120 protein-coding genes, 2 tRNA genes and 1 pseudogene (1 of these 123 only partly in view) are annotated in these 111,864 nt (G+C 46.7%); 61 read left to right on the plus strand and 62 right to left on the minus strand.

What is annotated here, in order from left to right:
- Nucleotides 1-239: 239 nt before the first annotated feature.
- Complete coding sequence (locus CP950_RS07285) at nt 240-1,268, minus strand: calcium:cation antiporter (protein WP_096673921.1); 1,029 nt, start codon at nt 1,266-1,268, stop codon at nt 240-242.
- 137 nt (nt 1,269-1,405) lie between these two features.
- Between CP950_RS07285 and CP950_RS07290 the strand changes: the two genes are divergently transcribed.
- A complete protein-coding gene (locus CP950_RS07290) occupies nt 1,406-1,768 on the plus strand; it encodes a sirohydrochlorin chelatase (RefSeq protein WP_096674428.1) in 363 nt (120 codons plus the stop codon).
- A 372-nt stretch (nt 1,769-2,140) separates the two neighbouring features.
- Here CP950_RS07290 and CP950_RS07300 read toward each other — a convergent pair whose 3' ends face one another.
- The 6 genes from CP950_RS07300 to CP950_RS07325 form a co-directional block, all read right to left on the minus strand.
- On the minus strand, nt 2,141-2,425 hold the full coding sequence (locus CP950_RS07300; protein WP_207760239.1) for a type II toxin-antitoxin system RelE/ParE family toxin: 285 nt from the start codon (nt 2,423-2,425) through the stop codon (nt 2,141-2,143).
- A 1-nt stretch (nt 2,426) separates the two neighbouring features.
- Nucleotides 2,427-2,645, minus strand: a complete 219-nt coding sequence (locus CP950_RS07305) for a TA system antitoxin ParD family protein (RefSeq protein ID WP_096673925.1) — start codon at nt 2,643-2,645, stop codon at nt 2,427-2,429.
- A 124-nt stretch (nt 2,646-2,769) separates the two neighbouring features.
- Nucleotides 2,770-3,552, minus strand: coding sequence for a MipA/OmpV family protein (locus CP950_RS07310; protein ID WP_096673927.1), 783 nt, complete (start codon nt 3,550-3,552; stop codon nt 2,770-2,772).
- Nucleotides 3,553-3,817: 265 nt separating this feature from the next.
- A complete protein-coding gene (gene cobA / locus CP950_RS07315) occupies nt 3,818-4,642 on the minus strand; it encodes a uroporphyrinogen-III C-methyltransferase (RefSeq protein WP_096674432.1) in 825 nt (274 codons plus the stop codon).
- A 16-nt stretch (nt 4,643-4,658) separates the two neighbouring features.
- Nucleotides 4,659-5,204 carry a DUF934 domain-containing protein gene (locus tag CP950_RS07320; RefSeq protein WP_096673929.1) on the minus strand — a complete coding sequence of 182 codons (546 nt, stop codon included), beginning with the start codon at nt 5,202-5,204 and terminating at the stop codon, nt 4,659-4,661.
- Nucleotides 5,205-6,920, minus strand: coding sequence for a nitrite/sulfite reductase (locus CP950_RS07325; protein ID WP_096673930.1), 1,716 nt, complete (start codon nt 6,918-6,920; stop codon nt 5,205-5,207).
- A gap of 193 nt (nt 6,921-7,113) precedes the next feature.
- Here CP950_RS07325 and CP950_RS07330 point away from each other — a divergent pair, with 193 nt between their 5' ends.
- Both CP950_RS07330 and CP950_RS07335 read left to right on the plus strand, forming a co-directional pair.
- Nucleotides 7,114-7,365 carry a type II toxin-antitoxin system Phd/YefM family antitoxin gene (locus tag CP950_RS07330; RefSeq protein WP_096673932.1) on the plus strand — a complete coding sequence of 84 codons (252 nt, stop codon included), beginning with the start codon at nt 7,114-7,116 and terminating at the stop codon, nt 7,363-7,365.
- Nucleotides 7,362-7,775 carry a type II toxin-antitoxin system VapC family toxin gene (locus CP950_RS07335; protein WP_096673934.1) on the plus strand — a complete coding sequence of 138 codons (414 nt, stop codon included), beginning with the start codon at nt 7,362-7,364 and terminating at the stop codon, nt 7,773-7,775. Before CP950_RS07330 ends, CP950_RS07335 begins: the two co-directional genes overlap by 4 nt.
- A gap of 44 nt (nt 7,776-7,819) precedes the next feature.
- Here the strand turns inward: CP950_RS07335 and CP950_RS07340 are convergent, their stop codons facing one another.
- Both CP950_RS07340 and CP950_RS07345 read right to left on the minus strand, forming a co-directional pair.
- A complete protein-coding gene (locus tag CP950_RS07340; RefSeq protein ID WP_096673936.1) occupies nt 7,820-8,191 on the minus strand; it encodes a hypothetical protein in 372 nt (123 codons plus the stop codon).
- 21 nt (nt 8,192-8,212) lie between these two features.
- The gene (locus CP950_RS07345; RefSeq protein ID WP_096673938.1) at nt 8,213-8,440 is read right to left on the minus strand and encodes a hypothetical protein; all 228 of its coding nucleotides are present in this window, start codon (nt 8,438-8,440) and stop codon (nt 8,213-8,215) included.
- A gap of 166 nt (nt 8,441-8,606) precedes the next feature.
- Here CP950_RS07345 and CP950_RS07350 point away from each other — a divergent pair, with 166 nt between their 5' ends.
- From CP950_RS07350 to CP950_RS07355, 3 genes are all read left to right on the plus strand, one after another.
- On the plus strand, nt 8,607-9,203 hold the full coding sequence (locus CP950_RS07350) for an HdeD family acid-resistance protein (RefSeq protein WP_096673940.1): 597 nt from the start codon (nt 8,607-8,609) through the stop codon (nt 9,201-9,203).
- Between the two features lie 61 nt (nt 9,204-9,264).
- On the plus strand, nt 9,265-9,435 hold the full coding sequence (locus CP950_RS09970; RefSeq protein ID WP_165766431.1) for a hypothetical protein: 171 nt from the start codon (nt 9,265-9,267) through the stop codon (nt 9,433-9,435).
- A 65-nt stretch (nt 9,436-9,500) separates the two neighbouring features.
- The gene (locus CP950_RS07355; RefSeq protein ID WP_096673942.1) at nt 9,501-10,565 is read left to right on the plus strand and encodes an acyltransferase family protein; all 1,065 of its coding nucleotides are present in this window, start codon (nt 9,501-9,503) and stop codon (nt 10,563-10,565) included.
- On the opposite strand, the gene yjgA is transcribed toward CP950_RS07355, so the two are convergent.
- Nucleotides 10,562-11,089 (minus strand): ribosome biogenesis factor YjgA, encoded by a 528-nt coding sequence (gene yjgA / locus CP950_RS07360; RefSeq protein ID WP_096673944.1) that lies wholly within the window; start codon nt 11,087-11,089, stop codon nt 10,562-10,564. The genes CP950_RS07355 and yjgA overlap by 4 nt on opposite strands.
- Nucleotides 11,090-11,239: 150 nt before the next feature.
- On the opposite strand from yjgA, the gene CP950_RS07365 reads away from it, so the two are divergent.
- The 6 genes from CP950_RS07365 (at nt 11,240) to CP950_RS07390 (ending at nt 18,824) form a co-directional block, all read left to right on the plus strand.
- Nucleotides 11,240-12,865 carry a GMC family oxidoreductase gene (locus CP950_RS07365; protein ID WP_096673946.1) on the plus strand — a complete coding sequence of 542 codons (1,626 nt, stop codon included), beginning with the start codon at nt 11,240-11,242 and terminating at the stop codon, nt 12,863-12,865.
- Nucleotides 12,858-13,781: an EamA family transporter gene (locus CP950_RS07370; protein ID WP_243391949.1), complete on the plus strand. Its 924-nt coding sequence runs from the start codon at nt 12,858-12,860 to the stop codon at nt 13,779-13,781. The genes CP950_RS07365 and CP950_RS07370 overlap by 8 nt, the downstream gene beginning before the upstream one ends.
- A 150-nt stretch (nt 13,782-13,931) precedes the next feature.
- Nucleotides 13,932-15,116 carry an ABC transporter substrate-binding protein gene (locus tag CP950_RS07375; protein ID WP_096673948.1) on the plus strand — a complete coding sequence of 395 codons (1,185 nt, stop codon included), beginning with the start codon at nt 13,932-13,934 and terminating at the stop codon, nt 15,114-15,116.
- A 141-nt stretch (nt 15,117-15,257) separates the two neighbouring features.
- The gene (locus CP950_RS07380; RefSeq protein WP_096673950.1) at nt 15,258-16,136 is read left to right on the plus strand and encodes a branched-chain amino acid ABC transporter permease; all 879 of its coding nucleotides are present in this window, start codon (nt 15,258-15,260) and stop codon (nt 16,134-16,136) included.
- Between the two features lie 2 nt (nt 16,137-16,138).
- On the plus strand, nt 16,139-18,067 hold the full coding sequence (locus CP950_RS07385; RefSeq protein WP_096674436.1) for an ABC transporter permease subunit: 1,929 nt from the start codon (nt 16,139-16,141) through the stop codon (nt 18,065-18,067).
- A 31-nt stretch (nt 18,068-18,098) separates the two neighbouring features.
- Nucleotides 18,099-18,824, plus strand: coding sequence for an ABC transporter ATP-binding protein (locus tag CP950_RS07390; RefSeq protein WP_096673952.1), 726 nt, complete (start codon nt 18,099-18,101; stop codon nt 18,822-18,824).
- 7 nt (nt 18,825-18,831) lie between these two features.
- Here CP950_RS07390 and CP950_RS07395 read toward each other — a convergent pair whose 3' ends face one another.
- Nucleotides 18,832-19,653 (minus strand): sulfite exporter TauE/SafE family protein, encoded by an 822-nt coding sequence (locus CP950_RS07395; RefSeq protein ID WP_096673954.1) that lies wholly within the window; start codon nt 19,651-19,653, stop codon nt 18,832-18,834.
- 62 nt (nt 19,654-19,715) lie between these two features.
- On the opposite strand from CP950_RS07395, the gene CP950_RS07400 reads away from it, so the two are divergent.
- Nucleotides 19,716-20,591: an MBL fold metallo-hydrolase gene (locus CP950_RS07400; protein WP_096673956.1), complete on the plus strand. Its 876-nt coding sequence runs from the start codon at nt 19,716-19,718 to the stop codon at nt 20,589-20,591.
- Nucleotides 20,592-20,639: 48 nt separating this feature from the next.
- Nucleotides 20,640-20,882 carry a DUF3820 family protein gene (locus CP950_RS07405; RefSeq protein ID WP_096673958.1) on the plus strand — a complete coding sequence of 81 codons (243 nt, stop codon included), beginning with the start codon at nt 20,640-20,642 and terminating at the stop codon, nt 20,880-20,882.
- A 23-nt stretch (nt 20,883-20,905) separates the two neighbouring features.
- Here the strand turns inward: CP950_RS07405 and CP950_RS07410 are convergent, their stop codons facing one another.
- Nucleotides 20,906-21,646, minus strand: coding sequence for a DNA/RNA non-specific endonuclease (locus tag CP950_RS07410; RefSeq protein ID WP_096673960.1), 741 nt, complete (start codon nt 21,644-21,646; stop codon nt 20,906-20,908).
- A gap of 447 nt (nt 21,647-22,093) precedes the next feature.
- Between CP950_RS07410 and CP950_RS07415 the strand changes: the two genes are divergently transcribed.
- Complete coding sequence (locus tag CP950_RS07415; protein ID WP_096673962.1) at nt 22,094-23,089, plus strand: transglycosylase SLT domain-containing protein; 996 nt, start codon at nt 22,094-22,096, stop codon at nt 23,087-23,089.
- Between the two features lie 71 nt (nt 23,090-23,160).
- Here CP950_RS07415 and CP950_RS07420 read toward each other — a convergent pair whose 3' ends face one another.
- Nucleotides 23,161-23,508, minus strand: a complete 348-nt coding sequence (locus CP950_RS07420) for an FKBP-type peptidyl-prolyl cis-trans isomerase (protein WP_096673964.1) — start codon at nt 23,506-23,508, stop codon at nt 23,161-23,163.
- A 252-nt stretch (nt 23,509-23,760) separates the two neighbouring features.
- Between CP950_RS07420 and CP950_RS07425 the strand changes: the two genes are divergently transcribed.
- The 4 genes from CP950_RS07425 to CP950_RS07440 all read left to right on the plus strand — a co-directional run bounded on the left by CP950_RS07425 (nt 23,761) and on the right by CP950_RS07440 (nt 28,271).
- A complete protein-coding gene (locus CP950_RS07425; RefSeq protein ID WP_096673966.1) occupies nt 23,761-25,995 on the plus strand; it encodes an NADP-dependent isocitrate dehydrogenase in 2,235 nt (744 codons plus the stop codon).
- Between the two features lie 103 nt (nt 25,996-26,098).
- The gene (msrP, locus tag CP950_RS07430; protein WP_096673968.1) at nt 26,099-27,061 is read left to right on the plus strand and encodes a protein-methionine-sulfoxide reductase catalytic subunit MsrP; all 963 of its coding nucleotides are present in this window, start codon (nt 26,099-26,101) and stop codon (nt 27,059-27,061) included.
- Between the two features lie 23 nt (nt 27,062-27,084).
- The gene (locus CP950_RS07435; RefSeq protein ID WP_096673970.1) at nt 27,085-27,687 is read left to right on the plus strand and encodes a protein-methionine-sulfoxide reductase heme-binding subunit MsrQ; all 603 of its coding nucleotides are present in this window, start codon (nt 27,085-27,087) and stop codon (nt 27,685-27,687) included.
- Nucleotides 27,684-28,271, plus strand: a complete 588-nt coding sequence (locus tag CP950_RS07440; protein WP_243391950.1) for a lipocalin family protein — start codon at nt 27,684-27,686, stop codon at nt 28,269-28,271. The genes CP950_RS07435 and CP950_RS07440 overlap by 4 nt, the downstream gene beginning before the upstream one ends.
- Here the strand turns inward: CP950_RS07440 and CP950_RS07445 are convergent.
- A complete protein-coding gene (locus tag CP950_RS07445) occupies nt 28,268-29,095 on the minus strand; it encodes a hypothetical protein (protein WP_243391951.1) in 828 nt (275 codons plus the stop codon). The genes CP950_RS07440 and CP950_RS07445 overlap by 4 nt on opposite strands.
- A gap of 53 nt (nt 29,096-29,148) precedes the next feature.
- On the opposite strand from CP950_RS07445, the gene CP950_RS07450 reads away from it, so the two are divergent.
- Entirely contained in the window at nt 29,149-29,928 is a 780-nt protein-coding gene (locus CP950_RS07450; protein WP_096673972.1) for an SDR family NAD(P)-dependent oxidoreductase, read from the plus strand.
- Here CP950_RS07450 and CP950_RS07455 read toward each other — a convergent pair.
- Nucleotides 29,925-30,482, minus strand: a complete 558-nt coding sequence (locus CP950_RS07455; protein ID WP_096673974.1) for a DUF2889 domain-containing protein — start codon at nt 30,480-30,482, stop codon at nt 29,925-29,927. The genes CP950_RS07450 and CP950_RS07455 overlap by 4 nt on opposite strands.
- A gap of 100 nt (nt 30,483-30,582) precedes the next feature.
- Between CP950_RS07455 and CP950_RS07460 the strand changes: the two genes are divergently transcribed.
- Together CP950_RS07460 and CP950_RS07465 are read left to right on the plus strand one after the other, a co-directional pair.
- Nucleotides 30,583-31,314: a pseudouridine synthase gene (locus CP950_RS07460; RefSeq protein WP_096673976.1), complete on the plus strand. Its 732-nt coding sequence runs from the start codon at nt 30,583-30,585 to the stop codon at nt 31,312-31,314.
- 25 nt (nt 31,315-31,339) lie between these two features.
- Nucleotides 31,340-31,648, plus strand: a complete 309-nt coding sequence (locus tag CP950_RS07465; RefSeq protein WP_096673978.1) for a 4a-hydroxytetrahydrobiopterin dehydratase — start codon at nt 31,340-31,342, stop codon at nt 31,646-31,648.
- A gap of 39 nt (nt 31,649-31,687) precedes the next feature.
- On the opposite strand, the gene CP950_RS07470 is transcribed toward CP950_RS07465, so the two are convergent.
- A complete protein-coding gene (locus CP950_RS07470) occupies nt 31,688-31,912 on the minus strand; it encodes a hypothetical protein (protein ID WP_096673980.1) in 225 nt (74 codons plus the stop codon).
- A 137-nt stretch (nt 31,913-32,049) separates the two neighbouring features.
- Between CP950_RS07470 and CP950_RS07475 the strand changes: the two genes are divergently transcribed.
- The 3 genes from CP950_RS07475 (at nt 32,050) to CP950_RS07485 (ending at nt 34,044) form a co-directional block, all read left to right on the plus strand.
- On the plus strand, nt 32,050-32,823 hold the full coding sequence (locus tag CP950_RS07475) for a sulfite exporter TauE/SafE family protein (RefSeq protein WP_096673982.1): 774 nt from the start codon (nt 32,050-32,052) through the stop codon (nt 32,821-32,823).
- A 19-nt stretch (nt 32,824-32,842) separates the two neighbouring features.
- Complete coding sequence (locus CP950_RS07480; RefSeq protein WP_243391952.1) at nt 32,843-33,154, plus strand: hypothetical protein; 312 nt, start codon at nt 32,843-32,845, stop codon at nt 33,152-33,154.
- A gap of 71 nt (nt 33,155-33,225) precedes the next feature.
- Nucleotides 33,226-34,044: a peptidylprolyl isomerase gene (locus CP950_RS07485; RefSeq protein WP_096673984.1), complete on the plus strand. Its 819-nt coding sequence runs from the start codon at nt 33,226-33,228 to the stop codon at nt 34,042-34,044.
- A gap of 64 nt (nt 34,045-34,108) precedes the next feature.
- Here CP950_RS07485 and CP950_RS07490 read toward each other — a convergent pair whose 3' ends face one another.
- The gene (locus CP950_RS07490; RefSeq protein WP_096673986.1) at nt 34,109-34,366 is read right to left on the minus strand and encodes a DUF2789 family protein; all 258 of its coding nucleotides are present in this window, start codon (nt 34,364-34,366) and stop codon (nt 34,109-34,111) included.
- A 118-nt stretch (nt 34,367-34,484) separates the two neighbouring features.
- On the opposite strand from CP950_RS07490, the gene fumC reads away from it, so the two are divergent.
- Nucleotides 34,485-35,870 carry a class II fumarate hydratase gene (gene fumC / locus CP950_RS07495; protein ID WP_096673988.1) on the plus strand — a complete coding sequence of 462 codons (1,386 nt, stop codon included), beginning with the start codon at nt 34,485-34,487 and terminating at the stop codon, nt 35,868-35,870.
- A gap of 5 nt (nt 35,871-35,875) precedes the next feature.
- Here fumC and CP950_RS07500 read toward each other — a convergent pair whose 3' ends face one another.
- From CP950_RS07500 to CP950_RS07535, 8 genes are read right to left on the minus strand one after another with little or no spacing between them, the layout of a single operon-like run.
- On the minus strand, nt 35,876-37,657 hold the full coding sequence (locus CP950_RS07500) for an acyl-CoA dehydrogenase (protein WP_096673990.1): 1,782 nt from the start codon (nt 37,655-37,657) through the stop codon (nt 35,876-35,878).
- Nucleotides 37,658-37,704: 47 nt separating this feature from the next.
- On the minus strand, nt 37,705-38,640 hold the full coding sequence (locus tag CP950_RS07505) for an electron transfer flavoprotein subunit alpha/FixB family protein (RefSeq protein ID WP_096673992.1): 936 nt from the start codon (nt 38,638-38,640) through the stop codon (nt 37,705-37,707).
- The gene (locus CP950_RS07510) at nt 38,641-39,390 is read right to left on the minus strand and encodes an electron transfer flavoprotein subunit beta/FixA family protein (protein ID WP_096673994.1); all 750 of its coding nucleotides are present in this window, start codon (nt 39,388-39,390) and stop codon (nt 38,641-38,643) included.
- Between the two features lie 34 nt (nt 39,391-39,424).
- On the minus strand, nt 39,425-39,892 hold the full coding sequence (locus CP950_RS07515; protein WP_096673996.1) for a DUF2147 domain-containing protein: 468 nt from the start codon (nt 39,890-39,892) through the stop codon (nt 39,425-39,427).
- A 24-nt stretch (nt 39,893-39,916) separates the two neighbouring features.
- Nucleotides 39,917-41,116 carry an acetyl-CoA C-acyltransferase gene (locus tag CP950_RS07520; protein WP_096673998.1) on the minus strand — a complete coding sequence of 400 codons (1,200 nt, stop codon included), beginning with the start codon at nt 41,114-41,116 and terminating at the stop codon, nt 39,917-39,919.
- 18 nt (nt 41,117-41,134) lie between these two features.
- Nucleotides 41,135-43,585, minus strand: coding sequence for a 3-hydroxyacyl-CoA dehydrogenase/enoyl-CoA hydratase family protein (locus CP950_RS07525; RefSeq protein ID WP_096674000.1), 2,451 nt, complete (start codon nt 43,583-43,585; stop codon nt 41,135-41,137).
- A 10-nt stretch (nt 43,586-43,595) separates the two neighbouring features.
- Nucleotides 43,596-45,383: an acyl-CoA dehydrogenase C-terminal domain-containing protein gene (locus tag CP950_RS07530; protein ID WP_096674002.1), complete on the minus strand. Its 1,788-nt coding sequence runs from the start codon at nt 45,381-45,383 to the stop codon at nt 43,596-43,598.
- Between the two features lie 45 nt (nt 45,384-45,428).
- Complete coding sequence (locus CP950_RS07535) at nt 45,429-46,040, minus strand: TetR/AcrR family transcriptional regulator (RefSeq protein WP_096674004.1); 612 nt, start codon at nt 46,038-46,040, stop codon at nt 45,429-45,431.
- A gap of 273 nt (nt 46,041-46,313) precedes the next feature.
- On the opposite strand from CP950_RS07535, the gene CP950_RS07540 reads away from it, so the two are divergent.
- The 3 genes from CP950_RS07540 (at nt 46,314) to CP950_RS07550 (ending at nt 49,843) form a co-directional block, all read left to right on the plus strand.
- Nucleotides 46,314-47,093 carry an outer membrane protein gene (locus tag CP950_RS07540; protein ID WP_096674006.1) on the plus strand — a complete coding sequence of 260 codons (780 nt, stop codon included), beginning with the start codon at nt 46,314-46,316 and terminating at the stop codon, nt 47,091-47,093.
- Nucleotides 47,094-47,195: 102 nt separating this feature from the next.
- Entirely contained in the window at nt 47,196-48,869 is a 1,674-nt protein-coding gene (locus tag CP950_RS07545) for a long-chain-fatty-acid--CoA ligase (protein ID WP_096674008.1), read from the plus strand.
- Complete coding sequence (locus CP950_RS07550; RefSeq protein ID WP_096674010.1) at nt 48,866-49,843, plus strand: NAD(P)H-dependent flavin oxidoreductase; 978 nt, start codon at nt 48,866-48,868, stop codon at nt 49,841-49,843. Before CP950_RS07545 ends, CP950_RS07550 begins: the two co-directional genes overlap by 4 nt.
- Here the strand turns inward: CP950_RS07550 and CP950_RS07555 are convergent.
- Nucleotides 49,835-50,260, minus strand: a complete 426-nt coding sequence (locus CP950_RS07555; protein WP_096674444.1) for a DUF4442 domain-containing protein — start codon at nt 50,258-50,260, stop codon at nt 49,835-49,837. The two genes, CP950_RS07550 and CP950_RS07555, sit on opposite strands and share 9 nt — an antisense overlap.
- Nucleotides 50,261-50,360: 100 nt before the next feature.
- Between CP950_RS07555 and CP950_RS07560 the strand changes: the two genes are divergently transcribed.
- Nucleotides 50,361-51,530: an HPP family protein gene (locus tag CP950_RS07560; protein ID WP_096674012.1), complete on the plus strand. Its 1,170-nt coding sequence runs from the start codon at nt 50,361-50,363 to the stop codon at nt 51,528-51,530.
- Here CP950_RS07560 and CP950_RS07565 read toward each other — a convergent pair.
- Nucleotides 51,527-51,880, minus strand: a complete 354-nt coding sequence (locus CP950_RS07565) for a hypothetical protein (protein ID WP_096674014.1) — start codon at nt 51,878-51,880, stop codon at nt 51,527-51,529. The two genes, CP950_RS07560 and CP950_RS07565, sit on opposite strands and share 4 nt — an antisense overlap.
- 150 nt (nt 51,881-52,030) lie before the next feature.
- Between CP950_RS07565 and CP950_RS07570 the strand changes: the two genes are divergently transcribed.
- On the plus strand, nt 52,031-52,714 hold the full coding sequence (locus CP950_RS07570; RefSeq protein WP_096674016.1) for a DUF2461 domain-containing protein: 684 nt from the start codon (nt 52,031-52,033) through the stop codon (nt 52,712-52,714).
- A 67-nt stretch (nt 52,715-52,781) separates the two neighbouring features.
- On the opposite strand, the gene ahpF is transcribed toward CP950_RS07570, so the two are convergent.
- Together ahpF and ahpC are read right to left on the minus strand one after the other, a co-directional pair.
- Nucleotides 52,782-54,350, minus strand: coding sequence for an alkyl hydroperoxide reductase subunit F (ahpF, locus tag CP950_RS07575; protein WP_096674018.1), 1,569 nt, complete (start codon nt 54,348-54,350; stop codon nt 52,782-52,784).
- Nucleotides 54,351-54,480: 130 nt separating this feature from the next.
- Nucleotides 54,481-55,044, minus strand: a complete 564-nt coding sequence (ahpC, locus tag CP950_RS07580; RefSeq protein WP_096674020.1) for an alkyl hydroperoxide reductase subunit C — start codon at nt 55,042-55,044, stop codon at nt 54,481-54,483.
- Nucleotides 55,045-55,295: 251 nt separating this feature from the next.
- On the opposite strand from ahpC, the gene CP950_RS07585 reads away from it, so the two are divergent.
- Nucleotides 55,296-56,150 carry an RMD1 family protein gene (locus tag CP950_RS07585; protein ID WP_096674022.1) on the plus strand — a complete coding sequence of 285 codons (855 nt, stop codon included), beginning with the start codon at nt 55,296-55,298 and terminating at the stop codon, nt 56,148-56,150.
- A 170-nt stretch (nt 56,151-56,320) separates the two neighbouring features.
- Here CP950_RS07585 and CP950_RS07590 read toward each other — a convergent pair whose 3' ends face one another.
- Nucleotides 56,321-57,103, minus strand: a complete 783-nt coding sequence (locus CP950_RS07590; RefSeq protein ID WP_096674024.1) for a S1/P1 nuclease — start codon at nt 57,101-57,103, stop codon at nt 56,321-56,323.
- A 3-nt stretch (nt 57,104-57,106) separates the two neighbouring features.
- Nucleotides 57,107-57,427, minus strand: a complete 321-nt coding sequence (locus CP950_RS07595; RefSeq protein ID WP_096674026.1) for a hypothetical protein — start codon at nt 57,425-57,427, stop codon at nt 57,107-57,109.
- 19 nt (nt 57,428-57,446) lie between these two features.
- On the opposite strand from CP950_RS07595, the gene CP950_RS07600 reads away from it, so the two are divergent.
- The 5 genes from CP950_RS07600 to CP950_RS07615 all read left to right on the plus strand — a co-directional run bounded on the left by CP950_RS07600 (nt 57,447) and on the right by CP950_RS07615 (nt 61,555).
- Nucleotides 57,447-58,223, plus strand: coding sequence for an LON peptidase substrate-binding domain-containing protein (locus CP950_RS07600; RefSeq protein ID WP_243391953.1), 777 nt, complete (start codon nt 57,447-57,449; stop codon nt 58,221-58,223).
- Nucleotides 58,224-58,266: 43 nt separating this feature from the next.
- Nucleotides 58,267-59,094 carry an SDR family NAD(P)-dependent oxidoreductase gene (locus CP950_RS07605; protein WP_096674028.1) on the plus strand — a complete coding sequence of 276 codons (828 nt, stop codon included), beginning with the start codon at nt 58,267-58,269 and terminating at the stop codon, nt 59,092-59,094.
- 183 nt (nt 59,095-59,277) lie between these two features.
- Nucleotides 59,278-59,883 carry a DsbA family oxidoreductase gene (locus tag CP950_RS07610; RefSeq protein ID WP_096674030.1) on the plus strand — a complete coding sequence of 202 codons (606 nt, stop codon included), beginning with the start codon at nt 59,278-59,280 and terminating at the stop codon, nt 59,881-59,883.
- Nucleotides 59,884-59,936: 53 nt separating this feature from the next.
- Nucleotides 59,937-60,080, plus strand: a complete 144-nt coding sequence (locus tag CP950_RS09975; protein WP_165766432.1) for a hypothetical protein — start codon at nt 59,937-59,939, stop codon at nt 60,078-60,080.
- A 137-nt stretch (nt 60,081-60,217) separates the two neighbouring features.
- A complete protein-coding gene (locus CP950_RS07615; RefSeq protein ID WP_096674032.1) occupies nt 60,218-61,555 on the plus strand; it encodes an NAD(P)/FAD-dependent oxidoreductase in 1,338 nt (445 codons plus the stop codon).
- Here CP950_RS07615 and CP950_RS07620 read toward each other — a convergent pair.
- Entirely contained in the window at nt 61,552-62,142 is a 591-nt protein-coding gene (locus CP950_RS07620) for a GNAT family N-acetyltransferase (protein ID WP_165766433.1), read from the minus strand. The two genes, CP950_RS07615 and CP950_RS07620, sit on opposite strands and share 4 nt — an antisense overlap.
- 156 nt (nt 62,143-62,298) lie before the next feature.
- Between CP950_RS07620 and CP950_RS07625 the strand changes: the two genes are divergently transcribed.
- Nucleotides 62,299-63,585, plus strand: a complete 1,287-nt coding sequence (locus tag CP950_RS07625) for an MFS transporter (RefSeq protein WP_096674035.1) — start codon at nt 62,299-62,301, stop codon at nt 63,583-63,585.
- A gap of 301 nt (nt 63,586-63,886) precedes the next feature.
- On the plus strand, nt 63,887-64,324 hold the full coding sequence (locus CP950_RS07630) for a cupin domain-containing protein (protein ID WP_096674037.1): 438 nt from the start codon (nt 63,887-63,889) through the stop codon (nt 64,322-64,324).
- Between the two features lie 20 nt (nt 64,325-64,344).
- Here the strand turns inward: CP950_RS07630 and CP950_RS07635 are convergent, their stop codons facing one another.
- A complete protein-coding gene (locus CP950_RS07635; RefSeq protein ID WP_096674039.1) occupies nt 64,345-65,709 on the minus strand; it encodes an APC family permease in 1,365 nt (454 codons plus the stop codon).
- A 338-nt stretch (nt 65,710-66,047) separates the two neighbouring features.
- Complete coding sequence (locus CP950_RS07645; protein WP_096674043.1) at nt 66,048-67,148, minus strand: FAD-dependent oxidoreductase; 1,101 nt, start codon at nt 67,146-67,148, stop codon at nt 66,048-66,050.
- A 245-nt stretch (nt 67,149-67,393) separates the two neighbouring features.
- On the opposite strand from CP950_RS07645, the gene CP950_RS07650 reads away from it, so the two are divergent.
- The 6 genes from CP950_RS07650 (at nt 67,394) to CP950_RS07675 (ending at nt 72,236) form a co-directional block, all read left to right on the plus strand.
- On the plus strand, nt 67,394-67,828 hold the full coding sequence (locus tag CP950_RS07650; protein WP_096674045.1) for a cupin domain-containing protein: 435 nt from the start codon (nt 67,394-67,396) through the stop codon (nt 67,826-67,828).
- Between the two features lie 78 nt (nt 67,829-67,906).
- Nucleotides 67,907-68,659: a transporter substrate-binding domain-containing protein gene (locus CP950_RS07655; protein WP_096674047.1), complete on the plus strand. Its 753-nt coding sequence runs from the start codon at nt 67,907-67,909 to the stop codon at nt 68,657-68,659.
- Between the two features lie 19 nt (nt 68,660-68,678).
- Complete coding sequence (locus tag CP950_RS07660; RefSeq protein ID WP_096674049.1) at nt 68,679-69,338, plus strand: amino acid ABC transporter permease; 660 nt, start codon at nt 68,679-68,681, stop codon at nt 69,336-69,338.
- The gene (locus tag CP950_RS07665) at nt 69,335-70,063 is read left to right on the plus strand and encodes an amino acid ABC transporter ATP-binding protein (RefSeq protein WP_096674051.1); all 729 of its coding nucleotides are present in this window, start codon (nt 69,335-69,337) and stop codon (nt 70,061-70,063) included. The genes CP950_RS07660 and CP950_RS07665 overlap by 4 nt, the downstream gene beginning before the upstream one ends.
- A 5-nt stretch (nt 70,064-70,068) precedes the next feature.
- Nucleotides 70,069-70,737, plus strand: coding sequence for an amino acid ABC transporter permease (locus CP950_RS07670; RefSeq protein WP_096674053.1), 669 nt, complete (start codon nt 70,069-70,071; stop codon nt 70,735-70,737).
- Nucleotides 70,738-70,769: 32 nt separating this feature from the next.
- Nucleotides 70,770-72,236 (plus strand): amidohydrolase family protein, encoded by a 1,467-nt coding sequence (locus CP950_RS07675; protein WP_096674055.1) that lies wholly within the window; start codon nt 70,770-70,772, stop codon nt 72,234-72,236.
- 84 nt (nt 72,237-72,320) lie between these two features.
- Here the strand turns inward: CP950_RS07675 and CP950_RS07680 are convergent, their stop codons facing one another.
- Together CP950_RS07680 and CP950_RS07685 are read right to left on the minus strand one after the other, a co-directional pair.
- A complete protein-coding gene (locus tag CP950_RS07680) occupies nt 72,321-72,593 on the minus strand; it encodes a hypothetical protein (protein WP_096674057.1) in 273 nt (90 codons plus the stop codon).
- A gap of 21 nt (nt 72,594-72,614) precedes the next feature.
- Nucleotides 72,615-73,133 carry a bestrophin-like domain gene (locus CP950_RS07685; protein ID WP_096674059.1) on the minus strand — a complete coding sequence of 173 codons (519 nt, stop codon included), beginning with the start codon at nt 73,131-73,133 and terminating at the stop codon, nt 72,615-72,617.
- Nucleotides 73,134-73,376: 243 nt separating this feature from the next.
- Here CP950_RS07685 and CP950_RS07690 point away from each other — a divergent pair, with 243 nt between their 5' ends.
- Nucleotides 73,377-74,420 (plus strand): alpha/beta hydrolase, encoded by a 1,044-nt coding sequence (locus CP950_RS07690; protein WP_207760242.1) that lies wholly within the window; start codon nt 73,377-73,379, stop codon nt 74,418-74,420.
- 2 nt (nt 74,421-74,422) lie between these two features.
- Here CP950_RS07690 and CP950_RS07695 read toward each other — a convergent pair whose 3' ends face one another.
- From CP950_RS07695 to CP950_RS07740, 9 genes are all read right to left on the minus strand, one after another.
- Nucleotides 74,423-75,181, minus strand: a complete 759-nt coding sequence (locus tag CP950_RS07695) for an SDR family oxidoreductase (protein WP_096674061.1) — start codon at nt 75,179-75,181, stop codon at nt 74,423-74,425.
- A gap of 586 nt (nt 75,182-75,767) precedes the next feature.
- Nucleotides 75,768-76,553, minus strand: a complete 786-nt coding sequence (locus CP950_RS07700) for a formylglycine-generating enzyme family protein (RefSeq protein ID WP_096674063.1) — start codon at nt 76,551-76,553, stop codon at nt 75,768-75,770.
- A gap of 77 nt (nt 76,554-76,630) precedes the next feature.
- Entirely contained in the window at nt 76,631-78,058 is a 1,428-nt protein-coding gene (locus CP950_RS07705) for a sensor histidine kinase (RefSeq protein WP_096674066.1), read from the minus strand.
- Nucleotides 78,059-78,442: 384 nt separating this feature from the next.
- Complete coding sequence (locus tag CP950_RS07715; RefSeq protein WP_096674069.1) at nt 78,443-78,772, minus strand: hypothetical protein; 330 nt, start codon at nt 78,770-78,772, stop codon at nt 78,443-78,445.
- A complete protein-coding gene (locus tag CP950_RS07720) occupies nt 78,769-78,990 on the minus strand; it encodes a DUF433 domain-containing protein (protein ID WP_096674071.1) in 222 nt (73 codons plus the stop codon). The genes CP950_RS07715 and CP950_RS07720 overlap by 4 nt, the downstream gene beginning before the upstream one ends.
- Nucleotides 78,991-79,253: 263 nt before the next feature.
- Entirely contained in the window at nt 79,254-79,847 is a 594-nt protein-coding gene (locus CP950_RS07725) for a Fic/DOC family protein (RefSeq protein ID WP_096674073.1), read from the minus strand.
- Nucleotides 79,825-80,022, minus strand: a complete 198-nt coding sequence (locus tag CP950_RS07730; RefSeq protein ID WP_096674075.1) for an antitoxin VbhA family protein — start codon at nt 80,020-80,022, stop codon at nt 79,825-79,827. The genes CP950_RS07725 and CP950_RS07730 overlap by 23 nt, the downstream gene beginning before the upstream one ends.
- Before the next feature lie 103 nt (nt 80,023-80,125).
- Nucleotides 80,126-80,515 (minus strand): tautomerase family protein, encoded by a 390-nt coding sequence (locus CP950_RS07735; protein WP_096674077.1) that lies wholly within the window; start codon nt 80,513-80,515, stop codon nt 80,126-80,128.
- A 77-nt stretch (nt 80,516-80,592) separates the two neighbouring features.
- Nucleotides 80,593-81,009 (minus strand): MarR family winged helix-turn-helix transcriptional regulator, encoded by a 417-nt coding sequence (locus CP950_RS07740; RefSeq protein ID WP_096674079.1) that lies wholly within the window; start codon nt 81,007-81,009, stop codon nt 80,593-80,595.
- Between the two features lie 62 nt (nt 81,010-81,071).
- Here CP950_RS07740 and CP950_RS07745 point away from each other — a divergent pair, with 62 nt between their 5' ends.
- Nucleotides 81,072-81,950 carry a DUF4393 domain-containing protein gene (locus CP950_RS07745; RefSeq protein ID WP_207760243.1) on the plus strand — a complete coding sequence of 293 codons (879 nt, stop codon included), beginning with the start codon at nt 81,072-81,074 and terminating at the stop codon, nt 81,948-81,950.
- 186 nt (nt 81,951-82,136) lie between these two features.
- Here the strand turns inward: CP950_RS07745 and CP950_RS07750 are convergent.
- The 3 genes from CP950_RS07750 to tsaE form a co-directional block, all read right to left on the minus strand.
- Nucleotides 82,137-82,212, minus strand: a tRNA-Lys gene (locus tag CP950_RS07750).
- Between the two features lie 87 nt (nt 82,213-82,299).
- Complete coding sequence (locus CP950_RS07755; protein ID WP_096674081.1) at nt 82,300-83,628, minus strand: N-acetylmuramoyl-L-alanine amidase; 1,329 nt, start codon at nt 83,626-83,628, stop codon at nt 82,300-82,302.
- Nucleotides 83,629-83,630: 2 nt separating this feature from the next.
- A complete protein-coding gene (gene tsaE, locus CP950_RS07760; RefSeq protein ID WP_243391954.1) occupies nt 83,631-84,152 on the minus strand; it encodes a tRNA (adenosine(37)-N6)-threonylcarbamoyltransferase complex ATPase subunit type 1 TsaE in 522 nt (173 codons plus the stop codon).
- 66 nt (nt 84,153-84,218) lie between these two features.
- Here tsaE and queG point away from each other — a divergent pair, with 66 nt between their 5' ends.
- Entirely contained in the window at nt 84,219-85,325 is a 1,107-nt protein-coding gene (gene queG / locus CP950_RS07765) for a tRNA epoxyqueuosine(34) reductase QueG (RefSeq protein WP_096674085.1), read from the plus strand.
- On the opposite strand, the gene CP950_RS07770 is transcribed toward queG, so the two are convergent.
- Nucleotides 85,322-85,609, minus strand: a complete 288-nt coding sequence (locus CP950_RS07770; protein WP_096674087.1) for a helix-turn-helix domain-containing protein — start codon at nt 85,607-85,609, stop codon at nt 85,322-85,324. The two genes, queG and CP950_RS07770, sit on opposite strands and share 4 nt — an antisense overlap.
- A gap of 201 nt (nt 85,610-85,810) precedes the next feature.
- Here CP950_RS07770 and CP950_RS07775 point away from each other — a divergent pair, with 201 nt between their 5' ends.
- The 4 genes from CP950_RS07775 to CP950_RS07790 all read left to right on the plus strand — a co-directional run bounded on the left by CP950_RS07775 (nt 85,811) and on the right by CP950_RS07790 (nt 88,997).
- The gene (locus tag CP950_RS07775) at nt 85,811-86,593 is read left to right on the plus strand and encodes an AzlC family ABC transporter permease (protein WP_096674089.1); all 783 of its coding nucleotides are present in this window, start codon (nt 85,811-85,813) and stop codon (nt 86,591-86,593) included.
- Entirely contained in the window at nt 86,593-86,934 is a 342-nt protein-coding gene (locus CP950_RS07780) for an AzlD domain-containing protein (protein ID WP_096674091.1), read from the plus strand. The genes CP950_RS07775 and CP950_RS07780 overlap by 1 nt, the downstream gene beginning before the upstream one ends.
- 158 nt (nt 86,935-87,092) lie before the next feature.
- The gene (locus CP950_RS07785) at nt 87,093-87,500 is read left to right on the plus strand and encodes a GlcG/HbpS family heme-binding protein (protein ID WP_096674093.1); all 408 of its coding nucleotides are present in this window, start codon (nt 87,093-87,095) and stop codon (nt 87,498-87,500) included.
- Nucleotides 87,501-87,506: 6 nt separating this feature from the next.
- Complete coding sequence (locus tag CP950_RS07790) at nt 87,507-88,997, plus strand: DEAD/DEAH box helicase (protein WP_096674095.1); 1,491 nt, start codon at nt 87,507-87,509, stop codon at nt 88,995-88,997.
- A 25-nt stretch (nt 88,998-89,022) separates the two neighbouring features.
- Here the strand turns inward: CP950_RS07790 and CP950_RS07795 are convergent, their stop codons facing one another.
- Both CP950_RS07795 and gluQRS read right to left on the minus strand, forming a co-directional pair.
- Entirely contained in the window at nt 89,023-89,346 is a 324-nt protein-coding gene (locus tag CP950_RS07795; RefSeq protein WP_096674097.1) for a hypothetical protein, read from the minus strand.
- A gap of 66 nt (nt 89,347-89,412) precedes the next feature.
- A complete protein-coding gene (gluQRS, locus tag CP950_RS07800; RefSeq protein ID WP_096674099.1) occupies nt 89,413-90,384 on the minus strand; it encodes a tRNA glutamyl-Q(34) synthetase GluQRS in 972 nt (323 codons plus the stop codon).
- Nucleotides 90,385-90,387: 3 nt separating this feature from the next.
- On the opposite strand from gluQRS, the gene dnaE reads away from it, so the two are divergent.
- Nucleotides 90,388-94,005 (plus strand): DNA polymerase III subunit alpha, encoded by a 3,618-nt coding sequence (gene dnaE / locus CP950_RS07805; RefSeq protein ID WP_096674101.1) that lies wholly within the window; start codon nt 90,388-90,390, stop codon nt 94,003-94,005.
- A 13-nt stretch (nt 94,006-94,018) separates the two neighbouring features.
- Here dnaE and CP950_RS07810 read toward each other — a convergent pair whose 3' ends face one another.
- Genes CP950_RS07810 through CP950_RS07820 form a run of 3 tightly spaced genes read right to left on the minus strand, consistent with a single transcriptional unit; the run spans nt 94,019 to nt 96,760 of the window.
- Nucleotides 94,019-95,173 carry a glycosyltransferase family 9 protein gene (locus CP950_RS07810; RefSeq protein WP_096674103.1) on the minus strand — a complete coding sequence of 385 codons (1,155 nt, stop codon included), beginning with the start codon at nt 95,171-95,173 and terminating at the stop codon, nt 94,019-94,021.
- A gap of 10 nt (nt 95,174-95,183) precedes the next feature.
- Nucleotides 95,184-95,984, minus strand: coding sequence for a glycosyltransferase family 2 protein (locus tag CP950_RS07815; protein ID WP_096674105.1), 801 nt, complete (start codon nt 95,982-95,984; stop codon nt 95,184-95,186).
- Nucleotides 95,984-96,760 (minus strand): glycosyltransferase family 2 protein, encoded by a 777-nt coding sequence (locus CP950_RS07820; RefSeq protein WP_096674107.1) that lies wholly within the window; start codon nt 96,758-96,760, stop codon nt 95,984-95,986. Before CP950_RS07820 ends, CP950_RS07815 begins: the two co-directional genes overlap by 1 nt.
- A gap of 10 nt (nt 96,761-96,770) precedes the next feature.
- On the opposite strand from CP950_RS07820, the gene msbA reads away from it, so the two are divergent.
- Nucleotides 96,771-98,534: a lipid A export permease/ATP-binding protein MsbA gene (gene msbA / locus CP950_RS07825; RefSeq protein ID WP_096674452.1), complete on the plus strand. Its 1,764-nt coding sequence runs from the start codon at nt 96,771-96,773 to the stop codon at nt 98,532-98,534.
- Entirely contained in the window at nt 98,527-98,946 is a 420-nt protein-coding gene (locus CP950_RS07830; protein ID WP_096674109.1) for a surface-adhesin E family protein, read from the plus strand. The genes msbA and CP950_RS07830 overlap by 8 nt, the downstream gene beginning before the upstream one ends.
- On the opposite strand, the gene rng is transcribed toward CP950_RS07830, so the two are convergent.
- From rng to CP950_RS07870, 8 genes and pseudogenes are all read right to left on the minus strand, one after another.
- A complete protein-coding gene (gene rng / locus CP950_RS07835) occupies nt 98,943-100,406 on the minus strand; it encodes a ribonuclease G (protein ID WP_096674112.1) in 1,464 nt (487 codons plus the stop codon). The genes CP950_RS07830 and rng overlap by 4 nt on opposite strands.
- A gap of 8 nt (nt 100,407-100,414) precedes the next feature.
- Nucleotides 100,415-101,038, minus strand: coding sequence for a Maf family protein (locus CP950_RS07840; protein ID WP_096674114.1), 624 nt, complete (start codon nt 101,036-101,038; stop codon nt 100,415-100,417).
- Between the two features lie 29 nt (nt 101,039-101,067).
- Complete coding sequence (rlmH, locus tag CP950_RS07845; RefSeq protein WP_096674116.1) at nt 101,068-101,511, minus strand: 23S rRNA (pseudouridine(1915)-N(3))-methyltransferase RlmH; 444 nt, start codon at nt 101,509-101,511, stop codon at nt 101,068-101,070.
- Nucleotides 101,512-101,527: 16 nt separating this feature from the next.
- Nucleotides 101,528-101,917 (minus strand): annotated as a pseudogene (gene rsfS / locus CP950_RS07850) (ribosome silencing factor); the annotation flags it as partial.
- A gap of 83 nt (nt 101,918-102,000) precedes the next feature.
- Complete coding sequence (locus CP950_RS07855) at nt 102,001-102,681, minus strand: nicotinate-nucleotide adenylyltransferase (RefSeq protein WP_096674120.1); 681 nt, start codon at nt 102,679-102,681, stop codon at nt 102,001-102,003.
- A complete protein-coding gene (hemF, locus tag CP950_RS07860) occupies nt 102,678-103,592 on the minus strand; it encodes an oxygen-dependent coproporphyrinogen oxidase (RefSeq protein WP_096674454.1) in 915 nt (304 codons plus the stop codon). Before hemF ends, CP950_RS07855 begins: the two co-directional genes overlap by 4 nt.
- A gap of 56 nt (nt 103,593-103,648) precedes the next feature.
- Complete coding sequence (gene purD, locus CP950_RS07865) at nt 103,649-104,926, minus strand: phosphoribosylamine--glycine ligase (protein WP_096674121.1); 1,278 nt, start codon at nt 104,924-104,926, stop codon at nt 103,649-103,651.
- 67 nt (nt 104,927-104,993) lie between these two features.
- Nucleotides 104,994-105,713, minus strand: coding sequence for a YebC/PmpR family DNA-binding transcriptional regulator (locus CP950_RS07870; RefSeq protein ID WP_096674122.1), 720 nt, complete (start codon nt 105,711-105,713; stop codon nt 104,994-104,996).
- 142 nt (nt 105,714-105,855) lie between these two features.
- On the opposite strand from CP950_RS07870, the gene CP950_RS07875 reads away from it, so the two are divergent.
- From CP950_RS07875 to CP950_RS07900, 6 genes are all read left to right on the plus strand, one after another.
- A tRNA-Leu gene (locus tag CP950_RS07875) sits at nt 105,856-105,940 on the plus strand.
- Between the two features lie 118 nt (nt 105,941-106,058).
- Complete coding sequence (locus CP950_RS07880) at nt 106,059-106,442, plus strand: acyl-CoA thioesterase (protein WP_096674124.1); 384 nt, start codon at nt 106,059-106,061, stop codon at nt 106,440-106,442.
- 35 nt (nt 106,443-106,477) lie between these two features.
- Complete coding sequence (gene prpC / locus CP950_RS07885) at nt 106,478-107,635, plus strand: bifunctional 2-methylcitrate synthase/citrate synthase (protein WP_096674126.1); 1,158 nt, start codon at nt 106,478-106,480, stop codon at nt 107,633-107,635.
- 47 nt (nt 107,636-107,682) lie between these two features.
- Complete coding sequence (acnD, locus tag CP950_RS07890; protein WP_096674456.1) at nt 107,683-110,289, plus strand: Fe/S-dependent 2-methylisocitrate dehydratase AcnD; 2,607 nt, start codon at nt 107,683-107,685, stop codon at nt 110,287-110,289.
- 2 nt (nt 110,290-110,291) lie between these two features.
- Nucleotides 110,292-111,488 carry a 2-methylaconitate cis-trans isomerase PrpF gene (gene prpF / locus CP950_RS07895; protein WP_096674128.1) on the plus strand — a complete coding sequence of 399 codons (1,197 nt, stop codon included), beginning with the start codon at nt 110,292-110,294 and terminating at the stop codon, nt 111,486-111,488.
- A gap of 46 nt (nt 111,489-111,534) precedes the next feature.
- Nucleotides 111,535-111,864 carry the beginning of an isocitrate lyase/PEP mutase family protein gene (locus tag CP950_RS07900; protein WP_096674130.1) on the plus strand. The gene runs 534 nt beyond the window's last position, so the window shows 330 of its 864 coding nt (coding positions 1-330); the start codon lies at nt 111,535-111,537; its stop codon lies beyond the right edge, outside the window.

Genomic DNA, 111,864 nt, shown 5'->3' on the forward strand with positions numbered 1-111,864 from the left:
GAACATGGGCTTAGGTGGAATTACACCAAAGCAAAAACTAGCACTTGCAGTACCAGCTTCTACTTTTAGCTTAAGTTAAAAATGGGGGGATTACCAGAGCAACTTTAAGGCTAATTAGTCTTTTTTAATGCTTCTTTGGTTGTATTTATATGAAGATATCGGGTTAATTGGCTTTTAATAGTGATTCTGTTGATATTTATCGAAATTAATATTATTTTTAATAATTTTTCTAATCAACATTACGGCACCAAACTCAAAAAAAGATACTCAAAGAAAATAATCAAATGCACCACCCCTTGCAAAAGGGTGGTCCTGCCAATCGCTAAAGTAAGCGCTCCGATAAAGAAACTCAGATACATGAGCACAATATTGAGGTCACTGATCCCAAGGCTCAAGGGTAAATTAAAGAAAATAGCAATCGCCGCAACCGTAGGAATCGTCAGTCCAATACTTGCTAATGCAGAACCCAAGGCCAAGTTAAAACTACTTTGCAGTCGATTTGCTCTAGCTGCCCTGACTGCAGCAAAAGCTTCTGGCAAGAGCACTAACATCGCAATAGCAATACCCACTACCGTATGTGGTGCACCCGCTGCTTTGACGCCTGCCTCAATAGCTGGACTTAAGAGTTCTGCCAAACCCACTACAACCAATAGAGAGAGGATGAGAAGAAAAGCACTGGCGGCCGTTTTTTTGTTGCTAGGCTTGTCAGCATGGATTTCCATATCCAGCTTTTGTTCCCTAATCACCGGCAGGTAATAGTCACGATGGGTAATGGTTTGAAAGAGCAGAAAAGCAACATACAAAGCAAAGGAAGCAATACCCGCAAAAGCCAACTGACTGATGGTGAAATCAGGCCCTGGAGTGCTGGTAGTCACCACTGGCATGACCAAAATAAAGGTAGCCAGGGCAGTCAGCACGGCTAGAGCGGAATTCGTGCCCTCATTGCGAAAATTCATTTCGTGGTGTTTAAGGCCTCCCACAAAAATACATAATCCCACCACACCATTCATCACAATCATGACAGTAGCAAATACCGCATCGCGAGCAATAAATTCTGCGCCTTCATGACCAGCTAGCATCATGGCAATGATTAGCGAGACTTCGATGATGGTGACGCTGATAGAAAGCACTAAGGTTCCATAAGGCTCACCCGTCTTATGGGCAATGACTTCGGCATGATGCACAGCGGATAAGACTCCGCCGATCAAGGCAACACCCATGAGGGCAATAAACCAGGCTTGATTAAGAAAGGGGGTAAGAATGTGCATTGCAGGAAGAAGGATCGATCTTTAAAGAATGGATAATTAAATCAAGGTTGCTTGTTAATATAGTGTGGTTCTGTGCAAATTACATGAATTTGCCCATTCTAAAGCGTTAAAACCCCTATACCTCTCAGAAAAAAATGATGAAAGCCCTTATTCTATTTGGTCACGGCGCCCGTGATGCCCGATGGCGTGAACCTTTTGACCGATTGCATTCCTTATGGAAGGCCCAGCACCCAGATGTAATGGTGGAGTTAGCCTTTCTGGAGCTGATGGAGCCTAGTCTAGAGGAGGCAGTGACATCCCTGGCTGGTTTGGGCGCAGACCAGATTACAGTGGTGCCCGTGTTCTTTGGCCAAGGCGGTCATTTGCGAAATGATTACCCGGTATTACTAGAGCAGTGCAAAGCAAAGTTTCCCCAGCTTGAGCTCAATACCACCTCAGCAGTTGGAGAAAGTCTCGCAGTGTTGCAAGCCATTGTTGATTTTGGCGCTAGCTCACTTTAGGTTGAGTGGGCCTCGGGTTCGGACTTCTTGAGCCCCTCATTGCTCACTACCTTGCCCTGAGCCAAGGAACCCAATTTTCTAGCGCTAAATTTGGAACCTTCTTGAACCCTCGTAGATTGTTGGTAACCAGAATCAATCCCTGGCTTACAGCATGGGCTGCTATATGAATAGCATTCTCGCCAACAATTTCACCCTTCTTCTCCAGAACTATTTTAATTTGCCCATAGTGTTGTGATGCCTCAAATACCATACGACTGGGGTTCGTATTAAAAATTTCCAGAATTTTCTTAAGCCGGCATTTGAGTATTACAAGCTTTCCCTTTCAACTGGTTTTTGCACCCCCCGCTCATTCTTAAATTTAAAGAGCGCACGTTATCTCTTTAAATCCCTATAAAAGTTCTCATGTGAACCCAAAGCTAACAACACTAACTCTTTGGGGTGATGCTTGCTGGGCAGTAATTCATACGCCAATAAAAATTCCTGACGATGAATTTTGAATTTATAAACAAAAACGCTACCTAAGTCACCGCGCTTTTCTTCGCCTAGACTCGGCGCATTTGCTATTTTTTTAACTGCTTGATCGAGCGATTTCTTTTCTTGGGGGTGAAGCTTTTTTGCAATTCGAATGAAAGTAGGTAGTACCCGTATTGCTAGCATTTCAACCAAATTGGTACTCAGCAGCTTGACCAGCCAAACGCTCTTGCTGAGCTAGCATGATTTCTCGCACCATGGAAACGGGTAATTCTGGATTGTCTGTCACCGCTTTGCCGATACGAGCCCAGTACTCAATTTGTTTTGGCACACTGCGATGCTCTGCAGCAGCATAAGGTTTTGCGTCATCGACTAAAGCATCTGAAATTTTCATGGCAACTGGCATAGAGCCTCCTAATATTGGTTTCATTTTGCAACTAAATACAACTTTTGTCAACCATGTTACAGAACCGGCTGATGCCCCTTATTGAGCAAAGTACACCCAATTTGCACCTATCTGTAAAGTTGAGTTACTGAAAGCGATAAACCAATGAGCCCAAAAGACTGTCCTGGTAAGTGCGGTTCATGATTGGGCTGCCGTTAATACTGCTACCCAAAAATTTGCGTCTCCCAAAGATATTGAAATAAAACTGATCCACGATAGGAATCTCAATCATGAGACCACCAGTAAAGTTAGTTGTGCCAGAAACAGTGTATTGAGAGTAGCCCAGTGTTTTTGAGGCGTTAGCTGAAACACCGTAATAATAATTAGCAAAGTTGCTGCTCAGCCGCTCAACACCAAACATGGGGTACAACTTGATTTTGGCGACGGGCTCAAATTCCGCAAAATAGGAGAATTCATACAGCTGACCTTGCGAGCGATCTACGTCTTGGTAGGCATGGAGAAAAAATCCTCCAATGGGTGTCTCTTGAAAGGTGCCGACACCAATAGGAATCGGATCCAGCTTGCTATATTTTCTGCCATTGATTGTTGAGATTCGGTTGTAGTTATCTAGATTCACTTGCCCTGCAATTTCAAGATAACCATAGCCCATCTTCACTGTTTTAAAACCGAAGGTATCGATGCGGGCAAAGAAGCGCTCATAGTCAAAAAAAGCGTACGGCAGAACATAGGTTTGCGTACCTTGTGCGCCAATGGCCATATTCGAACTATAGACCCCTACACCCAAATCCCCAACCAAGTGGTCAGGCAATCCATCAGGTACATCAGTTGGAACTTCGTATTTCGCAATCCCGGCAATCGGGGTGTCGGTGCTGGCAGAGTTACCTTGATTGCCTTGCCCAAAACTCATGCTAGAGCAAAGCCCTAAAAAAAGAAGGCTAATGGTGATGCGGTAGTAGCGTGAGACTTTCAAGCGACGACCCTGGTCTCAAAAGAGAGGGCGGGATACATTGGTCGGGGGATCATGAAAATTCCAGTTCGCTTAAATGCAGGTGACAGCAAGCGGAATTCTACCGACTAATAAGGTGTTTGAGCTAGATATAAATAACTGTTTAGCCCCAATAGAGTGCATTCGCCAAGCGCATAGCTGCGGCGTTTATATTGCGTTGCAACCTTTAAGCGGAGACTGCCTGAACGCCTGCATGACCCAAGTCAAGCTGTTCCAGCTCGATATCCTGATTGACAGATGCTAAGGCTGCCCCAATCATAATGAGCGCAGGAGAGGCCTCGTCAAACCAGTCGCTTGCGTCACCGTTTGCTAAAGCGCCCAAAGTGCTAGACCAATTCCGCTCTCGAGACGTGCTGACTGCCTCTAAGATATGCGCGGGAGTATCCGTATGCTGATTAGGACTGTGGTCAATCAGTTGCTGCGCAATCTTCATGGCATCTTTGCGTCCCATGTAATAGACCAGAGTATCCGCACTTGGGCTTTGAATAGGTTGAGTGCTGCTGCCGTGATCATTAGCTTGCGCCAAAGTAATAAATGCAACGCTGCGCGCAACACCGCGTAAGGTAAGGGATTGCTGCAGACTGGCCGCTCCCGCTAAAGCAGCGGTAATGCCTGGAACAATCTCCACTTCAAGGCCAGCCGCCCGAATCGCTTTTAGCTCTTCATCGGCACGGCCAAAGAGCATGGGATCACCACCTTTAAGCCTTACCACTACTGCATATTTTTGAGCGGCATCAACTAAGCGTTTATTAATAAATTGCTGTGCGGAAGACAATTTGCCACAGCGTTTACCTACTGCGACTTTAAGTGCTTGAGGGCAGAGCGCTAACAGTTCAGGCTCTACCAAAGCATCATGAAAAACAATATCCGCTTTCTCTAATAGCTTGGCGCCACGGACAGTAATCAGATCAGCGGCACCTGGCCCAGCACCAACCAGAAAGATTTTGCCTTTGCCGAAATGATTTGCAGAAGAATTTGGAGGCGTGAGCATTGGCATTGAATTTAAATTAGGCTTCAAGCAAGGTTCGCTTACCGCGCCAGCTGTTTTGGGTCGTGACATCAAATAGATCAAATTGCTTAAGCGCAATCTCGAGGTTCTGATCGGGACGTAATTCAAAGGCATCAAAGCCACAGCGCGCGCCTTGCAATAACTGATCAACCAAAACATCACCAATGGCTCTGATTTCACCAGCCCAAGCAAAACGCTCGCGAAGCAGGGCGGCGGTACTAAAGCTACGACCATCTCTAAAAATAGGAAAGTGGGCGCCTACTACAGGCCATAGTTCTCTACCCTCTTGAATAAGCTCACTATGCTTCAAAATATCCTCGTCAGCCGCAAACCAGACGCCAACTTTTCCTTGCTTGACTCGCCCGACAACATCGTCATTGTGTTGATGGGTGATCCACCAAGAAAAGGGCACCAAGACTTGATGGGTGCCGTGCTCTAGATCAGGCAAGCCACCTTCATCGATTTCCCCATTCCAAACCTGCCATTCATTGGGGGCAATAGTTGGTTTCCCATCTTTAGGAAAGTGAATCATGTGTGGATTCATTTAGTCGACTCGCGTTTCTTGATGCGGAGTACGAGTTCGATAAGCGGCCTCTTTAAACGGCACAACACCTAAGCGCCGATATGTCTCAATAAACGGCTCGTCTTGGTCGCGGTTTTGGGTGAAGGTATTAATAATGCTGGTCATGACATCGGGCAGTTCGCTGGCATAGAAAGAGGGCCCAATCACCTTGCCAATGGAGGCTTGATTGCCTTGATCACCACCTAGGGTGATTTGATACCACTCTTCACCATCCTTATCCACGCCCAAAACTCCGATATTCCCAACGTGATGGTGACCGCAAGAATTAATACATCCTGAGATGTTTAAAGAGATATCTCCTAAATCATGCAAGTAATCTAAATCATCAAACCGCTCCTGAATTGCTTTAGCAATAGGGAGAGATTTTGCATTTGCAAGGGAACAAAAATCTCCTCCGGGGCAGGCAATAATATCGGTCAAGAGGCCGATATTGGGAAGCACAAGGTTGGACTTTTTCGCAGCCTGCCAAAGTTGCAGCAACTCCCTTTGCTCCACATCCGCTAAGACTAAGTTTTGTTCATGGGTGACACGCAGTTCACCAAAGCTATATCGATCAGCTAAGTCAGCAATAGCACGCATTTGCGCACTTGAGGCATCGCCCGGAGCTGCAGTGCCATGAGGCTTCAGGGACAGCACCACAGAAGCATAGCCAGGTACTTGATGCGCTTTTACATTACGCTCGATCCAGCGCAGAAAGCCAATGCGCTCACTCTCGTCGAGCTGTGCAGCAAATTGAGTAGCAACCGCCAAATCGGCTTGAGGTGGCAGTACTTTGTATGCAGGCTTAGTGAAATGTTGAGCCACGCGATCCCACTCTGCTTGCGTAAAGTTGACATCATTGCTTTGGCCGTTTTGCAACTGCAACCATTCACCTTCTACCTGGCGCGCAAATTCTGCAGGACCTAGGGCTTTGACCAAAATTTTGATACGGGCTTTGTAGATGTTGTCACGTCTGCCAAAACGGTTATAGACACGCAGTAGGGCAGTTAAGTAACTGGGTAGTAAATTCCAAGGAAGCGCTTCTTTAATGAGGGCTCCCAATATCGGGGTGCGACCCATGCCGCCGCCAGCAAAAATATCGGCAACTAACTCATTAGCAGCATTTTTCTTGAGGTTGATCCCCACGTCATGACATAGCAATACAGTTCGATCTTCTGCCGAGCCATTAATAGCAAACTTAAATTTACGGGGGAGATAGGCAAACTCAGGGTGCAAGGTGGACCATTGACGGAGTAACTCACAAATGGGGCGTGGATCTACGAATTCATCGCCAGCAACACCAGCGAATGGATCGCTCGTGATGTTACGAATGCAGTTACCGGAAGTCTGTATGGCATGCATTTCGACTTTGGCAAGCTCGGCCAGAATGTCAGGAGTTTGCTCAAGCTCCACCCAGTTGAACTGAATATTTTGGCGGGTGGTGAAATGCCCGTAGCCACGATCGTACTGATCCGCAATCAGCGCTAGAGTGCGCAGTTGCTCGCTACTGAATAAGCCATAAGGAATAGCTACCCGCAGCATATAAGCGTGGCGTTGGTGATAAAGGCCATTTTGCAGGCGCAAAGGACGGAATTCCTCTTCGGGAAGAGTGCCGTCTAAGCGACGCTTCACTTGGTCTTTAAATTGAGCGACCCGCTGATCTACTAAGGTTTGGTCAATATAGTCATATTTGTACATATTCCTGCATTGTCTAGAAATATGGTTATTACTACAAATACTTAAATATTGATTCTATATATATAATTTGATATATCAATAGCGCTAGAATTAGACGGTTATTCCAAACCTCTCTTTTTGATTGCCAGCAAAACACCTCCATAAAAATATTATTGTTATAATCTGACTAGAATAGTCATAAAGGAGATTGAATATGCATATTTGGCAAGTACAAGAGGCAAAAGCTCAATTTTCCACCGTATTGCGCGATGCAGAGCTTGAAGGCCCCCAAGAAATCACCAATCACGGTCGATCAGTGGCCGTACTTCTTTGTCGATCAGATTACGATCGCTTAACTGGGGCTAATAAGTCCCTTGTGGATTTTATGCGAACATCGCCACTATATAACTCTGAAGATGTGATTATTGAGCGTGATAAAAGTCCGACTCGCAATAGCTCACTATGACATATCTTATTGATACCAACGTCTTCTCGGAGTTGCGGCGCAAAGAGCCTAATATAGGTGTTGCAGAGTGGTTTTCTCAGAGGCCATCTACAACTCTATTTGTGAGCGTACTTACTTTGGGAGAAATTCGCAAAGGGATTGATATGCTGACGGATAGCAATCGTAAATTTGCACTACTTGATTGGCTTGAAGTCGATCTACCCGCTTTCTTCATTGGACGAATTTTAACTGTAGATGCCAGCGTGGCAGACCGCTGGGGGCGCTTAATTGCGCAAGCAGGACGTCCCACACCAGCCATTGACAGCTTACTGGCAGCAACCGCAGTCCACCATGGACTAAAGCTGGTTACCCGTAACACCCAAGATTTTGAGTTTGCCGGGGTTGAAGTTGTTAACCCCTGGAAAACCTAAAACCAACTAGAAATATCGAGAAAAAATCTCAACCTAAACACTGTTTAAAACTTCAAAACCCGATAGTGCTTATAAAGGTTAGCAATCGCTGCAAACCCTAGAAAGACTAGGAGTACTGCCAAGAGGGTTTCACTTGAGAGATAGGTGAAGACACCCAAGTAAATCAGCAGGTTAGCAACAATAAAGATGGCAATGGCGCCAAGTACCACTAATCTCAATTGGGGAACAAACGCCCCCATAGTGATGGCCACAAATACCAAAATAAGATTGCCAACCAAGCCATCTGCGATGATCAAAACCCGATTCGTCATATCTGGATCACTCAACTTGCCTACAATAATTAGGACAAAGATGCCGCCCAAGACGAGCAAGTTGAGTTTTGCTTTGGCGAGAAGGATTTTAAGTTGAGGTTGCATGCAATCTGGCGCTTTAATAATCTAGAAATTGGGGCTACCGTAAAACACTAGGCTAATCCCAATCCACAGAACAACAAAAGCGACTAAGAGGGTTAAGCCGAGTTTCTTGAGGTAAAAATCTAAGGTATCCATATAGGCCTCATCATTTCTACCAAAGTAACGATCGAAATGCTTCCAAACTAGACGTCCGACGATTATCGGAATCAAAATGGCAACGACGCCAAGTATTACGGTAAGGGTGTTATCCAATGGTTTCTTTCTTTCGAAAAAGCAGGGTCATATTCAGGGCTCAGAATACCTTGATTTTCCGACTCATCCGCTTTTCAGGTATTTGATGACTTTAGAAGACTTTTCTGTAGGCTAGAATCCAAAAAGCAATAAATCTAAATAGTTTATCCACTTAAAAGGCCTTCCAATGACCGCACCATCCTCAGAACAAATGAAACAAATGACCGATCTACGCACCGCAGTCTTAGGCGCGGCCGCCAAAATGCCCGGCGCACTTATCGGCTTAGGAATCTTATTCATCATCTTGGGAGTGATTGGTATTACTGGTCAGGTCCTCTTCTCCTTCATCTCTATTAGCATGTTGGGTGCCTTTTTAATCTTTGGTGGCGTTTTGCAATTTGCCCATGCCATCAAATCTCAAGGTTGGCAGAGCGTGAGCATTCAGGTTTTGTTGGCGCTACTCTATATTGCAACCGGCTTATTTACCTGGTTGTTCCCCATCCCAGCCTTAGAAGTCATTACTTTATGGCTCGCAGCAATCTTTTTCATTACTGGCTTCCTGCGCCTAGTCTCTGCATTTCAGCACCGCCACTTTAATGAGTGGATTTGGATGGTTTTTTCTGCGGCAATCTCCATCTTGATGGGCGCGCTCATCATGAGTGGCTATCCATCCAGTAGCTTATGGTTGCCTGGCTTGCTGATCGCGATTGAGTTGCTTTTACAGGGCTGGTCCATGTTGTTTTTAGGCTTTGCCGCACGCAAACTGTTGAACAACAAGCAGTAGTAGTCATCGGCAAGTAATCAGCAATAGGTTTTTTTCATTATCGGCACTAAAATAGCCGAATATGAAAAAAACCGACTTATACAAAAACTTAGGTTTGGCCACTGCTCAGCGTATGAAAAACGCTGCAAAAGTAGCCAAGCCTGGTGCAAGCGATAAAGCCAAGCTTAAAAAAGAACTTGCTAGCGGCAATCCTTTGCTGGCATCTTTAATTGGTAAAACAGAATCTAAATAAGTTTCACCAGGGCGCAGTAAAGACTTCTTCGCCACTCATCTATCCTTTTTAGGAAATCTGTTTCATTGCGCTCAAAAAACCATTTTCTCCTGGTTGATTTCTTAAAAGTCTTCGCTGCCTTAGTCATCATTCTTCACCACTTGTCTAGCTATGGGCAGATCGCAGAGGATGTGCACCTGCTACTCCCAGAGATCATGACTTGGCTATTTGAGTATGGCCGTTATGCAGTACAAATATTTTTAGTGATGGGCGGTTACCTCGCCGCGCAATCGCTAACTGGGATGAATCACTTGCATGGCCTGAAGGCGGTATCCGGGGTAGTTATCAATCGCTATCTCCGACTTTTAATGCCCTATGTTGCTTCTTTAATGATCACAGTATGTTGCGCTTGGATCGCACGTTTTTGGGTGCAAGATGAGTTTGTGGGAGAGTCAGAAACACTGATGCAGTTTTTAGCCCATCTGTTTTTCTTGCAAGGGATTTTGGGGCTGGATTCGATCTCGGCGGGCGTTTGGTATGTCGCAATCGATTGGCAGCTCTATGCCATGCTGGCCATTGTCTTGGGGATATTTCCGCGTTCACGCAGCTTGGTTTGGATATTGAGTGCGATTACTGTGGCCTCTTTGCTGTATTTCAATCGCCATGGAGAATTTGAGAACTACTTCATTTACTTCATGGGTCCCTATGGCCTAGGAATTTTGGCGCAGTTGGCAAAAAACTATCCCGACCCCCGCATCAATCGCTTTGCCAAAATCGTTATTGCACTCGTAGGCGTAGTGATATTGGTAAATAGTTTTCCAACGCTATGGCTTCGTAATATTTTGGCTTATGGTGTGGCGGTTGCCTTGATTCAATGGGGCAGCCGAGCCTACAAAGACAATAAGCACGCTAAGGCACACTTCGCAGTGAATGCAATCTTGTGGGGTAGCCGAAGATCTTATTGCGCCTTCTTATTGCACTTCTCTTTTATCTTGTTGGCCAACACGCTTTATATAGCATGGGGCATTAATCAACGTCACGATGGCGTGATCGCTTTAGGGATGATGCTGTCCGCGCTAGCGCTGAGTTGGCTGGCGGCGAACTACTTATATCGCTGGGTAGAAGTGCCTACCCGCAAGCTCAAGATTTAAAGCCCCATCTCTTTCAGGACGCGGAAGATTTCTCGATAGGCTTTGGGTGGCTTGTTAAGTTCTTTTTCCCGCCGTGCATTGCGAATGAGTGTGCGCATATTTTGGATATCCATGTCGGGATATTGCTCAATCATTTTGGTAAACGTGGCGTCATCAGCAATGAGTCGATCGCGATAGGATTCCAGAAAATGGAGTTTGGCCGTTTCTGCTTTACTCACTCCCTGAATGGCATCTAGACGTCTCTGAATGGTATCGAGCTCAGTCTCATCCAAGAAACGCATTAATTTGCCTAAATATTGCTTATGCCTACGAATCGCCTCAAAACTCTTAATTTTGTTGGTCTCCCCGATGGCGACTTTAATCGCCTCATCCATGGGGATCGTCTTGAGCGCATCGCTACTGAGAGCTGCCAACACTTCAGCCAATTTTTGGCGTTCGGTCATTTGGCGCTTTAATTCAGACTTGCTGGGCCCCTCGTTAAGATCTTCCTTCTTGGGCGTACGGTTCTTTTCATTGACATGCATGGGCTTATTTTAGACGGGTATTGATGCGGGGCTGGGTATTTATCGGGCGATCGTCAGGTAGAGCGCATGAATTACCGCACTGGTAAATAATGGAGGACAGAATAAGCATTAACGTATGCTAGCCTTAAGCAATAGAATCTAGAGCAAGCTATGACCCAAACACAACGTTACGACTACATCATTATTGGCGCTGGCAGCGCAGGTTGTCTCTTGGCAAAACGCTTGACAGAGAACTCCCATAAGCAGGTTTTGTTGATTGAGGCAGGGAAAAGTGACAACTACATCTGGATACATATTCCGGTTGGGTACTTGTATTGCATAGATAACCCGCGCGCTGACTGGCGCTTTAAGACGGCCAAAGAAGCGGGTTTGAACGGCCGGTCTTTACTGTATCCGCGCGGTAAAGTACTTGGGGGCTGCTCCTCTATTAATGGCATGATTTATATGCGCGGACAAGCGGGAGACTACGCCACTTGGGTTGAGGCGACAGGCGATGAAGCTTGGTCATGGCCGAATGCCTTAGAGCGGTATAAATCATTCGAGGACTACCACGGTGGGGCTAACCAGTGGCATGGCAAAGGCGGCGAGTGGACCGTGTCACGTCAGCGCTTACGCTGGCCCATCATGGACGTGTTCAGAAAAGCGGCAGTCGAGTCGGGCATTCCCGCTAGCGACGACTTTAATCAAGGCGACAACTTTGGTGTGGGCTACTTTGATGTGAGTCAACGCGCCGGTTGGCGTTTAAACACTTCCAAAGCATTTTTACGTGAGGCCGCCAAACGCCCTAATTTGACTGTGCTAACCGAGGCAGTGGTGGATACCTTGTTAATTGATCCCAAAACCAAAAATTGTTACGGGGTGCAATACTTAAAAGACGGCGTTGCTCATCAAGTTCTGTGCAATATCGAAAGTGGGGGCGAGGTCATATTAAGCGCAGGCACTATTGGTAGCGTCCAGATCTTAGAGCGTTCAGGAATTGGTTCAGCCGAGCGCTTAGAGCAACTAGGCATTCCTGTTATGAGTGATCTACCAGGGGTGGGCGAGAACCTCCAAGACCATTTGCAACTGCGCATGATCTTTAAAGTCAGCGGTATTCAGACTCTCAACACTAAAGTTCATCACCTCCTTGGCAAACTAAAGATTGGCCTGGAATACTTTTTCAAACGCTCCGGCCCGATGTCGATGGCGCCCTCACAGTTGGGTGCGTTTGCCTACAGCTCGCCAGCACAAACCTCGGCGAACGTGGAGTATCACGTCCAGCCCTTGTCTTTAGAAAAGTTTGGCGATGACTTGCATACCTTTAATGCCTTCACTGCCAGTGTCTGTAACTTGCGTCCAAGCTCGCGGGGGAGTGTGCATATCTCCTCTCGAGACCCGCAGGTGCATCCAGTCATTAGCCCGAACTATCTTTCCACAGGGGATGACTGCCAGGTTGCGATAGATTCTTTGCGCTTAACTCGAAACATTGTTGAAAGTGCGGCCCTAAAACCGTATAGCCCTGAAGAATATAAGCCCGGTAGTCAGTATCAAAGTGATGCCGACTTAATCAAGGCTGCTGGAGATATTGGGACAACGATTTTCCATCCAGTGGGTACCTGCAAGATGGGTCGCCCAGATGATCCCATGGCAGTTCTGGATTCTGAACTGCGAGTGAGGGGCATTCAGCACCTCCGGGTAGTGGACGCCTCTGCTATGCCGACCATTACCTCAGGTAATACTGCCGCTCCAACCATGATGATTGCGCAACGAGCCGCGCAACTACTCACGGGTGAATAAGCCCCACATAGACTCTTCAAGAGCCTATGCCTTACCGGCAAGCCATCTTCTCTTAGCTCTAGCGATTGTGGCAGTGTGGGGAACTAACTTTGTCGTGATTAAGCAATGTTTAGCGGACTTCCCACCCTTTTTATTCGCGACACTTCGCTATGTATTTGCCTTGATTCCCTTGGTGTTCTTTGTGCCTAGGCCAAAAGTGGCTTGGGCCAATCTCTGTATTTACGGTCTAGCGACTGGCGTGGGGCAGTTCGGGGTGATGTACTACGCAATGAATAACCAAATTTCACCAGGGCTTGCTTCCTTAGTTATTCAGACCCAGGTCTTCTTCACTATTGGGTTTGCTATGTTCTTTGCTAAAGAGGGGCTAAAGCGCTATCAAGCCGTCGCAGTTGCTATAGCGCTGACTGGTTTGGTGTTAATTGCGCTTCATACCGATGCAACAACTACCTTCTTTGGCATCGCCCTCGTAGTCTTTTCAGGATTTTCTTGGGGGGTCGCCAACACGGTGAGCCGCCGAGCTGGCTCGATCAATATGCTTGCTTATGTAGTTTGGGCGAGCGCCTTTTCCATCCCACCCCTAGTATTAATGACGCTTTTGCTTGAGGGTGGCTGGGAAGTGCTTAGCTCGACAATGATGTCAGCATCTGCTGGTGGCTGGGTGGGAGTCCTTTGGCAATCTTGGGGCAATACGCTCTTTGGCTATACAGCGTGGGCTTGGCTTTTATCCAAGCACCCAGCTGCAGTAGTGGCGCCCGCACCCCTTTTAGTGCCCGTCTTTGGCATGGGAACCTCCGCCTTCTTTTTAGGCGAAGCCCTGCCGCTTTGGAAGCTGGGTGCGGCTGGCTTAGTCATTACGGGGCTTGTGATTAACCTTTTTTGGCCAAGCCTAGAAGCGCAAATCAAAAAACATACGTAACTAGCGCCTATTTATTCGCTACGGGTAATGTAAAACCCTAATGCAAGTCCCTTTTTTTACGCTGACATTAACGGTAATATGACTGACAGCTTTGAAATCTAGCTAGTAAAAAGCCATTAATTAACCTGCATTTTTAGTCATGGAGACTTTATGAACATTCGTCGTCACATTTTTGCAATTACTGCAACTGCAATGCTTACAACCGGTGCATACGCTGCCGACATCAAGGTCGGTGTTACAGGCCCCTACACGGGCGGCTCCTCCTCAATGGGTGTGAGCATGCGTGATGGCGTGCGTTTGGCTGCTCAAGAAATTAACGCCGCTGGCGGTGTTAATGGCAATAAGATCCTCTTAGTTGAGCGCGACGACGAAGCTAAAAATGAGCGCGGCGTGCAAATTGCCCAAGAGTTGATTAACAATGAAAAGGTAGTAGCTACCTTAGGCTTTATTAATACTGGCGTTGCTTTAGCTTCACAGCGCTTTTATCAAGATGCAAAGATTCCGGTCATCAACAACGTTGCTACTGGTACTTTGATCACCAAGCAATTCCCTAATGCACCAGAAAATTATGTTTTCCGCACGTCTGCTGCCGATAATATTCAGGCGCCGATGATTGCTAAGGAAGCGGTTGAAAAGCGTGGCTTGAAGAAAGTAGCCATCTTGGCTGACTCTACAAACTACGGTCAACTGGGTCGTGAAGATCTTGAGAAGGCATTGAAGACTTACGGCGTTACTCCTGTGTCAACCGAGAAATTCAACATTGGTGACGTGGATATGACGGCCCAGTTGCTCAAAGCAAAAAATGCAGGTGCGGATGTGGTCTTGACCTACGCAATTGGACCTGAGTTAGCGCAAATCGCCAACGGTATGGCTAAATTGGGTTGGAAAAAGCCCATCATCGGCAGCTGGACCTTGTCAATGGCGAGCTTCATTGACACCGCCGGTAAAAACGGTAACGGTGCCACCATGCCAGAGACATTTATTCAGCAACCAGCAACTACACCAAAGCGTAAGGCTTTCGTAGATGCTTACCTTAAAGATTTCAAGCCAAAGAATGGCATCATCGCTTCGCCAGTATCAGCGGCTCAAGGTTACGATTCTGTCTATATCTTGGCTGCTGCCATCAAGCAAGCAAACAGCACAGAAGGACCAAAGATTTTGGCAGCCCTGCAAGATCTGAAGGCTCCAATCAATGGCGTAGTGACGACTTATAACAAGCCTTATAGTGCCGCCAATCATGAGGCAATTACTACTAAAGACGTGGTGATGGGCGTAGTTGAAAATGGCCGTGTTGAGTTCTTGAATGCTGAGGATGCAAGCGCTAAGAAGAAGTAAAAACCGCATGTAGCTGGCGTTTTAAGAGTTTTTTTGCAGCACTAAGTATTCAGAAATCCCAAAACGCCGCCTGCGGGCGGTGTTTTGCTTACAATGTCGGATTCGACAATTTAATAGCTTTAAGAATTTTGGGTCAACACCATGGAAATCCTTGCACAAATCCTTTCAAGCGGAATAGCAGTCGGCATGATTTATGCCGTCATTGCGTTTGGCTTTCAGCTCACTTTTGCAACCTCGGGAACTTTGAACTTCGGTCAAGGTGAGGCACTCATGTTGGGCGCATTAGTTGGTTTAACCTGCGTGGATACTTTGGGCATGAATTACTGGCTCATGATTCCGGTAGTGTGCGTCTTCGGTATGCTGCAAGGTGGATTTGTTGAATTGATTGGCGTACGTCCCGCAATCAAAATTAAATCCGAGTTCGGTTGGATTATGTCCACCATTGCACTGGGCATTATTTTCAAAAACGTGGCAGAAAACATTTGGGGTCGCGATGCTTTGCCTTTCCCGCCACCCCTGAGCATGGAGCCAATGAATTTTCTCGGCGCTAATATTCTGCCAATGGAAATCTTAGTAGTGGTTGGTGCTTTGGTCATGATGTTATTGGTTGAATTCTTTAACCGCAAAACCATTTACGGTAAAGCTGTTGTAGCTACTGCTAATGACCGCGATGCCGCTGGCCTCATGGGCATTAATACCAGCATGGTGATTACCTTCTCTTATGCATTGTCTTCATTGACCGCTGCATTTGCGGGTGTCCTAATTGCCCCATTGACGCTGACTGGCGCAACGATGGGTGGCGCACTGGGTTTAAAAGCCTTTGCGGTAGCCATCATTGGCGGCTTATCTAGCGGCCTAGGCATCATCGTTGGTGGCTTGATTCTAGGCATCGTCGAGACTGCTACCGGCTTTTATATTTCTACTGGCTACAAAGACGTTCCTGGTTTGATTTTGCTCTTACTTGTATTGGCATACAAACCCTCTGGCCTCTTTGGTAAATCTGCAATTAAGAAAGTTTGATGATGAAACTGAAGTCCCATATTCCCTTATTGGTTGCGATCGTCGGGCTGATTTGTCTACCCCTCTTTATTCACAACCCTTATTACATTCACCTTGCTGAAACGATTCTGATTTACACCATTCTGTTGTTTGGTTTGGATATTGTGGTTGGTTATGTTGGTCAGGTGTCGCTTGGACACGCAGGATTGTTTGGCATTGGTTCGTATACCGCTGGTATCTTATTCTTCCATTTTGGCCTGCCAATTTGGGCAACTATTCCAGCATCTATTATCGTGACCGCGATCTTTGGCGGCATCTTGGCCTTGCCTGCACTCAAAGTGATCGGACCTTACTTGGCGATGGTGACCTTGGCGTTCGGCACGATTGCGCAGATTCTGATTAATGAAATGACCTGGCTGACTGAGGGCCCTCTTGGTATTAAGTTGGAGCGTCCAGCACTGATGGGTGTACCGATGACCAAGGCAGAATATTTCTGGCTGGTCTCAGCGGTCATGATCTTGGCTTTAGTTGTAGTCGATCGCTTTGTTAAATCACAAATGGGCCGTGCTTTCGAGGCGTTACGCGATAGCCCAGTTGCATGTGATTGCATGGGCGTATCCGTCTACCGCTTTAAAGTGATTGCGTTTGTGATTAGCGCCGGCTTTGCTGGTTTAGCAGGTTGCTTGTACGCTTATTCAGAGCAATATATTTCTCCTAACACCTATAACAATGAATTGGCTGTCCTTTTCTTGTTGGGCATCATCATGGGTGGACGTAAATCCCGTTTGGGCGCGGCCCTCGGGGCTGCCATCATCGTCCTCTTGCCAAAGTTGCTCGATGATGTGAATTTATTCCGCATTGTGGCCTCGATTATTGCGATCGTTGTTACTGTCGGTGCCGTTCTTGCCCTATCTAAGAAAATCACCACGCCAAAACGGGTTGCGATACCCTTAGCTGGAGTGATTGGTTTGGCGATCTTCTCTTTTTGGTTGGACAACATCTCCGACTGGCGTTTAAGTATTTTTGGCTTCATGATTTTGTTGGTGGTGTATTACTTGCAAAGCGGTATTGTCGGTTTTGCGAAAAGTTTCTACCAAGCCATTGTGGGTAAAACTAAAACAACGCGCGGTGAGGTATTGGAAGCCACTGATGATTCAGTGAGCTTTATTAATGCCATCGGCAATCAAAACTCAGGCACTGAGTTACTAAGAGTGGATTCTGTATTGATGCAGTTTGGTGGCCTCAAGGCGCTAAACAATGTGGACTTAAGCATTAAGCGCGGCACGATTCATGGTCTGATTGGGCCAAACGGATCCGGTAAGAGCACGATGATGAATGTACTTACTGGTATCTATATTCCTACAGCTGGCAATGTGCTGTATGCAGGTGAGAGCGTGGTTGGCAAAACGTCTTCTGATATTGCCTTATCGGGCATTGCGCGTACTTTCCAAAACGTCCAGCTCTTTGGCGAGATGACTGCAATTCAGAATATCTTGGTAGGATTGCATCACACCTTTAAGTCCAACATGGTGGAAATCGCATTACATCTGCCACGCTACAAGAAAGAAGAGCAAGAGGCGCGGTCTCGTGCCATGGCGCTCTTGAAGTTTGTCGGCTTGGAGGATTTGGCCAATGAAGAAGCGCGTAACTTACCTTACGGCAAACAGCGCTTATTAGAAATCGCCCGTGCGCTTGCCTTGGATCCAGAACTCCTCCTCCTCGATGAACCTGCTGCTGGTTTAACTGCGCCTGACATCAAAGAACTGCTGCGCATTATTCGGAAGATCCGGGATAACGGCATTACCTTTATTTTGATTGAGCACCATATGGACGTAGTGATGTCCGTATGCGATACCGTTTCCGTATTGGATTTCGGTCAAAAAATCGCTGAAGGCAAGCCCGCCGAAGTACAGGCAAACGAGAAGGTGATTCATGCCTACTTAGGTACTTAATCACAAGAACACTATTGAACCGGTAAACACTATGTTATCTATTAAAAATCTTGAAGCGGGCTACGGCAAAGTCAAAGTACTCCACGGTATTTCGATTGATGTACCTAAGGGCCAAGTCATTACTTTGATTGGCTCCAACGGGGCCGGTAAAACCACGACAATGCGTGCGATCAGCGGCATGATCAAACCTTCAGCTGGTGAAGTCACTTTGAGTGGTGAAAAAATTGATGGTTACAACTCCCATAAGATTGCGCGCTTAGGTTTGGCGCACAGTCCAGAAGGGCGCCGTGTATTTACGACGATGTCAGTTAATGACAATTTATTGCTTGGAGCTTTTCCGCGGTTTACAGGTAGCCGTCCCAAAGGCGATATCAAAAATGATCTTGAGCGCGCCCTCGAAATGTTTCCTCGTCTTAAAGAGCGTCGCAACCAACTAGCAGGAACATTGTCTGGTGGCGAACAACAAATGTTGGCTATGGCTCGCGCGGTGATGCTAAATCCAGAAATTATTCTTTTGGATGAGCCTTCAATGGGCCTAGCTCCGATTTTGGTTGAAGAGGTCTTTAAGATCATCACGAACCTCAAGTCGCAAGGGGTAACGATGTTGTTGGTTGAGCAGTTTGCCGCTGCTGCTTTAAACGTAGCTGACTATGGCTATGTATTAGAGAACGGCAAGATTGCGACTCATGGACCTGCTAGCAAACTTAAAGATGATCCTGCTGTGAAGGCTGCTTATTTAGGCGGCGGCGCGCACTAAGAAAAAATCAGAAGTAGTGGGCAATGCTTTGAATGAGCAGCCCACTAGCAATGATTAAAGTGAGTACGGCAAAGATTTGCTGAATTCGGGAGCCATCTAATTCTTTAACGATGGCTTGCCCTACTACCAATCCCATGAGAGCTGCTAGGGCAAATGGGACAGCGAGCTCTATATCAAGAGTGCCAGCAAATGCCGAAAGCATCGCGCCTCCACCGGAGATGATTGCAAGTACCCCCAAGGAGGTCGACACAATTGATCGTACGGGCAAGTTGGTATAGCGCTTGAGGGCGGGGACGATGATAAATCCTCCGCCAACACCTAGTAATCCAGACAAAAACCCAGCCAAGCTACCGGCAAACATCAGTGCTCGCGCACAAGGTAAGGTCCATTGCAGTTTGCCTGCTACGGGATTCATGAGGCAGGGTGGTGGCTTAGTCTTCGCTGGTGCAATACCTCTGATTTCATTTAAAGCTTGGAGATAAAGGCGTATTCCTACGAAGATCAAGATGCAGCTAAATAGAATTTGCAATGGAGTATTAGGTAATTTGGGGGCCAGCCAAAGTCCTATGGGTGCGAAGGCGAGTCCCACAATCGCCATTAACCCCGCCGCCTTGTAACGCAGAATTTTATTCCTAAGACCCAGGATTGAGCCTAGGCCGGCAGCCAATGCAATTGCACAAAGGGCTATCGGTGCCGCTTGTGCAACACTCAGGTGTAAGAAAAAAATCAAGAGGGGAACCGATAAAATTCCTCCGCCAGCACCCGTCAGACCCATAAGTAATCCCACGAGAATACCCAGTGCGAGGCTGATTAATATGGCGTAGTCCATTGCTAAAGATTTTATAGTACGTGTGTGAAATGTAGGTATATTGGTTGGAGTTGAAGGAGGGTATGTTGAAGTCTAATCACCACGCAGTAATTCAGGCGTTTTTGGATCCTGAGACAAGTACGTTTACCTACCTCGTGTATGAATCCGTCGGTAGCCCGTGTGTGATTATTGATCCCGTACTCAACTACGATGCTCATTCTGGTAAGACCAGCACCCAATCCGCTGATGCGCTAATCGCCAATATCAAAGCCAAGCAACTTGAGGTGAAATGGATTTTAGAAACCCACGCACATGCTGATCACCTTACTGCGGCACCCTACTTAAAAGGTGAGCTGGGTGGACAAATTGTGATCGGTCACCACATTACGCAAGTACAGACTGTGTTCAAAAGCGTTTTTAATCTTGGTCGGGAGCTTGAGCCCGATGGATCTCAATTTGATTGCTTGCTCAAAGAGGGTGATACGCTTTCTTTCGGCGACCTGACTCTCAAGGCTTTGTCTGTTCCAGGGCATACCCCAGCCTGCATGGCTTACGAAATCGGTGATGCTATCTTTGTCGGGGATACTTTGTTTTTGCCGGATGTCGGCACCGCCCGCTGTGACTTCCCGGGCGGTGATGCCAAAACGCTATATCAATCGATTCACAAGCTGTTGTCTTATCCCGCTGACACAAAGTTGTATGTCTGCCATGACTACCCCCCGGATGATCGTCAGCCTGCTTATAGCACCACTGTCGGCGAAGAAAAAATGCGCAATATTCATGTGCATGACGGCGTCTCAGAAGAGCAGTTTGTGCAGATGCGTACTGCAAGAGATCTCACGCTAGAGATGCCCGCCTTAATGTTGCCTGCGATTCAGATCAATATTCAGGCGGGTCACTTACCCATACTAGAATCAAATGGGGTTTCCTATCTAAAGATCCCTTTAAATCGCTTTTGAGTCTGCATTGCAAGTTATTTTTTACCCTTACCGTCAACAGGAGTGCTGATGAATTCTGAAGCGCTTGAGCAGCTGGTTATTACGAAAATGCCTTTTGGTAAATACGCGGGCCGCTATTTAGCTGAGTTGCCAGGAAACTACTTAGCTTGGTTTGCGCGCGAGGGGTTCCCAAAAAGCGAACTCGGTCAGTTATTAGAACTAATGCATACCCTTGATCACAACGGCTTAAGAGATTTATTGGCGCCGATTCAGAAGGCGCATGGAATCAGGGCGCGATCACAGCTGAGTTAGTGCTCACTACTTTGTTAGTGGCGCTAAGGTTTTTGAGAATTGGGATTGTGGGGCTCTATTTCAGGTAGGGGTAAATGAAAGTCTATTCCCGTGCGTTTAACTAATTCAGCATAAGAAATCGGCGGTGTCATCTGCGCTTCGTTGGTGTTTTCCACCCAGTAAGCCCAGGCAAGTTGCCTTTTGGGGTCATAAACCAATTTGTAAATGTAGCTCGGTATGGTGACGTTGCTCCGACCAATCACACCTTGCTTGCCTATCGATCCCGTATAGACATACAAACCGCCATGAATCCGTTTTGCGTAGCGCCTAGTCGGCTCTTCAACATTCTTGGCCCAAATCCCCTGATTATTCTGCCTAGCCTGGGGCATCATATTCGCCAATGAAAAGGACTGAGCCATGCCCTTCTCAGAGTGCATATCCCCTGCGGGGACGTTATGGCCCCGGTCGTAGCCACTTTGTCGGTAATCCGTAAGTAGGGCGCGCTCCTTGGCTGGGAGTCTGGCCTCCTCATAAAAGGAGTTGGTGCGCTTAGGATGGGCGGAAAGAAGCTGACTGCTGGAGAGCTTTTCAACGGCATAGATAGGCTTCTTATCGACCGGGGAGTAGTAAATAGCGAAGTCATCGAAGCATAAATCCCGTCCAATTTGCGCGGTGGTGGGAGTTTGTTGGCTCGGAAAGAAATCTTTGCAATCGTCAAAGAGTGCAAAGGCATTTACTGCATACATCAAGCCAAGCAAGAGAAAGGATTTTAGGAGGCGGACCATGTGCATGACAGTTTAGGTGTTCTGTATTTGGGTTGAGATACATTTTTCAGCGCAGCGGCGCCAGCTAAAAATACGTTCGCTTGAATGGCAATGCTACTAAGGGCGAACACTATAGGTAGAAAAAACCAACAGGGGTAATACTAAATATATGGGCTAACACCTATTTTTTAGTCACAAAATTGTCAAATAAGTCTGTTTTTAGGCACTTTTTTATACTATGAAATTAGTGCCTCCTAACCGCTATAAGTTATTGATTATTATGAATAAAATAATCAAATTAACCCACTAAGCCCAAATTTTGCTAAATACTAGACCTAAAAGTAGTTAAAAGTACTTCCTTTATTCTTGACTTGATATAAGAACCTTCTTAGGATGTCCTATGTTCTTAAATTATTGCAATGCAACATAAATGAGTTAATCATTTTTTGGGGTGTTGCAACAGACTAAATGAGTAAGTATCAAAGTAAACATCAAAGCAAACATCTTTCATATTTTTTGAATAAAAGATCTTTTTCTCAGCTTCAGGCTGAGGACGCAAAAGCACTTTTCGCATTTGCGATAGCCCCGCTGCACCGCACCTTAAACGCGATTTTACTAGTCGCTGTATTTCTAATTGTGGGTTTGTGGTTATCTGGAAACGGCACCAATGCGGGTGCTTTTGATATGGCTCGTATTTTGGTTCCAGACGAGGCGCGCCTGATAGTTTGGCAGGATGGCGCAGGTAAGCCTGCTGAGAATGCGCCAGAAGCTTTTAGCACAGTGCCTAGCACCGATATTGCCTCGGTCATTTACGATAAAGCGAAATCAGGCTTCTTCGGAGCCAAACAGCAGCCGATCGCCTTGTTGACGCCTTCGGTTGCCAACACGCAAGTTCGCCCGATTTCTCACTTATCTGACCAGATCCCCGCCTCGAAGATGGATCCACAGGCCTTGGATAACAATCTAATGGGCTCGCTACGGAACCAGCGCGCAATTGCAGACTTCTTTGAAAAGAAATATGGTCTAGATCGGGCCAAGATTGAAGAGTATGTCTCGAACACCGTATTTATTGCCAAAGAGGTCAACATCGACCCGGTTTTATTGTTAGCGGTGATTTCAGTGGAGTCTAACTTTAACCCTGCCAGCAAGAGTTCTGCTGGAGCAGAAGGCTTAATGCAGGTAATGACAGCTGTCCATAAGGATAAGTATGCGTTGTATGGTGGCGCGGCGGACGCGGTCAAGCCCGAGGTCAACATTCGGGTGGGTGCCTATATTCTCAAATATTTGATTGCGACATCAGGATCTCTGCGTAATGGCCTGAAGTCCTATGTTGGCGCTGCAAATGCAGACAGCGATGGGGGCTATACCGAAAAGGTATTGGCTGAAAGAAACCGCCTTATTGAGTTATGCCAAGTACGTTCGCCAAACAAGTTAACCTTAAACGGCAGTGCGCTGCGCTCTTAACTAGATTCGGCCCCAGCAAAACAAAAGCCATCTCATCAACTGAGATGGCTTTTTTCATGACGGCAGGTAAATTAATTAACGCCGTGCAATTCCACATCAAACACGAGCGTGGCATTAGGTGGGATTACGCCACCAGCGCCGCGAGCGCCATAACCCATCTCTGCAGGAATAATCAAGGTACGTTTGCCGCCAATTTTCATGCCTGCTACGCCTTCATCCCATCCCTTAATTACTTCACCGGCACCCAATTGAAAACTAAAGAGTTGTCCCCGGTCTAGGGAGCTATCAAACTTAACGCCCTTATGGTCGGGTGCTTGATCGTCAAAGAGCCAGCCGGTGTAATGAACGTCAACATACTTGCCAGCCGCTGCTTCATTACCGTCGCCTACTACGCTATCTATCTTTTGCATTTCATTCATGTGGATCTTCCTCTTTGACCTAAATTGAAGGGGTAGTATATTCCGAGCCATTGAATGCCAAGGTCTGAAAGCCCATTATTTGACCGGCCGCTTGCTCGAACTTCCTAACTAACGGTATTTAGAGTGTTTTCCTCTCTTGTATAGGGGGGTTATGCAGCAATCTAGAGCCAAAACAAGCTCATCCTGTCATGTCGGTGATTTAAAATAGGCTACAGCAGATTTAGTTAATCTTTCATCATCAAGGAACTAGCAATGGCCGCACAGAAATCAAAGATCATTTATACGCTCACAGATGAGGCGCCTCTCTTAGCAACCAGTGCGTTCCTGCCAATGGTGCGTACCTTTACGGCACCTGCTGGAGTAGAGATTGTGGAGAGTGACATTTCTGTAGCAGGGCGGATCTTGGCGGAGTTTGCTGATTGCCTGAATGAGCAACAACAATTCCCAGACAATTTGGGTGAACTCGGACGTATGACTTTGTTGCCTGATACAAATATTATTAAGTTACCCAATATCAGTGCATCCATACCCCAGTTACTTCATGCAATTAAAGAGTTGCAGACTAAAGGCTATGCAGTTCCAGACTTCCCGGATGATCCTAAAAATGACGCTGAAAAAGCGATTCGGGCGCGCTATTCAAAATGTTTAGGTAGCGCCGTTAACCCTGTCTTGCGTGAGGGTAACTCTGATCGTCGTGCGCCGCCAGCGGTCAAGCGTTACGCCCAAAAGAATCCCCATTCCATGGGCAAGTGGAGTCAGGCTTCCCGCACTCATATTGCCTATATGCATGGTGGTGATTTCTATGCGGGTGAAAAGTCAATGACGATGACCAAGGCATGTGATGTCAAGATGGACTTAGTAACGCAGAGCGGCAAAACGATTGTGCTTAAGCCCAAGGTTTCGTTGATTGCTGGCGAAATTATTGACAGCATGTTTATGAGTAAAAAAGCCTTGTGTGATTTTTATGAAAAAGAAATCGAAGATGCTTATCAGACAGGGATGTTGCTGTCCTTGCATTTGAAGGCCACGATGATGAAGATCTCCGACCCTATCCTCTTTGGTTACGCCGTCAAGATTTATTACAAAGCAGCTTTCGAGAAACATGCCAAATTATTTGCAGAGCTTGGGATCAATGCCAACAATGGCATGAGCAGTCTGTATGAAAAACTCCAAACCTTGCCAGAAGCGCAGCGCAATGAAGTGATCCAAGACCTTGAAGCTTGTCACGCGAAACGTCCTGGCTTGGCTATGGTGGATTCGGCAAAAGGGATTACCAACTTGCATTCCCCAAGTGATGTGATCGTGGATGCGTCGATTCCGGCGATGGTACGGGTAGGCGGAAAAATGTGGGGCGCCGATGGCAAGCTGCATGACACCAAGGCGCTCATTCCAGAAAGCACCTTTGCGCGTATTTATCAAGAGATGCTCAATTTCTGTAAGACCAACGGCAACTTCGATCCTACCAAGATGGGTACTGTGCCTAACGTGGGCTTAATGGCTCAACAGGCAGAAGAATACGGCTCACATGACAAGACATTTGAGATTCCAGAGGCAGGTGTAGCACGCATTGTGGCGGATGATGGCACGGTATTGCTCGAGCAACAGGTGGAAGAGGGTGATATTTGGCGCATGTGTCAGGTGAAAGATGCGCCTATTCGTGATTGGGTGAAATTGGCTGTCAATCGGGCGCGCTTATCGCACACGCCCGCCATATTTTGGTTAGATGAGTACCGTCCCCATGAGGCTGAGCTCATCAAGAAGGTCAAGACTTACCTTAAAGACTATGACTTAGCAGGGGTTGATATTCAGATCATGTCGCAGACCCGTGCGATGCGTTACACCTTAGAGCGCGTCATTCGTGGCAAGGATACGATTTCTGTAACGGGCAATATTTTGCGTGATTACCTCACTGATTTATTCCCTATTATGGAATTGGGTACCAGTGCAAAAATGTTATCTATCGTGCCTTTAATGGCTGGCGGCGGACTCTTTGAGACTGGTGCCGGTGGTTCAGCTCCTAAGCACGTTCAGCAGCTTTTAGAAGAAAACCATTTGCGCTGGGATTCATTGGGCGAGTTCTTGGCTCTGGCTGTATCGCTGGAAGACATCGGCGATAAAACTGGTAATCCCAAAGTGAAGATTTTGGCTCGTACTCTTGATGAGGCTACCGGTAAGTTACTAGATAACAATAAATCGCCTTCACCCAAGGTTTCCGAGCTCGACAATCGCGGTAGCCAGTTTTATTTGGCAATGTATTGGGCTCAAGCTTTGGCTGCGCAAACGGAGGACAAAGCGTTGCAAGCGCACTTTGCACCTTTGGCGAAGTCACTCACCGACAATGAACAACAGATTGTGGCTGAGCTCAAAGCGGTTCAAGGTAAGCCAGTGGATATCGGTGGTTACTTTAAGCCGGATGCTGAAAAGTTAGAAGCTGTGATGCGCCCAAGCACTACCTTAAATACTATCTTGCAAGCCGCACAAGTCTAATTGCCGGGGGTTTAAACACCCCCTGCAAGAATAGCTAAATAGTAAGAGAATGGGCAGGTGAAGCAATTCAAGCCACTTGGCTTACTAGAACGAAGGGTATGTAATGAGCTATGTAGACAAAACCATTTTGGCGAGTGACATTACTCCCAAGGCTCTCTTTGAGAATCGTCGCCAGTGGATTAAGTCAGCCGCCGCGGGTAGTTTTGGTATGGCTTTAGCGCCTTGGTTTTCACGGGAAGCCTTTGCCTCTGCCCCACAAAAATTGAGCGCTACACCCAATCCGCTGTATGTGGCTAAAGATCCAGCCACTAGTCTCAAGAATGTAACTACCTATAACAACTTTTACGAGTTTGGTACGGGTAAGTCAGATCCCTCAATGTATGCCGATAGTCTGCAAACTAGTCCTTGGACCGTCACGATAGACGGACTAGTCAAAAAGCCAATGACCTTGGATATCGATGCCTTGCTGAAGATCGCGCCAATGGAGGAGCGTATTTACCGTATGCGTTGTGTGGAAGGTTGGTCCATGGTGATTCCTTGGGATGGTTATGCGCTATCCAAGTTGCTAAATAAAGTGGAGCCTTTGGGTTCGGCTAAGTATGTGGAATTTGTGTCACTTGCAGATCCCAAGCAAATGACTGGCGTCAAAAGTAATGTGATTGATTGGCCTTATCGTGAAGGCCTGCGTTTGGACGAAGCAATGAATCCATTAACATTACTTACTTTTGGTTTGTATGGCGAAACGCTTCCCAAGCAAAATGGTGCGCCAGTGCGCATTGTGGTTCCTTGGAAATATGGCTTTAAGAGCGCGAAGTCGATTGTAAAAATAAGACTCACCGAACAAATGCCTAAAACTAGTTGGAACCTCATTGCCCCTAGTGAATATGGTTTCTATTCGAACGTCAATCCTTCAGTCGATCATCCCCGCTGGAGTCAAGCAAGCGAACGGCGCATTGGCGATGCAAAGGGCGTATTTGCTCCGAAGATCAAAACAGAAATGTTTAATGGTTATGCTGAACAGGTTGCAAGCATGTATACCGGCATGGATCTGAAGAAAGAATACTAAGACGGTGGCTGTTTAACGTGGTCATGAAAATACTTGTTTTTCTCTTGGCCTTGTTGCCTTTAGATCGACTGGTTTGGTTGGGCTTGAATGATGAACTAGGGGCTAACCCGATTGAATTCATTACCCGCTCGACTGGGACTTGGGCTTTAGTTTTGCTGTGCATTACTTTGGCTATGACGCCATTGCGCTTAATTACGGGCCTGCCCTTTTGGATTAAAAGTCGCAGAATGTTAGGTCTCTTCACCTTCTTCTACGCACTCTTGCATTTTCTGATTTGGCTTTGGTTGGATCAGGATTTTGACTGGGCAGCCATGTGGCATGACGTATTGAAAAGACCATTCATTACCATGGGCTTCGCAAGCTTCGTCATGTTAATTCCCTTAGCCATTACCTCAACACGCTGGGCTCAAAGAAAACTCGGTCGCCGCTGGATGCACTTGCACCGACTGATTTATGTGATCGCTTGCACAGCAATCCTGCACTATTGGTGGCATAAAGCGGGTAAGAACGATCTCGGAACAGTGACAATCTATGCTGCCGTCATCATATTGCTTCTAGCTTGTAGGTTACCCCTCGTGCGCAACAAACTCACTCTTTTTAGAGCTCCATTCATCAGGCAGAAATGAAACCTCAGCACTTTCCTCGTCTTTTGCTCATCGCGAGCCTGATGGTATTGACTTTTTCCTCTGGCCACGCACAAACTCAAGAGTTGGCTCCAGTTCAAACCATTGCCGCCTTAGATGTACCTCGCTATCAGGGCACTTGGTATGAGATTGCTAAATTCCCGAATTGGTTTCAAAAGAAATGCGTAGCTAACACCAAGGCAGTCTATTCCCTGAAACCCGACAGCACTATTCAAGTTCTCAATAGCTGCACCCTAGAAAACAAACAAGTTTCTACTGCGGAGGGCAATGCCCGACAAATAGGCGCAGCTGATTCTCCTAAATTAAAAGTGCGCTTTGCTCCCGCATGGCTTTCCTTCTTACCTTTTGTGTGGGGTGACTATTGGGTGATTGATTTAGACCCAAGTTATCAAGTTGCCGCAGTGAGTGACCCGCAAAGAGAGTATCTTTGGGTGCTATCGAGAACACCCCAGCTTGATCAGAAAGTGTATGAAGCATTATTAATACGATTAAAACAGCAGCAGTTTGATATTCAAAAGCTCGAACTGACGTCGCAAAGTGCTGACACCAAGCGCCAAGCGAATTAAAAATTAAACGACAGCTTGCCGTAGTACTGCCAGTTGTATTGTTGATACGTTTGTACTACTTGTTTGCTAGCACCGACTGCAATTAAAAAGTGCTTATTGAGGCGGTGTGTCACCATCCCATCAATCGGTACAAACCAGCCGCCCCCTGCGCTGTTATAAACCAAGCCGTTTTCATCCCACAAGCGTAGTTGTGTATCGGGTGCAAGGTTAAAGCCAAGGGTAGGGTAGAGCTCAAGTCTTCGGGCGAGTGCTTGCTGATTTACAGCGTTAGCTAAGTTTTGATTTTTAGCATAAAAGCCATACATATAACGCGCTAAGGGAGAGAAGTCGGATAGTGGAAGAGCGCCTTTGCTAGTCGGCAAAAAAACCATGCCGACTTGAGGGCCAACAGCCCACTGACTATTGTTGCCAAAAGGAAAAATCACTCTGCCGCCTAGGGTTGCATCCCAGCTTGACAAGAATCCAGGATGATTGCCCCAAAGGGTCAGCATAGTATTACCAGCAGAATAGTGACCTGGATTTTGGTTGGTAACGAGCGGACCATAGGCGTCTACGTAAGAGGTATCGATCCGCATCGTGCCGCGCCACTGATCATATTGCAAGGGCTGGTAGTAGCGAAGCTTAAGCGTATTGCTGGTGGTATCGCCAGATTCAGCAGCGTGATAACCCCAAAACTCTAAAATATGTTGGTTTGAGATTGTGCTTGGATCCCCCTTCAGATTAAAGAAGGGGATGGTGGCCTCGGTATTCTCAGCGTCATCAGCCCAAGTCGAAGTCGCTGTAGCAAGCAGGCAGAGGCAGAGAACAATCTGGCGCCAGTTCATATGGGTAATAATCTTACACAACTTGAATGACTACTTTATATATAGGGAAAAATATGGAACACACTGTTTTAGTGACGGGAGCGACTGCTGGATTCGGTGAGGCAACGGCGCGGCGCTTTCTCGCGGAGGGCCACCAAGTGATTGCGCTCGGCAGAAGAGAAGAGCGTCTAGAGGCGCTTAAGGCCTCCTTACCTGCTGAGCAGCAAGCAAAACTATTAACGCTTGCGGTGGATGTCTGTGACAGCAAACGAGTGGATGATCTTGCATCAAATTTGCCCGCCCAATTTAAACATGTCACTATTTTAGTTAATAACGCAGGCTTAGCCCTGGGATTAGAACCCGCACATCAAGCCCACTTAAGCGATTGGGATCAGATGATTGATACCAACATCAAGGGCCTTGTTCACATGACACGTGCTTTTCTGCCGGGCATGGTCGAGCGTCAGTGTGGGCATGTGATTAATTTAGGATCTGTAGCGGCAAACTATCCCTATCCCGGAGGCAATGTCTATGGTGGTACTAAAGCCTTTGTGCAGCAATTTAGCTTAAATATGCGTGCTGATCTAGTTGGTACCCCCATTCGTGTTACCTGCATTGAACCGGGCATGTGTTCGGGCACCGAGTTTTCTAATGTGCGCTTCAAAGGCAACGATGCAAAAGCAGAGACTGTGTATAACGGCGTCAAGGCTTTAAGTGCGGATGATGTAGCAGAGGCTATTTTTTGGACAGCCACCCTACCAAGTCATATGAATATCAATGTGATGGAACTCATGCCAGTGCAGCAATCGTTTAATGCTTTCAATATCCACCGTGGTGAATTTAAAGCGAGCTAAGTTGATTCACTGGATACAGTATTTTTCCATTGATAAAACTGAGGATAGACCCGCATTACCACGGGTCCGTCAAAGTCCCAAGATTTGCAGGTGCCCAAATAAAGGGGGGGCTGTTCTGGATTATTGGGATTAGAGAGTGTTCCTGGAATAGACTGAAAAGCCGCTGTAGCCATATTCGCTAAGAGTTCCCGTAAATGGGTGCAGCCTTTGATGCCGCCGAGGTGCTCGTTGATGATCTTGCGCCAGCCCTTACCAATGCGTGCGCCGATTAGCGCGTCCATGGGGGGTATCACTTGACTGCATTCAGGATGGGGGTGGCTGTCCATGGAGACTTCAATCGCTTTAATCTCCAGCGCTTGAGTCACGGTCAAACGAACCCACATGTCATGGAAGGGCTCGCCTGGTGCCCAGGTTCTTGAGCCAGTAATAAATGGGCGTGGCTTGGTATCACGTAAGTGGCCTTCAATGTCCCACAGGCCATCCTCACGGGCGAAACCCTCGAAGGTGGTTTGTCTAGTATGTAACAGGGCGCGAGCAGCTGGAGTAGATAACATGATGTCAGTAAAAGTAGTTTGTAATGCGATGCCTCATGATGATAATCAATTCATCTGCACAGATTAGAGGGAAGATTCCCTGTAGTATCCTGTGCAATACATGGCAAAACCCCTTTCCCTGGAAAAAATTCTGTTTAGTCAAGGCTTTGGCACTAGACGCTATTGCAGCGATCTGGTCTACGCTGACCTTGTTAAAGTAAATGGCGTATTGGCGGAAGACCCTGAAGAGCGCATCGCCCCCGAAAATTTGCTACTGAACGTCGAGGGCAAAGACTGGGAGTTTCATGAAAAGGCTTACATCGCCTTCAACAAACCCCTCAACTACGAATGCTCCCACAAGACTACCCATCACCCCAGCGTGTATAGCCTCTTGCCTAAGCCATTCGTCGAACGGGGGCTGCAATGTGTAGGACGCCTCGATTACGACACCACGGGACTGATTTTGCTTTCAGATGATGGGCAGTTCATTCATAAGATGACCACGCCCAAGAAAAATATTGGCAAGGTCTATCAGATCACTACGCCTGATCCCATCACGCCAAAGCAAATCGACCATCTCCTGACGAGTGTGACTTTAGACGATGACCCAAAACCCTGTGTTGCCACCGCATGTCAATTGCTAGATGAGAAGCTGTTAGCCATGACGATTGTGGAGGGCCGTTATCACCAGGTTAAGCGGATGATGGCAGCGGTGGGTAACCACGTTGCGGGCTTGCATCGCACGCAGATAGGCCAATATGTCATGCCGTCTGATTTGGCTGAGGGAGAATGGCGCTGGCTTTATCCCGCAGACTTAAGCTTGCTATCCCAAAGTGTCGATGCAGCCAAATAATGAAACCACCCAAAGGATAAAAAGTATGAGCTTAGCAACCAACCCCCAAGTACTCGCCGAGGATTTTGATTTTCAGAAAGCCATTCCTGAGTGGACGGTGCACCGGGCGGAGCATGCCATTACCCGCGACTTTGTATTTGTTGACTTTGACCGTGCGTTTGAGTTTATGACCCTTTGCGCGGCCTACGCCTCAGAGCTAGACCATCACCCTGAGTGGTTCAATGTCTGGAATAAAGTGAACGTACGCTTAAGTACCCATTCCAAAAAAGCCATTACTGAGCTCGATATTTTGATGGCCCAAGCAATGGACCGCTACGCCCAGCAAATTTCATAAACTCACTAGGCGTAATCGGAAAATCCAAAAAAGAGCAAATTAATGCTCTTCTTCTGCACCTTCATCACCGTCTTCAGCATTCATGCTCATGAGGATGGTGGCTAATAGGCCGTAGACTACCTCAGTAGCAATCATGCCATCTTCATCGAGCTCATCAATTAGGTCGTTAAGACATTCTTCAGTTGGCTCATTTAAGAGTGTCATGGCGCATTGGCAACCGTAGTCAAAGTCTTCGTCGTTTGGGGCTTGGGTTTCGTCAGTCATGTTCATCCTTAGTTGAACCTGCAGAATAGCAAATAATATTGCGCTAGCACAGCGCTTTTTAGCGCTTGAGGGAATTTTTAGCTTCAGCCCTAAAATAAGCCTTACTTTATTAATCGAACCTCAATCTTTAGGCTCTTATGAACGCCCTCAGCCAAGCCTATTCCTCCCATTCAGCCCTCTTTTTTGTATTGGCCTCGTTGAGCGTACTGGTGGTTGGCATCTCAAAAAGTGGCTTCGGTGCTGGTCTTGGGGTGTTGTCACTGCCACTCATGGCAAGTCAGTCGAGTATTAATGAAGCTTTGGCGATTTTATTACCCTTGCTGATTGCAATTGATCTGGTCGGATTGCATCGTTTCATTAAAAACGCGGATTACGGCATTCTGAAGTTAGTCGTTCCGCCGGCACTATTAGGAATGCTGCTCGGTTACCTCTTTTTTACGGCAATCACCCCGAAAATACTTTCGCTCTCCATCGGTATATTCACTCTACTTTTTCTAATCCAAAACCTCATATTGCGTCGCTTAAGTCAAAAAGAGGCGACCCCGTTTCCTTGGCTAGGAAGAATCATGGGAATGGTGTCTGGTTTTACCTCCTTTGTGGCGCACATAGGTGGGCCGCCCATTATGGTATACATGCTGCGAAAAAATCTTGCCCCAATGATCTATACCTCCACATTAGGGGTATTTTTTATGCTTATTAATCTCAGCAAATTAATTCCTTACACCCATTTAAATTTACTGAAATTCGATCAGTTTTTTGTTTCTCTCTTACTGCTCCCGCTGGTGCCCATGGGAGTTTATTTTGGTTTTTATTTGGCAAAACACATTTCCATGAAGTTGTATTACATCCTTGTGCAATTTTTCTTGGCAGTCGCCAGTGTGAAATTGATAGTTGATGGTTTAATGGCCTAAAGCACCCTTAAGGAAAAATATGAAACTCACTGCATCCCTATCTGCCATCTGCCTAGGAGTGCTCACTTATTCCTTGGTTGCAGAGGCGCAGATGCAGACTTACTCGCCTTACACTCCAGAGCAAATCAAAGTATTTAATGAGCAGCCGCTCTCGCCTACTGAAACTCCCGAGGGTCCGATTTACGGCCCAAATCAAGCCCCAGTAGCCAAATCCCAAAATGCTTTACCTAAGAATTATGTAAGTCAGCAGCGTGGTGAACAAGAGGCTGAAGCCCAAGAAACCGAATCCGCAACGCCTTTTGATCCGATGGCAGCAACCCTGCGCTTTTAGTACCGACCAATTGAGAAGACTGACTCTGCATTACTGTAAGATTGACTCTATATTTTAGGAGAATCCCAATCATGAAAAAAACCTTCCGTTGTTTAGCATTAAGTGCACTGGTATTGGCGGCACTCGCCCCTGCAGCCCAAGCCCAATCGAGTCTACCGATCAATGCTGCAGCATCAGTCAATGGAGTCATTATCACTAGTGATGCAGTAGAGCAGGGTATCAAGTCAGCGATTGCGCAGGGTCAAAAAGAGTCTCCTGAATTGCGTAATCAAATTTTATCCAGATTGATTGAAATCTCCCTGTTAGCGCAACAGGCAGATAAAGATGGCTTGGCAAATACCGATAGAGCCAATACCCAACTTGCTTTTATTCGTCAGAATTATTTAGCGGATTTAGAGATGTCTACTTTCATAGCTAAAAATCCAGTAACCGATGCTGAGGTTAAAGCAGAATACGACCGTGAAGTTGCTTCCTTAGGTCCCCAAGGTGAAATCGTTGAATACAAGGTGAGCGATATTGCCGTAGCAACCGAAGCAGATGCACTGGCAGCCTTAGCCAGAATTAAAAAAGGCGAGTCATTTGATAAGGTAGCGAAGAGCGTGTCTTTGGGGGCAAACAGAGAGCAGGGTGGATTAGTAGGTTGGGTGCAAGCTGGTCAAGCACTTCCTCAGGTTACGGCAGTATTGGTTAAGCTAAATAAAGGCCAGATTTCACCAGAGCCAATTCAAATGCCGCAAGGATATTTCTTGGTAAAGTTGGATGATAAGAGAATCTCAAAACCACCTACTCTTGAGCAAGCTAAGCCTGCAATTCAAAATCGCTTAATACAGAAGAAGCAATTTGAATACCTGACTAAGATTAAACAAGATGCAAAAATTATCGTCCAGTAAATTTAGTAGTGCATTCTGATGAGGGCGCCCAGTTAGCGCCCTTTTTCATTGCTTAAAAGCGTATTTAGGCTTTGAGATTTTTTGGAGGAGGAATGCGAATTTGACTATTTAATAAATCAATCGCTGCAGCCCATTCGGCATCTTTGAGTAATTCGTCTCTTAAGAAATCTCTTTGATCTTTTGTAAAGAAATCCACTTCTGCTAGAACAATAGAATCTGCTAGTGGGGCATGTTGCGCAATAAATTGGGTTATTTCTGCATGTCCTGATGCTAAGCCTAGCTGCTCAAATAAATCTTTGAGGGGATGAATAATGGATTTCATGTTTTATCCCTGGGTTGTACAGATGGTTGTTGGACATTAGCTCCAATAAGTACATAGTACTGCGGTATTGACCAAATAGCCTACTGACATAACAATAGTTCGGGTATAAGATAAGTGCGTGAGCACATATAGATCAGAAACAGATAGCTTGGGGAGTATCGACGTTCTACAAGACCGATTGTGGGGCGCGCAGACGCAACGCTCATTAATTCAGTTCGCTATTTCTACTGAAAAAATGCCCTTAGAATTTATTCGTGCGTTAGCTTTAGTTAAACAGGCCTGTATTGTGGTCAATCAAGAATTAGGCTTGCTACCCGTACAAAAATCGGAGCCCCTGTCGCGGGCGGTGGCTGAAGTCCTATCCGGTAAGTTGGATCATGAATTTCCCTTGTCTATTTGGCAAACAGGGTCTGGTACTCAAACCAATATGAATATGAATGAGGTTCTTGCCAACCGAGCCATCCAGTTCATGGGCGGGCAGTTGGGTAAAGATCATTACCTGCACCCGAATGATGATGTCAATTTAGGGCAATCTTCAAATGACGTCATTCCCACGGCTATGCATGTGGCAGGGGCTCAGCAAATCACTACTCAGTTATTTCCAGCCCTGATTCATTTGTTAGCAAGTTTGGAAAAAAAGAAAAATGAATTTGCTAGTATTATCAAAATAGGTAGAACCCATTTACAAGATGCCGTGCCTTTGACGCTTGGACAAGAATTTTCAGGCTATGTGGAACAACTGCAATTAGCCAAACAGGCGATTGAACTGGCTCTACCTCAACTATACGCGTTGGCAATTGGCGCAACAGCCGTCGGTACCGGTTTTAATACCCATCCTCAGTTTGGCAAGCGAGTAGCGGAAGTACTTAAGAAGGAGACTGACCTTCCTTTTTTATCCGCACCTAATAAGTTTGCCGCACTCGCGGGGCATGAGCCAATCGTTTTTGTTCATGGGGCTCTAAAAGCTTTAGCTGTTGCCTTAATGAAGATCTCTACAGATATTCGGTGGTTGGCATCTGGCCCGCGATCTGGCTTGGGTGAGTTGAGCATTCCTGAAAATGAGCCAGGAAGCTCCATCATGCCTGGCAAGGTGAATCCGACCCAATGTGAGGCCTTGGCAATGCTTTGCTATCAAGTGATGGGCAACGATGTCACCATCAGCTTGGGCGCCGCTTCTGGAAATTTTGAACTCAATGTTTACAAACCCGTCATTTTGCATAATTTTTTGCAGAGTATTCGTTTGTTAGCCGATGGGATACGCTCATTTGATCAATTTTGCGCACAAGGTATTAGTCCAAATATAGAGCGCATTGATGAATTGATGCAGCGCTCATTAATGCTGGTGACTGCCTTGAGTCCCCACATTGGATATGAGCATTGCGCAACAATTGCTAAACAAGCACACGAAAAAAATCTCAGCCTCAAGGAGGCGACATTAGCGAGTGGCTTTGTTACGGAAGAGCAATTTAATAAATGGGTTGATCCTAAGGCATTTATTCAGTAAACGACTTAAAACTGTTCAGGCACTAAAGCAAGCGTAGATTTACTACCTTCAATAATAGAGCCTGCTATTCCAGGTGCCTTGGTCATTAGGTGCTCCGCATGAAATCGGGCGGTAGCAATCTTAGCTGAATAAAAAGCGATATCTTGCCCCAACTTTTGTTCCGCTACTAGTAAGGCTATGGCCATTTTCCAACCAGACACTAACAAGCCAGTAAGCATCAGATAAGGAACGCTACCTGCAAATACTGCTTTGATGTCGGTTTTTACATTTGCCAGAATGTAAGTAATAGCCTCTTCAAACACCTCTCGTGTAACAGCTAGTTGCTTGAGCACCGCTAAGGCATCAGCGGATGCGCTAATGGCAAGGTCACGCTCAGTCTGCTTAATTTGTTGAGCAAGAAGACGGGCAATAGCGCCGCCATCGCGCACTGTTTTTCTGCCAACAAAGTCATTTGCCTGAATTGCGGTAGTACCCTCATAAATCGTCAGAATACGGGCATCACGATAGTATTGTGCAGCACCCGTTTCTTCAATAAAACCCATGCCACCATGCACCTGCACACCAAGGCTTGCCACCTCAATCGACATCTCGGTAGAGAAGCCTTTAATTACCGGCACCAGAAATTCATAAAGCGCCATTTGTTCTTTGCGTACGGCTAGATCAGGATCATGGTGCGCCCGATCCGACATGGCAGCTGCCACATAAGCCATTGCGCGTGCACCTTCTGTATAAGCGCGCATCGTCATTAACATCCGCCGTACATCTGGTTGATGAATAATGCTTACCGGTCCAGGAGAACCTATGAGGTCACGACTTTGTACGCGATCTTTAGCGTAGTGAACGGCTTTTTGATAAGCGCGATCTGCAATCGCAATGCCTTGCAAGCCTACTGCGAAGCGAGCGGCATTCATCATGACAAACATGTATTCCAGTCCGCGGTTTTCTTCGCCGATCAAATACCCAATTGCACCGCCAGCATCACCAAATTGCAGGACAGCAGTAGGACTAGCTTTAATGCCCAGCTTATGCTCAATCGACACGCAATGCACGTCATTACGTTCTCCTAAAGAACCATCTGCATTGACCAAAAACTTAGGCACAACAAATAGAGAGATACCTTTGACGCCTTCGGGCGCATCTGGTGTGCGTGCTAAGACAAGGTGCACGATATTTTCAGTCATATCGTGCTCACCGTACGTGATGTAGATCTTAGTACCAAAAATTCGATATATGCCGTCTGACTGGGGTACTGCGCGTGAACGAATCATCGCCAGATCAGAGCCGGCTTGCGGCTCAGTCAAATTCATGGTGCCGGTCCATTTACCACTCACCATATTGGGTAAAAAGCGATTTTGGAGTTCTTCGCTGCCTGCAGTCAACAGGGCCTCAATGGCGCCATCCGTCAGCAAAGGAGCGAGTGCAAACGAAAGGTTTGCCGCATTCGACATTTCTATGCAGGCTGTTGCAATGAGCTTAGGTAAGGCTTGACCGCCAAACTCTGTCGGGTGAACAACTCCTTGCCAGCCAGCTGCAGTGTATTGTTGAAAGGCCGCTTTAAATCCTGGTGTAGTAGTGACCACGCCATTTTTCCAGGTGCTGGGATGTTTATCGCCTTCCCAGTTTAGGGGCGCTAACACCTCCTCGCAAAACTTGGCTGATTCTTCTAGTACTGCGTCAGCGGTTTCAGAGCCGCAGTCTTCAAAGCCCGGCAGGAGCGTCAGTTGATCTAGTTGCGCAAGCTCATTCATGACAAACAGCATGTCTTTCACTGGGGCGGTATAGCTCATGACAACTCCTGTAAAGGCAAATGCGGTAAAGTGGTAAAAACCGGGTTCTAACTTAACGCTTTGGTTAACTCAGGAACCGCGGTAAATAAGTCGGCTACCAGACCATAATCAGCCACTCCAAAGATAGGCGCTTCTGGATCTTTGTTAATCGCGACGATCACCTTGGAATCCTTCATGCCAGCAAGGTGTTGAATTGCCCCTGAGATACCGACGGCAACATAAAGTTCAGGAGCAACAATCTTCCCGGTTTGACCTACTTGATAGTCGTTAGGAACGTAACCAGCGTCAACAGCAGCACGCGAGGCGCCTAAAGCGGCATGTAAGGTGTCGGCTAAAGGCATGATCAACTCTGCGTATTTTTCACCAGAGCCTAAGCCACGACCGCCCGACACAATAATCTTTGCGCTGGTGAGTTCAGGTCGATTAGTCTGAGTGAGTTCACGCCCTACAAAAGTTGATTTACCGAGATCTGCTACGAAAGCATGTTCCTCAATTGCTGCTGAGCCACCAGTTGCAGCTACCGGATCAAAGCCCGTGGTGCGCACTGTAATGACTTTAATTGGGTCGCTAGACTGCACGGTTGCAATCGCATTACCTGCATAAATGGGGCGCCCAAAGGTATCCACACTATCGACTTTGATGACATCGGATAGTTGAGCAACATCAAGCTTGGCGGCAACACGCGGCATCACGTTTTTACCATTAGCGGTTGCTGGTGCCAAGAGATGACTATACCCATTTGCTAGTGATAGAATCTGCGCAGCTAAAGGCTCCGCCAATTGATCTACCAAGTGGAGGTCATCCACTACGATGATATTGCGAACTCCAGGAATACCAGCAGCCGCTTGTGCAACTGTATCCACAGCGCTACCAGCAACCAATATATCTACTTCTGGTGCGCATTGCAGTGCCGCTGCAACTGTATTGAGAGTGCTGGCTTTTAAGGAGTGGTTATCGTGTTCCGCTATAACAAGTGCTGCCATTTAAATCACCTTCGCTTCATTTTTGAGTTTTTCAATCAGAGTCGCTACATCAGGAACGATCACGCCTGCACTGCGCTTTGGGGGCTCTGCTACTTTGAGAGTTTTGAGGCGCGGCGCAATATCTACACCTAGTTCATCAGGCTTGATGATTTCAATCATCTTCTTTTTCGCCTTCATGATGTTCGGCAGGGTGACATAACGAGGCTCATTTAAACGCAGGTCTGTAGTAATTACTGCAGGCAATTGCAGTGCAATGGTCTCTAGCCCACCATCGACTTCTCGAGTCACTTTGGCAATACCATCAGCTACCTGCACCTTTGAGGCAAAGGTGCCTTGCGGTAAATCGAGGAGGCTAGCTAGCATTTGACCCGTTTGATTGCTGTCGTCATCAATCGCTTGCTTACCTAAAATGACGATTTGCGCTGCTTCTTTAGTCACCAGCGCTTTTAAAAGTTTAGCGACAGCAAGCGGCTGTAACTCTGCATCACTTTCTACTAAGATGGCGCGATCGGCACCAATTGCTAAAGCGGTACGTAAGGTTTCTTGACATTGAGTGGGTCCTGCCGAGACCACAATGATCTCAGTGGCTATGCCCGCTTCTTTTAAGCGCACGGCCTCTTCAACTGCAATCTCATCAAATGGGTTCATACTCATTTTGACATTGGCAATATCTACGCCCGACTGGTCTGACTTGACGCGCACTTTGACGTTGTAATCTACAACCCGTTTTACCGCAACTAAGATCTTCATCTGTTTGTTCTCAATCTACTAAAGGAAATGATGTCTATTGCTCTACTTTGTACCAAACTTGAGTTCTACCAAGCAGGGGAATACCAATATAACCTCTGACATCCATTTTTTTACCATCTTCAGTCATGAGTTTGACTTTATATGTCTCACCTTCTTTTGGATCGAGGATATAACCGCCTGACCATGTACCGGATTGATCCTGCTTCAGATCGGTCATGATTTTCATCCCAATGAGCGGCTGGTCTTTGCGCGCATCCTTGCATAAATTGCATTTTACCAAAGGGACTTCATTAGCGAGGGGGAAGGTTTTGATAATGGTACCTTCTAAAAGCCCGTTGATTTGTTCGATCTTGATTAAAGAGGCTGGCTGATTCGTTTTGTCATCGATGGTTTTCCAAGTGCCAATAGCGGGATCGAGGCCTTGTGCCAAGGCCAAAGAGGCAATCGTACAAAGGCCCAGTGGCAATATCATCAATTGTGAAAGCCGAGAGATAAACTTCATTAAAGCCCCAGTCAATTTTTTAATCTAACAGCGTTCAAAAATACCTGCTGCACCCATACCCGTGCCAACACACATAGTGACCATGCCGTATTTTAGTTTTCTTCTTTGCATCGCATGTATTAAAGTAACCGCCCGAATGGCCCCGGTTGCTCCTAAGGGATGCCCTAAAGCAATGGCACTGCCAAGAGGGTTGACTTTGTTGGGGTCGAGCTTGAGGTCGCGCATGACCGCTAGCGACTGCGCTGCGAAGGCCTCATTGAGTTCAATCCAATCCAGATCATCTTGAGTTAAACCAGCAAGTTTTAAGGCAGCAGGAATGGCTTCTTTTGGACCAATACCCATGATTTCTGGGGGAACACCTTTGACTGCGAAACTCACGAAGCGAGCTAAGGGAGTCAGACCATATTCTTTAACGGCTTTCTCACTCGCTAAGATCAGAATACCAACACCATCAGAGGTTTGTGAGCTATTACCTGCAGTTACACTGCCTTTAGCAGCAAAAAGGGATTTCAGTTTCGCCAAGCTCTCGAGTGAAGTGTCAGTTCTAGGACCGTCATCTTGTTTGTAATCATGCCACTGAACATCCACTTGGCCTTCAGCTACATTCATTGTGCGCTGTGCGACTTTTACTGGAAAGATTTCGGCATCGAATTCACCGGCGGCTTGCGCGGCAATGGCTTTTTGATGGGAAGCTAAAGCAAAGGCGTCTTGGTCCTCACGGCTAATATTCCATTGGGTTGCTACCTTTTCAGCGGTAAGGCCCATGCCGTAGGCAATACCAATGTTTTCATCACCCCTAAAAATCTCTGGAGAGAGCGAAGGGGTGTTGCCACCCATGGGCACCATGCTCATTGACTCTACGCCACCTGCAATCATGACATCAGCTTCACCAACCCGAATACGGTCTGCAGCCATGGCAATGGCATTTAATCCCGAAGAGCAGAAGCGATTAACAGTAATACCACCAACGGTATTAGGTAAGCCACCAAGCAGTAGACCAATACGGGCAATATTGAGACCTTGCTGCGCTTCTGGCATTGCGCAACCAATAATCGCATCCTCTATCGCTGCAGGGTCCAGGGTGGGAACTTGAGATAGAGCATGTGTAATGGCAACACCTAGTAAGTCATCGGGACGGGTATTTTTTAGAGAGCCTCGACCCGCTTTACCAACTCCACTGCGAGTGGCGGCAACAATGTAAGCATCTTGAATATTTTTCATCATGAATGTTTTCTTAGTGAATTAGTTTCTGACAGGCTTGCCGTTTTGGAGTAGTCCCATAATGCGCTCCATGGATTTAGGGTGACTCATTAATTCCACAAAAGCTTGACGCTCAAGCTTGAGCAACCACTCCTCGGGCACTAGTGTGCCGGCGTCTACGTCACCACCAGAAATAATGCGAATGATTTTCTCGGCAATATGGGCGTCATGCTCAGAGATAAAGCCGCCACCCCGTAAATTGACAACTTGCCCCATTACTGTAGAAGCCACTGAACGTCCACCCACTGGAATCAGTTTAGGGATCGGTGGCCTGTAACCTGCATAGCGCATTGCCCTTACTTGATGTTGAGCAAGCGCTAATAATTCATAGACGTTGGGTACGATGATGTCACCCTTTTGTAGGTAGCCCATCTTCATCGCTTCTTGTGCTGAAGTCGACACCTTAGCCATAGCCGCGTTTTCAAAAGCGGCTTTGATAAAGTCGAGGTAATTACCACTGCCCGATTCGCTGACGCCACGTGCCGCCCGAATGGCCGCTTCTTTGAGGCCACCTCCAGCTGGAAGTAAGCCAACACCCACCTCTACTAAGCCAATATAGCTTTCCATGGCGGCAACTCGGCGCGCAGACTGCATTACCAACTCACAGCCACCACCAAGAGCAATACCCGACACAGCGCAAATGACAGGAACCTCAGCGTATTTCACGCGCATCATTGTGTCTTGAAAGAGTTTGACAAAGGGCTCCACACCGGCAGGCCCACCTTTCATGACCATGGGAAGTGCGGACTCTAAATTGGCTCCAGCAGAAAAGGGGCCGCCAGGAGTTCCTAGTTTTAAGGATGTAGGCTGCCAAATGACCAAGCCATCGTAATGTGCCTCAGCCAATTCAATCGCCTTCTGAATGCCGTTGAGGACATCGGTGGTGAAGGTATTCATCTTCGACCTGAATGAGGCGATGAGTACCTTTGGTTCGCGGTCATCGACCCATGCGCGCAGATCCAGGTTCTCATAGATCGTGCTGCCAGCGGTTTTAGGATCAGGAGAGCCATCACCCAAGAGCGTAGGTCTAAATACTTGTTTTTGATAGACCGGCAAAGTAGAACGCGGAATAAAGCAACTCTCAGTTGCAGACCAAGATCCCTCGGGCGTATTGATCGCCTGTTTCTCAGCAACGGGCCCATGAAATACCCAGCTTGGCAAAGGCTCTTTGCTTAATCCCTTGCCTTGTTCGATATCGTCTTTGATCCAGTTGGCTACTTGAGTCCAGCCAGCGGCCTGCCAATCTTCAAATGGACCTTTATCCCAGCCATAACCCCAGCGCATCGCGAAATCAATCTCACGAGCGGATTCGGCAATGCTGCCTAAATGCACTGCGCAGTAGTGAAAAATATCCCGGTAAATAGCCCACAAAAACTGTGCCTGAGGATCATCGGTTGACCGCAATAGGTCTAAGCGCTCACCAATCGGTTTTTTCAGAATGCGCTCAATGAGGGGTTCAATGGTGGCAGTAGCGGCTTGATATTCACCAGTTACTGGGTTCAAAACCATGACTGTTTTGCCATCTTTGCGATAAAAGCCCGCCTTAGACTTTTGACCTAAGGCCCCCTTTGCAATCAACTGACTCACAACCTCAGGAATTCTAAATAAAGCTGAGAAAGAATCACCCTGCAAAGAGTCTTCCATCGTTTTGATCACATGGGCCATGGTGTCCAAACCCACGACATCACTCGTTCTAAAGGTGGCTGATTTAGCGCGTCCTAATTTACTGCCCGTTACTGCATCGACAGCGTCAAAGCTCAGACCAAACCTCTTCGCCTCTTCAATCACTGCCAGAATGGAAAATACCCCCACACGATTACCAATAAAGTTCGGCGTATCTTTTGCTCTGACTACCCCTTTGCCCATAGTAGAGGTCATAAAGGTTTCTAAGGCATCGAGTACAAGAGGACTGGTCTCGCTGGCTGGTATCAGTTCTAATAAGTGCATATACCGTGGCGGGTTAAAGAAGTGAACTCCGCAAAAGCGTTTTTTTAGGTCCCCTGAAAATCCCTTGGACAACTCATCAATTGCTAAGCCAGAAGTATTGGTAGCAAAAATAGCGTGCTCCGGAATATGCGGGGATACTTTTTCATACAGGGCGTGCTTCCAATCTAGACGTTCCGCAATCGCCTCAATAATCAAATCACAACCAGCCAATAAGTCCAAGTCATCATCGTAATTTGCTGCCTGAATGAGGTTGGCATCCTCTGCCAGTCCTAGTGGGGCGGGTTTGAGTTTTTTGAGGTTTTCAATAGCCTTAAGAGCAATCCCACTTTTTGCCTGTTTACTGAGAGGCTTATCCCCCTCGGGCTTACCAGGTAAATCAAACAAAATGACGGGCAAACCAACATTGATGCATTGGGCAGCAATTTGAGCGCCCATGACACCAGCACCCAATATTGCTACTTTTTTAATAAGGTTGTTATCGCTCATATTCAGTCTTTCAGAAAAGGTCAGCAGGCATTGCCATCAAGGAGCTAGAGCCAGCTCGTGCAGCACGAATCAGGTAAGCGGTTTCAGGGAGCATCTTGGCAAAATAGAAGCGTACCGTTGCCAGTTTAGCCTCATAAAAGGGATCATCACTTCCTTTATGAGCCAGTGCAATTTTAGCCATCCGCGCAAAGAGGTAGGCATACACCAGATGACCTACAACACGCAGGTATGGCACTGCCGTTGCGCCAACTTCTTCATGATTCATCATTGCCTTCATGCCGATTTCTTTGGTGAGCTTTTCTACTTTAGAAGCAATGTCCGTTAAGGGGTCAATAAACTCTTGCATATCCTTACGGACACCTTCTTCCTCAATGAAGGCTTCAACGATCTTGCCGAACTTACGCAGCTTTGCACCCATATCACCGAGTACCTTGCGACCTAATAGGTCAAGTGATTGAATGGTATTTGTACCCTCGTAAATCATGTTGATGCGGGCATCGCGTACATATTGCTCCATGCCCCATTCAGCGATATAGCCATGACCGCCAAATACTTGCAGGCCTTCATTAGTGGCTGTGAAGGCATTGTCTGTTAAGAAGGCTTTGACTATTGGGGTGAGTAAGGTCACTAAATCCGCCGTATCTTTACGGACACTTTCATCAGGATGATTGAGTTCCGTATCAATCATCAAGGCAACCCAGTAAGCAAAAGCACGGGCGCCTTCGGCGTAGGCTCTTTGTGTGAGCAACATTCTGCGCACATCGGGATGAACGATGATTGGATCAGCTGCTTTATTAGGTTCTTTTACACCAGTGAGGCTACGCATCTGTAGGCGCTCTTTAGCATAGGCTGCTGAATTTTGATAGGCCACCTCGGTTAATCCGAGGCTTTGCATACCAACCCCAAGGCGGGCGGCATTCATCATCACGAACATGGCGTTAAGACCTTTGTGGGGCTCTCCAACCAAAGTCCCAACTGCTCCATCGAAATTCATGACACAAGTGGCATTACCGTGTATGCCCATTTTGTGCTCAATCGAACCACAGGTTACAGTATTGCGTTTACCTAGAGTGCCATCAGGATTAACTAGGAACTTGGGCACGGCAAATAGAGAAATACCCTTCGTTCCTTTGGGGGCGTCAGGTAGGCGCGCTAATACGAGATGCACAATATTTTGCGCTAGATCATGTTCGCCACTCGAGATAAAAATCTTTGTACCGGTGATGGTGTAATTCCCATCTGACAATGGTTCTGCTTTTGTAGTGAGAATGCCCAGATCAGTTCCACACTGGGGCTCTGTAAGACACATCGTCCCCGTCCACTCTCCTGAAACTAACTTTTCTAGGTAGGTTTGCTTTTGTTCAGGCGTGCCGTGAGCATGCAAACACTCATACGCACCATGAGAGAGGCCTGGATACATCGTCCATGATTGATTTGCAGAATTGAGTGTTTCATAAAGCACGGTATTGAGTAATTGCGGCAATCCTTGACCGCCAAACTCAGGATCACAGGAGAGTGAGGGCCAGCCACCGGCAACATACTGCTGATAAGCTTCTTTAAAACCGGTTGGAGTGGTAACTGAACCATCCTCATGCCGAGTGCAGCCTTCCTTATCACCGACTTGATTTAAGGGAAAGGCGATCTCACTGGCAAACTTACCTGCTTGCTCAATGATTTGATTCATGGTGTCTTTATCGACCTCTTGATAGGCGGGCAAGGTAGCTAAGGCCTTATCAGCATCAAGTAGTTCATGGATCACAAACTGAATATCGCGGAGGGGAGGACTATAGTGTGGCATGGTAATTCCAAGGAAAAATAAGTTTTGGTAAGTAAGATAAGGTGATTATTGAATCGTTTGATAGTTACTAAGAAGGTCTTTAATGAGTTTATTGGCAGTCACCAAGCTCTGCGCATTTTGTAAAAAACGCGCATCATGATGTACTCCTAGCACGGTGCTATAAAGCTGAAACAACAACGCATCCACCTTAGTACTCTTTTTGAGATCACCGGCAGCAATGGCTTCTTTAATGGCCCTCCGCAGAGCAGAACGCCAATCTTCCACGCTGCGCACCAGTTCATCACGCACAATACCTGGGCGATCATCAAATTCCGCTGCCCCAGAAATAAAGAAACAGCTAGTGGAGTCGTCGCCGACGCTCATCTTGAGCCAAGCTTGAATCATGTGGCGCAGTCTGGGCAAACCCTTGGGCTTAGTCAGGGCGGGTAAAAAAACTAGATCTTCGAAGCGTTGGTAGTATTCGCGTACCACCTCTACCTGCAATTCTTCGCGTGATCCAAAATGGGCAAACACACCACTTTTGCTCATCTGCACCGTTTCGGCAATAGTGCCTATCGTCAAGCCCTCCAACCCCGCCTTACTGGCGATTTCCAAAGCAGACTGGAGAATGATGGATTTGGTGGCGAAACCTTTTTGACTAATCCTTTGCTCAAGCATGGGTTCTCTAAATCAAGGGTTTTGTTGTAAAAATAATACGATCGTTCGTTTATGTTACATCAAATATTTTGCACTTTTGTGACCCCCTCTAAAAAATAAACAGAAAAAACCTCAATTTAAGGCCCGAGGAGGTAGCAACAGAAATTTGAAGAAAAAATTGGTGCAACACAATAAATATATTGCGGGAAAACCCCAGCTATAAATCAACAGTAAAAACGCTAGGATGATTAAAAATTTGTTTAAGTAAAGCGGTAATAAAAAAGAGGAAGAGACATGAAAAAACTAACAATAAGCGCACTGGCAATTGCATTGACCAGCATCGCAACAACATCAGTAATGGCGCAATCAACAAAGACTAATGCCTGGGAAGGTGCTTATGCACAAGCAGGCGTTGGCTATGGTATGTTCGTGCCATCAATCGGTAGTGGCACTGCAACGACGGCCACGCCAACGGCGCTGAAAAACGCCGGTTATCAATCCACCATCAACCAAAATATTTCGGCCAGTGATGTGAATAATGTCAGCACTGGCATAGCTGCTTTAGCGGCTGGTTATAACTTTGGTATCAATAGCGAATGGATTCTAGGTTTAGCGGCTTCTTATTACCCCGGTGCCAGTGCAGGGGCCACGGGAACTCTTAATATTGCCTCTACAAGCTTGACCAACTCGAACCCATTATTACCAAACTACCCAATATCAGGTCAATCCTCTGTAGCTACCTATCAGGTAAAGAATCTTTACAGTATTGTTGCCACACCAGGTTATGCGCTTGATAAAGATCGACTGGTTTATGCTAAGGTTGGTTATACAGGTGCAACAATCGGTTTGTCGACATCTACTGTAGCCTACAACACTACCAATTTACATGGATTTACGGTAGGCCTTGGTTACAAGCAAATTTTGACTGGATCTATTTACGCTTTTGGCGAAGTCAACTATGCCAGTTATGGCAATTCCACTGCCAGTGCTACAAATGTAACTGGAACTGCCATCTCTGCCCCCATTAAAGGGACTGGCACCGATCTCTTGGTCGGTATTGGATACCGTTTCTAAGAGAGTTTTGGTTTAATGAAAGGCCCTCTTCTGGAGGGCTTTTTCTTTCTTAGTTTTCTGTTTTAGTTGTATCAATCGGTATCTCCTTTTACCCTTATATTTATGACGAATCCTAGTAAGCCCTGGTTAAAGAATTATCCTGAGGGTGTTCCTCATGAAATCGATATTTCTTCTTATTCTTCTTTAGTGGCAATGTTTGAAGAATCTTTTTTACGCTTTCCGAATCGAAAAGCTTGTGAATACATGGGTAAGTTTCTTACCTATCGTGAATTAGATCGGCTATCTAAAAACTTTGCCGCCTATATACAAACCTTAGGTTTAGAGCCAGGTGCTCGTATCGCTGTGATGCTACCCAATATTGTGCAGTTTCAAATTACGATGCTGGGAATCTTGAGAGCGGGTTATGTGGTTGTGAATATCAATCCCCTGTATACCGCAAGGGAGTTGGAGCATCAATTAAAGGATAGTGGCGCATCCACTTTAATCATCCTCGAGAATTTTGCCCATGTCTATCAAGATATCGCTCCACATGTTCCTCTTAAGAAGGTAATTGTCACAAGCCTGGGTGAACTCATTGGAATCAAGGGGCGCATAGTTGACTTTGTCGTGCGCAAAGTCAAGAAGTTGGTGCCCGTTTGGAATTTTCCCCACCAGACTTTTAAAGAGGCCTTAAGTAAAGGGGCGCGTAATCACTTACTTAAACCCAATCTAACTCTAGATGACATCGCCTTTCTGCAATATACCGGTGGTACTACTGGGCCTGCCAAGGGTGCAATACTCTTACACCGAAATATCTTATCCAATGTCATTCAAACTGAATTATGGTTAGAGCCGGGTTTGCGCAATCGACCTATCGATCAACTCGTGTTCTTATGCGCACTACCGATGTACCACATCTTCGCCCTGACAGCCTGTGCTCTATTCGGAATGCGCAAAGGCGGTCTATTGATTTTTGTACCCAACCCTCGTGATATTCCTGGCTTTATCAAATTACTGGAGACCCACCCCGAAATTAATATTTTTCCAGGCGTCAATACTTTATTCAACGCCCTAATCCATCGCCCTGAATTTGCAAAAGTAAAGTTGCCTAACTTGCTGGTGACTATTGGTGGTGGTATGGCGGTACAAAAAGGGGTGGCAGATCAATGGCAAAAAATGACAGGCATACCTATTGCTGAAGGGTACGGTCTTTCAGAAACCTCCCCAGTCGCTTGTGTCAATACACCGTTAATTAAAGAATTTACGGGCACGATTGGTTTGCCCGTGCCAAGTACGGAAGTGCTGATCTTGGATGATGACGGTATCGAAGTCCCCTTTGGTACGCCAGGGGAAATATGCATACGGGGGCCGCAGGTGATGGCAGGCTATTGGAATAAGCCTGAAGAAACGGCGCATGTGCTGACGGCTGATGGCTTCTTCAAGTCAGGCGATATCGGCATCATGAATGCCGAGGGTTATACCAAAATCGTAGACCGCAAGAAAGACATGATTATTGTGTCAGGCTTTAAGGTATTTCCAAATGAGCTAGAGGAAGTGATTGCGTTGTTACCTGGGGTATTGGAGTGTGCCGCAATTGGAGTTCCCAATGAAGAAACAGGGGAGGCTGTCAAGATCTTTATTGTGAAGAAAAATCCCCTGTTAACCGAGGGGGATGTTGCCGCTTACTGTAAAAAAGAGTTCACCAACTACAAGCGTCCTAAGTTCATTGAGTTTAGAGATGAGCTTCCAAAGACCAATGTCGGCAAAATTCTGCGCCGCGAGTTAAGGGCATCATGAATCCACATATCCCACCAGCACTACAAGACCTCAGGCTGCCAATTATTGCAGCGCCGATGTTTACTGTTAGCTACCCCGAGCTGGTCTTAGCACAGTGCCTAGCAGGCATTGTAGGCTCCTTCCCTGCCTTGAATGCCAGGCCACCAGAACTACTAGACGACTGGATTACGCAGATCAATGAAGAGCGTGTGGCCTTTCAATCGAGACATCCAACCCATCAAGTTGGCCCATTAGCGGTCAATCAAATCGTACACATTTCCAATACACGGTTAGAACAAGATATGCGCACCTGTGTAAAGCATCGCGTACCTATCTATATCACTAGCTTGCGTGCTCCTATTAAAGAAATCATTGATGCAGTGCATAGTTATGGCGGTATTGTTTTGCATGATGTGATTAGTATTCGCCATGCAGAAAAGGCCTTAGAGGCGGGTGTGGATGGCCTAATTTTGGTGGCAGCTGGGGCTGGAGGGCATGCCGGTAATTTATCGCCCTTCGCTCTAGTAGGAGAAGTCCGCGCTATGTTTCAAGGGCCAATTATCTTATCGGGTGCCATCTCCTCTGGAGATGCGGTCTTAGCCTCCTTAGCCATGGGGGCTGACTTTGCTTACATGGGCACCCGCTTTATTGCCAGTCAAGAGGCACATGCAAGCGAGCAATATAAAGAGGCAATTGTGCAGGCTCATGCTGCTGACATTGTGTATACCGATCATTTCACGGGTATTCATGGTAACTACATTAAGCAAAGTATTGTTAATGCGGGCTTAGACCCCGATCATCTCGCCCCAGGCGACGTGCAAGCTTTTGCTAAGCTCTCCCAAGCAGGTAAAGACAGTTCAGGCGCCAAAGCCTGGAAAGACATTTGGGGTGCTGGTCAAGGGGTAGGCTTGATTGAAGATGCGCCCAGTGTTGCTCAAATTGTGGATCGCATTGAGCAAGAGTTCAATGCCGCTAAACAAAGAGTATTAGCTTAGATTCGGTTTCTTGCGTACGTAGAGCGTTTTGGTAATGCGGGCAACAACATCACCAACCCCATCCTTTACTTCCACTATAAAGTCCTGAAGTACTTTTTCACCTGAGCTCGCCAAAGAGACGAGGTCATCGATTTGGGCTTGGTTGATTGAAAATTCTGCAACTACCTTGCCCTTACCGGGTTTTAAGAATTCAATCTTGGCCGCTTGATCCCAGACAATATAGTCATCCCCTAAGTTTTTGGAAAAACACAGCATAAAAAAGGGGTCTGTCATCGCAAATAGACTACCACCAAAATGCACCCCCACAATATTTCGGTTTGAGAGACCGTGCTTTAGGGATACTCGGGCACTCCGATAGTCTTTGGAGATGTGCTCCACATGAATTCCTGCGCCCAAGAAAGGTGGCCATATATTCATGATTAGACGGAGGTGATGGGATTTCATATATTAGAGCCAGTCCTTTGACCTCATAATATACAAAGAATTATCTACAACAGGGCGTTTAAACTTTTGAGGTATGCGCCCCTTAACCCATTATTGGAGCCCTATTTTGCGAGCCCTGCATCAATTTCTGCAGTATTGCGGTTTACCAGAGACAAACACCGTTTCTTGGTCTGAGCGTGCGAGGTCAACAATTGGCGTGGTGATAGGTTTAGCTGGCATTGTTTGTCTTGGACTCTTCACCACCAGCAATGGGGATACTTCCCCGTGGATTATTGCGTCTATTGGGGCAAGCGCCTACATTGTCTTTGTTCTACCCTCTAGTCCCTTAGCGCAACCTTGGGCGGTGATTGCAGGTAGCTTCTTTTCAGCCTTGGTGGCTCTCACAGCGACTTATTTTTTTCAGGACAAGGTGTTTCTCATTCCACTGTCAGTAGGCTTGGCCATTTTAGTGATGTTTGTAATGCGTTGCTTACATCCGCCGGCAGCCGCCTTGGCATTATTAATTCCCCTCAATGGCTTCACAGATTTTCATTTCTTATTATTTCCTGTGCTTGCCAATGTTGTCTTATTAGTCTTGGTTGGAGCGATTTATAACTCGCTTTCAGGGAAACCCTATCCCTATCGCCCTAAAGTAATTGCTAATTCAACACCAGCTCAAAAGCAGGATCGCAAAATTGAAGATGAAGAAATCGATGCCGTCTTGGCGCGTTATAACCAAGTGATCGATGTGAATAAAGAGGATTTAGCAAACCTGATTACTCAAGTGGAACAGCGCGCTAATCATAAGAAATTAAAAAGCATGCTGTGCAAACAGATGATGACCACCACAGTAAAGCATGTCAGTGTTCATACTTCATTGGATGAGGCTTGGAAAATACTGCGCAGTGACCATGTGAAGGCTTTGCCAGTGATAGATGCAGATAGAAGAGTGCTCGGCATCATTACGCTTGAGGGCTTTATTGAGAAAGCAGCAGGCGACTTTCAGAGTAATTTCGGCAAAGGCCTGAAGGCTTTGCTGCGTACCTCTATTTCCGGCTTAAATAAAGCGCCTCAGACGGCAGGACAAATCATGAGTGCGCCAGTCAAAGTCATTAGCCAAGAAAGCACTATGCTCGATCTGATGGGAATTTTTTGTGGAGCTGGGCACCACCACATTCCGGTAGTCAACGCAGATGCTCAACTAGTGGGAATGATTACTCAATCCGATTTTATTAAAGCAATTGAACAGTCTGTGATTTCTTAATCGCTACCATTACCTAGGAGTTCTTTTCTCCACAATACTCCGAGCAGGATTCCAGTAATTAACACCTCACCATCATTAATGAGGCCAAATATGCCTTCATCTGGGCTGACAGGGTTGGGCGTAAACAGGATTAAAAGTTCCAACAAAAAAATAGTCAGGGTAAAAACGATGCGCGCAATTCGAATTCTTCTATGAAGGAGCTCGTGGGCAATTTGATGATGTTTAAACAGGTAACCCAAGGCAATAAAATTCAAAGCCAGAGCTGCCCAAAGGCTCCAATTCATTTCAAACGGGCTGGTGATGTAATACGCCGCGGAAAAAAGAATCTGTAAAAATATCAAATAAAGCATTTTTGCCCTTAATGTTTTTTCACAAGCATACATCCTCTGTGAGTCACTAAGACAATTCTGGATTGGGACAAGCCCACCCTCAATGGCTCAGTTGTGAATCCACGGCAGTTAGACTACAGTTTTGATTCATCAGCAAACAACTAATTAATAATGAGCGAATTTCTCGGTTTTAGCCCCAAAGCCTTCCTCTTTCTGGAGGATTTGACCAATAACCAAAACAGAGCTTGGTTTGCCGATCATCGTGGTGAATACGAAGAATTTGTTCGAGAGCCCATGAAACGCTTTACAGAAGCGCTGTCCGAAAGTCTGGCAAAGAAAGAGATTCCTTTGTGGGGGGATACTAAGAGGTCTCTTTTCAGAATTAATCGCGATGCCCGGTTTTCAAAAGCCAAGCATCCGTACAACATGCACGCGAGCGGCTTATTCACCAGAACAGGGGATAAAGAGTCGCCTGGAGTGCTGTATTTTCGCTTGGATCCCTTGGGTAGCCGAATGGCGGCGGGTTATATGCAACCCGAGAGCCATATTCTGAAGAAGCTGCGCATGGGCATGTTAGACAATCCTAAGGCTTGGGTCGCATTAGAGAAGTCCTTAAAACGCAAAGGCTATGAATTGGATTACTCCTATTCTTTGGCGCGCATTCCGAGAGGCTTTGACAACGTCCCGCCAGAGATAGAAAAGGCAATCAAACTCAAGGGATGGATTATTCGTAAGCAAATACCACGTCAGGTCATTTGCTCGAAAGACTTAGTTAGTGAAGTGACTAGTTTTGCTAAAGACCTACTGCCTTTACTCAGTTTTGGCTGGCATGCCTTGGAAAAGTTTGCTGAGTAAGAAGTGTATTAAAAAAGCCCCTGAGTTTTCACTCGGGGGCTGTTGATACTTCTTTGATATTGAACGCTTAGGCCATAGCAGCTTCAGGCACTTCTAAGCGAATGAGGTAATCAAATGCACCCAATGAGGCCTTCGCGCCTTCGCCCATCGCAATAATGATTTGCTTAAAGGGCACTGTAGTGCAGTCTCCGGCCGCAAAGACACCCGGCATGGAAGTTTCGCCTTTATCGCTCACCTTAATTTCACCTCTGGGCGATAAGTCAATGCTGTCCTTAAGCCATTCAGTATTTGGCAACAAGCCGATCTGCACAAAAATCCCTTCGAGCTCAACCACGTGCTCTGTCTTAGTGGCGCGATCTTCATACTGCAAACCGGTCACTTTGCTGCCGTTACCCAAGGCCTCTTTAGTCAAGGCATTTTTAATGACAGTCACATTAGGCAAGCTATATAACTTATTCTGCAATACCGCATCGGCGCGCAATTTAGTATCGAATTCAATTAAGGTGACGTGACTAACAATGCCCGCTAAATCAATCGCAGCCTCTACACCAGAATTACCACCACCAATGACAGCCACGCGTTTGCCTTTATACAAAGGACCATCACAATGCGGGCAGTAAGCTACGCCCTTGTTGCGGTATTCTTTTTCGCCTGGCACATTCATTTCTCTCCAGCGTGCGCCTGTACTGATAATGACGGATTTGCTTTTGAGGATGGCGCCATTCGCTAACTCGACTTCAACACCATGATCGGTCTTATGAATTGCTTTTGCCCGCTGAAGATTCATAATGTCCACGTCATAGGTCTTCACATGCTGCTCAAGCGCCTGCGTTAACTTCGGCCCTTCAGTTTCTTTTACTGAGATGAAATTCTCAATGCCCAAGGTATCCATGAGCTGTCCGCCAAAACGTTCGGCAACAACGCCAGTATGGATGCCCTTGCGCGCTGCGTAAATCGCGGCAGCAGAACCAGCAGGGCCACCACCGATTACGAGTACGTCGAACTCTTCTTTGGCGTTGAGTTTTTTAATGGCTTCTACAGGGCTACTTGTATCGAGCTTGGCAACGATCTCTTCGGTGCTCATGCGGCCCTGACCAAATACTTCGCCATTCATGATCACGGTAGGCACCGCCATAATTTCATACTGATCAACCAAGCCTTGATACAGCGCGCCGTCAATCATTTCGTGTTCAACGTTGGGATTTAATGCTGCCATCAAGTTAAGGGCTTGGACAACATCGGGGCAGTTATGGCAAGACAAAGAGATGAAGGTTTGAAAATGCAATTTCCCTTGCAAACCCTGAATCTGCTTAATGACTTCCTCTTCTACCTTCGGCGGGTAGCCGCTGGCTTGCAAGATGGCCAAGATAAAAGAGGTCATCTCATGGCCCATTGGAATACCTGAGAAGGTAATACGTGCGGCCTCACCAGTTTTGCCAACAGTAAAGCTGGGAACGTGGCTAGATTGGCCATCAGTCTGCACAGTGATTTTGTCGGATTGCTCTGCTACTTCATTTAAGAGTTCGAGCATTTCAGCTGCTTTGGGGCTGTCGTCCAAGCTCGCAATGAGGGTAATAGGGGCAACTATCCTCTCAAAATATCCCTTTAATTGGGCTTTAATATTGTTATCTAACATGATTGATTCCTTAGTGTATGTGCTTATTAAGTCTGTTGTTTTGTGTATTAGTGAGTCTATTGGAGAGGAGTAAACCCTCTCCAATAGACTCTCCGAAGAGAGTCTGATTGCTTCGCGGTGCTTTGCTAAATTAGATCTTGCCTACGAGATCCAAAGAAGGTGTCAATGTTGCTTCGCCTTCTTTCCATTTAGCAGGACATACTTCACCTGGATGTGCTGCTGTGTACTGAGCTGCTTTCAACTTACGCAGAGTTTCAGCAACGTCACGGGCGATTTCATTGGAATGAATTTCAACCGTCTTGATGATTCCCTCTGGATTGATGATGAATGTGCCACGCAGTGCCAAACCTTCTTCATCAATATGTACATCAAACGCATTAGTCAAGGCATGGGTTGGATCGCCAACCAATGGGAACTGTGCTTTACCTACAGCAGGAGAAGTCTCATGCCATACTTTGTGTGAGAAATGGGTATCGGTAGTGATAATGTAAACCTCTGCACCCATTTTTTGGAATGCAGCATAGTTCTCAGCCGCATCTTCAATTTCTGTTGGGCAATTGAAAGTAAAAGCAGCTGGCATGAAAATGAAAACAGACCATTTACCTTTGATGCTCTCATCAGTAATGGTAACAAACTTACCATTATGGAAAGCCTGGGCCTTGAATGGCTGAACTGCTGTGTTAATAAGTGACATGGTGTTCCTTTCAGGGTTGGAAAAAATTGACTACAGGTGAATTCTGAGTGCTAGCTAGATATTTGTCTAATGAATTGATTTGATAATAGCTATCAAATAAATAGATTATAAAAATTGCCGCTCAATAGCTATTCTGCGACAAAATAGTGAAAGAGGTGAGACCCTTGATAAAACTGCCTGCTAAGCTAATTGATGCCTATGCAGCGGAAAGCACAGAAAAGTCTATTTTGCTGGACTAGAATTGAAATACCATGCCAACGACCCCTAATCTGAATTTACCAATCTATGCGGATGGTCGATTAGCTGGACGCTCTAGCAAGAAATTAGACCTAGCTGACCGCTTAACAGCGCTGGTTTTGAATGTGGCAAACCATATCGAAACCAAGCAGCTCAAGACCTTGCCTGTCATTTCTTTAGCGCCGTTGACGGTGCGCTTACCCTCTGGTGGGGTGGCAGTGATCTTTCGCTTCGGTTGCGTGGTGCTCTTTGCAGCGAATGACAATGACCGAGAGTGGTTAATTCATTTATTAGAACCTGCCTGTACTGGTATCCAAGAAACCTTTTCTGAGGAAACCGTCAAGATCTTAATTGACCCCGATCATGAGGAGGGGCCTGAAGGCGACGATATTTACTTGCACACCCCAGATTTGGACCGGATTCGGATTGTGGGTGAAATCTTGGCCAAGTCGAATCAAATTGATTTTTTAGAAAGTCGTTTGAGTAGTGAGTTTGACAAGATTGAACCACTCGCTTTAGATCTCGCTGATGACGGCGCATTCTCCATCAACACCCGCACCTTAATGAAAACCGTGGGCACGATGCTCCTTGCTGAACAGCGCATGGCTAACCGTGGTGACGTCACGGATCGCTTCAATTCATTATTGACGAATGCTGATCTGGTCTTGCTCCACGCACGTTTAGAAGATGAATATGAATTAACCGAGCGGTCTTTATTGATTGAGCACCAGCTGTCCACCATTGGTCGTACAGCAACGACCTTGCTAGAGGCCATACGCTACTCTAGCTCGCACAAAGTGGAGATTTATATCCTGGTTCTCATTTTTATAGAGCTGCTGCTCTCAATTTATGGGTATTTCTTTCATTAGCGGTAGACAAAAAATAAGCACCCTAAGGCGCTTACTTTCTGAGTGAAAAAAGAAATTACATTTTCACAATATGCCAAGCGCCATTCAACATGCCATTACCATTTCTGTCATCAGGGTTTAGCTTTGATGGATTGCTCCGCCCAAACGAGCAAAGTTACTTACTACATATGTTACTGAAGGGCGTTATTTAGGAGTTGCGCAAGCCGCTGGCCAGCTAACCACAGTCTTGCTTCCAGTATTGAGGTGTATTTTGAAAGGTATTGCTGATCCAAGGTGCGTGCGGGATAGAAATCCGCTTTGTGAACGATCTTGCAAGATTCAAGCGCAATGTTGATGGGAATGCTCGTAGTGATTGGCTGAACATCTTGCTGATTGGCCAACAAGCGCGCACTGAGGGCTGGTGTGGTTTCTTGTAAATTGTTAATTAAATCAATATCCCATACTGCATGAAGATTGGTCTCCTTGCCAAATGCCTGAACCTGATAAGTGCCGCCGCCCCGATCTTCTTTGTGACTTGCATGGAGGGGTTGATGTATGTCTCCCATGAGATGCGTGACCCACTTTAGCGCAAGCAGCCTTTTTTCATCAGAAACGTTTGACGCTAATACGCGGGTTTGGACTTCAAGCGCTCCTATCACGCAAGCTTGGTCAGGACAATCTCGAGTAGTAATATATTCGCAGCTATTGCTTGGGTAATTCACGTAATGCCATGGGGCGTTAGCGCGCGTTTTATTTTCATCAGCCCAAGTCGAGATACTGATTAAGGTGGCATTCGACTCGGTAGCTAGCAAACGTTTTACTTCTAACGCGGCCCTTGGGGTGAGATTCTCCTGCGCGATGGCGGCGATGACTTGGTGGCCTTCGATTCCCCATGCCAAAGCCGTATTGAGCTGACAGTACGCAATCAGACTAATAAGGCAAAGGCTAAATTTCAATAAGGGGCTGGTGGGCATACTTTAATATGGTCTGGCGTACTCATAGGGTCTGCCGTAATAAGGCCTATTGTAGTAAACCGGAGCCGATTGCACGATGACTTGCTGCGCATAAGCGGGTTGCTGAATATAAACAGGCTGAGCGTAGGTGGGTTGGGCGTAAATGGGAGCTTGATAGTAGCCAGCAGCAATAAATGGAGTGGCGACTGCTACACCGACAAAAGCAGGTCCTCCCCAGCCGCGGTGCCAGCCACCGTGCCACCCACCCGCATGACTGATGCCTGAAAAAGCGAAGATGGATAAGCCTAAGGCAGTGGTGATAAGTGTTTTTTGAATAGATTTCATGTAACCCCCTGATAGAGAAGTGCAGCATTTCTTCTATAACGCCCTCTTCAGAATGGGAGTTGACCTCATTATTTTTATTTTTATGAAAGCTGTCACATTTGCAGATCGTCGTTCAGCAAAATTGATGCAAATCCATTACATTAGACCCATGAATGAATCAAATACCCCTACCCAGTGGCTTCCTTTATTTCCGCTTGGTACTGTACTGTTTCCTGGTGGCGTGATTTCCCTAAAGATTTTTGAGGCCCGTTACCTGGATTTATTCAAGCGTTGCTTAAAAGACCAAACTCCATTTGGCGTTATCAGTATCTTTGAAGAAAATGAGCCAAGTTCTGGCGAAGCACCGCAGATGCGTTTTGCCAAGATCGGTACGCTGGCGATGCTTGAGGATTTCGATCCCATACAGCCAGCCTTATATATGACGAAATCGTTCGGTACGCAACGCTTTACGCTGCTGGATACCAAACAAGAGCCAGACGGTCTGTGGCTGGGTCAAATCGCGCTGCTCGACAATGATTCATCTATACCTGTGCCGGAAGAACATCGCAGTATCTCAGCCTTGTTAAATGAGCTGATTCAGGTAATTAGCAGTAATGAATTACTGGGGGACAGTCTTTTTAAACAACCCTATAAATTAGATGATTGTGCTTGGGTATCCAATCGACTTGCGGAACTCTTGCCCATTCCACTAATTCAGAAAAATCACTTGCTTTCTCAAACGAATCCGCGCATTCGTTTGGATTTGGTTTCTGAAATTATTGGTGATCAGGACATTAATAGTTTGATTATTCATTAGCGCTGTTAGTGTTCAGTAGAAACGCTTCGGACCTTAATTAAAGATGAACGTCCTCATTACTGGTAGCACCTCCGGAATTGGCCGGGAGACAGCAATTGGTTTGGCTTTGCAAAACTGCAATCTGTTTCTGGCGAACCGTTCGCAAGAGAAAACAGCTGAATTGATTGCGCATCTAGCGCAGATTGCAGCTCATAGGCAAGCGCACTTCATTCCCTTGGAACTTGATCGCTTGTCATCCGTGAAGAGCGTAGCCAGCCATTTTTTAAGCTTGGGTGAACCCTTGGATCTGCTTATTAATAATGCTGGAGTCTTAGGGGAGAAGAGTCTCACGCAGGAAGGTTTCGAATCTGCTTTTGGTACGAATCACCTAGGCCACTTTTTGCTGACTCAACTACTTCAACCTGTCTTAGCGAAGACGCCGGGAGCAAGAATTATCAATGTCGCAAGCAATGCCCATTGGAAGTGTCAATTCCCTGGATGGGATCAGTTGCGGACTAAAGCTACTTCTGTCTCAGCATTTACCGAGTACGGATTCTCTAAGTTGGCAAATATTTGGCATATCAATGAAATTGCCAAGCGCCCTGAATATCAAGGCATTACGGCATATAGCTTGCATCCTGGCGTAATTCGGTCATCACTTTGGCGACATGTTCCCGGCCCCTTGAAGGCATTGACGTGGTTACCTATTCTCAAAACACCAAAAGCGGGTGCACGAACGACTCTATTTTGCGCGCAGACACAAGAGCCTTTTTCAAACGGGCAGTACTTCTCAGACTCCAAGCCGGCAAAGACTTCTCCCTTGGCTCGAAATGCCAACTTACAAAAAGAATTGTGGGAGTACAGTGTGGAAGCGGTTCAAGCCTATACCTAAGATGCTCCAAGCACGGGGCTCTAAAAACCCCTAGCATTTCACGAAGTTTGTCGCTTTCTGCGTGATTATTCTAATAGGTATAACATGGGGCACTCTTATAAAAGAGTGGAATCATGCAGTTGCCTTTCTATTACTCGTTTAAGAATATTCAATAAGGCTGTTCGCTAAAAAGCATAAAGACACATGATTCAAATTCAAATTTGGGGCGACTTTGAGTGCCCATTTTCTTACCTACAAACCTTAGTGCTCCTGAAGTTAAAAGATAAGTACGGTGATGCTATTGAAATTATTTGGCGGGCATTTGAGTTAAATCCTGACAAGCAAGTCATGACCCCGACACCAGAGTACTTAGAGAATTTACAGGCTGCCTCCCAAGAACTAATTGCTGCGCAGGCCCACCTCAAGTTGATATCCCCCAAGTACTTAACGAACATTCGTTTGGCACAAGAGAGTGTTTACTTTGCTGATGTGCAAGGTCTTTCCCTAAAGATGGCTATTGCCTTGTTCGATGCATTTTTTAATCGTGAGATTGACATTAGCAAAGAGGAAGAGATTCTGAAGATTGCAGATAGACTTGGGCTTAATTCAGATGCGCTGAATGTTGCGTGGCGTGATGGTAAGTTGACTTCTAAAGTGATTTTGGATGAGCAAGAATTTAGAACTTACGGCTTTCAGGGTGTGCCAGCCATGCTCATTGGTGAAAAAGACTTTTCACCAAGAAGCTTTACACCAGTGATAGGGTACAAAACCCCAGATGAGCTTGATCTTATTATTTCTAAGGTGTTATAAAAGCGTAACGCTCGATAGTGCCTATCGACTGATTGATTCTCTTGGGATACGACATGATTAAACAATTACGCATTAAGCTGGCCCGTTGGATTCTTGGGCACCACTGCCCGTGTCATCAAATGGGCGGGGATGCCATGGTTGATTTTCAACAAAGAAGTGCGGATAAGCTAAGCGCAGGTAAAGCGCAAGCGGGCTAAGCCCTCCAAAAAGACCTCGCCGCACCATCAGAGAGGCTGCCTACCTGCGACTGCCTGAATTTAGCTTATTAACTCGATTCAGTTGATAGAATGATTTATTAAGTATTCATAGTGGCGCAAGGAAGTGGAGATAAGTGATGAATGAAATGCATCGAATTGTGATCGTGGGCGGAGGGGCTGGCGGCTTAGAGCTGGCCACCAAGCTGGGCGACCGCTATCGCTCTTCAAACAAGGGTGCAAAGAAAGTCAGCGTCATTCTGGTGGATAAAAACCGTACCCACATTTGGAAACCAAAGTTGCATGAAGTTGCCGCAGGCAATCTGGATCTCGCAGATCAAGAGCTTGACTACATAGCCCAAGCGCACTGGCACCATTTTTCCTTTCGTCTGGGCGAATTGATGAACATTGAACGTGAAAAGCAAGAAATCACGATTGCTCCTTTTTTGGATGATGCTGGGGAAATCGTTACTCCCGAACGCACTATTCCCTATGACACCTTGGTGATTGCTATCGGCAGCTTGACCAATGATTTTGGAACACCTGGTGTTGAGCAATATGCCCAACGCCTCGAGTCCTTGGCAGACGCGAAACGCTTTCATATGCGCATGCTCAATGCCTGTCTGCGAGCGCAAACTCAGGTTTCACCATTGGCCCCACACCAATTGCATGTCGCGATTATTGGTGCAGGAGCAACAGGAGTTGAGCTTGCGGCCGAGCTACACCGCACCACCCGTGAAATGATTGCTTTCGGTATGGATCGAGTCGATCCCGATAAAGACTTAAAAGTTATCGTAATTGAGGCGGCTCCCAGAATCTTGCCAGCGCTTCCCCCTAGAATTTCTGGGGCAGCTGAAAAATTATTGGCGGATTTAGGCGTAGAAGTGCTTGTGAACTCCAAGGTGGAAAAAGTTTCTGCAGACAAGGTGTATCTCGCTGGCGGTGTAGAAATTCCCGCTGAACTTATTGTGTGGGCTGCTGGTGTGAAGGCGCCTAATTTCTTAAAAGAGATTAGCGGTCTCGAAAGTAATCATGCTAACCAGTTAGTCGTCTTGCCTACCTTGCAAACCACGCGTGATCCGCATATTTTTGCAATGGGTGATTGTGCTGCCTGCCCTTGGCCAGAGGCCAATGGCGGTAAGGGTGGCATTGTTCCTCCGCGAGCTCAAGCAGCGCATCAACAGGCATCCCATTTATACAATCAGATTAATCAGATTCTTAAGGGCAAACCTCTTGAGGAGTATCGTTACCGCGATTTCGGTTCACTGGTCTCCTTGGGTGAGTACAGTACCGTGGGTAGCATGATGGGTGGCTTGATTGGCGGCAGCTTAATGGTGCAAGGTATTTTTGCCAAGCTGATGTATCTCAGTCTGTATAAGCTCCATCAGTTGGCCTTACATGGTTGGATAAAAGTCATACTCGATACGATTAGCCGTGCCATCCATCGTCGTACTGATTCTGTTGTGAAGCTCCACTAAGCCTGTTTATTGGATGCATTGCGATGGCAGGCAATAAAAGAATGGGGATCTTCCTCTGAAGTTTTGAGGTCGAACTTGAGGTGGCGCATGAGCGAGATCATGTCCGCATTCTTTTTATCAACCTGCCCATAAATGGTGCATAAGCCATTCAGCTTAGAGCAATCTACAATGCCCTGCATTAAATGTGAACCAATTCCTTCGCGATGATGTTCATCGCTTACTGATAATGAGAATTCACCTTCTGTGCCGTGAACATCTTTGATAAAGCGGGCGATTCCTGCAAGTGTTTCTGAGCCATCTTCGTTCTGGATCATGGCCACTAGGGCCAAGTCATCCTTTTTGGTGGCATGAATAATGGCATTCAATAAAGCCTCTGGTAAGGTGGACATGGCATGCGCATAGCGAAAATATCGGCTTTTGGCGGAAAGATGAACAAACAAGTCGAGTACGCCCGCTCGGTCTGCGGGGGTAATAGGCCTGATGCGATATTCGCCGACCGCTATGCCACCAATCATCACAGGCCAGGCTCTAATATATTCAGAACGTAGGGCGGGATGGGGTTCGGGATTCGGCGTGAGTTGATCCATGGGGTAAGAAGGGCGAAGAGTGAGGTAATTACACTGTAAACAATACCCTAACTTACCCATTTAGAAGCGTTCGATTTCAAGAAAAACCCTCCCCTTTAGCGTCGGTAACTGCCGGAATTTACTATAGAATCTGCATAAATATTATAGGAATGCAGAATGACCGCTCTAAGTCGCCCTCAAATTAAAGTACTGAGCCTATCTGCCCTAGGTGGCATTCTTGAGTTTTATGATTTCATCATCTTTATTTACTTCGCTACCTCAATTGGCGCTTTATTCTTCCCTGCCCATATTCCGGACTGGTTGCGACAGCTACAAACCTTTGGCATTTTTGCAGCAGGCTATTTAGCCCGTCCCGTTGGCGGCATCATCATGGCGCACTTTGGTGATACGCGAGGCCGTAAAAGAATATTCACTTTCAGTATCTTTTTAATGGCGCTACCTACCTTGGCTATTGGCTTGATGCCAACATACGCTGATATTGGTATTTGGGCACCTATTCTGTTACTCACCTTTAGACTGATGCAGGGTGCTGCGATCGGAGGTGAAGTGCCAGGTGCTTGGGTGTTTGTCTCTGAGCACGTCGAGCGCAGACATGTCAGTTTTGCCTGCGCCGTCTTAACAGCGGGCTTAACCGGTGGAATCTTTTTGGGCGCGATTGTGGCCTCGCTCGTGAATTCTTTCTATAGCCATACAGAAATCTTATCTGGAGCGTGGCGTTGGCCTTTTATTCTGGGAGGTGTATTTGGTATCGTTGCCGTGTTGCTGCGCCAGTGGTTGCATGAAACTCCCGTCTTCCAAGCAATGCAGGCCCAATTGCAACGTTCAGAAATTCCTTTGCGTAAAGTCTTGCGCGAACATCGACCTGCGATCATCTTGACCGCCTTATTGAGTTGGGTCTTAGCCGCCTCCATCATCACCATGATTCTGATGACACCAACCTTGTTGCAAACGAAGTTTCATATTCCTCCTAAGTTGACCTTAGAAGCCAATATGTTTGCGACCCTCTGCCTTTCAGTTGGTTGTCTTACTTTTGGCGCTTTAGCCGGAAAATGGGGAGTAGGGCGCGTCATGTTGTTTGGAGCTCTTGGTTTGGCAGCTAGCTCATTGTTGCTTTACTATCAGCTGGCTATATCAGCCACTTACCTGCTGCCGCTTTACGGACTAAACGGCTTTTTTGTGGGAGTGATTGCCCTTGTTCCTACGATAGGCGTTTTATCTTTTCCACCCGAAGTGCGCTACTCAGGCCTTTCATTTTCCTACAACATATCCTACGCCGTATTTGGTGGACTCACACCAATTTTCGTAAGTCTTCTTATACCTTTGAGTTCAATGGCGCCGGCTTACTATGTGGCTTCTTTGGCAGTATTGCTGCTCTGTATCGGCATCTATTTGTTAATGACAAATGCGCCAATCGCCCGTGTTTTAGAAAAGGCGCAGCCTTAAGGAAATAACTGCGTTAGTTTCTACCTTTTCTTGGGAAAATTCAGGTAAAGCAGTAACAGGTGAAAACAAGGATTGACCTGCGTTGATGCCGATGTCATTTTAGTTAGGATTAGTAAAAAAAGATGTGATGTAACAAAGAAAGGTGCGCTTCGGTACACCTTTTTCTTGGATTGACCCCAGTTTTATTTTCATAACAAGCGTATAGTGAATTTACCAGTTGCACATTCTCAATACAGCCACTGATTTCGTATGCGTTTGAGAATCCGCAACACCATTGTCATGATTGACAGAGAGATACGCCATGAACGCAAGCACTCCAACTGCTCGGGACACCGAGTTTTCACATGTAAAAGCTCAGGACACACAATTTTTACCAGGTGGCTTACGGGACTTCTTTTTGTATCGCGACCTAGGCGTTGCCAAGGCAACGAATGGCAAGGTGATTGCACACATAGTAAAAGCAAATAAGCCCCCAGTGGAAGGCACTGGTTGGCACTACCATGTGGCTGAGTTTCAGATTGTGATCATGACCAAGGGTTGGGCACGATTCATGTATGAAGATAAGCCCACTTTAGTAGAGGCTGGTGATGTCGTTCATCAGGCGCCCGGAATTGTCCATTACCTCTTTGATTATTCACCGGACATGGAATATATCGAAATCGTCGGACCTGCTGATTTTGGGAGCGTACCTGTTGCCGTAGGTCCCGCGCAAGTTCCACCCGTGACTCCCTGGAAGTAAGAAAAATCTACTAAGTCGGATTAGTCTGCACCAGTGGTTTGTTTATGGCGTCGCATTCTTGACATTGGGATAAAGCCCATGAGTAAGGTGCCCACCGCAATAGCTAAAGTCAATTCATTAAAGCCAAGCATGGCTAAGACCCCTACGATCCATAGTGCAATAGCGGAGATGGCCGGCCATAACAGCATAGTGATAAAGAGTTTTGGTGACGTAATGGCTTGCTTGCGAAAGTTCCAAGCACAGGCAAAACCCGCTAAACCGTAATAGTAAGCCGCCTGAACTCCAATAATATTGATTGAGGCTGTCATTACTTCCGCAATGCTGCTAGAGCCCAAAGAAAGTAGGAGGGTGATGATGCCAAATGCCGCAATTAAGAATGTCGCTAAATAGGGGGTCCGCCAGCTAGCATGCACCTTCGCCCAGCGACTATGAAATACGCCATCGCGTGATTTAGAGAACATGGTGCGCGAGAACTGCAGCATAGAGGTTTCAATAGTGCCGATAGTAGACAGAATTAAAGCGAGAACTGCAAGGTAACTCCAAGGGCGGGGAATCATTTTCTCAGCCACGACAAAAATAATATTGGTACCCGATTGGGTTAGCTCTTCATCGTTGAGGGCCATTAAGGACACACTGGCAAATGCCACGAAGGCTGCCAATATGATGATCATTGCCCCAACGATACCGAACCCTGGGCCCTTCTCAGGGTTTTTAGTTTCTTCGGTGAGATTGATAGCGACGTCCCAGCCCCAAAAAAAGAACAGGGCAATGACGGCACCATTAGAAAAGCTGCTCGGTGTAAACGCCCAAGGAGAAAACTCTGCCCAAGTAAGTTGATGAATCGCGTTTGCACCAAATTTCAGAACAATGCCGACGCAGCAAATAAAAATGATAGTGAGCTCAATCAAGGTCATCACAATTTGCACTTTAGAGGTCAGGCCAATGCCTCGTACTACCATCAGTGTGATTGCAACCAGCCAGCCGAGCGCGCACAATGTCACCGCAAATTGAGACTCTGCATACGGAGAGTGAAGAAGCATCAAAGTGGCTGAGCCTGCTGGAATGCTAGCGGATGCCATAAATAAGGCGGATGCGACTAATATCGTCCAGCCCGCAAAAAACCCGAGCTTGGCATTAAAAATTTCACTTACCCAGGAATACGATGCCCCCGAGTTTGGGCGGTGCTGATTGAGGTGCATGTAAGCCAGCACGATGCCAATCATTAAAAATCCGCAGTACAGTAAGCTAGCTGGGGCAAGTACGCCCACGGCGGCAATAAGGGCAACCAAAGTGGCGGAGATGCTGTAAGAGGGGGCTGAACCAGCAACGCCAATCAGGATAGATTGGACTATGCCCAAGGAGTCCTTTTGCAATTCTGTTTTCATAATTACTTGTTATTGTAATTTTGTATGCGCATAGAATTCCAGTTTCTCATTGAATCGTCTCCTGTTTAAGGCTATGAACCCCATTTTCTCGCACATCTTAAACTGGTTTAGGCCTGCCGCCTTGCCACCATCTGCTCCTGTGGTAGCGGCAAGGCAACTTATTAAGGCAATCGATCGGGGAGGGATCCCCCTTAACCCCATGAAGGTAAATCGGATAGCGCGAGATTTGGGGCTTGAAGTTTCAATATCAGCGCCTATGCCAGAGACTATTGAGCGAATACGGCAACTACTGAATTCCTGAGTACGCCCCAGAAAAACGAGATGAGCTCGACTACAGTTTATTGAAGCCCAAAGAATCGGTTCGCTTCATCGATGATGGCGTCGTATTCTTTTAGATTGGGTTTATCGGGGCTACCGCCCTCAATAAACGTGCCGCCTAGCACTCCAATATCTCGGGGAGCAGAGTGAGGCAAATGCTTGGGGAAAAGATAAAAAGACCGTTTTACCTTTTGATTCGCTTCAGTTTCGCCTTCACCAAAATAAACCAAAATCATATAGTCCATATTTTCAGGAACTTGATCCTTGAGCATAATCAAATGCCCCTGAACCGGCACTAGAGTCGCATCTCCCGTTAACTCAATTGCGCCGAGTCCACTACAGTTAAAAATAAACTGTTGGCCCAGTTCATCAAACGCATGAATTTTCCCAGGAACGATGGGGATGCGGTGCGCATTGATAAAATCATGTAACTCATCCATGAGAAGTGCGGTATTCATAAAAATGCCGTCATCATAGACAACCATTTGGCGAGTTGTACCATTGCCAAAGTTCAGCAGTACATCTTTAGCCGGATTGATGACTTTACCAACATAGGATTCAAGTCCAGAATCTTCTCTACTATTAAAGTAGCTAGGAACTAAGCGAGCTCCTTTTTTAAAATCCTTATTTTTATTTCTGGCTACATCATCATAAAAACGATAGGCTTCAATGCCAATTTGGTCAATGATGGATTGCATTTCATGATCGTTATCCATGGAGACTGGAGCTAAAAGACCGCCGGCAATATGAGATGTCAATGAATCTATTTTTTCGGCATAAATGGTGATATTTGAGTAGCCGCGCTTGATTAAATCGTAGGCAGTAAATAAGCCGACCAAGCCAGCGCCAATAATGGCGATGGGACTAGATTGATTTAGTAAGTTATTGGTATCTGGTGAATCTATTAATAAAGAATTAACGTATCTTGCAGATCCAGGACCGAGAGTCCAGCCACTTCCGCCATGACCATAGTTATGTGCGATAACCTTGCTATTTGTTTTCTCAATACTTAAATTGGGCATGCCGTGTTTCATGGGGCGATAACCCAGAATCTTTTCACCCAAATTGGCCTGTGCAAGCTGTGGTGGAATGATATTTCTGACTTCAATTGCTTCAGTCATGTAATGCCTTATTCTTGTTTACTCTGACGCAAGTTAATAAAAGAAAATATTTTTGCCAAGATATATTAATCTGCAAAGTTGAAAAATGAGCTTAAGTAGTACAGGATTACTAGGCTCAATACCCTATGCGCAGTTTAGTAAATTAAGGATGTCACTTTTGTGACAAGAGTACTGATTAAAAAGCGCTTTAGACAGGCGTGCTAGCGCTCATTCTTCCACCATGTGTTATTAGAAAGCAAAAGTCGATGCATTATTTTTCTGTTATCTCTGTCGCGTTAATAGCCTCTTTTCTTAGTCTTCAAGTTCAAGCTCAAGCGGATCCTGCTCAAGCCCAAGTCAAAGTAACGCAAATATTAAAAACAACCAAGGAATGGGATGGAAGTCCCTTACCGCCTTACCCGAGTCAAAATCCTGAAATCACGATTCTGAGCTATGAAATACCCGCAGGGGTGAGATTGCCGGTACACCGGCATCCTGTGATTAATGCCGGGGTTGTCATGCAAGGCAACCTTACGGTGATTTCTGAAAGTGGTAAAGAACTAGTGCTTAAGCAAGGCGATTCGATCGTAGAGCTAGTAAACCAGTGGCACTATGGCGAAAACAAGGGATCTGAGCCAGTCAAACTCATCATGTTTTATGTTGGTGAGGTGGGCGTACCTTTAGTCGTTAAGCAGGAATAAAACTACTTGTGCCCTGCCCAATTGTTTTAAAGTACTTACTTATTGTGATGTCTCATTCTAAATGTTAGGAGTTTGTTAATGAAGCGCCTCTTATTGCTAGTGCTGGTAAGTGTCTTTGGTCTTGGGATGGTTGCCTGTTCTGAAGGTACGAATTCAAAGCAAATAAAGGTGGCCGTATCGCCATCATCGCCCCCCATGTTATTTGAGCAAAATGGTCAGATTGCGGGAGTGGATATGGATATTTTTCAAGGCTATTGCCAATCCCGTGGGTGCACCTTGAAGGTGACTCCTTACGATTGGCAGGGAATGCTTGGTGCGGTCTCCAGTGGTCAAGCTGATGTCGCTTTTTCGGGTATCTCGATTACCGACAAGCGTAAGGAGGCGATGGATTTTTCTCAGCCTTATTACGATAATTCTTGGCATTTGGTGAGCATGAAGAACAAAAATATTCAGATTACCGATTTAAGTGAACTCAAAAAGTATTCAATTGGTTATCCTCGTGGCATGGCTTACGACGATTTAATTAAAAATGACTTGGAGCCAAAAGGCTACTACTCTTTGAGCAAGGTCAAGCTGTATCCTTCATATGCCGAAGTAGTAACGGATCTGCAGAATGGCAATATTGATTTGGCATTTATCGAAGAGCCCGTGCTCTTGAATTACGAAAACAAACTCAAGCTGCCATTACAAAGTGCTTATGTATTTAAGGGCTACGATAAATTAGGCTTTGCCTTTGCTAAAGGCTCAAAGCTACGCGATGATTTTGATAAATATCTCGCAGAACTTGCTCCAGAAAAGATTCAGGCTATCTTAGATAAATGGATGAAGTAGTTTTCCAGAAAATACGGATATGAGTCTAGTAAATATCCTGTTGGCGCTGGGAAATGGTGTTTTCTATACCGTCGTTGTAACCTTAGTTTGCAGCATGACTGGCCTGACGGTTGGCCTGCTGCTTTCTAGCTTACATCGACTATCGATCAGCAGCGTTTCACGCCTCATCGATCTTTATACCTATGTTTTTCGTGGCGTGCCTGTATTGGTTTTACTCTTTATGGTGTATTTTGGCCTTCCTGGTATTGGTCTCAAGCCACCCCCATTAATGGCCATGGCTCTCAGCCTGGGTTTAGTTGCCGGCGCGTATTTAACAGAAGTATTTCGTGGGGCATTTAATTCAGTTGACCCAGCAGAAATTCTTGCAGCGCAAGCGATGGGGATGAGCCGCATTCAGGTCCTCAGATATATTGAAATTCCTCAGATGCTGCGTTTTGCCACACCCGGCATGGTCAATGAATTTACTTCCGTCCTGAAGTATTCACCCTTTGCTTACACTGTTGGCATTCCGGAGATTACCAAAGAGGCGATGACCTTAACCGCCAATACCCTGCAGGGCATTGAGATTTACCTTGCAGTGGGAATTCTCTATTTTTTAATTTACCGAATTCTATTGCTTGGCGTTCAACTGATCCAAAAATATTATGAAATTCCAAGTATGAAAGAAGCTGCGATATGACAGTCATCGCTATCCGAGAGCTTGCCAAACAATTTGGCGATCAAGTTGTGCTCTCAGGGATTAATTTAGACTTAGCGCAAGGCGACGTGAAGGTCTTGATGGGTTCTTCTGGTAGCGGTAAATCAACCTTGTTGAGATGTTTAAATCGGCTGGTTGAGCCTACCTCTGGGTCGATTCAATTTCAATCGAAAGAAATTTTGGGCCCCAACGTCGATGTGCGACAGTTGCGGAAACAGATTGGTTTTGTATTTCAGCAATTTGCCTTATATAGCCACCTGACCGTTTTGGAAAATGTCACCTTAGCTTTACGTAAACTAGAGGGCATTGGTCTAAAACAGGCCAATGAAAAGGCCTTGCATGAGCTAGCTCAATTTGACATGGTGCCCCATCAAAGTAAATACCCATCTCAATTGTCAGGTGGTCAAAAGCAGCGCGTTGCAATTGCACGGGCTTTAGCAATGGATCCAGCAGTGCTCCTGCTCGATGAGCCAACCTCAGCCTTAGATCCAGTGATGTCCCGAGATGTCGGCGAGTTGATTAATCGCCTGCACCACAATGGAATTACGATGATTTGTGTAACGCATGATCTTGGTCTTGCCAGCACCATTTCTGACAGAGTGCTGTTTTTGGATAAGGGCATTATCCGAGCGGATGAGCGGCTTGACGTTTTAGCGAGCAATCACTCTGATCCAGAGTTGCAAGCATTCTTCGGCAAGAGGGAGTAGATAGCATGACTTCTTGGGGTGCCTTCGAGCGTGACCTATTGGAGCAGATGCCTCTCATTTTGGCGGGTCTTGTAAACACTCTGCAATTGGCAGTCATTATCAGTATCACCGGATTTGTATTGGGCATCTTTGTTTTCTACCTCACACTTAGCAAGAGTGGGTTAGTACGTAATGTCACCAATGGCTACATTTCTTTCTTTATTGGTATGCCCCTGATCGTGCTCTTGTTTTTGATGTATTACGGGCTTCCCCAAAGTGGCATTCGCTTGAATCCATTTACGGTTGCTGTAATTGGCTTTACCTTGAATGTGGCTGCTTACAATGCAGCTTACTTAAAAACAGCCTTTAACGGACTTGATAGCAGTCAGATTGAGGCTGCTACAGCACAAGGCTTCAAGCCATCACAAATATTTCGTTTCATTACGCTGCCACAAGTCTTGCGTACTTCTGTGCCGGCACTCACAAACCAAGTCATCGGTAATCTTAAAGATACCTCCATCACGTTTTTAATTCAATACACCGAGTTTTTCGCGCGGATGCAGGAGTTAGCCTCTACCAATTTCCAATTCTTTAAAGCCTACTTACTTACTGCCTTGGTGTATTTGCTCTTGGTTTCAGTCATTGTGATGCTAGCCCGCAGCATTGAAAAACGCATGATTATTCCAAGTGCCTAGACCATTGCTCCCAGATTACTTGACTGCAAACTATGACTTTTAATATGGGATTATTCAAGCGTCTCATCTGCCTGATGGTATTGATGGCATTGATAGTGCCGCTGACTCATGGGGCTGAGCAGAGCGAGATAAAAACAAATTATCGGGCTACTGAAAAGTATTACCAGAGCATGATGAGTCCATCATCCCTGCCAATTGCGCAACTGCAACAGTTCATTCACTATTTACCAAAAGGGGGCGACATTCATCATCATTATGTTGGCGCACTTTATGCTGAAACCTATTTAGATTGGGTTGAGAAAAAAGGCTATTGCATTCATCGCACGAATTTTCAGATTGAGACCCAAGTAGTGAAGGGTAGCGAGGATGCTACTCAAGAATGTATCAGCGCCTCTTTAGTGCGTGCAGATACTTTATTCTATACACGTCTATTGCAGCATTGGTCTGATAAAGATTTTGACAATGCACAACCGGCGGATCTGCAGTTTTTTAGCACCTTTGCTTATTTTTTTCCAATTGCATATGCCTTTAATCAAGAGGGTTTGCAGATCTTAAAAAGTCGTGCACAAGATGAAAATTTGCAATACATAGAGACTACTTTTCAGATAGCCCCTTCTAGAGGCAGTAAAGCCAGTAATTACAAAAACCATTTACTGGGCTCCCAAGAAGATCTCAGGATCAATGAGGCCTTGGAATCCTCTTTTCAGGAATTACAGCAAGATCAAGATTTTCAACAGGCGATTCGTGATTATGTTGAGTCGATTGATATTCTTTTTTCGCAAATCAACGATTCCGCATTTACCATCAAGGCGCAAGCCTACGCCTTAAGAAATGAAGAGCCCAATGCCTTTTTTGAACGGCTCTACGCCGCTTTTGTAGCCAGTCAAAAATCCAGCAATATTGTTGGTGTAAATATTGTTGGGCCAGAGAATGAGTTTGTTTCAATGCGGGACTACGCCTTGCAAATGAAAATGGCCCGTTTTTTAAAGCAGAAATTTCCTAAAGCAAGACTCTCTTTTCATGCAGGGGAGTTGGCATTGGGGATGGTGCCACCTGAGGACCTGAGAAACCATATCACTCAGGCCGTTCGCATTGCCGGCGTTGAGCGCATTGGCCATGGTTTAGATATTGTGTATGAGCGTAATTTCAATGAACTCATGCAAGAAATGAAGCAAAAGAAGATTGCTGTAGAAATCAATTTAACCAGTAATGAATTTATTGCAAAAATAGCTGGCCAAAGTCACCCGATTATTCTTTACGCTAAAAATGGTGTTCCGATTGTTATTTCTAGTGATGATGAGGGCGTTTCCAGGGGAAGCATCAGTCAGGAATACCTGCTGTACTTAAGTCGCTATAAACCGTCTTATTCAACATTGAAGAAAACCATTTACAACAGCATTTCCTATTCCTTCCTGAGTGAGCAAGAAAAGGCTACACAAATTCAATTACTGGATGACAAGTTTGCGCGCTTTGAAAAGCAAATTGCCTTATTGCAATAAATAACGATCCAAAAAAGGTCTCTGAAACGGGGCATGCAAGATCAGGCTACCCGGCTAATGACTGGTGCCTGAACATTTAGTTCCTTATCTATCATCCGTAAATTGCAGGCTAAGGACGTCGTAAACCGCATTCAGCGGCAACATGGATACCTCTATCGAACCACTGTATTGGTCAACCGACAAGGCTAGCGGTGTAATGACGGCAATGATGAGAGCTGTGGTGATGCCAATAGCCAAACTCATGGTTCTTTTTGAGCCAGCGAGGTGGGGTGCAGCTACTGCAAGTTGGAGCAAAAAAGCCACTACAAACAACACTACCCAGCGCAAATGCTCTACTTGGTGCCACCGAAAAGACATTCTTTTCGATCGAGCCTGATATCAAGAGTCTAAGATCGTTGCGAGTTCTCGTCCTGCTTGGGTGCCTTCAAGAAGGGGTGCAACCGCAACCGTTTGTTTAAAAATCGATTGAAATATCTCACCCGTGTGGACCGAAAGCGTTTCTTTCCCTAGCAGTGGCCATTCTTCCTCCATAGCAGACTGTAAATAGTCCTTCACCTGATATTGCAAGTTTTTATTGGCTAATAAAGGGGTGTTATTTACGAAATCCACATACTGCAATAAGGCAGTTCGCTCTGCGCGAATCGCGTCTGTATGCGCATTAAAGCTGCCAACCAGTGTCGAGCCCATGAATGCTGCCGCAAGAGCAAACATGGTCGCGGCTGGGCTATAAAAAGTGCCGTGAATACCTCTAAAGCTGTAGAAAAAGTCTCTTAATCGCGGCGTATAAACAATCCATACGATGAATATTGCGAAGGCAACATAGGTCACAAGCACGCTCAAGAATATGGTTGAGTCAGAGGAGTAAAAAAGAGTGTCTAGTGCAGTTTTGAAGTTCATACTTTATTGGGTGAGGGCTTAGATATAAAGAACATGCTATCAGAAAGTATATTTAATTAGGCGGCATCTCAAGCAGCCCAACAATATCGTCAATTGCAAGTCTGCGGCGCTGCTTATTGAGTGCGATTAAATTTAATCAAATATGGTGCATATCCCTTTTACCTTTTCATTGAAGATCCGATAGTAGGGAGAGTGTAAGATTGAATTAAATTAAAAAGAAGTGAGAAATTGATCGGGAGCCATATGCAAGTCAAAAAAAGAGTATTTTTAATCATAGCCAGCTTTTTCTTACTCAGTCCAGTTTTGGCGAATGACAAGCTTGAAATGACCGAGTACATGATCCCGAGTGATACTCCAGGCATTTCTCTTTATGTGCGCAATAAGCACCCCGTGGGAATGAAAAAGTTCTCGAACGAAAAAACCGTGTTGTATGTTCATGGCTCTACTTATCCAGCTGAAACTGCCTTTGATTTATCTCTGGGCGGAACCTCATGGATGGAATACATCGCCTCAAAGGGTTACGATGTGTGGCTAGTGGATATCCGTGGCTATGGCAAATCCACGCGTCCTGCTGAGATGGATCAGCCCGCTGAGCAAAATGCCCCAATTGTTAGAACCAATGTCGCGGTGAGAGATGTTTCATCAGCCGTGGATTACATCCTCAAAAAACGTAATATCAATAAAATGAATTTACTTGGTTGGTCTTGGGGTACCACCATGATGGGGAAGTTCACAGCTGAAAATAATGCAAAGGTGAATAAGCTGGTTTTGTACGCGCCACAATGGCTGCGTCAAGGGGGTGCTCCATTAACCGATAAGGGCGGAGATTTGCCTGCTTATCGCGTGGTATCCATTGCGGATACAAAGTCACGCTGGCTCAATGGCGTGCCTGAAAGCGCCAAAGCCAGTTTAATTCCTGCGGGATGGTTCGAAAAGTGGTCCGAAGCGACCTTTGAAACTGATCCTTGGGGTAAAACTCAAAACCCTAAAAAGCTCAGAGCTCCCAATGGAACGGTGCAAGACGCCCGTGAATTTTGGACTGCTGGGAAGCCTGTCTATGCACCTCAGGATATTCGGGTACCAGTCATGTTGGTGCATGCCGAGTGGGATGCAGACCTTCCAAGCTACATGCTGTATGAGTACTTTACTAAGCTAGAGAACGCGCCCTACAAAATTATGCTGCAAATTAGCGAAGGGACGCATACGATCATTATGGAAAAAAATCGCATGCTGATGTTTAGGGGTGTCCAGGAATTTTTAGACACCTCTTTTAAACCTGAGCAATAGACTTAACCCCGACCAACAAAAGGCATCTTGGTGGCCATAATGGTCATGGATAAAATGTTGGTCTCTAATGGCAGTTGTGCCATCTGTAATACCGCTTGTCCAACTTGGTCTACATCCATGCGGGGTTCAACTTTGATGGATTGATCTGCCTGCATAATGCCAGCTGCCATCGCCTCAGTCATTTCTGTAGCGGCATTACCAATATCAATTTGACCGCAGGCAATATTGAATGCCCGTCCATCGAGTGCAATGGTTTTGGTAAGGCCGCTGATGGCATGCTTAGTAGCCGTGTAAGGTGCTGACATAGGTCTTGGTGTGTGTGCCGAGATTGAGCCATTGTTGATAATTCTGCCGCCTTGTGGTGATTGCGCTTTCATCATCCGAATCGCTTCTTGCGAACACAGAAATGCACCACTGAGATTGGCGTTGACGACATTCATCCACTGTTCATAAGTGAGATCTTCCATTGGAATGGCGGGGGCACCAATACCGGCATTATTAAAGAGCACATCAATCCGACCAAACTTGTCTTTAATTGCGGCGAATAGCTTCTTCACTTGATCGGGTTTACCTACGTCACACGCCACTGCCAAGCAGTTGTCAGTTGTGCCATGAATGGTGACAATCGCCTTTTGTAATTTTTCAAGATCACGTCCAGCAAGTACTACCTTAAATCCACCTTGAAGCAGCGCTTTTGCTGCCGCTCTGCCAATACCTACGCCAGCCCCGGTGACAAGAGCTACTTTATTGGTTTGACTCATCTGGTTCTTTCTAATTAATGTCTCAAATTTATTTTATCTTGCGAAATCTACTATCAAGATTGTTTGCGTAGCAATAGTATATAAAGTCATTGTGAGGCTCATCTTCAGATCTTTGCCTACTTTGCCAAGCTATCGCTTCCTGCAGTTAAATAAAGCGCATCCTCTTTTTTCTCCCCCCTCAAAGATCTACCCTGATCTCTTCCATTTAGAGGAGAAATATTTTGATCTTGACGATTTTGTTGTGGTTTGCGGGTTTTTTTACTAAGCTGAAAATCTTGTTGCTTGCCTTGTTTCCATTTTTATCTGTTTGGCCTTTTTAATCTCATTTTCTCTTTCACCCATCTGACTTTTCCTACCCTTAAATCATCCCCAGTCCCTTTGAATTAAGCCTCGTCGGCACTACTCTGATGACTTCACCATAGGAGGAATCGTCTTGCGCGTATCTATTGAGTGTTCCCACAGACAGTTGCAATTATTTAAGCTTCAGATGGACTCGCGTACGGTCCTGGTGCTGATTTGTATTTGGTTAATTTGGGGAATACTGGGTTATCTAAAGATCATCTAAAGTGCTTTTAGTGGATAGCCTCTAGGGCTTCACGATATCAGCTACACACCTAAAGCCGATATACACCACTGCAATATCAGCGGGCTTTGACTCAATATCAGATTCTTGCTGTCTATCTGGTCCATACCACCAAGAAGCACCACGCGTCATATATCCGCTATTGCGCTCAGTAGCAGTCCACTCCCAGACGTTACCTCCCATGTCGTACATGCCGTTCACACCCGGTTGCGTGCTTCCTGTAATCACATGCCCTGTGCCGCGATTTAGAGCGCCCTCAGGAGCCAAGCCCTTGTAATCGCCACAGCCTCTAAGGCAGTGTGAAGAAGAGGGGTTGCTTCCACCTGGATAGGGATAGCGTTGACCCTTTGTAAAGCCTGCTGGAGGATTTGATCTTTGCTCTAGAAAAGCGGCGTTTGTCCATTCAGGATCTGTTGGTAAACGTTTGCCATAGTAACGACAGATGTCCTCAGCTTCCTTCTGATTCAAATGGACTGCTGGCTCCATATCGTTTGCAGGCAAGCCATAAGGGGTTCTCCAGGTCCAACCTGGTTTTTGCACGAATCCGCCCTCATAAGAAAGGCCGCCACCTTTTTTTTCAGAGGCACTGACAAAGCCTGTGGATGATGTGTAGGTTTTCACATCGGCAATGTTCATCTCCGTTTGGTCCCATACCAAATTGCCTATTTGCACAGTTGGGATAGACGAATTCGGGACACTTTGACTGGCGGTCGCTCCAAGCAGCAAACTCGTTGCGATGAGGGTGAGCGTTATGCCAAGAGTAATTTGGGAGATATCAAACTTTTTCATAGAAGGATAGTAGCAAGCTAAATAGTAAAATCAACTTAATGGCGCAAGGGCATCCCGGGTCTTTTGATTCTCTAAAGTCACGCTCTAGGCAGTTCAATCATGAAGCAGGCGCCACTATCTTGGTTATTGCGCGCGCTGATTTCACCACCATGCCGATTGATAATATTTTTTGAAAGCCATAGACCAATGCCAGTCCCAGTGGCTTTATTGGTCACCATCAGCTCAAAAATTTTAGCTTCTTGACCCGCTTTAATGCCATGTCCGTTATCTTGAATGGAAATTGTGATTAAATCACTCGTAGCAATACTAGAAAAAATGATTTTTTTATGATCTTGTTCTAGCTCATCAAATGCTTCAATTGCATTATTAAAAAGGTTGATAAGCACCTGTTGCCACTCAGCTAAATTAATATTGATTTGATGATCGGGGTTGCAATTAAATTCAAAAGTGATTCTTTTGGTCTGTAATTTACTCTTAGAAATTTCCATTACCTCGGCAATAGACTCAGATACATTCACTACGGTAACCGCATCATTTTCATTCTTCGTCATTCTCGACAAATTTTTGACTATTTCTGCAGCACGATTAATATCCCCCAGCATGCTTTTATTTAACTCTTTTAAAAGTGCAACATTCGTTGGATCAGATTCCAACTTCATCTCTAAAAATTGGGCATTTAACTTAGTCGCCCCAAGGGGTTGATTAATCTCATGAGAAATAGTTGAGGCCAAAGCATTGATAGAGGCAGATCTATTCAGTTTTTGAAGCGACAGGATCATCTCATTTCGACCTTCTAGAGCATGCCCGAGCTTGAGGTTCATATTATTGATGCGACTATGCTCTGTAAAACCAAGATGCAGTCTTAAAATGATGTATGTGAGGTTCCTAATAGACCCGAGCAAAATAATGCAGCACCAAATAATGAGGTTATAGGTTTTAAGATCAAATGCAAAACCACTGTAACCACTAAAGACATTAACGGACCTCATAAAATATAAGCCGCTTACAAGAATAAATACTCCCATCAGGAATTTAAAAAACACTTTATTTTCAAATTCCCTGGAGGTGAGATTCGCTTGATAAAAACAGATCAAGTTGGCAATCCCGAAAAAAATGGTTGAAGTGGCTGTCATGAGGGGTGCAATTTGCCCATCATTGGCATTTCTTTCAAATTCAACGATGGCAAAAAGTAGCGCTGGAAGAATAGGGGTGAACCAGCTCAACCGATAGTAAAATTTTTGTGTAGACAGTCTTTTTAGTGATTCTGCTAACAGTAGGATAGACAGTGTTTCAAGAGAAACCATCATGCTATAGCTGAAAAATACAGGAATCTCACCTCTAAAGACGGTAACTAAAGTCGCTATTGCGGTTGCAGCACAACCATAAATCCATAGCTTTGCGGAGGCATCATTCTTCTTCCAAAAGAGAGCGGCAATTAAAACTCCCGCTGAAAGGCTAATAGCGCTATAAAGAATGAAGAGGGTTTGGATTGTAAATTGCTGCATTTATGTGCTTGCGTGCCCGCTAGACTTTGCTTGTTTTAATTATTAGTATCCTATCCGAAATCATACAGGCACTAGAAAAACTAGAGATTTTGCTAATGATTGGTATGGCTGAAATTTTTAAAGCAAGGGGTATCACTTCAGAAGCTTTATACAAAGCACTAAAGCCCAATACAAAACCCCTGCGAGAAGCGAGGCTTAGTAATACTGGTGGGTCGGGCGAGATTGACTTCGTTGAAACTTCGTTTTCGAACTCGCGATCAACGGTACTTAGACAACGGATTGTGTATCCGTTGCAGTCAGATTTAAGACCAACGGGTAACAAATCCTTTGGCCTTAAATTCCAACGAATCGTTGATCCAGTGCTCCATTTGAATATATGGCTATTTAATCGTTAAATGGAATATTTACTTCTATGAAGCTATTGCTTGCTGACTTATTAACTGCGTCAATGATTTCAGATACATTAGGTTTAATTCTCGGCCAACTAGTGGTGCTAAGTACCACTAGGGAAACTTTTCTTTGAATAAGATTTTGTTGATAGCGAAGATTGGTATCAGTTGTAATAAAAACCTCAAAACCATGTGATTCCGCTGCACTTAAGAGTTCACCATTTTTTAGGGTTGACCACCCCAGTTCATAAGCGGTCGAGACATCATGAGCAGGTAAAAATTCTTTTAAGGGCGCAGGTGTTCCCTGATCAAATAATATCTTCACGCAGCAGTAAGTGAATTCTTGGCTGCAAAATCTAAAACAGCACGAGCTTGCTCAAGTGTGATTCCTGGAAAGATTTCAACAAATTCTTTGATCGTAATGCCATCCTCTAGATTTTCAAAGAGGGCAGCGATAGGCACACGAGATCCGCAAAATACTAAAGCTCCGCTTACGCGCTCTGGAGCGCTTTCTACGTCTGGGCAGTTTGACCAATTAATCATATTCAGATATTAGCATTTTGATGTTTTAAAGTCATCATCTCAAAGTACCTACTTGAGGAAGTGGTTTTATATACCTTTAGACTGGTTTTTAGAGCAGCAGTGCTGAAGTCCGTTGCTCTAAATTCTTCTGTTTGTATATTGAAAAAGCCCTTGAACATGCATTCAAGGGCTTTATTTTTGGTGGGTCGGGCGAGATTCGAACTCGCGACCAACGGGCTTAAAGGGGTTTAATTGGCTCAAACAGGGTTACAAATTGCTCAAGCCTATTGGCTTTTCTCCAGGCGCTCCAAAATGAGATCGGCAAGAATGGATTCATCGCCATTAAAAGCTAGCTCCATTGCTTGATAAATTTGTTCCTGCTCCAGGTCGGAGTAGTCGAGTTGATAGCCAGCTGATTGACTAAGTTGGGAGATGAATATGCGTTGTACGCGACCATTCCCCTCTCGAAATGGGTGAAGGGCATTGATCTCTGAAAGGTAATGCGCCAATCTTTTGGATAAGGCATTTACATCCAAACCTCTGAGCCAGTTTTCACGAGCTAGTTTGTTGAAGATGTCGTTTGCCGCAGATTCAATAAAGCGCACATTAGCAAAGCGACTATTGCCACGACTGATATCAACGGTACGAATCTTTCCAGCCCAGTCATATACGTCCTGAAAGAGGGCAAGATGAATGCGTTGAAGATGGGCAAGGTCAAACTGACCTGCTATGGGATTTTCTAGAATTTCAATTGATCGCAAAGTAGATAGCTCACCTTCATAGGCGTCTAAATCTTCTGCGTTAGTTATTTCTGCTTTGTTTCGAAGTACGTCTGTACCTGGGTAGCAGTAAGTGTCATCCGCGTCGTAGCGTGACATAGCGTTGTTTAGTTTCTTCTAATATTTGCGCAATACTTTTTTTGCCGGCAACGTAATCAGTGAGGTTTTGCTCTAACTGCTTGGTTGGGACAATACCTTCAATCCGAGCAGATGCCACAGCGTTAGACACGTTGTATTGGCGGGCTTGGGATTGGGTGGAAAGCTTAATCGGCATGCATCCATTTTAATAGATTTAGACCTGATTTCCTAGGAATTTATGCCTAATAATTTAGCCGTAACCCCCTATATTTCATGGGGTTAGGGCGGTATTTGAGGGGTTATTGGTGGTAGCGGTATTCCTGAGTCTTCCCGCCGTATCCATAGCTAGCAGCCCTGACATCTTGCACATAGATATAGCTCTCTTCATGAAGATTACCTAGGATGCGCTCAAAGCCCTGAAAAGCCTCTTTTATGAACTGAGCCTTCTCATCTTTGGTATTGGTCTCATCAGTAATCTTGATATCAAAGTAAAAACTATTCTTGCCTTGCTCGCTTAATAGCTCACCGCCCACAAACCAACAATCTAGATCTACGTATTCGATGGCAATGGCAGTAACTTCCTTTTTCTTACCCAGAATGCGATGAGTAAGGTCTAGCAGTAGCTCGTTAATGGCTTTAGTCGTAGCGGCATTCTTTTGTCCGCTGACTTTAACATTCAAGATTGGCATGTAATTCTCCTTTGTAAATAAATCAATTCAATAAAACTAATTAGCTATGCAACTATTAGGGAAATAAAAAAGTCCCGTTACTTCAGGGCAGAGCTAATACACCGAAGTTGTCCAACAACATCCTCAAAATTGTTATTGCCTAATACTTTCTTAAGACGCTTGGTAACTGCACCACTAGCTGCATTAATGGCATCTTTCAACTCCACAGCCTTTTTGGTCGGATGAATCTCTTGTTCGCGGCCATCCTTTTCAGAGGCAAGCCGCTTAATCAGCCCCAATCTCTCCAATCCATCCAAACCTCTGGTGGCAGTGGGGCGGCTTATATTCATCTCTAAAGCCAACTCACTTTGTAATAGCGGAGCTTTATCCAGAACGACCCTGAGCATGAAGGCTTGAGAAGGGGTGAGCCCAAAAGGCTTAAATGCACTAGTCCATTCCCGCTCTAGCTGGCGAGCTAGGCTGGTGGTATTGAAATAGAGGCATTGTTCAAACATAGGTGTAGTGTAAATGATATTAATTAGCTATGCAACTATATATTAGTTAAACCATCTTTTGATTGATTAGAGCCTTTAAATCTGAGAAGATTAAAGCATGTAATCAAATTCAACCTGGGGTGAATATGCCAACGGATCCGTTAAAAGATGTGAGTGAAATAGCTAAGGCCGCAGCTGAAATTACAAAGAATGTTCCTGTATATGAAGATGCTTTGCAGCCTGCGGCAAAGCAAGTAGGCCTAGCTTTGGAGACGGTTGGCAAGGCAGTAAATGCCGCATTATTGCCTGTCACTGCGCTTATATGGAGTGCGGATCAACTTAAGGATTTTGTTAATACAAGAGTGGCTAAAAAGCTAGAAAACATTCCTCCAGAGAATATCATTCCTCCCAAGTTAACTATTGCTGGCCCAGCTATTGAGGCTCTCAGGTACGCCGGTAGTGATGAGCAATTAGCCGATCTTTATGCAAACTTATTGGCGACGGCAATGAATCGGGATACTGCTTCCGGAGCTCACCCGGCATTCGTTGAAATTATTAAACAGCTGACTTCTGATGAGGCAAAAATTACCAAATTATTCTTAAGTCCAACTGTATTTCCAGTAATTACAGTGGCCTGGGAGTATAAAAATCCAACTGAGGGTAAAACGGGTGGACAGGATGTATTGGTGAATTATTCGCACATTGGAGTTCAGGCTGGCTGCGAGTTTCCCGACCTCACACCTACTTATTTGGATAATTTATGTCGACTTGGGTTGGCAGAAATTCCTACATTTTATCAATACACAGGGTTGGGTGTATACGATGCACTTGAAAATGATTCCAAGGTAAAGCAAATAGTCTATGAAATTGATGAAAATCTTGAATTGAAATCAAAGATTACAAAAAACGGGCTGAAGATTACATCGATGGGACGTCAATTTGTCATGGCTTGTTCAGGATAGCCTGCGAAAGGCGATCGTCCGGAAACACGACACTTTCAAGTTGCTCACGGTCCGCGGCGGTCACCCAGCGTCGGCCATCCCCACTCGAAACGTCCGCAAAGATCCGAATTGTGTCGAACAGTTCCAGCGTTTAACTAACCCAGAAAGACAAAACCCCCACTATTGCTAGTGAGGGTTTCTTGATGCTGGTGGGTCGGGCGAGATTCGAACTCGCGACCAACGGATTAAAAGTCCGCTGCTCTACCGACTGAGCTACCGACCCAGTAAAACGAAGATTATAGCAATAAGTTGCTTACTTACCTGAGGGTTTCATTGAGACCGCCTGATGAGCCTTAGCCTGATTGGCTTCTTAGGAGTTTATCCGCCGTGCTACTGGTGGATTTTTCGAGAAATAATCCTTAATTCCTCGTAGGATAGCGTCAGCGATCCGGTCTTGATATTTCTCGTCATTGAGGCGCGCTTCTTCTTGGGGATTGCTAATAAAGGCAGTCTCTACCAAGATCGACGGAATATCGGGCGCTTTAAGTACGGCAAAGCTCGCTTGCTCTACTTTGCTTTTATGAAGCGGCGCAAAACCACCAATCTGCTTCAGAATCGAGCTGCCTACTTGCAAGGAGTCATTAATTTGCGCCGTGGTCGACATATCAAGTAATAAATTCGCCACTTGCTTATCTTGAGTCTTAATATTGATCCCACCAATCAGGTCGGAGGCATTCTCTTTATTCGCCATCCAGCGGGCGGTGGTACTGGTGGCACCCAATTGCGAGAGAGCAAACACGGAAGCCCCTTTGGCATTGCTTTCAATAAAGGCATCCGCATGGATAGATACAAATAAATCAGCCTGCACAGCACGTGCCTTTTGTACCCGCATGCCGAGTGGCACAAAGTAGTCGCCATCCCTAGTAAGGAAAGGGCGCATATAGGCCTCATTCTCAATCTTATCTCCGAGGCGCTTAGCAATCGAGAGCACAACATTTTTTTCTTTAGAGCCCATCGCGCCAATCGCTCCAGGATCTTCACCACCATGCCCTGCATCAATCGCAATGGTGATTAAGCGTTTGTACTTGGATGCAACAGGCGCTGGTTTGCTTTCTGGAATAGCTTGTGCCACTGGGGCAGTGGGGATATCTTTCTTAGTCGCAAATTGGGCAATGAGATCGATTTCTTCATTGGATTTAGCGAGGGCCTTTTCTTTACGGGCACTGCTCTTGACCAACTCCATTAAGGGATCCGGTGGTGTTGCGGGGTATAAATCTAAGACCATGCGATATTGATAACCTGCAATGGGATCGAGCGTAAAGAGCTGCGGCTTAATAGGTTCTTTTAAGTCAAAGACTAAGCGCACTGTCCCCGGCTGAAACTGCCCCACCCGAATCTGCGAAACATAAGGATCGTTAGGCTTTACTTTGGCAACCAGTTCTTTGAGGGTGGAATTGAGTTCCATGCCCTTGACATCCACCACGAGCCTGTCAGGATTGGTGAGCACTTGCTGACTAATTGGTAAGGGCGTATCAGACTCTAAGGTCACGCGGGTGTAGTCTTCTGAGGGCCAAATACGCACCCCTAAAATCTGCGCACCCCAAGCAATCTCAAATTCAGTCAGTACTAAGGCAAAGCCTAGTGTCTTGGCTAAAGTCTGTAAATGTCTTCTTCTGAGGGGGTTCGGGGCAGACTGCATGTTTAAGCAAAAGTCAACAAGGACAACAGCGCTCTACCTTGGGCAGTATCTGCATTAATCTCAATCTGGCGGGCTTGCTCCTCAGGCTGTCCGTCAGTCACCCCAGGCTCCAAGCGAATACGCAAATCAAACGGGGGGAGAGTGGCTTCGGCTTTTTCAGGCCATTCGATTAAACAAAAGCCAGGCATGTCAAAGTATTCTGTAAAGCCAGCCTCTTGCCACTCCAAAGGGCTACGCATGCGATAGAGATCAAAGTGATGCGCTGTGAGGCTGCTGCCGTTGTTGGTCTCAAGAGTGTAAGGTTCACACAGGGTGTAAGTAGGACTCTTCACTTTGCCCGCATACCCCATTCCTTGAATGAGATAGCGTGCAAAAGTCGTCTTGCCAGCCCCGAGATCGCCTTCTAAAGCGATATTAATATGTGCGGTTGGTTCTAGCAATAATTGACTCAGGCAGCGCGCAAGGTGCTGAGCTAGGGCAGCAGTTTCTGCTTCCTGCCTACAATACTGAGAGAATGAATCCATCGCCATGCCCTAGTTTATTCAATTATGTGAGCCTCTTGCGCTAATTAAGCCTATTTGGTATTCCTGATGACCACTGATCCCTTTCCTAAGAGTTCTGAAGTGCAGCTCGATAAGCTACGCAACTGGCTGCAGGACCAAGCGCATGGCTTTGGTTTTGACGATTTACGCATTACGGACACCCACTTAGGTGAGGCAACCGAGCATCTGCAGCAGTGGTTGGCTGAAGGGCGCCACGGCCAAATGGACTACATGGAGCGCCATGCCGCCTTACGCTCGGATCCAGGACTGCTCGTGCCGGGCACCGTCAGGGTGATTTGCGTAACGATGAACTACCTCCCGCCCACCTTCAGTCTGGAGGGAGAGTGGCAACGTATCGCAGATCCTAGTGCAGCAGTAGTGTCCATGTATGCCCGTGGGCGGGATTATCACAAGGTTTTACGCCAGCGCCTGCAAGACTTTGCCAAAGCGGTTGAAGCACATCTCGGTAGCTTTGGCTATCGGGTCTTTACGGATTCAGCACCTTTGATGGAAGTGGAGTTAGCCCGAAAGGCGGGCTTAGGCTGGCGTGGTAAACATACCTTATTGCTTAATCGAGAGTCTGGTTCCACCTTCTTTCTGGGTGAGATCTTGGTAGATGTACCACTACCGATGGATCAGGCTCAAGAGCCGCACTGCGGTAGCTGCACAGCATGCATTGATGTTTGCCCAACCCAAGCCATTACCGCACCCTATCAAATGGATGCAAGAAGATGCATCTCTTACTTAACCATTGAAAATCACGCCGCCATTCCAGTGGAGTTTCGTAAGGCGATGGGTAATCGGGTATACGGCTGTGATGACTGTCAACTGATCTGCCCTTGGAATAAGTTTGCTAAACGCACGGCATTACCCGACTTTGCAGAGCGTCACGGCCTTGGTAAAGCAAGCCTCTTGCACCTTTGGTCTTGGACTGAGGGTGAGTTTGAGAAGCGCCATGAAGGAAGTGCTATTCGGCGCATTGGGTATTCGCGCTGGAGACGTAATCTTGCCGTTGCAATGGGTAACGCGCTTACTGCCGCCGATTTACCAGAGACGGAGAAGGAGCCTATTCGAATTGCATTACAAACGGCGCTACCGCAAGCAGATGCTTTGGTAGCTGAGCATATTGAGTGGGCGTTAAATACTGAGCGCTAGGCAGGCAAGAGTTCTAATTTAATTTTTTTACCTAGTACTGTTGCTGCGCTAGCCAATGTCGCTAATGTCAGGCTGGTGTCATCTTCATCTAGCAGGCGATTTAATGAAGCGCGACTGGTGTTCATGAGCTTTGCCATTACTGTTTTTGTAATTTTTTTGTCGTTCATGGCTTTGCCGATTTGCCATGCAATCACGCGCTTAACTGCAACAGCAGTTGCCTCCTCTAGTAAGGCTTCCTCTTGAAGAAAGTCATCAAAACTTGTTCCGATATATTTTGTCTTCATTTGCTTTCCCGATCGTCTTTTTATCCGCTTGCTCTAAGTCTTTTAGCCAGTCACGCACAGGCTCCAGGCCCAGTTCAGTTTTAAAAAATTTGACTGAAAGTTTTATTTGACTCATTTAGCTACTGTATCAAAAAAGATACATACGTTCATTACCTTCCATGTCTTAAGCAATGTCCCCGCTCCAAAGTCCTACAATAAAGCATGTCTGTAACCAAGCCATTCGCTTTAGATCCTAGCAATACTGTTGCAAGCGCCGTCACTGAGCGCTATAAAAGTCGTGAAGACGCCTTTTGGGCTGGCGTGCGTCATGCTATGGGGCCGCCTGCCATTGTGCTGTTTGCGGGTATGGTGGGCTTTGGGGCAATGGGTAAAACCAATGGCCTCGATATCTGGTTTACCAGCTTTACGAGCATCTTTATGTTTGCGCTACCAGGACAGGTTGTCTTGTTTGAGATGGTGATTACTGGCTCATCCATGTTGGCCATCATTCTTGCGGTGACATTGACTGCCACCCGTTTTGTCACCATGACAGTGACTCTCTTTCCGCAATTTGATCGCAAAGATCGAGATCGCAAGTTGTACGCTAGCGTGCACTTAGTGGCCATGACTGCATGGGCGGTTTCTATGAAAGAGTTTCACACTCTTGAGGTGAAGCATCGCTTTAGTTACTTCTGTGGGCTGGGCTTGGTGTGCTGGTTGATTTCTATTCCGGGGACGGTCATCGGATTCTTTTTAGCGGGCGCGGTACCAACCTACATCACCTTGGGCCTGGTCTTCATTAATCCCTTATATTTTTTGTTGAACTTTACCGAGGTAAAGCCTTGGGTTAATCGTATTGCGATTGTGCTCGGTTGCTTACTGGGCCCAGTGTTTTTCTTAATCCATCGGGATTCCAGTTTGCTCACTACGGGATTGGTAGCTGGCACGATTGCTTATCTCGTTGACCGCAAATTATTGCGACACCGCCCAGGGTTGATTAGCTAATGCACGACATGCTACAAGGTTGGAGCTTATGGCTTGCCCTTATCGGGGCTTGTGTCGGCACGTATTTTTGTCGCGCTATTGGCGTGTTCTTTTCCAAGCGGATTGATCAAAACAGCGAAATCTTTCGTTGGCTAGCTGCCGTTACCTACGCAATGGTGGCTGCGCTAACGGTACGGATGATTCTGCTACCCATTGGTCTGCTTGATACGGTGCCAGTATGGATTCGGATTGGGGTATCGCTTTTGAGTGTGGCCGTGATGATCTCAAGCCCGCAACGCCGCCTCGTCCCAGCCTTATGTACCGGGACTTTATTACTGGTTTCCTACGGGGTAATGCGCTAGGACGCTACTAATTGCTTCTTTTTAGCCGCTTATTCAGGAAATTAAGCCTGAATATCACTCTGCTGCACTCAATACAGTCAGTCAACTGATACCCACTTATAATGAATTTGTTAATTTATTGACCTTGTTTCCCCAAATTTCAGTGAGAAAGACCCCGCATGTTCGCTACTAAACCTTATTTGACACAGAATGATGTACAGAAGATCTTGGCCGCTGCGGATGCTTATGCTGCCAAAAATAACTTGGCTGTGACCATTGCTGTTTGTGATGATGGCGGACATGTAATGGGTTTAATTCGGCGTGATGGCTGTGCGCCAGTGTCTACTTACATTGCTCAAGAAAAGGCCCGTGCTGCTGCTATGGGTAAACGCGAGAGTAAGGTTTACGAAGACATCATTAACAACGGCCGTACTTCATTCTTATCTGTGCCCCATATTGGCGGCATGTTGGAAGGCGGAGTCAACATTGAAGTAGATGGATTTACCATCGGCGCAGTCGGCGTTTCCGGCGTGAAATCGTCCGAGGATGCCGAAACTGCTAAAGCCGGCATTGCGGCCATTCTGTAAGTTATCTTGATAAATATCGACCCTGAAATAATTACTCCTGAGGGAGCTCCAGCAACACCGGCCTCCCCACCTAGCATTACCTTTGCTGACTTCGGCTTAGACCCACTTATTCAAAAAGCGGTTTCTGAGCAGGGTTACAGCACCCCTACACCGATTCAAGCGCAAGCCATTCCCCACGTATTGGCGGGCAGTGACTTGATGGGTGCAGCGCAAACAGGGACGGGTAAGACCGCTGCCTTTGTTCTGCCCATCATTCAGCAGATTTTGCGTCACGCTAGCAGTAGTGCTTCGCCAGCGCGCCATCCTATTCGGGCTTTGGTATTAACGCCAACCCGTGAGCTGGCAGTGCAAGTGGCTGAGAACGCTGCTAACTATTCACGTCACACCGATTTGCGTGCAGCGGTAGTGTACGGCGGCGTGGATATGAAAGAGCAAGTCGCTACTTTACGCAATGGTGTCGAGATTTTGATCGCTACGCCAGGTCGCTTACTCGATCATATTGGCTCCAAAGTCGCTAACCTCTCTCAAGTAGAAATTCTGGTTCTAGATGAGGCGGATCGCATGCTGGATATGGGTTTCTTACCTGATTTACAGCGCATTATTAGCTTGATCCCCCCACAACGCCAAACTTTATTGTTCTCGGCTACGTTTTCTCCTGAGATTAAGAAGCTGGCACAAAGTTATCTACGCACACCAGTAACAGTAGAGGTTGCGCGTCAAAATGCCGCTGCGGATACAGTGAAACAAGTCATTCATATGGTGGCTTCAGCAGATAAAGAGCATGCAATTGTGAAGTTGTTAGCAGAGCGCACTCGTCAAGGTTTATCGCGCCAATGCATCATTTTTACTAATAGCCGTTTGGGTTGCGCCAAGTTGTCACGCGCCTTGGAACGTGATGGTATTAAAGCGGGCGCGATTCATGGAGACAAGAGTCAGGGTGAGCGTACTCTGACTTTGGATGCCTTTAAATCTGGTGCGATTGAAGCCTTAGTGGCAACGGATGTAGCCGCTCGCGGCTTAGATATTCCGGATATGCCATTAGTGATTAATCATGAGCTCCCCTTTAATGCAGAGGATTTTATTCACCGTATTGGCCGTACTGGGCGTGCCGGTAGTAAGGGTGATGCGATTGCTTTAGTAGATGCAAAAGAGAAGCGCCTGCTGGACGATATCGAAAAGTTAATGAAGCGCAAGTTAGATGTTCAGCCCTTGCCGGATATTGATGTTCCTACGAGTCATGCTAGAGCGCATTCTTCTGGCAGCCCTTACTCCTCAAATTCTTCTAGTAGTTCGCAGAGCAGATCAAGCTATAGCAGACCAGCGCCTGCAAAAGCCCCCGTGGATCCTTTCTTTGATAAACCGTATGAGCCTAGCCCAAGAGCTCAATCAGCCAGTGCTGGTAGTGAAGTCTCTCAGCAACCTGCGGAGAAAAAAGTTGGCATTGTGTCTGCTAAGTCTGCTGTCGGTGCTTTATTGGGTGGCTTTAAGAAGAAATAGTTCCGCTGATAATGCGGACTGAAGATTAAAAATAAGGATCGTAATCGCTGGGGAGACATTTGCGTTTCGGCAGCGCAGGCATTTCTTCACCTGCCTTAACGACCCCCAGTCTGTAGTGCCAATAGTGCCAAGAGCGTGGACTGAAATTCCCTGCTTGCGCATTAGTAAGTACATCACGTAACACCTGATCGCCGACAGCATGAACTAAAACTTGAACATCCGCGTAGTCACCAATATCCATAATTTGAGCAATCAATCTTTCTGGCCAAGACATGGTTTGTTCCGCGCTTTGCCACCAAATGTACCGGGTGGCAAGATGTTGAATCTCATCGAATTTTCTGCTGAGCATATGGGCTTGTTTATGGAGTTAACCTTATGATTTTACTTGAAAAATACCCTTTTTTGTAGCCTAAAACTAGGCCATTTCAGTCCAAGCATGTGTTGCCGCCAGCAACCATTCGGCAGTAGTGACGTCATCCCCACTCGGCAAATGATGGAGGCCTAAGTGGGTAGCTGCTTTGCGCAGTTCATTGAGGGCTTGCTGCGGAGTATCCGTCTGAATACCTGTTGCTAGGGTTTGCTTACTCAACTTTTCTCCGTGGGCATCGAGTACTAAGGGAAGATGTAAATACTGAGGTGTTGGATATCCCAAAATCGTTTGTAAGTAAATCTGCCTAGCGGTATTACTCAGTAAATCCTCGCCCCGCACGATATGCGTAATTCCTTGTGACGCATCGTCCACAACTACGGCCAGCTGGTAAGTAAAGAGACCGTCACTCCGCTTCACAACAAAGTCTCCGACTTCGCCAGTTAGATTCTGTAGTTGAGGCCCTAAGCGCTGATCAGTAAAGCGCACCTGCAGATCTTCCGTATTTGAACTGAGTGCCAATCGCCAGGCTGTTGAGGGATTGGTGAATTCTGCCGATGAATAGGCCAGCATTTGCCGTGGTCGACAGCTACCTGGATACACCTGCTCTTGATTGCGTGGGGTGACAATCCCTTGCGCTGCTAAGGTATTTGTAATCGTTTGGCGTGAGCAAGTGCAGGGGTAGAGCGCTTGGAGTGTGTTTAAGTGCTCCAAAGCCGCTTGATAGCGTTTCTGCTGCCCAATATGTGATTGCCAACTCACTTCCCCATCCCAATAAAGACCACAGGCTTGCAGTTGCTCTAGGATGGTTTCTCCAGCTTGTGGAATGCACCTCGGGGTGTCGATATCCTCCATTCTGACGAGCCATTGGCCGCCGTGAGCACGGGCATCCAACCAGCTGCCTAAGGCAGTTGCCAAAGATCCAGCATGTAATGGCCCGGTCGGCGAAGGGGCAAATCGCCCGCAATAGCCGTCAGATGGGGATGAAGGTGTTTTGAGATTAGACACAGCTAAAATCATCTCATGGCTTCACCAGATTTTGTTCATCTCCGCGTTCATTCCGAGTTTTCCATTACAGATGGAATTGTGCGGCTGGACGACGCGGTTGCTAAGGCGGCTGCTGATGGCATGGGTGCCTTAGCACTGACCGACTTAAGTAATTTATTTGGTTTGGTGCGGTTTTACACTGCGGCTCGCTCTAGCGGCGTTAAGCCCATTGCTGGTGCTGATGTCTGGATTAGTAATGCCCAAGACCCTGATCAGCCCACCCGTTTATTGCTCTTGGTGCAAAACCCCTCTGGTTATCTCAATCTCTGCCAGTTGCTCAGCAAAGCCTCCCTAGAAAATCAGTCACGGGGTCGCGCAGAAATAAACCCCGCTTGGTTTACTGAACCCGCTTCAACGGTCGAAGATCGCGCTGCTAATAGAACCTTGGCTTATGGCCTCATTGCCCTCTCAGGAGCACGCTGGAGTGATGTCGGCGTTGCTCTCTTATCTGGACAAGAGGCGCAAGCCAAAGCCGCCGCTAAACGTTGGGAAGCTTTGTTTCCGAATGCGTACTTTATTGAAGTGCAGCGGGGCGGTCATCCTCAAGATGAAAAGCATTTACAACTTGCCTGTCATTTGGCTAGCGATCTCGATTTGCCGGTGGTAGCTACGCACCCCGTGCAGTTCATGCAAAAGAGCGATTTTATTGCGCATGAGGCGCGGGTCTGCATTGCCGAAGGTGAGCTACTGGGCAATCCCCGTCGTCAAAAGAAATTCAATGATGAGCAGTATTTCTTATCGCAGGCGGAAATGGCCGCCCGCTTTGCTGATTTGCCAGTGGCCTTAGCCAACTCAGTCGAAATCGCTAAGCGCTGTAACTTATCGTTAGTTTTAGGTAAACCGCGTTTACCGGATTTTCCGACGCCACCTGGCATCACTCTTGATGAGTACTTGTTGGCACAATCGGAGATCGGTTTAAAGCGCCATATGGAGCGCAATTTTCCGGACGTTGCTGAGCGTGAGAAAGAAGCTGCCCGCTATCAGGAACGCCTAGTCTTCGAAGTGAAAACGATTTCACAAATGGGCTTTCCAGGTTACTTCCTGATCGTGGCGGATTTTATTAACTGGGCAAAAAACAATGGTGTACCCGTTGGGCCTGGGCGTGGATCAGGTGCGGGCTCTTTGGTGGCTTACTCCTTAGGCATTACCGATCTTGATCCCTTACGTTACAACTTACTCTTTGAACGCTTCTTAAATCCAGAGCGGGTATCGATGCCCGACTTTGATATCGACTTTTGCCAGCACGGGCGCGATCGCGTCATTCAATACGTCAAGGATAAATATGGCAAAGAGGCGGTCAGTCAAATTGCCACCTTCGGTACGATGGCCGCCAGAGCGGCGATTCGGGATGTGGGTCGCGTCTTAGAGCAAGGCTACAACTTTGTTGACGGCATTGCTAAACTCATTCCCAATAAGCCCGGTCAGTACATGACCATTGAGATGGCGAAGAAGGAAGAAAAGCAATTAGCTGAGCGTGAGAAGAATGAAGATGAGGTACGTCAGTTACTTTCTCTTGCGCAACAACTAGAGGGCATGACCCGCAACGTGGGTATGCACGCGGGTGGTGTCTTAATCGCCCCGGGACGCCTCACCGATTTTTGCCCGCTCTACACTCAAGAAACCAAAGACCAAGATAGCAGCTCGGTCATCAGCCAATTCGATAAAGATGACGTAGAGGCCATTGGCTTGGTGAAGTTTGACTTCTTGGGTCTGACAACCTTAACGATTTTGGCCGCTGCCGAGCGCTGGATTAAAGCCTTACACCCAGAGCGCAAAGATTGGAATATTGGCGAGATTCCACTCGATGATGCGGGTGCTTTTGAGGTCTTGAAAAAAGCCAATACCGTTGCCGTGTTCCAGCTAGAAAGTCGCGGCATGCAAGGCATGCTCCGAGAAGCCAAGCCAGACCGCTTTGAAGACATCATTGCATTGGTTGCTTTGTATCGACCAGGTCCGATGGATCTCATCCCCGACTTTATCGAGCGTAAACACGGACGTCAAAAAGTAGAGTATCCCGATCCCCGCATTGAACCAGTTTTGCGCGAAACCTACGGCATCATGGTTTATCAAGAGCAGGTCATGCAGATGGCGCAGATGATTGGTGGCTACTCATTGGGCGGCGCTGATATGTTGCGCCGGGCGATGGGTAAGAAGAAGCCCGAAGAGATGGCGCAGCATCGCAAAATCTTTAGTGACGGTGCCAAAGTCGGCGGTATTACCGAGGGCAAAGCCAACGAAATTTATGACTTAATGGAGCGTTTTGCGGGCTATGGCTTTAATAAATCCCACGCAGCTGCTTATGCCCTATTAGCCTATCAAACAGCTTGGTTAAAAGCCTATTACCCCGCTGAATTTATGGCAGCCAACTTATCCTTAGCCATGGATGACACCGACAAGGTGAAGATCTTGTACGACGATTGCTTGGTCAATCGTATTCGGGTGTTCTCACCCGATATCAATACGGGCGTCTACGAGTTCACGCCACTAAGACTGACTGATGAGTTGCCCGAAACCCCCTTAAGCCATATCCGTTATGGTTTAGGCGCGGTGCGGGGGACCGGCGAGGCTGCAATTGAGGTCATTGTGAGAGTCCGTGAGGCTGGCGGACCCTTTAAGGACATCTTTGATTTTTGTGCACGCGTGGATCGTCGGCAAGTCAATCGCCGTGCGATTGAAGCTTTAATACGCGCGGGCGCTTTTGATAGTTTGTATCGTGACGCGATGCCGGCTGGCACGAAACCTTATGAAATTCGTTCGACCTTGTTAGCTTCCTTGGCGCGCGCGATTGAAGCTGCTGAACAAGCGGAAGCCTCCATTCATCAAGTGAGTTTATTTGAGGTAGCGGGTGAGGCCGACAGCCATCAACCGGAATTAGTCCGTGAGCCCGTTTGGTCCGAGAAAAAACGCCTCCAAGAAGAAAAGACTTCGCTAGGATTATGTTTAACAGGCCATATGTTCGACGCCTATCGCGCTGAAACAGCCCATTTCATTCGGCAATCCTTAGCCAAGGTCACCGAGGGCAAAGATCAACTCATCGCTGGCATTATTACCTCTGCTCGCATGCTCACAGGCCAACGTGGCCGGATGATGATTGCGACAATTGATGATGGTAGCGCCCAGCTGGAAGTGACCCTCTATAGCGAGGTCTACGAATCTAATCGCTCGTGGTTAAAGGAAGACGAGCTCCTGATTGCTAAAGTGAACGTGTCACCCGATAAGTTCTCAGGGGGTGTACGGATCGTTTCTGAAGGAGTGATGGATATCACAGGGGCACGCATGCGTTTTGCACGCAACGTCCATTTGCAAATGGACACCGGTATGGATTTGCGTACTTTGCGTAATCAGCTCGGCCCCTATCTGATGAGTAACCGCGTGCGCGATCCTAAAGCTGGACCTGGAGCGCCGGTGTTAGCAAGTAGCCACGAGGGTATGAAAGGCTTAATGCTCACTGCTGCGGTGACAACGAGTGGCGGAGCCTGCCTTATGCAGTTTCCTGAAGAATTGCGCATCTATCCCGATGATGCTTGCCTCAATAGCTTAAATCAATTATTGACAGTGAAGCACTATCAACCTGTGCAAGTTCAATATCAGTAAATATGAGCAAGCACTAGGTAGCCCGCTGTACTGCCTCTTGCACAGCGGTGATCACTTGATTCGGTTCCATCAAATCCAAACAGGCGCTCGGGCTGTCGGAACGATCTTCACAGCCCGCTTTGCGGCAGGGCACACACTCACCGGGGCCTTGCAAGATCGTCACATTCCCCACGGTTTGCGAGCGGGCGCATAATACGTAGGGCTGCTTATCAGCAAAGCCATTAGGCCACGGGCCAAAATTGGTAGGTGGTGTGGGGCCAAACAGTGCAATTGTTGGAATATTGCACGCGGCAGCTAAATGAGTAATGGACGTATCCACCCCTATGTAGACTAAAGCACCACGCAGTAAGGTGCTCGCTTGGGGAATCGATAATTGACCTGCCGCATCGATGACCTGCTCACGCGTTGTGTCATCCAACAAAGAAACAATATCCCGATTCAGTTGCAAATCTTGCTTAGCTGGAGAAGCGCTTAAGATAACCTGCCAGCCTTGATTGACTAACCAGGTCACCAGCTGTTGCCAGTACGCAAGAGGCCAGCGCTTGTAGGCAGTTAGCGGACCTGCATGCACAACAACATAATGAGAATTTAACTGTCTACTAATTGCTGGCGGCAAAGGTTCTCCGGCAGGAGGGATCACAACGATAGGTCCGCTAAAGACGTCCGCGGCCTGAGGATAAAAACTCTCTAAGAGACGTAATTTTTCCGCAATGACATGTTGTGAAAAATAATCAATGTCGACGGTATGACTGCAAAGCGCTTTCTTCCAAGCGTTTTGCCGCGCATGTTTCTTCTGTTGTGCTGGTGAGCCTTGTTCACCTTGTGGATGTCCGCTGATAACTCCAACCCTATTTCGCGCGGCAACCAAGCCGTAAAAATAAGCCCGATCGCTTGGTTGTGTGACTACTGCCAAATCATAACGTTGAAAGAGTCTTAAAAATAGGCGGAGATATTCACCGAACTTTGGGCGATTGGAGGTTTCAATCAGTTGATCAATATCTGGGTTGCCTTTGAGCATCTCCAGTTTGCCTTGATAGCCCAAGAAATCCAACTGCGCATCAGGCCAAAGCTCCCGCGCTTTGGCAATTAAGGGGGTGGTGACGAGCACGTCGCCAATTTGGCGAGTAGCGATAAATAAGACTTTTTTAGGTTTGGTGGGGGTAGGCATGAATAGTGAATTAATTCAGGGATTGAGACATTTCCTGAATCTTTTTCTTGAGTCGAGCCACGCTAGCATCACCGAGAGATTGGTCTCTCACTCGGTGATAGAGGTGGATCACCTCAGTCGCCCATGAGCCACTTTTTCTAGTGACGCCAGAATGCTCTAAGCGAAAGACAAAGTCTGCATCTTCATGTGCCCAGCCAACTAAATTTTCATCAAAGCCACCAATCGCTAACGCATCTGTTTTCCAACAGGACATATTGCAACCCTTAATGCGGCGCCAGAAAAAGCGCTTAAAGTGCCGCCAATTGCCATCACCACGCTTGAAGATCAGTTGCAAGAATTTATTAAGATCACCCTGTAAGCGGTAAGTCAAAATCTGACGCTTGAATTCTGAGAAATCCCAAGACTGTTTGGTTAATAACGCTTTACTCAGTTTGTCACTCAAGAGAATTCGGCTACCAGTGATAAGAAACTTTTTTTGTGCGAGTTTGCGATGTTGAGCCACAAAATCAGGTTGCGCAATACAGTCCCCGTCGATAAAGATGAGGTAACTCCCCGTCGAAGCTGCAATAGCATGATTTGCAATGCGGGTTTTGCGACAGCCGTCATCCTCCTGCCATACCTGAGTTAGTGGGACGCATGTTTTTGCTGCTAGCTCATCAATTACGAATTTGGTAGCCTCCTTAGAGCCATCATCAGCAACGATGATTTCGTAATCGGGATCTGTTTGAGTGCACAAGGAAAGAAGGCAGAGACGCAATGCCTCAGGCCAGTTATATGTAGCCACAATGACGGAAATTTTAAAAGGTGGCATCAAGTTTGAGCGCTTTCAAGTTCAGCAGTTTGATTGAGTTTTCGGAGTTTTGTGTAGCGATAATACGATCCCTGCGCATTCGCAAAAGCCAGTGACAGCCCTTGAGGGCCATCTAAGAAACCGGCTCTCAGAATATAGGTCCTGATAAATGCCCAAGTCCCATGCGTTATCGGCGCTAAGATCGACGCTTTTTTGCCTTTCAGGAAAGCCTGCTTGGCGGAGTCTGTGGAATAGCGCTCCATTTTTGCTGTTACTTGAGCCGCATTCATGAAGCTGTAATGCAGCAGGGAGTTAGTTAATTTGGCCACTTGGCCATTGGGAATCAGGCGCTCATGCACTAAATCATCCGAAAAACGGGCGGTGCCACGGCGAAATAGGCGCTCAACATAGTCTGGCGTCCAACCAGAATGGCGCATAAAGCGCCCACAAAACCAAGATAGGCGCGGAATGGCAAAGCAGTCCACTCCAGCGGAATGGTGCATCGCTGTCAAAATCTCGGAGCGTAGTGCTGGAGTCAGCCTTTCATCAGCATCCAAAGAAAGTATCCAGTCGCCGGTGGCAAGGTCTAAAGCCCGGTTCTTTTGGGGCCCAAAACCCGGCCAATCTGCTGGTTGGGAGATCAGCGCACCATAGTTTTTGGCAATTTCTAGGGTGCCATCGTTGCTGGCTGTATCAACCACCACAATCTGCTGGGCAATCCCCTCTAAAGACGCTAGACAGTCGCCTAAATTGGCCTGTTCATTGCGAGTGATGAGTATGACTGATAAGGTGGGCATAATTCATTATATGAATGCTCTAGACCGTACTGCCCTAAATCGCTTAACCGCCTATCTTAAGCCCCATATTGGGCTAATTATTGGATCTCTTATTGCCATGGCTTTTGTGGCGGGAGCCGAGACTTCGATCCCGGCCTTAATGAAGCCATTACTGGATAAAGGCTTCACCGGAGAGCTAAATAGCAAGTTATGGCAAGTGCCTGTTTTTCTGGTGGGTTTGGCGGTAGTTCGCAGCTTAGCCCAATTTTTATCCAATTATTTACTCACGCGCGCTATCAACTCCGTGCTCCTGAAATTGCGTCAGGAGATGTTTCAAACATTGTTACAGGCTAGCACGGAGTTCTTTCAAAAGAACTCCGCATCGAACTTAATAAATGCGGTGGTGTTTGAGGTCAATAACGTCCTCACCATTATGGGTGGCATGCTCATCAGCCTCGTGAGAGATTCATTAACGGTCGTAGGCTTAATTGGCTATCTGATCTATTTAAATTGGCAGCTCACATTGGTAGTGTTAGGGATCTTTCCGATCATCGCTTTTGTGATGGGTAAGATCAATAAGCGTCTGCGTTCACTCAACCGTGAGCAGCAAAGCCTCACTAGTGAGTTGGCCTATATCGTAGAAGAGACCGCTGCGGGCTACAAGATCGTCAAAGTGCATGGCGCTGAAGATTATGAGATGGGGCGATTTATGGAAAAAGCCGAACGCCTGCGCCAGTTTGCCTTGAAATCGGCGGTGGCAGGTGGGTTAAATCAACCCATCACCCAGTTGATTGCCTCAATGGCTTTATCGATCGTGCTGGTGATTGCCTTGATGCAATCGGCCTCTCAGGGAACGACGGTAGGTGGCTTTGCTGCGTTTGTCACAGCCATGATGCTGGTGATATCTCCGATTAAACACTTGGCGGATGTCAATCAACCCTTGCAGCGTGGTTTAACTGCCGCGGAAATGATCTTCGCTTTAATGGATCAGCCAGTGGAAGAGGCGGAATCCCGCAAGACCAATATGCAGGCTTTAGACAAGGCGCAGGGTGCGATTCGTTTTGAAGATGTGGGCTTTTCCTACCAGCAGGAAGTGGGGCGCAAAGATGCGCTTTCAGGTGTTAATTTAAATATCAAGCCTGGCGAGATCGTTGCTTTTGTTGGCCCCTCTGGTGGCGGTAAGTCCACCTTAGTGAATTTGTTGCCACGCTTCTTTAAGCCAACCAGTGGCCATATTTATTTGGATGACATTCCTCTTGAAAATATTGTGCTGGCTGATGTGCGTCGCCAAATAGCCTTCGTAAGTCAGGACGTGGTGCTATTTAATGACACGATCGCGGCCAACGTAGCTTATGGTTTAGGTAATGATGAAAAGATTGATCGGGCGCGTGTCAAGGCAGCGCTAGAGGCTGCCAATCTTGCCGTATTGATGGCCGAATTACCAGAAGGAATAGATACCTTAGTGGGGGATAACGGCAATCGACTTTCCGGCGGTCAACGTCAACGCATGGCCATTGCACGAGCCATTTATAAAAATGCACCGATCTTGATTTTGGACGAAGCCACGTCCGCACTTGATTCAGAGTCTGAGCGCCAAGTACAAGATGCTTTAGAGCATTTAATGGCAGGCAGAACTACCTTGGTAATCGCGCACCGTTTATCTACCATCGAGAATGCAGATCGTATTGTGGTCTTAGATCATGGGCATGTTGTCGAGAATGGCTCACATGATGAATTGATCGCTCAAGATGGGTTGTATGCCAATTTACATCGCATTCAATTTGCCAATGCGTAAAAGCAGAATCGTCCTAGTGCCGCTATTGCTGGTCCTAAGCTATGCATCGTCAGCCTTTGCCGAGTGGATTGACTACGCTGATGCTTCTACTAAGGGCAGTGCTGTGACTTTTTCAACCTCAAGTCTTAAGCAATTTGATGATGTTCATTACGCGGTAACCGTATTCACCAATTACAACGCCGTGCAGACGATTGAGCTTAATAAGCGCAAGATTCAATATGAATCCAAGTCAGAGACCCAGCTGTTTGGTTGCGAGACTCAGGATTTTGCTTTGGGTGACTATGAGCTTTACCAAAACAAAAATGCTACTGGCTCAAAAACGGTAGTCAATCAAAAAGAAATTATCTGGAATCCAGTCGCTCCTAAAACTCTACAGATGGAACTTTTGCGGAAATTCTGTCGAGCGATTTAACTAAGAACAATATCGTATTGTTCTTGGCGAAAGCTACCTTCGGCTTGTAGTGTGATGGGTTTGTTAATAAAGTCACCCAACTGCGCCAAAAAGCGATTTTCTTCTTCCAGAAATAAATCAATTACGTCGGGAGAAGCCACGATACGGAACTCCCGTGGATTAAATTGGCGATGTTCACGTACGATTTCTCTTAAGATTTCATAGCAAATGGTTTGCGCGGTTTTTACTTCACCTTTACCAGCACAAGTGGCGCAGGGCTCACAAGTAATGTGAGCCAAAGATTCGCGGGTACGTTTGCGGGTCATCTCCACTAATCCTAGGGTGGAGAATTCGCTGATGGAGGAGCGGGCGTGATCGCGCTCTAAATTGCGCTTGAGCTCCTGTAGAACCGAGTCTTGATGATCTTTGCTCAGCATGTCGATGAAATCAATAATGATGATGCCACCGAGGTTTCGCAGGCGCAGCTGCCGAGCGATAGCCTGAGCAGCTTCGAGATTGGTTTTAAATACTGTGGCATCTAGATTGCGTGCACCCACATAACTTCCGGTGTTCACATCAATGGTGGTCATGGATTCAGTCTGATCAATCATCAAATAACCACCAGACTTGAGATCAACGCGGCGACCTAAGGCCTTATTAATCTCCGTATCAACATCAAAAAAATCGAAGAGCGCGCGCTCGCCACGGTGCAGGCTCAATTTGCCCAGCAGATTGGGCATGTAATCTTTAGCAAAGGCAGTGAGCTTCTCAAAATTTTCCGCAGAGTCAATCCGAATTTGTGCGGTCTCTTCACCTGCGACATCCCTGAGAACTCGCTCAGCCAAACTGAGGTCCTGATACAGCAGACTAGGGGCTGACTGATGATTGACTGCCTCACGGATCTTTTCCCAGGTTGTCCGAAGATAGAGCATATCGTGCACCAACTCTGTATCTGTTGCATCTTGGGCGCTGGTGCGCACGATAATTCCGCCTTTTTCGTCAGCAGGCATTAGGCTGGCTAAACGCGACTTGATTGCTTCGCGTTCTTCGGGTTTATCAATACGTTGAGATACGCCAATATATTTTTCAGAGGCAGCATCACTACCCGCTGGAGGCAAATAGACAAGGTTGCGACCGGCAATGCTGAGCTGGGTGGTGAGGCGCGCACCCTTAGTTCCTAAGGGATCTTTGAGAACCTGCACCAAGACGTTTTGCCCCTCGAAGAGCAGCTTCTCAATTTGTGCCTGAGGATTATTCTGAATAATATCGGCTACGTGGATGAAAGCTGTGCGTTCCAAACCGACTTCAATAAAAGCAGATTGCATACCTGGCAGCACGCGTACGACTTTAGCTAGATAGATATTGCCGACGATACCGCGTTGGCGAGTGCGCTCAATTTGCAATTCCTGCACCGCTCCTTGCTGAATCAAAGCAACCCGAGTCTCTTGCGGTGTGATGTTGATCAGGATCTCTTCGGTCATATAGGGGGTCACTTACGGATCACTTTAGCGTGATCCAATAGCCGGTTCACTTCAAATATAGGAAGTCCCATGATACCGCTATAGCTTCCGTTAATTGAGGGAATAAAAGTAGCGCCTAGACCCTGAATTCCATAAGCGCCAGCTTTGCCTAGCGGCTCACCACTAGCGATATAGCGTGTTATCTCTGAATCTGATAAAGATGCAAAAGTCACCTCAGAAACCTGTACTGATACAAGGGGCGCACTGTCAGGCTCAATTTGTAAGGCAACTGCGGTGAGAATCTGATGTGTTTTGCCGCTCAGCATCCTCAGAATGCGCGCCGCATCCATGGCATCAGCAGGCTTGCCTAAAATTTCTCCTACGATGCTTTCGGGCAAGCTAACGGTAGTGTCAGCACTCAAGATTGGAGCCCAGGGTAACAAGCGCTGCTGCCAGCGTAAACACGCCAGTTCACTCTTGGCTAGCGTAACGCGTTGCACATAGTCATGTGCTTTTTCATAGGGCAGGGGGGTTTCTAAACTCTCAGTATCTTCACCTGCTTTGGCTATGAGCATCTCATAACGAACCCCCATTTGCGTGAGGAGTTCTTGCCGGCGGGGACTTTGTGAGGCGAGGTAAATGAACGTGAACATGATGCGATTTTAACTTCCGTTAAAAAGACTTATTCACGGTGATAGGGGTGGCCTTGCAAAATAGTCCAGGCGCGATACAGTTGCTCAACGAGCAATAACCTTGCCATTGCGTGTGGCAGCGTCAGGCTCGAGAGGCGCCAGAGCGCTTGTGCACTGTCTTTAAGGTTGGCATCAAGGCCATCCGCGCCGCCAATTAAGAAAGCAACATCTAGACCCGTTTGGCGCCAATGAGCAAGTTGGGTCGCGATATTTTGGGTGGTGAGATCTTTGCCTCGCTCGTCCAAAGCAATTACGTGCGCACCCTTGGGAATAGCAGCGGCAATCTTCACGGCTTCTTTGGCAGGCGTAAGATCTGGTTTGAGTTCTTTAATCTCAATGCTGCAATCTGCAGGCATGCGTTTGAGGTAGTCCTGTGTCACTGACGCAACCCAGTCAGGCATTTTGTGGCCAACCGCAATGATCGTTAAACGCATGCTTAGGGACTACTTAGTCTGCGTCGTCGTCAGGTTCGCTGGCTTTAGCCAGTCCTTTGTCGCTAGCTAATTTAACGCGTACGGGCTTAGCGCCCCACATACCTTCCAGCTGGTAGTACTGACGCAATAGCGGCTGCAAAATATGCACCACAATATCTCCGCAGTCGACCAAGACCCACTCGCCAGTCTCTAAGCCTTCGACAGAAATCACTTCTCCACCCTTAGCATTGACATCTTCTTTTACGCACATCGCCAAGGAGCGGGTCTGCCGATTGCTCGTACCCGTAGCGATGATCACACGATCAAACAAGTCGGTAAGTTTGGTAGTGTCGTATACCCGAATGTCTTGGGCTTTGACGTCTTCCAAGGAATCAATGATGATGCGTTGTAATTTTTTTAAATCCATAATGTATTAATAACTTCTTCTATTTTTAGGTTGCTGTTGAATTGCTTGTAACTGAGTTGGTATATGGGTTGATCTTAGCTTGATTACTTGTATAAACCTAGATTTGTGATGATTTCTAATGCATGGCTCGGAATTTGCGCTGTTGCTAGGGTATCGGCTGCGCTAGTTTTGAGAGATTGGCGAATGTCGGTCGAGGAAAGGTCTACTGAAAGGCTCTCATCTAGGTAGATGCGGCCAAAGGGGGTATTTTCAAGGTCTGCGGCGCTTTGACTGCGATGCGCATCTAAAAAAGACTTGATTTCAGGGCTTAACTCGCTTCCTAGGGAGTGATGTGGTCTGCTTGCCACTGATAAATGCACATAATCGAGCAATTCTTGCCAAGAATGCCAAGTAGCTAAATTCAGCAAAGAGTCCGCGCCCATTAACCAAATGAGACTGGTTTCTGAGCTATAACGGGTCCTTAATGTTTTAACAGTATCGAGGGTATAACTGGGCCCTATGCGGTCGATTTCCAGTCGATCTATCCCAATCTGTGTCGGAATCTGAGCGTAGAGAAAAGCTCTCGCCAAATCCGCTGCCGCCGCCTCAGTGAGTTGATAACGAATTTCAGCCGGCGTGATGTCGATCCCTTTTTGCCATGGCTCACCACTCGGCACCAAAAGCAACTCATCAAGTTCAAAGAGTTTGGCAAAATGGGTAGCAAGTTTTAGATGTCCTAGATGGGGCGGATCGAAAGTGCCGCCTAAGATGCCGATGGTTTTCATACTGCTAACCAGTTGCGTGGTTTGAGATAATATTCATAGAGCTTGGCCTCGGGACTGCCTGGCTTGGGCTCCCAGTTGTACCACCACTGCACTACAGGCGGCATGGACATTAGGATGGATTCAGTACGACCCCCTGAATGCAGGCCGAAAATGGTGCCGCGATCAAAGATCAGGTTGTATTCTACGTAGCGACCGCGACGATATTCCTGAAAAGATTTTTGTTCCGCAGTAAAAGGCGTTTGATATCGGCGCTCGACTATCGGCAAGTAAGCCTTGATAAAAGCATCACCCACCGCCCTTGTCAAAGCAAAACTCTGATCAAAACCTAAGGTATTAAAGTCATCAAAAAAAATGCCGCCGATACCGCGTGGCTCTTCACGATGCTTTAAATAAAAATACTCATCACACCAATTTTTAAACTGGGGATACAGCGCTTCACCAAAGGGATCTAAGGCGTCTTTTGCGGACTGATGAAAGTGTTTGCAGTCCTCATCAACTCCGTAGTAAGGGGTCATATCAAAGCCACCACCAAACCACCAAACGGGTTCTTTATCGGGGGCCTGTGCGATAAAGCAGCGTACGTTCATGTGCGTCGTAGGGATGTGTGGATTACGCGGATGAAATACTAGTGATAGGCCTAATGCCTCAAAACTACGACCCGCAAGTTCAGGTCGATGATGAGTGGCGGAAGGCGGCATTTGCTGACCACGAACATGAGAAAACCCCACTCCCGCTTTTTCTAAAATGGCACCATTTTCTAAGATGCAAGTACGACCATAACCTTGCAGCTTGCTGTCCTCTGGTTTAGTCCAGTCATCCGCAATAAATACCTTGCCGTCGATGGCGCTCATTGCCAAAGTAATGCGCTCTTGCAAGCCCAAAAAGTAGTCTTTTAAGGCAATGATATCAATCTGCGTGGCTTGCTCAGGGCTTTGATTGGCGGACACGGGATCTCTATTTGACTGCGTTACTTAACAGCACGATAGCCAATATCTTGCCGATACTGCATACCATCGAAATGGATTTTGGCGATAGCTTCATAGGCTTTTTGCTGAGCCCCCCGTACCGTGTCTGAAAGCCCAACCACGCACAGCACGCGCCCCCCAGAGCTCACTAATTTACCGCCCTCTAACTTGGTACCCGCATGAAAGGTAAGCTGGTCTTCTGTGTCTGGTGCGATGCCAGTGATTGCATCCTCTGTGCGCGGCGTCTCGGGATAATTTTTTGCGGCAACCACGACGCCTAAGGCAGTGCGTCGATCCCAATCTAAATCAACAGTATTGAGTGTGCCGTCCACAGCGTGATCCAGCACGTTAAGCAAGTCACTGCGTAAGCGTGCCATGATCGGTTGCGTTTCTGGGTCACCCATACGACAATTAAATTCTAAGCACTTGATTTTTCCATCAGGAGTAATCATTAAACCGGCGTATAAGAAACCGGTGTATGGCAAGCCGTCGGCTTCCATGCCTCTCACGGTGGGCATGATGACTTCACGCAGAGCACGCGCATGAATTTCAGGAGTGACTACGGGGGCGGGGGAGTAAGCACCCATACCACCAGTGTTGGGGCCTTGGTCGCCATCCAGTAAGCGTTTGTGATCTTGACTGGTCGCTAGCGCTAAAGCATTTTTACCGTCTACCAAGACAATAAAGCTAGCTTCTTCTCCAGTAAGAAATTCTTCGATGACCACGCGGGCACCTGCATTACCTAATTTGTTATCGGCCAGCATCATATCTACTGCAGCATGAGCCTCGGCCAAGTTCATGGCGACGACGACGCCTTTACCGGCAGCCAAACCATCTGCTTTAATCACGATAGGTGCGCCCTTGGCATCTATGTAGGCGTGAGCCTCGAGCGTACTAGAAAAGGTTTGATAGTCCGCCGTCGGAATGCCATGCCGCTTCATGAATGCTTTGGAAAAATCTTTCGAGGATTCAAGTTGAGCAGCTAATTGCGTTGGTCCAAAAATACGCAAACCATTGGCCCGAAAGAGATCCACGATGCCAGCAGCTAACGGAGCCTCTGGCCCAACAACGGTCAGATGAATCTTTTCACGTTTGGCAAAATCAACCAACTCTTGGAGACCTGAGATAGGAAGGTTAGTAATGCCAGCAGCCGTTTGTTTGGCAGTAGCAGTTCCACCGTTACCGGGGGCAACATAGACAGTTTGCACTTGGGGAGACTGTGCCAGTTTCCACGCTAATGCATGTTCGCGACCACCGGAGCCAACTAGAAGAATTTTCATATCAATAAAGGAATGGGTTGAATGAGATCAATAAGGAGATCATGAAAGAGATTTAATCGTATTGACATTACAAAGCAGCATTACTAAATACATCTTGCACATCATCTAGATTTTCGAGGGCATCGAGTAATTTCTGCATGCTTTCGGCTTGATCACCCTCAAGGGCGATTTCATTTTCGGGGCGCATGGTGACCGTTGCCAGTTCAGCTTTTAGGCCTGCATGAATTAAAGCATCTTGTATCGTTGAAAAATCATGAACTGGAGTTAATACCTCAAGAGAGCCATCCTCGTGGGTCATGACATCATCTGCACCAGCATCTAAGGCCGCTTCCATTAATTGATCTTCGTTAGTGCCGGGAGCAAACAGCATCTGACCACAATGTTTAAACAGAAACGCAACGGATCCTTCGGCACCCATGTTGCCACCGTTTTTTGCAAAGGCATGGCGTACCTCAGCAACTGTGCGGGTGCGATTATCAGTCAGGCAATCCACAATGACCGCTGCGCCGTTGATGCCGTAACCCTCATAGCGAATCTCTTCATAATTCACACCTTCGAGGGAGCCAGTACCACGCGCAACCGCTCTTTGCACGTTGTCATTGGGCATATTGGCGTCTTTGGCTTTATCAATTGCTAGTCGCAAACGGGGATTGGTGGCAAGATCACCGCCGCCTAATTTGGCGGCTACGGTAATTTCTTTAATGAGTTTGGTCCATATCTTGCCGCGCTTTTCGTCTTGTCGACCCTTGCGGTGCTGAATATTGGCCCATTTTGAATGGCCAGCCATACTGGTGAAATCCTTCTACTGAATTAAGCTAAGGCATCTATTTTAAGGGCTTCTACCCCAAAGGATGTCAGTCCTTACTCTTTTTTTGTTACACTCTCACCTCTTAGCAATAAGAAATGCAGTTTTTCCTCTGCAAACACCTGCCCCGGTGATGGAATTGGTAGACGTGCCGGATTCAAAATCCGGTGCCGCAAGGCGTGGCGGTTCGAGTCCGCCCCGGGGCACCAGCGCTTTATATCTCATTTCAGCCAATCACCGCTCGGTATCTTCCGAGCCTGCGCTATATTGATAGAATTGTTAATTCAGTGGGTTCAAAACCCTAACTTCTATTCTTAAGTGCGCACCATGACCCCTTCGCAGACCTCTGTTGAATTAACAGAAATCATTTTTCCAGAGCATTGCAATCATTACGGCACCTTATTCGCCGGCAACGGACTGTTGTTAATGTCAAAAGCCGCCTTTCTGGCAGCACGCAACTTCGCTGATTCCAATATGGTGATTGTGAAATGCTCGGACGCAGAGTTTTTGGCTCCCGTTCCACAAGGTCGAGTACTCACCCTGCATGCCGAAGTGACCAGAGTGGGGCGCACCTCTCTGACGGTGACTGTCAGTGGCCATTCAAAAGACTTAGGCGGTCTTGCCGAGCCGGTTCTTAAAGCCCAATTTGAAATGGTAGCGGTGGACGCACAAGGTAAGCCGCAGGAAATTACCAAATCCATTACCTCATAAAACATCGATTAATTTTGACTTAGTGAAAGAAGCAGATGAATACGCCAGTTGAAGAAAAAACATTTAAGCCTAAAAAATCGGTTGCACTTTCTGGCGTGACTGCCGGTAACACTGCGCTGTGCTCTGTGGGTAAAACGGGCAATGATTTGCATTACCGCGGCTACGATATTTTAGATATCGCTGCCATTTGTGAGTTTGAAGAAATCGCGCATTTATTGATTCATGGCAAATTACCTACCGCGCCAGAACTGCGTGCTTATAAGGCAAAGTTAAAGTCCATGCGCGGCATCCCCGCTAGCGTCAAGGTGGCGCTTGAACAACTTCCAGCCAACACTCATCCCATGGACGTCATGCGCACGGGCGTATCCGCTTTAGGTTGCGTACTGCCTGAGAAAGAGGGCCATAACGTGCCGGGCGCACGTGATATTGCAGATCGTTTAATGGCTTCATTAGGCTCGATGTTGCTCTATTGGTATTGCTGGACCAATCAAGGGAAACGCATTGAAGTGGAAACCGATGATGATTCAATCGGCGCCCACTTCTTGCATTTATTGCATGGTAAAAAGCCTTCCGCAAGTTGGGAGCGTGCCATGCATACCTCTCTTAATTTATATGCTGAACATGAGTTCAATGCTTCGACTTTCACCGCGCGTGTCATTGCCGGAACAGGTAGTGATATGTATTCTGCAATTACTGGCGCTATTGGTGCCTTACGGGGACCAAAGCATGGCGGCGCGAATGAAGTGGCGTTTGAGATTCAAAAGCGCTATGACAGCCCAGATGAAGCGGAGGCGGATATTCGTCAACGTGTAGAGAATAAAGAAGTGGTGATTGGCTTTGGTCATCCTGTCTACACTGTGAGCGATCCTCGTAACGTGGTCATTAAAGGTGTTGCGCAATCACTTTCTAAAGAGGCAGGGTCAACCAAGATGTATGACATTGCGGAGCGCCTGGAAACCGTGATGTGGGATGTGAAAAAAATGTTTCCTAATTTAGATTGGTTCAGCGCGGTGAGTTACCACATGATGGGTATCCCTACAGCAATGTTTACCCCTTTGTTTGTGATTGCTCGAACCAGCGGTTGGGGCGCGCACATTATTGAACAGCGGATTGATAACAAGATTATTCGTCCCAGCGCAAACTATATTGGGCCCGAGGATTTAAGCTTTGTTCCCATGAACAGTCGTAAATAATTTTATCTAAGCGCAAATAATCACCAGCAGGCATCAATCAAATGCACATGAACACCTTGTTTAAAAAATCCCTGCCCGGCACTGCACTTGCCTATTTTGATGCTCGTGAAGCTGTCGAGACCCTCAAACCAGGGGCTTGGGCGAAGTTGTCTTATACGGCAAGGGTGCATGCAGAAAATATTGTGCGCAAAGCCGAGCCTAGTGCGATCAATGATTATTTAATGCAGTTAATTGAGCGCAAGCGGGAGCGGGATTTTCCTTGGTTTCCGGCGCGCGTAGTGTGCCATGACATTTTGGGTCAAACCGCTTTGGTGGACTTAGCGGGACTTCGGGATGCGATTGCGGATCAAGGTGGTGATCCTGCTAAGGTAAATCCGGTGGTGCCAGTACAGCTGATTGTGGACCATTCCCTCGCAGTTGAATATGGCGGCTTTGAACCTGACGCTTTTCAAAAGAATCGAGATATTGAAGACCGTCGTAATGAGGATCGCTTTCACTTTATCAACTGGACCAAAACTGCCTTTGATAATGTGGATGTGATTCCTGCTGGCAACGGCATCATGCATCAGATTAATTTAGAGCGCATGTCTCCTGTGATTCATAACGATCATGGCTTGGCTTATCCAGATACTTGTATTGGCACAGATTCCCATACGCCCCATATTGATGCCTTAGGCGTGATTGCTGTTGGCGTTGGTGGCCTCGAAGCTGAGAACGTCATGTTAGGTCGCGCATCTTGGATGCGTTTGCCAGAAATTATTGGAGTGCACTTAACAGGCAAGCGCCAAGCGGGCATTACCGCTACTGACCTTGTGCTCGCATTAACTCAGTTTTTGCGTCAAGAAAAAGTCGTTGGTGCTTATCTTGAGTTTTATGGTGAGGGCGCAGCAAGTCTGAGTATTGGCGATCGTGCCACGATTTCTAATATGGCTCCAGAGTATGGGGCAACCGCAGCCTTGTTCTCGATCGATGATCAGACATTGACTTATCTACGCTTAACCGGGCGCACTGAAGAGCAAATCAAATTGGTAGAGATCTACGCCAAAGAAGCAGGGCTTTGGTCGGATAGTTTAAAGACGGCTGAGTATGAGCGGGTGTTGAGCTTCGACTTGTCTTCTGTAGTGCGTAATATGGCAGGCCCATCTAATCCCCATAAATTGCTACCGACTTCTGCTTTGGCTGAGCGGGGTATTTCTGGTAATTTGGAGTCCGCTCGCAAGGAAGAGGCGGCAGGCTTGATGCCCGATGGTGCTGTGATTATTGCGGCGATCACGAGCTGTACCAATACTTCTAATCCACGCAATGTGATAGCTGCCGGCTTGATGGCGCGTAACGCGCGACGCCTCGGTTTGGTTCGCAAGCCCTGGGTTAAATCATCTTTAGCGCCAGGATCTAAAACTGTTGAGTTATATCTGCAAGAGGCCGGCTTACTTGAAGAGCTTGAGGCCTTGGGTTTTGGGATCGTCGCATTTGCCTGCACAACCTGCAATGGTATGTCGGGCGCACTCGATCCCCACATTCAGGAAGAAATTATTGAGCGGGATTTGTACACCACTGCCGTCTTGTCGGGGAACCGCAACTTCGATGGCCGTATTCATCCGTATGCCAAGCAAGCCTTCTTAGCTTCGCCACCTCTAGTGGTGGCTTATGCCATTGCAGGCACAATCCGTTTTGATATCGAGCGTGATGTTCTTGCGGTGGTTGATGGCAAAGAAATTCGCCTAATGGATATTTGGCCAGATGACGCAGAGATAGATGCGATCGTTGCCAAAGCAGTCAAACCGGAACAGTTCCGCAAAGTATATGTGCCGATGTTCGAGCATCGGGTTGAAAATACCGCCGCTGTAAGCCCCCTCTATGATTGGCGTCCACAATCCACTTATATTCGTCGCCCACCCTATTGGGAAGGCGCACTGGCTGGTGAGCGTACTCTCAAAGGCATGCGTCCTTTAGCCCTTTTGCCCGATAACATTACGACGGATCATCTATCGCCATCTAATGCGATCTTGCTGGACTCTGCCGCAGGAGAGTATCTGGCAAAGATGGGCCTTCCTGAAGAAGACTTCAATTCTTACGCGACCCATCGAGGTGATCACCTGACTGCGCAACGCGCAACCTTCGCCAATCCCCAACTCGTCAATGAAATGGCTGTGATTGATGGGGTAGTGCAAAAAGGATCCTTGGCGCGGGTCGAGCCAGAAGCTCAAGTAATGCGTATGTGGGAAGCAATTGAAATCTATATGCAGCGTAAACAGCCGCTCATCATTATTGCGGGTGCCGATTATGGTCAAGGGTCTTCGCGTGATTGGGCAGCCAAGGGGGTTCGCTTAGCTGGCGTTGAAGTTATTGTGGCTGAGGGATTTGAACGCATACACCGTACGAACCTTATTGGTATGGGCGTCCTCCCCTTGGAATTTAAATCCGGCGTTAATCGCAAAACTCTCGGCTTGGATGGTACTGAAACGTATGATGTAGAAGGAGCACTCAGTCCACGCGCAGAACTCAATCTCGTGATTCATCGCAAGGCGGGTGAAGCTATTAAAGTCCCTATCACTTGTCGCTTGGATTCGGATGAAGAGGTTTCAGTTTATGAAGCTGGCGGAGTGTTGCAACGCTTTGCTCAAGACTTCTTAGCTAGCAAACAGGAGCACTGAACATGTCAGCCAAAGCCGTTCCGCAAATCGCTATTCCTGCCACGTACATGCGTGGGGGTACCAGCAAGGGCGTGTTCTTTCTGTTGAGTGATATGCCTAAGGTTGCGCAAGCGCCTGGAGCGGCACGGGATGCCTTATTGATGCGTGTCATTGGCAGTCCTGATCCTTATGAAAAGCAAATTGATGGCATGGGCGGTGCTACTTCGAGCACTAGTAAAACCGTCATTCTGTCTAAAAGTTCCCAGCCCGACCATGATGTAGATTATTTATTTGGCCAAGTGTCGATTGATAAGGCCTTTGTAGATTGGAGTGGTAACTGCGGTAATTTATCTGCGGCAGTAGGTCCATTAGCGATTCGTAAGGGGCTCGTCGATGCGGCTAGGATTCCGCAAAACGGTATTGCTACTGTCCGTATTTGGCAGGCCAATATTGGTAAAACGATTATTTCCCATGTTGCGATCACGGATGGCCAGGTACAGGAGACGGGTGACTTCGAGCTCGATGGGGTCACGTTTCCCGCGGCAGAAGTGCAACTGGAATTTATCAACCCTGCGGCTGAAGAAGAGGGGGCATCTGGAGCGATGTTCCCGACAGGAAATTTGGTAGATGATCTCGACGTACCGGGCGTAGGCGTGCTTAAGGCAACCATGATTAATGCAGGTATTCCGACAATCTTTATTAATGCGGCGGACATCCAGTACAACGGTACAGAATTGCAGGGCGATATTAATTCCGATCCTCAGGCATTGCAATTACTGGAAACAATTCGGGCCTACGGCGCGCTGCGCATGGGTTTAATTACAGACATTGCCCAAGCCGCTACCCGCCAGCACACGCCCAAGCTAGCCTGGGTAGCATCACCCGCTGAATATAAATCCTCCAGCGGCAAAGTAGTCAAAGCCGTTGAAATAGATTTGTTGGTGAGAGCGATGTCCATGGGCAAATTGCATCACGCCATGATGGGTACTGCGGCAGTGGCAATTGGAACTGCAGCCGCTATCGAAGGTACCCTAGTAAATACCGCCGCGGGTGGCGGTGATTTAAGTAGTGTACGTTTTGGCCACCCGTCGGGTACTTTGCGAGTTGGTGCTCAAGCTTCATTGGTGGATGGGGAATGGCAGGTAGTTAAAGCCATCATGAGCCGTAGTGCTCGTCTACTCATGGAAGGTTCGGTCTTTGTACCGGGCGACTCTTTCTAAATCAAAAAATAAGAATCATTAAATAAGAATCAATAAAGGAATGTATATGACTAGCCGTGAAACTCTCAAAGCACTGGTTGAAGCCCGTCGTGGCCTGCTCGTTCCTGGGGCTTTTAATGCAATGTCTGCACGGGTCATCGAAGACCTTGGCTTCGAGGCTATCTATGTCACGGGTGCTGGGGTAACCAATATGTGGTTTGGCTTACCAGATCAAGGTTTTATGGGTTTGCATGAGATAGCTGATCATACCGCCCGCATTCGGGATGCAGTGCAAGTGCCCTTGATTGTGGATGCCGATACAGGCTTTGGTAACGCCCTCAACGTCCGTCACACGGTGCGTGTACTTGAGCGTGCTGGCGCAGATTGCATTCAGTTT

The organism is Polynucleobacter meluiroseus (genome assembly GCF_900205755.1).
GTDB classification, from domain to species: Bacteria; Pseudomonadota; Gammaproteobacteria; order Burkholderiales; family Burkholderiaceae; genus Polynucleobacter; species Polynucleobacter meluiroseus.

Coding starts and splice junctions, on each gene's coding strand:
- queG (WP_096674085.1), top strand. CDS start 84,219: ATGACCACTGATCCCTTTCCTAAGAGTTCTGAAGTGCAGCTCGATAAG.
- CP950_RS07775 (WP_096674089.1), top strand. CDS start 85,811: ATGTCTGTAACCAAGCCATTCGCTTTAGATCCTAGCAATACTGTTGCA.
- CP950_RS07435 (WP_096673970.1), top strand. CDS start 27,085: ATGAAAATACTTGTTTTTCTCTTGGCCTTGTTGCCTTTAGATCGACTG.
- gluQRS (WP_096674099.1), bottom strand. CDS start 90,384: ATGATTTTAGCTGTGTCTAATCTCAAAACACCTTCATCCCCATCTGAC.
- CP950_RS07540 (WP_096674006.1), top strand. CDS start 46,314: ATGAAAAAACTAACAATAAGCGCACTGGCAATTGCATTGACCAGCATC.
- CP950_RS07730 (WP_096674075.1), bottom strand. CDS start 80,022: ATGCCGATTAAGCTTTCCACCCAATCCCAAGCCCGCCAATACAACGTG.
- CP950_RS07785 (WP_096674093.1), top strand. CDS start 87,093: ATGTTCGCTACTAAACCTTATTTGACACAGAATGATGTACAGAAGATC.
- CP950_RS07325 (WP_096673930.1), bottom strand. CDS start 6,920: ATGTACAAATATGACTATATTGACCAAACCTTAGTAGATCAGCGGGTC.
- CP950_RS07820 (WP_096674107.1), bottom strand. CDS start 96,760: ATGCCCACCTTATCAGTCATACTCATCACTCGCAATGAACAGGCCAAT.
- CP950_RS07510 (WP_096673994.1), bottom strand. CDS start 39,390: ATGAAGATCTTAGTTGCGGTAAAACGGGTTGTAGATTACAACGTCAAA.
- CP950_RS07320 (WP_096673929.1), bottom strand. CDS start 5,204: ATGAATCCACACATGATTCACTTTCCTAAAGATGGGAAACCAACTATT.
- CP950_RS07455 (WP_096673974.1), bottom strand. CDS start 30,482: ATGTTATCTACTCCAGCTGCTCGCGCCCTGTTACATACTAGACAAACC.
- CP950_RS07305 (WP_096673925.1), bottom strand. CDS start 2,645: ATGCCAGTTGCCATGAAAATTTCAGATGCTTTAGTCGATGACGCAAAA.
- rlmH (WP_096674116.1), bottom strand. CDS start 101,511: ATGCGTTTAACGATCATTGCGGTTGGCCACAAAATGCCTGACTGGGTT.
- CP950_RS07350 (WP_096673940.1), top strand. CDS start 8,607: ATGACCGCACCATCCTCAGAACAAATGAAACAAATGACCGATCTACGC.
- CP950_RS07685 (WP_096674059.1), bottom strand. CDS start 73,133: ATGAACTTCAAAACTGCACTAGACACTCTTTTTTACTCCTCTGACTCA.
- CP950_RS07470 (WP_096673980.1), bottom strand. CDS start 31,912: ATGACTGACGAAACCCAAGCCCCAAACGACGAAGACTTTGACTACGGT.
- CP950_RS07425 (WP_096673966.1), top strand. CDS start 23,761: ATGGCCGCACAGAAATCAAAGATCATTTATACGCTCACAGATGAGGCG.
- CP950_RS07725 (WP_096674073.1), bottom strand. CDS start 79,847: ATGTCACGCTACGACGCGGATGACACTTACTGCTACCCAGGTACAGAC.
- CP950_RS07735 (WP_096674077.1), bottom strand. CDS start 80,515: ATGCCAATCTTGAATGTTAAAGTCAGCGGACAAAAGAATGCCGCTACG.
- CP950_RS07605 (WP_096674028.1), top strand. CDS start 58,267: ATGAACGTCCTCATTACTGGTAGCACCTCCGGAATTGGCCGGGAGACA.
- CP950_RS07375 (WP_096673948.1), top strand. CDS start 13,932: ATGAACATTCGTCGTCACATTTTTGCAATTACTGCAACTGCAATGCTT.
- msbA (WP_096674452.1), top strand. CDS start 96,771: ATGAATGCTCTAGACCGTACTGCCCTAAATCGCTTAACCGCCTATCTT.
- CP950_RS07520 (WP_096673998.1), bottom strand. CDS start 41,116: ATGATGAAAAATATTCAAGATGCTTACATTGTTGCCGCCACTCGCAGT.
- CP950_RS07795 (WP_096674097.1), bottom strand. CDS start 89,346: ATGCTCAGCAGAAAATTCGATGAGATTCAACATCTTGCCACCCGGTAC.
- CP950_RS07695 (WP_096674061.1), bottom strand. CDS start 75,181: ATGAGTCAAACCAATAAAGTAGCTCTTGTCACCGGGGCTGGCGTAGGT.
- CP950_RS07390 (WP_096673952.1), top strand. CDS start 18,099: ATGTTATCTATTAAAAATCTTGAAGCGGGCTACGGCAAAGTCAAAGTA.
- CP950_RS07515 (WP_096673996.1), bottom strand. CDS start 39,892: ATGAAGTTTATCTCTCGGCTTTCACAATTGATGATATTGCCACTGGGC.
- CP950_RS07300 (WP_207760239.1), bottom strand. CDS start 2,425: ATGCTAGCAATACGGGTACTACCTACTTTCATTCGAATTGCAAAAAAG.
- CP950_RS07535 (WP_096674004.1), bottom strand. CDS start 46,040: ATGCTTGAGCAAAGGATTAGTCAAAAAGGTTTCGCCACCAAATCCATC.
- prpC (WP_096674126.1), top strand. CDS start 106,478: ATGAATACGCCAGTTGAAGAAAAAACATTTAAGCCTAAAAAATCGGTT.
- CP950_RS07770 (WP_096674087.1), bottom strand. CDS start 85,609: ATGAAGACAAAATATATCGGAACAAGTTTTGATGACTTTCTTCAAGAG.
- CP950_RS07415 (WP_096673962.1), top strand. CDS start 22,094: ATGAGTAAGTATCAAAGTAAACATCAAAGCAAACATCTTTCATATTTT.
- CP950_RS07475 (WP_096673982.1), top strand. CDS start 32,050: ATGAACGCCCTCAGCCAAGCCTATTCCTCCCATTCAGCCCTCTTTTTT.
- CP950_RS07830 (WP_096674109.1), top strand. CDS start 98,527: ATGCGTAAAAGCAGAATCGTCCTAGTGCCGCTATTGCTGGTCCTAAGC.
- yjgA (WP_096673944.1), bottom strand. CDS start 11,089: ATGCATGTCAATGAAAAGAACCGTACGCCCAAGAAGGAAGATCTTAAC.
- acnD (WP_096674456.1), top strand. CDS start 107,683: ATGAACACCTTGTTTAAAAAATCCCTGCCCGGCACTGCACTTGCCTAT.
- CP950_RS07410 (WP_096673960.1), bottom strand. CDS start 21,646: ATGGTCCGCCTCCTAAAATCCTTTCTCTTGCTTGGCTTGATGTATGCA.
- CP950_RS07380 (WP_096673950.1), top strand. CDS start 15,258: ATGGAAATCCTTGCACAAATCCTTTCAAGCGGAATAGCAGTCGGCATG.
- CP950_RS07490 (WP_096673986.1), bottom strand. CDS start 34,366: ATGAAATCCATTATTCATCCCCTCAAAGATTTATTTGAGCAGCTAGGC.
- CP950_RS07615 (WP_096674032.1), top strand. CDS start 60,218: ATGAATGAAATGCATCGAATTGTGATCGTGGGCGGAGGGGCTGGCGGC.
- CP950_RS07655 (WP_096674047.1), top strand. CDS start 67,907: ATGAAGCGCCTCTTATTGCTAGTGCTGGTAAGTGTCTTTGGTCTTGGG.
- CP950_RS07610 (WP_096674030.1), top strand. CDS start 59,278: ATGATTCAAATTCAAATTTGGGGCGACTTTGAGTGCCCATTTTCTTAC.
- CP950_RS07560 (WP_096674012.1), top strand. CDS start 50,361: ATGCGCCCCTTAACCCATTATTGGAGCCCTATTTTGCGAGCCCTGCAT.
- CP950_RS07570 (WP_096674016.1), top strand. CDS start 52,031: ATGAGCGAATTTCTCGGTTTTAGCCCCAAAGCCTTCCTCTTTCTGGAG.
- CP950_RS07365 (WP_096673946.1), top strand. CDS start 11,240: ATGACCCAAACACAACGTTACGACTACATCATTATTGGCGCTGGCAGC.
- ahpC (WP_096674020.1), bottom strand. CDS start 55,044: ATGTCACTTATTAACACAGCAGTTCAGCCATTCAAGGCCCAGGCTTTC.
- CP950_RS07335 (WP_096673934.1), top strand. CDS start 7,362: ATGACATATCTTATTGATACCAACGTCTTCTCGGAGTTGCGGCGCAAA.
- ahpF (WP_096674018.1), bottom strand. CDS start 54,350: ATGTTAGATAACAATATTAAAGCCCAATTAAAGGGATATTTTGAGAGG.
- CP950_RS07690 (WP_207760242.1), top strand. CDS start 73,377: ATGCAAGTCAAAAAAAGAGTATTTTTAATCATAGCCAGCTTTTTCTTA.
- CP950_RS07480 (WP_243391952.1), top strand. CDS start 32,843: ATGAAACTCACTGCATCCCTATCTGCCATCTGCCTAGGAGTGCTCACT.
- tsaE (WP_243391954.1), bottom strand. CDS start 84,152: ATGGATTCATTCTCTCAGTATTGTAGGCAGGAAGCAGAAACTGCTGCC.
- CP950_RS07395 (WP_096673954.1), bottom strand. CDS start 19,653: ATGGACTACGCCATATTAATCAGCCTCGCACTGGGTATTCTCGTGGGA.
- CP950_RS07720 (WP_096674071.1), bottom strand. CDS start 78,990: ATGATTAATTGGTCAAACTGCCCAGACGTAGAAAGCGCTCCAGAGCGC.
- CP950_RS07465 (WP_096673978.1), top strand. CDS start 31,340: ATGAGCTTAGCAACCAACCCCCAAGTACTCGCCGAGGATTTTGATTTT.
- CP950_RS07595 (WP_096674026.1), bottom strand. CDS start 57,427: ATGAAATCTATTCAAAAAACACTTATCACCACTGCCTTAGGCTTATCC.
- CP950_RS07450 (WP_096673972.1), top strand. CDS start 29,149: ATGGAACACACTGTTTTAGTGACGGGAGCGACTGCTGGATTCGGTGAG.
- CP950_RS07310 (WP_096673927.1), bottom strand. CDS start 3,552: ATGAGTTTTGGGCAAGGCAATCAAGGTAACTCTGCCAGCACCGACACC.
- CP950_RS07420 (WP_096673964.1), bottom strand. CDS start 23,508: ATGAATGAAATGCAAAAGATAGATAGCGTAGTAGGCGACGGTAATGAA.
- CP950_RS07755 (WP_096674081.1), bottom strand. CDS start 83,628: ATGCAGTCTGCCCCGAACCCCCTCAGAAGAAGACATTTACAGACTTTA.
- CP950_RS07815 (WP_096674105.1), bottom strand. CDS start 95,984: ATGCCACCTTTTAAAATTTCCGTCATTGTGGCTACATATAACTGGCCT.
- CP950_RS07880 (WP_096674124.1), top strand. CDS start 106,059: ATGACCCCTTCGCAGACCTCTGTTGAATTAACAGAAATCATTTTTCCA.
- CP950_RS07565 (WP_096674014.1), bottom strand. CDS start 51,880: ATGCTTTATTTGATATTTTTACAGATTCTTTTTTCCGCGGCGTATTAC.
- CP950_RS07780 (WP_096674091.1), top strand. CDS start 86,593: ATGCACGACATGCTACAAGGTTGGAGCTTATGGCTTGCCCTTATCGGG.
- CP950_RS07445 (WP_243391951.1), bottom strand. CDS start 29,095: ATGAACTGGCGCCAGATTGTTCTCTGCCTCTGCCTGCTTGCTACAGCG.
- CP950_RS07400 (WP_096673956.1), top strand. CDS start 19,716: ATGTTGAAGTCTAATCACCACGCAGTAATTCAGGCGTTTTTGGATCCT.
- CP950_RS07550 (WP_096674010.1), top strand. CDS start 48,866: ATGAATCCACATATCCCACCAGCACTACAAGACCTCAGGCTGCCAATT.
- CP950_RS07855 (WP_096674120.1), bottom strand. CDS start 102,681: ATGAAAACCATCGGCATCTTAGGCGGCACTTTCGATCCGCCCCATCTA.
- dnaE (WP_096674101.1), top strand. CDS start 90,388: ATGGCTTCACCAGATTTTGTTCATCTCCGCGTTCATTCCGAGTTTTCC.
- CP950_RS07590 (WP_096674024.1), bottom strand. CDS start 57,103: ATGCCCACCAGCCCCTTATTGAAATTTAGCCTTTGCCTTATTAGTCTG.
- CP950_RS07740 (WP_096674079.1), bottom strand. CDS start 81,009: ATGTTTGAACAATGCCTCTATTTCAATACCACCAGCCTAGCTCGCCAG.
- CP950_RS07700 (WP_096674063.1), bottom strand. CDS start 76,553: ATGAAAAAGTTTGATATCTCCCAAATTACTCTTGGCATAACGCTCACC.
- CP950_RS07630 (WP_096674037.1), top strand. CDS start 63,887: ATGAACGCAAGCACTCCAACTGCTCGGGACACCGAGTTTTCACATGTA.
- CP950_RS07405 (WP_096673958.1), top strand. CDS start 20,640: ATGAATTCTGAAGCGCTTGAGCAGCTGGTTATTACGAAAATGCCTTTT.
- CP950_RS07525 (WP_096674000.1), bottom strand. CDS start 43,585: ATGAGCGATAACAACCTTATTAAAAAAGTAGCAATATTGGGTGCTGGT.
- CP950_RS07545 (WP_096674008.1), top strand. CDS start 47,196: ATGACGAATCCTAGTAAGCCCTGGTTAAAGAATTATCCTGAGGGTGTT.
- CP950_RS07485 (WP_096673984.1), top strand. CDS start 33,226: ATGAAAAAAACCTTCCGTTGTTTAGCATTAAGTGCACTGGTATTGGCG.
- CP950_RS07840 (WP_096674114.1), bottom strand. CDS start 101,038: ATGTTCACGTTCATTTACCTCGCCTCACAAAGTCCCCGCCGGCAAGAA.
- CP950_RS07680 (WP_096674057.1), bottom strand. CDS start 72,593: ATGTCTTTTCGGTGGCACCAAGTAGAGCATTTGCGCTGGGTAGTGTTG.
- CP950_RS07670 (WP_096674053.1), top strand. CDS start 70,069: ATGACTTCTTGGGGTGCCTTCGAGCGTGACCTATTGGAGCAGATGCCT.
- CP950_RS07705 (WP_096674066.1), bottom strand. CDS start 78,058: ATGCAGCAATTTACAATCCAAACCCTCTTCATTCTTTATAGCGCTATT.
- CP950_RS07460 (WP_096673976.1), top strand. CDS start 30,583: ATGGCAAAACCCCTTTCCCTGGAAAAAATTCTGTTTAGTCAAGGCTTT.
- CP950_RS07440 (WP_243391950.1), top strand. CDS start 27,684: ATGAAACCTCAGCACTTTCCTCGTCTTTTGCTCATCGCGAGCCTGATG.
- CP950_RS07340 (WP_096673936.1), bottom strand. CDS start 8,191: ATGCAACCTCAACTTAAAATCCTTCTCGCCAAAGCAAAACTCAACTTG.
- CP950_RS07650 (WP_096674045.1), top strand. CDS start 67,394: ATGCATTATTTTTCTGTTATCTCTGTCGCGTTAATAGCCTCTTTTCTT.
- msrP (WP_096673968.1), top strand. CDS start 26,099: ATGAGCTATGTAGACAAAACCATTTTGGCGAGTGACATTACTCCCAAG.
- CP950_RS07620 (WP_165766433.1), bottom strand. CDS start 62,142: ATGGATCAACTCACGCCGAATCCCGAACCCCATCCCGCCCTACGTTCT.
- CP950_RS07635 (WP_096674039.1), bottom strand. CDS start 65,709: ATGAAAACAGAATTGCAAAAGGACTCCTTGGGCATAGTCCAATCTATC.
- CP950_RS07645 (WP_096674043.1), bottom strand. CDS start 67,148: ATGACTGAAGCAATTGAAGTCAGAAATATCATTCCACCACAGCTTGCA.
- purD (WP_096674121.1), bottom strand. CDS start 104,926: ATGAAAATTCTTCTAGTTGGCTCCGGTGGTCGCGAACATGCATTAGCG.
- cobA (WP_096674432.1), bottom strand. CDS start 4,642: ATGCTCACGCCTCCAAATTCTTCTGCAAATCATTTCGGCAAAGGCAAA.
- CP950_RS07810 (WP_096674103.1), bottom strand. CDS start 95,173: ATGCCTACCCCCACCAAACCTAAAAAAGTCTTATTTATCGCTACTCGC.
- CP950_RS07870 (WP_096674122.1), bottom strand. CDS start 105,713: ATGGCTGGCCATTCAAAATGGGCCAATATTCAGCACCGCAAGGGTCGA.
- CP950_RS09970 (WP_165766431.1), top strand. CDS start 9,265: ATGAAAAAAACCGACTTATACAAAAACTTAGGTTTGGCCACTGCTCAG.
- rng (WP_096674112.1), bottom strand. CDS start 100,406: ATGACCGAAGAGATCCTGATCAACATCACACCGCAAGAGACTCGGGTT.
- prpF (WP_096674128.1), top strand. CDS start 110,292: ATGTCAGCCAAAGCCGTTCCGCAAATCGCTATTCCTGCCACGTACATG.
- CP950_RS07625 (WP_096674035.1), top strand. CDS start 62,299: ATGACCGCTCTAAGTCGCCCTCAAATTAAAGTACTGAGCCTATCTGCC.
- CP950_RS07505 (WP_096673992.1), bottom strand. CDS start 38,640: ATGGCAGCACTTGTTATAGCGGAACACGATAACCACTCCTTAAAAGCC.
- CP950_RS07675 (WP_096674055.1), top strand. CDS start 70,770: ATGACTTTTAATATGGGATTATTCAAGCGTCTCATCTGCCTGATGGTA.
- CP950_RS07585 (WP_096674022.1), top strand. CDS start 55,296: ATGCCAACGACCCCTAATCTGAATTTACCAATCTATGCGGATGGTCGA.
- CP950_RS07665 (WP_096674051.1), top strand. CDS start 69,335: ATGACAGTCATCGCTATCCGAGAGCTTGCCAAACAATTTGGCGATCAA.
- CP950_RS07290 (WP_096674428.1), top strand. CDS start 1,406: ATGAAAGCCCTTATTCTATTTGGTCACGGCGCCCGTGATGCCCGATGG.
- CP950_RS07330 (WP_096673932.1), top strand. CDS start 7,114: ATGCATATTTGGCAAGTACAAGAGGCAAAAGCTCAATTTTCCACCGTA.
- CP950_RS07385 (WP_096674436.1), top strand. CDS start 16,139: ATGAAACTGAAGTCCCATATTCCCTTATTGGTTGCGATCGTCGGGCTG.
- CP950_RS07530 (WP_096674002.1), bottom strand. CDS start 45,383: ATGCCACACTATAGTCCTCCCCTCCGCGATATTCAGTTTGTGATCCAT.
- CP950_RS07285 (WP_096673921.1), bottom strand. CDS start 1,268: ATGCACATTCTTACCCCCTTTCTTAATCAAGCCTGGTTTATTGCCCTC.
- CP950_RS07555 (WP_096674444.1), bottom strand. CDS start 50,260: ATGAATATATGGCCACCTTTCTTGGGCGCAGGAATTCATGTGGAGCAC.
- CP950_RS09975 (WP_165766432.1), top strand. CDS start 59,937: ATGATTAAACAATTACGCATTAAGCTGGCCCGTTGGATTCTTGGGCAC.
- CP950_RS07500 (WP_096673990.1), bottom strand. CDS start 37,657: ATGAGCTATACCGCCCCAGTGAAAGACATGCTGTTTGTCATGAATGAG.
- CP950_RS07660 (WP_096674049.1), top strand. CDS start 68,679: ATGAGTCTAGTAAATATCCTGTTGGCGCTGGGAAATGGTGTTTTCTAT.